Here is a 113,697-nt window from a genome sequence, read left to right on the forward strand (position 1 = left end):
GGACATCGCCAAAACCCTGTGCCTTTACATAGGCGGTAGCCTTTTCGCATCTTATCCCGCCGGTGCAGAACATTGCAATTTTAGGCTGTTTCTCCGACTTCGCTTGCAACTGTTTCGAAAAATCATCGAACCATGCCGGAAAATCCCGAAATGTTTCGGTATCCGGGTTTATCGCCCCTTCAAAGCTGCCAATCGCCACTTCATAAGCGTTGCGCGTGTCGATGACGATGGTGTCGGGATCGGCAATCATCGCATTCCAGTCCAGCGGGTCGACATAATCGCCCTTGGCCCGCGCAGCATCAATGCCGTCCACGCCCATGGTCACAATTTCTTTTTTCAGCCGCACTTTCATCCGCAAAAACGGCATATCGGTGGCGGCGGAATATTTGACTTCCAGACCGGAAAATTGCGGCAGGCTTCTCAGGTAGTCGATCATTGCATCAATTCCGGCGGCTTCACCGGCAATCGTGCCGTTAATCCCCTCCGGCGCAAGCAAAATAGTCCCTTTCAGGCCATTGGCTTCACAGGCTGCCAGAATTTCCGGTTTTAATGCCGCCGGATCATCGACCACAGCAAAATGGTATAGCGCGGCGACTTTGTAAGAAGATTCTGATTTTGTCATGCCACACATATAAGCGAGCATAGTCATAAATTCCAACCATAACCGCTGGCCATTGCCAAGAATGGCCTGCTAACAGGCCGCCATGACCCGATTCGAACCGTTTCACCAGCAACTTAAAGCCCTTGACCAAGCAGGGCGCAAGCGCGCCTTGATCATCCCGCCAGCCAAAGATTTTTCCTCCAATGACTATCTCGGGCTGGCGCAAAGTGTATATATGAAAGATGCGGCCCACGCCGCTCTCGACAGCGGAATCGCCCATGGTTCTGGCGGGTCGCGGTTACTCGGCGGTAATCACCGTGAACATGAAGCGCTGGAAGAATTTGCAGCCAGCCATTACGGGGCACAATCAGCACTATTTTTCTCCAGCGGCTATGCGGCCAATCTTGCGCTATTCTCGACACTGCCACAAAGAGGCGATCTGGTTCTTTATGACGAGCTGGTCCATGCGAGTTGCCATGACGGCATGAAGCTGGGGCGTGCAGAGACCCAGAGCTTTCGTCACAATGACCTCGATGATCTGACAGACCGGATAAACGCTTATCGCCGCGCGGGCGGGACAGGGATGATCTGGATCACCGCCGAAACCCTCTATAGCATGGACGGCGACCGCACGCCGCTTCATGATCTGGCCAATATCGCCGAGCGCCATGACGCCATATTGATACTTGATGAAGCGCATGCGGTGGGCGTATTCGGGAAACGCGGCGTTGGCCTGTCCGGCGTGTTGGAACAACAAGAAAATCTGATCGTCCTTCGCACTTGTGGCAAGGCTTTGGGCGGAGAGGGCGGTTTGATTACCATGCCCACTGTGTTGCGCGATTTTTTCATCAATCGCGCCCGGGCGTTTATCTTTTCCACCGCGCCCAGCCCGCTTACCGCGCATCTGGTGCACAAAGCGATAGAATATGTGGCGCAGAACCCGGCGCTGCAAACCCGCTTGCAGGACCATATAAAACTGGCTGAATCGCGCCTAGGGCTGCTGTGCCCGGACACGCGGTCGGGTAGCCAGATTTTCCCCGTCATCATCGGTGAGGACCGGCCCGCCATGCAAATCGCCACCAATTTACAAAATGCCGGTTTTGATGTCCGCGCAATACGTCCGCCCACCGTTCCGGCAGGAACAGCGAGACTGAGATTGTCGCTCACGCTGAATGTATCGCAAGAGGATATATTGGCGCTTGCCGACCTTTTAATCGAAGCCCGGAAACTGGAGCAAGCCGCATGAACGGGTTCGTCATCAGCGGCACCGATACCGACATTGGCAAAACCGTCTTTGCTGCTGCGCTGACCGCCGCGCTGGGTGCTTCATATTGGAAACCGGTGCAGGCGGGACTGGACGGTGAGACTGATAGCCAGGCAGTCCAGCGTCTGGGCGGGGTGGATTCTGGCAAGATTCTATCCGAAAATTACCGTTTGCAGACGCCCGCTTCTCCCCATTTTGCCGCTGCTAAAGATGGCATTACCATCACCGCAGACGATTTGCCCATTCCAAAGGTTGACGGCCCATTGGTGATAGAGGGCGCGGGCGGGGCGCTGGTCCCGGTCAATGATGATCTGCTATTTGCCGATTTGTTCGCTTTGTGGAAATGGCCGGTCATCATCGCCGCTTCCACTCGGCTTGGCACAATCAACCACAGCCTGATGACCATAGAGGCTCTGCGTAGCCGGGACGTTCCAATCCATGGCATCGCTTTTATCGGTGAAGAAATAGCGGATAGTCAGGACACCATCTGCCGCATCGGCGGCGTCAAACAATTGGGCCGGCTGCCGATGATAAGCGATCTGTCACCACAGACGCTGTCTTGCGCTTTTCATGCCCATTTCGAACTATCGGACTTTACATTATGAGCGCAGAAATCTGGCATCCGTTTACCCAACATGGTCTGGGCGAGCCAATTCCCGAAGTCGTGAAAGCAGAGGGCGCAGTTCTATATACAGAAGATGGCCGAGAGGTAATCGACGCCATTTCTAGCTGGTGGGTGCAAACCCACGGACATTGCCACCCCCGCATTGTCAGCGCCATACAACAGCAAAGCGCAAAGCTGGACCAGATTATCTTTGCCGGATGGACGCATGAACCAGCGCGTCAGCTTGCTGAGGGTCTGTCCGGTTTTCTGCCAGCGGGTCTTGACCATATCTTTTTTTCCGACAGCGGCTCAACGGCGGTCGAAGTGGCCCTGAAAATGGCGCTCGGCTTCTGGCACAATCAGGGGTCTTCGCGGAACCGGATATTGGTGATGGACCATAGCTATCATGGCGATACGATCGGCGCGATGTCGATTGGCGCGCGCGGTGTGTTTAATCAGGCTTATGCGCCGCTGCTTTTTGATGTTGGCTCGATACCTTTTCCCGAACAAGGAAATGAACGGGCGGCGCTGGACGCATTGACCGCTTTTTGCGCGGATGAGGATAACCCGCCCGCTGCTCTGATTGTCGAACCGCTGGTTCTGGGCGCAGGGGGGATGAAGATATATTCGCCCGAAACCCTGGCCGAGATGCACCGTATATGCCGGGCGCATGATGTATTGTTCATCGCCGATGAAGTTATGACCGGATGGGGCCGCACGGGAACCCTATTCGCATGCGAACAGGCCGGTATCACTCCGGACATATTGTGCATGGCAAAAGGTCTGACCGGCGGGGTCATCCCGCTTGCCCTTACAGCGGCAAGCGCACCGATTTATGATGCCCATTTTTCCAAGGACCGGGCAAAAACCTTTTTCCATTCCAGCAGCTTTACCGCCAATCCGATTGCCTGCGCCGCGGCCAGCGCCAATCTGCAAATCTGGCGCGACGAACCGGTACAACAGCGGATTGACCATATTATCAGCTGTCATCAGCAGTTTGCAGAAAAACTCAAAAAGCAAGCGAATGTCTCTGCAATCCGGCAATGCGGCACCATATTGGCGTTCGAGATAGACGATAGCGCGGGCAATTATATGTCGGCGCTTGGCCCTGCGTTGCTACAGTTTTTTGCCCAACGCAATATACTGCTCCGCCCGCTCGGCAACAGCATCTACATCATGCCGCCCTATTGCATCACCGATGAACAGCTATCCGCGATTTACAGCGTTATAACAGACGCCATTGATCATTTCAGCTAAGCCAGTGGCCGGCAATTTTTGTCATGGACCAGATGCCTTTTGCATTAGGCATAAAGAAACGGCATAGATTATAGATGATTATTGTTGATTCGCTGATGGTGAAAATTGCGCTGATTGGCCTTTTGGGCATTGGCGCGCAGTGGGTCGCATGGCGCACGGGCCGTCCGGCTATCGCGCTAATGTTGATTGTCGGCATTATCGCCGGGCCGTTTTTGGGGATTATTGACCCCGAGCGCGATTTTGGCGCGTTGCAGGAACCGATCGTCAAGCTGGCGGTTGCTGTCATCCTGTTTGAAGGCGGGTTGAGCCTAAACTTCCGTGAGCTTCGTCAAGCGGGCGGCGCGGTTTTCATGATGATATTCATTGCCGGACCCATCGCATGGGCGCTGGGCGCTGGCGCAGCCCATTATGGCGCGGGCCTGTCATGGGAAATATCGGCATTGCTGGGCGGTATCATGATTGTCACCGGACCGACAGTCATCGGCCCCATGTTGCGAACGTTGCGCGTGCCTTCGCGCGTTAAAAGCGTCTTGAAGTGGGAAGGCATCGTTAATGATCCGATTGGCGCTCTGCTCGCCGTCGGTATTTATGCCTATATCACCTATGAAGGGGCCAATGCCAATATCGCAGCAATCAGTATAGACGTTTTGGCTGCCAGCTTCCTCGCCGGTTTAATTGGCGCTGCATTGGGCTTTGCAATAACCTGGTTATTTCCGCGCGGATATGTTCCGGAATTTTTGAAAGCGCCATTCTTGCTTATCACCGTTATCGGCGGATTTGTTACCGCCGACTTGATCATGCATGAAACGGGCTTAATCACCGTCACAGTTATGGGCGTGGTGATGGCCAACCGGACGATTTATTCCAGCCAAGCCCTGCACAGGTTCAAAGAAGATCTTTCAGTTCTGCTGATTTCCGGCGTTTTCATCATATTATCCGCGACGCTGGATATGGAGACGGTTCAGCAATTCCGCCCGCAATTTATTATATTCCTGATATTATTACTTTTTGTTGTGCGGCCATTATCGGTGCTGATCGCGCTTTTGTTCAGCTCGCTTTCATGGCGGGAACGGCTTTTCATCGCATGGATCGCGCCGCGGGGTATTGTTGCGGTGGCCGTCACCGGTCTGTTTGCCATCCGCCTGACCGATTACGGATTGCCCGGCGCCGAAGCACTTGTCCCGCTTAGCTTTGCGGTGGTTATCGCGACCATCTTTGCCCATGGATTTTCCGCCAATTGGGTAGCCGGGCGTCTAGGCATTAACGAGGGCAAGGGCAAAGGCATATTGATCGTCGGTTCAACAAGATGGTCGGTGGCTCTGGGCAAAATCCTGAAATCCTTGGATATCGAGGTCCTGATTGCGGATACAAGTTTATTCGCGCTGCGCCATGCCCGCAGTGAGAAACTGGGCGTGCATCATGGTGATATTCTGGATGAAGCGCATAATGACAATATAGATTTGAGCCAGTTTCAGCATATGATCATCGCTACCGAGAATGACAGCGAAAACCGGCTAATCGCCGCTGACCTTGGCCCGGAAATGGGTTTTGAGCAAATTAGTCGCCTGGCCAATGACAATGGCATGAAAAACAATCACCGGCCACGCCATGGTCGTTTACTATTTGAATCAGGTGCAGATTTTAACAGTTTGATCGACCGTGAACGCGAAGGTTGGCGGTTCAGCAAAACCCGTATTACCGAGATTTTCTCATATAAAGAATATCGCAATAATCTTGACAAGGACGAGGAACCTCTTGCTGTTTTCAAAGAGGACCGTCGTTTATTGTTCTTTTCTACCGACACCAAGCCGGTGGTTGAAGAAGGGGATATCATTATCAGCTTTGTGGCCCCGGACACGCCCGAAGAACGCAAAGCCGACCGCGCTGCCAAGGATGCCGACAAAAACGGTGATACGAAAAACAATGATATGAAAAACGATGCCTAGTTTTTAAGCGCCGTATATTCGGGTGCCCGGTTTTTCATTCGAGCCACCGCTGCTAAATTAACCCCGTTCGCCGAATAAGGCAGTGCCCACGCGTATATGCGTCGCGCCCAATTTTACCGCCGTTTCAAAATCACCCGACATACCCATGCTTAGCCCGGTCAGCTCATTGTCTTTGGCCAGCTTGGCTAGCAGCGCAAAATAGGGGGCCGGATGGACTTGGGACGGCGGAATACACATGAGGCCGGGCACTTCAATATCTGCCAGACGCGTTGCTTCAATCAACTTGGGAACATCAGTAATCTCGCACCCGCCTTTTTGTGGTTCTTCCCCAATGTTTACCTGAATGAAACAGGGAATGCGCCGGTCCAGCTTGTCCATCGCTTTAGCCAGTGCCTTGACCAGTGAAGGCCGGTCGAGTGAATGGATAGCATCAAAAAGCCGCACCGCATCTTCCGCCTTATTGGACTGTAATTGCCCGACCAGATGGACTTTGACTGGCTCTACATCTGCTTGTTCTTCACTCGCCTGACCATCAAAAGAGCAATATTCTTCGCGCAGAGCGGGCCATTTTTCTTCCGCTTCCTGCACGCGGTTTTCCCCGAAAAGTCTGTGACCGGCATCCAGTAAAGGCCGGATTTCATCTGCAACACGTGTTTTTGAAATCGCTATGAGGTTTATGTCCTCTGCCTTGCGCCGCGCCAGCTTGGCCGCCTTGGCCATTTTGTCCTGCACAAAGATCAGCTTTTCCTGAGATTTATTCATCAAACACTCATCATATTCTTAATTGGCTATTGCCCTGCTATATGGCAGGCAGGCCTGATGCACCAGTCCCGGTTTTCCGATCTCTATCCCCAAAGTTACCCGCATATCTGGTTGATGACCGATGCCCGCAATGATGCCATGCTAGAAAAATCTATCAAGGCATTGCCCCGTGGCAGCGGAATCGTGTTTCGCCACTATCACCTTTCGCCAGATAATCGCCATAAACGGTTTGCCGAGGTCAGGCGCTGGGCAAAGCGAGGCGGGCATATTCTGCTGCTTGCCGGGCCACCGTCAACAGCACGTCTATGGGGCGCGGACGGGGTTCACGGCCGGCAATGGAAAAAGCATCAGACCGCTGGAATGATCCACAGCGCACCAGTGCATGACCGGAATGAGATTTCCTTGGCAAATCACCATGGCGCAGATCTGTTTTTTCTTTCGCCCGTTTTTTCAACGCGGTCCCATCCCGGTCAGCGCCCACTAAGCCAGATGCAATTACGACGCCTTGTCACCTTATGCGCTATTCTGCACCGCAAGCCAGTCATATTGCTTGGCGGTATGAACGCGCGGCGGTTTCAGCAACTGGCGGGTTTAGGCGCTTATGGCTGGGCCGCGATTGACGGATTAAGTTTTTGAGGGGAGATTCTTTATTTAACCTCAAGCGCCGGGCGGGCGCATCCGCGCCCTTGGCTATCCTCGCATAAGCTCGGGCGCGCGGTCGCGCTTGCCTCCGCTGCGCGTCGGAGGGGTGGCGGACTGTAGGTGTGTGTCTAGAGTTGAGGTGATTCTTTTTTAGACCTCAGGCGCCGGGCGCATCCGCGCCCTTGGCTTTCCTCGCATAAGCTCGGGCGCGCGGTCGCGCTTGCCTCCGCTGCGCGTCGGTGGGGTGGCGGACTGTAGGTGTGTGTCTAGAGTTGAGGAGATTTTTACCGCAGGCGCCGGGCGCAGGCATCCGCCCGCTTGGCTATCCTCGCATAAGCTCGGGCGCGCGGTCGCGCTTGCCTCCGCTGCGCGTCGGGACAGCGCGACCTTTGTGCGATGTTAATGGAAATCACCAGACGGACGGGAAAGGCAGGTAAGACTGACCGGCCGCCGCACCTTATGCTACGGATGCGTGCTTAGGATTAAATAAAAGCCCTATTACAGCAGGAACTAGAACCGGAATTGTGTTCCGACATAAACGGCCTGACTATCCTGACGCGAGTCGGTCAGAGGGGCCATGCGATCCCGCTCGTTTTTATAACGCACACCTGCGGTGACATCCAGATTGCGGGTCACCGAATAGCTGCCGCCGACATCAAGCGAATAGTCTTTCTCGTTCAAAGCAGCCGGCGTCGAACCAAGTGGCGTTTTTGCATCAAGGGATAAACGCGGGTTGAACCGTCTCTTCTTACCAGAGCGGTCATCATCATTTAACCCTGCGCCCATTTGGGAAAGATCGGGTAAATTATCGCCGAGCTTTTTAACCGGAATAGCAAAACTCTTCAGCCCTTTGGCTTTGCCAAGGCTGAAAGACGTCGGTGTGACTTTAGCCGACATCAACAAGCCCGATCCGGGCGTTGCGGAAAGAACATTTTCACGGATGGAAATGGCTTTGCTGGACGCGTTCTGGCGAACCACAACGGTCACGGCACGATCGCCGCTTGTGCTCCCGCCAGCCGGCGTGAATTTAAACTGTGTGTTGTTCAGCAAACCGTCACGTTTGAACCGCGCGGCCAATTCCGGATCTGCACCAGCGGTTGTAAAAGAACTGATCGTGCTAAGCGAAGGCAAGGAGACTGCTTTGCTTTGCTGGGACAAAACACGCGCCACAGCAGGAGTAATGGCAAGACCGGACGCAGCGAGTCCCGCTGCTAACCAACCTAATATATTGCCATTTTTCTTCATTGCGACGGTATTTCCCCCTTATCAGGATAGTTTTATATCAAACTTTCGGGCAAGAAACGAGTCAACTTGTCGAATCAGCCCACTTTTTTTCATCTGGTCGTTATGTGTTGCACTTCGGTTACAATTTGGGGTTACAATTTGGAGTTACGACTTCCTGTTTTATCTGGCCTGTTTATCTAAGCACAGTCTTAACATAATCAAGCTGAACCGGGCATTAGTGCAGGATGCTTCAACCAGCCTGTATCGCACGGCTGGCTTGGCCTAAACAGACATAAACCAGTGAAGGATACCGTCTGAAAGGACTTCACAAATGATCTGGCGCTTACGCATACACTGGAATATCCCGTTTCGGTTTATTCAACTGCTATTAACGCGGGACTGAGCATGAACGAAAAGTTGCGCTTTGGCTTGCCCCTTGCGGCAAAGCAATTATAGAGAGCGTTGAAACCAGATTTATCGGCATGAGGCGTCATTCTCAATTTTATCCGCGTCAGAATGCCAATCGAGGAGCTTGTTGATGTCCCGCCTTATTAAATCCACTTCAAAAATACGCCCTGCGATACTGGGTTTTTCCGCTGTGACAATGCTATCGGTTCTTTCCGCCTGCGCCAGTAACGATAAACCATCCGCCGATCTGGCTGCTGCGAAAGTTACGACCATTGGCGTAAATAGCTATTTGTGGCGCGCCACGCTTGACAGCTTGTCATTCATGCCGCTGACGCAAACAGACAGCAATGGCGGCGTTATCCTGACCGATTGGTATGTAAATCCGAACAACCCGTCGGAACGGATGAAATTGAATATTTCGATATTGGATCAGGATTTGCGCGCCGATGCCTTGCGCGTTGCTGCGTCGCGCCAGATACGCTCTGGCGGCACATGGGTCGATGCGCCGGTGAAAGCCGCAACGACACAAAAACTTGAACAGATCATACTGACCAAAGCGCGCGACCTGCGCCGCGGCACAATATTATCTAACTAATCCAGCGACACGCCTGCACAATCGGGCCAATTCAAACGAGCCAAATTTCTTAATAGGACCATCATGACGGATCAGCGTTTCAACCCTTTATCGGCGGACAAACGCTGGCAATCCCGCTGGGCGGAATCCGGCATTTTTGAAGCCGATGACCAGTCTCCAAAACCGCGCAGCTATGTGCTGGAAATGTTTCCCTATCCTTCTGGCCGCATCCATATGGGCCATGTTCGCAACTATACGATGGGCGATGTGCTTGCCCGTTTCCGCCGGATGCAGGGCTTTGAAGTGCTTCACCCGATGGGCTGGGACGCCTTTGGCATGCCGGCTGAAAATGCGGCGATGGAAAAGAAAGTCCACCCCGGCGAATGGACCCACGCCAATATCGCTTCCATGCGGGATCAGCTGAAAACGCTGGGCTTTGCGTTCGACTGGAGCCGTGAACTGGCGACCTGTGATCCGGAATATTATGGTCAGGAACAGGCATTATTCATCGACCTGTTCGAGGGCGGTCTGGTTTATCGCAAGGAATCGGCGGTGAACTGGGATCCGGTGGACATGACCGTGCTGGCCAATGAACAGGTGATCGACGGTAAAGGCTGGCGATCGGGCGCTCCGGTGGAAAAGCGCAAATTAAGCCAGTGGTTTTTGAAGATCACCGATTTTGCCGAAGAGTTGCTCGACGGGCTGAAAGACCTGAAAGGCTGGCCTGAGAAAGTCCGCACGATGCAGGAAAACTGGATCGGCAAGTCTCAAGGCCTGCAATTTCATTTTGCGCTAGCCGAGAAACAACAGGATATTGACACGGTCGAGGTTTTTTCGACCCGCCCCGACACAATTTTTGGTGCGAGTTTTGTCGCTCTGTCCGCCGATCATCCGCTGGCCCAGCAACTGGCAGAAAATGACGATAAGCTCGCGGCCTTTTGTGAGGAGTGCAAAAAAAGCGGAACGACAGCGGCTGAACTTGAAACGATGGAGAAAAAGGGCTTTGATACCGGCCTGAAAGCCGTTCATCCGCTCGACCCGTCGTGGGAATTACCGGTGTTTGTCGCCAATTTCGTGCTGATGGATTATGGCACCGGCGCGGTTTTCGGCGTGCCCGCCCATGACCAGCGCGACCTTGATTTTGCCCGCAAATACGCTCTGCCTGTTACCCGCGTTGTCGCTGCAAAAGGCGATGAAGACGCGCCTATCCACGACGAAGCCTATAGCGGCCCCGGCAAGCTGGTGAACAGCCGGATGCTGGATGGCATGGAAATCGAAACCGCCCAGAAAACCGTGATTGACCGCGCACAAACAGAAGGCTGGGGCACAGCCCAGACGACCTGGCGGCTGCGCGATTGGGGCGTGTCGCGCCAGCGTTATTGGGGCACACCTATCCCGATCATCCACTGTGAAACATGCGGCGCGGTTCCGGTTCCAAAGGACCAATTGCCCATCGTTCTTCCCGAAGATGTCAGCTTCGATATTCCCGGCAATCCGCTGGAACGCCATCCGACATGGGCCGATGCCGATTGTCCGAAATGCGGTCAAGCTGCGCGACGCGAAACCGATACATTGGATACATTTGTTGACAGTAGCTGGTATTTCCTGCGCTTCGCCAGCCAGCCAGGCGACAAGCCGTTTGACGCAGAAACCGTGCAGAAATGGCTTCCGGTATCGCAATATATCGGCGGCGTTGAACATGCGATTCTACACCTGCTGTATGCGCGTTTCTGGACCCGTGCGCTGGCGTCAATCGGGAAACTGGATTTTAGCGAACCGTTTGAAAGCCTGTTCACACAAGGCATGGTGACGCATGAAACCTATAAGCACGGCGATGGTAGCTGGCTCTCACCCGATGAAGTTCGCAAAAATGGCACCGACTGGGAAGTGATCGCTGACGGTTCTGCCGTTACCACTGGCCGGGTAGAGAAAATGTCGAAGTCGAAGAAAAACGTCATCGACCCCGATCCGATTATTAGCCAATATGGCGCAGATGCTGTGCGTTTCTTCATGCTGTCCGACAGCCCGCCGGAACGCGATCTTCCGTGGTCTGAATCGGGCATTGAAGGAAGCTGGCGCTTTGTTCAGCGTTTGTGGCGGCTGTTTACCTCAATCGCGGATCAAGCGCCCAATAGCGGCGAAGATAAAGCGCTTAAACGCAAGCTGCACCAGACCATCGCCGATGTTGCCGAATATATCGAGGGACTGTCCTTTAACAAAGCGGTCGCCAAGGTGTTCGAACTGGTCAATATGATCGAAAAAGCCGCGCCTTCGGCTGATCGGGACACGGCTATCCGCAACCTTGCCATTATCGTCGCGCCAATGGTTCCCCATATCGCCGAAGAGGCGTGGGCGCTTCTGGGTAACGATGGCCTGATCGCAGCACAGCCATGGCCGGAGGTGGATGAAAGCCTGTTGGTAGAGGATGAAGTGACCATCGCCATACAGGTGCGCGGAAAATTGCGTGATACGATTACTGTAGCGCAAGGCAGCGACAAATCGGCGCTGGAGGAACTTGCACTTGCTTCCCAAAAGGTGCAGCGTATCATTGATGGAGCGGACATTAAAAAGGTGATTGTCGTGCCTGACCGGCTGGTCAATATCGTGATATGACAAAACTGCCCGAGATTTTTCACTTATTTCCTAAGCTACTGGCCCAAATCATTTTGCTGACGGCTAGCGCTGCTCTTGCGTCCTGCGGCTTGCAACCGCTTTATTCCGGCGGTGCGAACGGCGTTGTTGCTACGGGATTGGGCCATGTGCAAGTCGAGCCGATAAAGGGCAAAGCTGGCTGGCTGGTGCGTAATGCGCTGAATGACCAGCTCTCGCATTTTGATGGCAGCGAGACGAAATACCGGCTCGTCGTAGAACTGGATGATAAAATCGCCGGCTTTGGCGTGCGTAGCAATGACCGTATCACCCGCGAACGCCGCACCTTGCGCGCGCGTTATCAACTCGTTCGCCTATCCGATGACGCGGTGATGCTTGATGCAACCGCCGGTTCCGATGCCGGCATTGATGTTGTGTCGTCAGAATATGCCACAGTTGTAGCCGAAGAAACCGCATTGGAGAATCTTTCCAAAATTGTCGCGGACCAGATTGTAACCCGGCTATCCCTTTTTGCCCGCAAACAGGCGAGCGATAGCAGCGAATAATGGTTGCGGCATGAAGAGACAGCCGTGAAAGTTAAGGATAATGAAATCGTTCGCCGCTTTCATGCCGCGCCTGATAGCTTTAAATTGGCGGTTTTATGTGGTCCCAATGCTACGCGGTGTCAGGCATTGGCGAATGAACTTGCCGCGCCGCTTGCTGGCAATGCGGAGCGGGTTGACCTGACTATCGCCGACCTGAGCGAAAGCGCGGCGCGGCTGAATGACGAAGCAACATCCGCGTCTCTATTCGGGGATAAACGCTACATCATGGTCCATTTGAACAGCGGTGAAGCCGTTCGCGCGGCTGCATCAATAGAGAATCTGTTGGAAAGCCAGACCAGCGGCGATCCGGTTTTTATCGTTGCAGCGGGAATGGCCGACAAAACCGCCTTGGCCAAAAAAATTGCCAAAGCTCCCGATGCTCTGATCGCAACCTGCTATGAAACCTCCCAAGGTGATGCTGTGACAGCAATATCAGGCATGGCCCGCGATGAAGGCTTGCGGATATCGCGCGACATGTCCGCCGCTATTGCTGCGCTGACCAGTAATGATCTGGTGCTCGCCAAGCTCGAAATTGAAAAACTGGTCCTGTATCTTGATGCTACACCGGACAATCCACGCGAAGCAGAAGCGGATCTTCTTTCGGTGTTGGGAGCCGAAAATGACGAGGAGGATCTGGGCCTGTTAATCAACGCGGCGATGAGCGGTGACATCAGAAAGCTGACCAGCGAATTGGCCTCGGCCATGATTATCGGATTTAGCGAAGTCGGCCTGATCCGGCTAATGCTGCGTCATTTGAGCAAGCTGGCGGAGCTACGCGCAAAAGTCGATCAGGGCGGCAATATCGGTAAACTGGTCAATCACCCCAGCATTTTCTGGAAAGACCGCGACAATTTTGCCCGGCAACTTGGCTTGTGGCCCGCAGCCCATATTGCGCGGCTGATCGAACGGATATTATCGCTGGAAATCGCTTTGAAAAGTAGCGGTCAACCCGAGCGCGTCCTGGTCGAACAGGAATTGCTGACCATCGCCAGAAAAGCAGCGCAAGCCAAAAAAAGTGTTGGCCAAAAGAGTGCCGGGATGCGTTAGGACCCGCCTGCGCCGATAATAAAGAAAAATCCGGCTTTCCTACATAGTCATAGATATATTATTGATAATCTGTTCTTTCTCAGTTTTGAATATCTCGTTGGCGGGGCGTTTCCACAAAAGCCGCTCTGCTATTGCCGTGCGAAAATTGCCGTGCTGATTTTCAATATTTGGCCAAAAAAATGCCTTCCTTGGTGTGAACTTAGTGAACTTAGCGAGCGGTGATGGACAAATCGGGAGAATATATCGACGGGGAAAATGCGCTCCGGAGCCATCATATAATGCATGTAGCATCATCAGATAGTTGTGGGGGCCGCTTGACGGCAGCCATTATTGTTCCCATTTTATAATCATGGAAAAAATCACCCTCAGCGCTACCGAATGGCGCGACAAATTGACCCCCGAACAATATCATGTGCTGCGCGAAGCCGGAACTGAGCGTGCGTTTACCGGAAAGCTGAATGCCGAAGAACGCGACGGAGAATATTTTTGCGCCGGTTGCGGCACCAAATTATTTGATTCAGCGAAAAAATTCGATAGCGGTTGCGGCTGGCCCAGTTTCACACAGCCAGCAGAAGCCGATGTCGTCACCGAAGTCGAGGATCTAAGCCACGGCATGCGTCGTATTGAAGTGCGCTGCTCCGGTTGTGACGGACATTTGGGCCATGTTTTCCCTGATGGTCCGGCAGAAAACGGGCTGCGCTATTGCATGAACAGTGCTGCGATGGAATTTGAACCAAAAGACGATTAATCAGCTGCATTTCTGCATTGTTCAGCCTGTAGTAACCCGCTAACACGATACAAGAGCGCTTCGTAAGCGTATAGTGAATAGGACAATATGGCGCGGGGCAAAAAACGCAGCAAACAATCCGGACCAGTGCGTAAGTGGTTTTTCCGGTTAGTGAAAACAGCTTTGGTCGTTGGCCTGCTCGGCTTTGTTGCGCTTGTCGTTGCGGTCATGGTCGTCCGGTCGTCACTTCCCGGTTATGAAGACCTGAAATCCTCTCCCAACGGACAGATGATCCGGGTGCTCGACACCAACGGCCGGGAATTGATTTCCATGGGGCCAAGCTATGGTCAATGGCTGGATTACAGCGATATTCCGCAAGTTATGATTGATGCCATGGTGGCCGTTGAAGACCGCCGCTTTGAAAGCCATTTGGGGATTGATCCGATCGGGATTATACGATCGGTCAAGGTCCGTCTGGATCGTGGTCATTGGGCACAAGGCGGGTCGACCATTACCCAGCAGCTGGCAAGAAATATCTTCCTCAGCAACACTCGGACATTTGCGCGCAAGGGGCGTGAAATGCTCATTGCTCTGGCCATGGAAGGCAAATTTTCCAAACAACAGATTCTCGAGCTGTATCTTAACAAAGTCTATTATGGCGGCGGTGCTTATGGAATTGATGCTGCGTCCCGCCGGTTTTTTGCACATAGTGCGACGGAGCTGAACCTTGCCGAGGCTGCGATTATTGCCGGCCTTGTAAAAGCACCCTCGCGCTACTCCCCTACGGCTGATGCACAGGCCGCGATTGACCGGGCGTCAGTTGTGCTGTCCGTAATGCATGATGCGGGCGCGATCACCGCTGCACAAGCCGCCGAAACCAAGCCCAAAGCAGTCAAGCTGGCTCCCGAACCACGGCATAACAGTGTCCGCTATTTTACCGATTGGGCTTTGCCGCAACTTGACCTGTTAATTGATGAAACAGTCGAACCGATTGAAGTCTGGACGACGCTCGACCTTAATATGCAACGGGCAGCCACCAATGCTATCCAGTCCCGCGTTCCAGCTGGTGCACAGGGTGCATTGGTCGCGATAGACCGCGATGGCGCCATTCGCGCAATGGTCGGTGGAACCGATTATGTCACTTCCAATTACAACCGCGCGACCCAGGCCGTTCGCCAACCCGGATCTGCATGGAAGGTCTTTGTTTATATGGCCGCTTTAGAAGCAGGCTATACCCCTAATGACATGGTAACCGATCAACCGATTCAAATCGGTAACTGGTCCCCGCGCAACAGCGGTGGACGCTATGCCGGTGATATCACATTACGCACCGCCTTCGCTTATTCCAAAAACACCGTCGCTGCAGCACTCGGTAATGATATAGGGACTTCGACTGTCGCCAATATGGCGCGCCGTTTCGGGATTACGACCAAGATTGATACCAATCCATCAATGGTTCTGGGAACATCGGACGTCCGGTTGCTCGACATGACACGGGCGTTTGCCTCAATCAATGCCAAGGGCGTGGCAATCACCCCTTATGCCATTACCAAAGTCAGCACGATGAAGGGCAACGTCCTTTACCAGAATAAATTTGATGGTAGCCGCGTATTGATAGACCCATGGGTTGCTGCCGGTATCACCGACCTGATGCAAACGGCCGTGAATGTCGGAACAGGCAAAGCGGCACAGATAGGCCGTCCTGTCGCAGGGAAAACAGGCACCACGAGCAGCAATAAAGATGGGTGGTTTCTAGGCTTTTCAAGCGGTCTGACCACGGGTGTGTGGATGGGCCGCGATGATGCGAAACCAGTGCGTGGATTGCAAGGCGGTCGGGCACCGGCATCGGCTTTTGCTGCATTTATGAAAACCGCTGTGGCGAACCGGAAGATTGAAAAATTTGATACCGAACTGGTCCTGCCCGACTGGCAACTGGAGCCGGATGAAGAAGATCTGTTCGGCGCGCCCGAAGATGGCATCTATGTTGATGAAAACGGTATGCCGATTGAAACGGGTCAAGGGCTGGAATATGATATGGAAGGCGGGCAAGCACCCGGTGATCCGCCCCAACTGGATCAGGAGTGGATTGATTCAGTTTTAGGTCGATCAGAACCATCGGAACAAAAGAAACCTGCGGACCAACCGAACCGTCCGGCTGAACAGCCACCAGCACCGGTTTCAATTTTACCCAAGCCCGCCCCGAAACCAGCCACGCAGGAATAGCGTTTTATCTGGGCGGCACGCCGATGAGATGCAAACCCGTGCCATGCTGTTTAAGCCAGCGGTCAGCATCCTTGCGATTACCTTCAAAAATCCTGTCGAGGAGTTCGTAAAAATCGGGACTGTGATTCATGTGGCGCAGGTGGGCAACCTCATGCGCGACCACGGAACGCCGAACCAGTGGAGGGGCCATGACAAGCCGCCAGTTCAACCGGATCGCGCGGCGCCCCGAACAGCTTCCCCAGCGGCGCCGGGCATCGCCAATAGACAGCGTAGGCATATCCACTCCCGCCCGCTTGCAATAGAGCATAAGATCATCTGCATAAGTGGTGCGTGCCTGTTCCTTCATCCATCTTATTATGCGGCTTTCGATCCGGTTTTCAGGGCCGCCAACCCGAATTTCATTGTCAGTTTTCAAAGGCGTACGGCTAAATTCGGCGGACCAGTGGATGACATGCTCTTCGCCTGCAAAAGCAATCTCCGCGCCATTGATGATTGGAACAGGCGGCAATGCCTCGGCAAACTGATCCGCTAACCAGCCCGATTTGGACTGGGCAAAGCGCAGCGCTTGCGTCATGCTGGCATAGGGAGGCATTGTAATCCGTACATCACCCTTTACAATATCAGCCGAAACGGCAATGGAGCGCGCCCGCGCCACCTTACGCACAAGCAGCGGATAATAGCGCCCGCCCAGTTCAATCTCTAACGCCTCGCTATCCGGTGTGGTGCGCGCCTTAGAGCGGTCTGTCGAGAATATGGTGCTCAAGCGGCCCAGCTTCTACCTCCGTTATTACCTTGCCGCGTATCGAGTTTCCGGTTTGATGGATAGTTTCCCGGTCGCCGGATATCAGATAATGCCATTCCGGTAACGGTAAGTCACGCGCCCGCAATTTATAAGCGCAGCTGTCCGGAAGCCAGGTAAATTGATCCAGCTTTGTACGGGTCAGCCGGACACAATCAGGAACAAAAAACCGCCGCCGCCGATAATCGCTACACTGTGCAGTTTGCGTGTCGAGCAGCTTGCAAGCGATATTAGTCATATAGACCTCGCCGTCATCCTCGTCCTCAGCTTTTAGCAAACAGCATTTTCCGCAACCATCGCAAAGCGCTTCCCACTGGCCGCGGTCAAGCGTGTCGAGGGGTTGCTCCCAAAAGGGGCGCTTAGCTACCGCATCCATCGCGTGATTTCATCGGCAATTTGCTGAGGTGTGCCGTCAAAGGGGAGCAAGGCAACGGGCTCGCCTTCCGGGCCTAATAAATAAGCCTGGCGGCTATGGTCTACCAGATATTCACTGGTGCCTTCATCCTCGCGCTTGTCATAAATTATCAGAAATTTTTTCGCAACTTCAGCAATTTCATCAACGCTGCCGGTCAAACCGATCAGCCGCGGATGAAAAGCTGATACATATTGTTTCAGTTGCTCAGGCCGATCGCGTTCAGGATCAATTGTAATGAATATCGGTTGGATTTTATCCACCAAAGCCGGATCATCCTTCTCCGCCAAGGCCAATCCCTGCATCAACCGCTGCAGATCAACAGGGCATACATCGGGGCAATAGCTATAACCGAAATAGATGATCCGGTATTTTCCAGCAAAATCAGTATCCGATGTTTTTTCCCCGTCCTGGTTAGTCAAAGTAAAGCCGCCGCCGATTGCTGCTCCCGCAAGAGGCGCTTCTTCTTGTGCACCGCCATTTGCATCACCGGAAGATCCCGGGTTGCAGGCGGAGAGAAGCGATAGTAAAAGCGCGGCAGAGAAAAGAGAGAGAAATTTGTTCATCATAAGGCCAGCCATGGTCTGCTATCGGCGAATTTTCAACTCATATTTGACAGCATCTATCGTTAACAGGTGATAGATTTTTCAATTAATGCAAGGCGGCATATTATGCATTGGGGCAGCTTCGGACTTTCACGCAGCGGATTTTCACAATCAGACCGGGCAAATAGTGTCAGACCGTTCGTTCTGGCATTATTGGCCGCTTTTTCGTTGGCACTGCCGGGTGCTGCCAATGCACAATTTTCTGACAGCTATAACTTCCTCAAAGCAGTGAAAGACCGGGATGGCACAGAAGCGACAAAATTTTTGAATCAGCCCGGCACGGTAATCGTCAATACCAAGGATTTAACCACTGGACAAACCGCGCTTCACATCGTGGTAGCCCGCCGCGATCCCACTTGGACTGCGTTTCTTTTGCAAAAGGGTGCTAATCCCAACGTGCAAGATAATGATGGAACAACGCCGCTCATGCTAGCCACACAATTACGTTTTGTTGAGGGCGCCCGCGTTTTGCTGTCCAAGAATGCCAAGGTGAATCAGGCTAACAACCGGGGCGAAACTGCCCTGATCCGCGCGGTTCAGTTGCGAGATCCTGAAATGGTGAGACTATTGTTAGCAAATGGTGCTGATCCGGATCACACTGACACTCTTGCTGGCCTGTCAGCTCGTGATTATGCCACACGTGATCGACGGGCTTCTGCAATTTTGGCCGAGATTGAGAAAATGGATAAAAAGAAGAAACCCGAGCCCGAAGGCCGGTTTTTCGGTCCGCAAGGCTGATCGCCATTCTGACTCAATAGAATTCACATGCTACGGGGTCAGTCCAGCCATTTGTTACAGATAACCGGCGCATGGCACGCCTTGCCAATCGCGTAGTTTCTGTTTTGCGACGGGCCGGGGCCAGCGCATGGGTTGCCGCCGGACGAAGAATCTCCGCATCATAGGCATCAGCAACTATCATCCCTGTCCGTTCTGGCAGAAATTCAGCTCGATCAAGCGGTGTAACGTCAAATCCGCCCGGAAAAGCCCAATAAAAGCGATCGCAATAGTCCAGATATTCTGTCCACTTGCTATCGCCGAGCAAATCACCGCGTGCGACCTTTATCTCAACGATTATAACCTGTCCCTTGGCATCCAGCCCCATGAGATCTGCTCGCCTTTTATTCGGCAGGCTCACTTCGGGTAGGACCATGATATCATGTCGGGAAAATAACCGGGCTGTACCACGAGCAATTGCTGCCGCCCCCGTTAATGGGTGAGGCTCAGGGGCTAAAAAAGCTGCTAAAGACGAATCATCCTGGTCTATCATCATGCCGAAGAATTAGAACATAAACAGAACAAAAGAAAGACATTATCTTTATTCAAGCTAGAAAAGCCTATCATCATTTTCACAGTATGTGTTTCCTCGACTCAGACAGATACGTCCCACGGCTTTGGAATATTCTATTCTAAGTTCACTAAGTTCACACCAAGGAACGGCTAGTTTCCGGACGTTTTTGCAGATTATCATCCCTTATTTGACATTTTCGGCCAACACCTGAGCGCATGAGAGACCGTAAATAAAAAAGGCCCTCGAAAGGGCCCTTTTTCTAATATTGGAAAACAAAAATCTTAGCGATAGAAAATATGATTATCGATCATCGCCATCCGCTTTAACCGCCAGCCGGGCGATACATAACGGGCATGGAAGAATAAAGCACCTTCGACAGGACTTTCCCAACCATCGTTCATCGCAATTTTGGCAATCGCAACGGCGTTATGCCAATGGGAGTGGTTTTTATTTATCCGCGGCATTTTTCCGCCCCGAATGAAGGAGAATTGTTTGCGTTGATATACAACGCCGCACATGGTGTCGGGAAAGCGCGGGGAAGCGGCCCGGGCCATGACTACGCGAGCAACCGCAAGCTGCCCGGCTAATGTTTCACCTTTTGATTCAAAATAGATAGTACCGGCAAGGCACATCATTTCTTCGCTCAATGAATCTTCAACAGATTGCTGAGCGACCAAGTCACGCAGAGAATTGGTGTCGGTGTCTACATAATCAAAATTATTTTGAGAGGTGCGTTCTTCATTAGCGACGCGGTCTTCAACAATGACATCTTGAGGTATTTCGGAGAGAACTTCCTGTTCTTCTGCGAAAACAACTGAATCCGTCTCATTAGCGGATTCTACCATAGCCGGATCAATTACAATCTCCGCCTCTGGCATCTCTTCACTCGCTTCCAGTGCGAATGATGCATCGGTCATGGTAAGAGCCGCGACCGTAGTTAGTGCTAGCGACAAGACGCTGGCAGACTTAAAAATTTTGCTCATAAACCCGTTATTTAATGCGGCGAGTCCAGTGCGGGCCGAAACCTGCAAAAATAAGCTTAAAAACCAACCAACAGCTTATCCCTGTCCCCTCCGTCTGCATGTTTAGTCCTGTCAAAAAGACATTCTAGTGGACCAACCGGTGCATTGAAGTTGCACGCGAAATAAGCGCAGCCAGAACAGAGTCAACGAAATCAGGTCATTTCAGCGACGAGCTGTTCTGCATCCGGGATATCCAGTTCAATTAACCATAAATCAGGATCAAATTTGCTTCTCCGGTCCAGATATTCCTGTAAGTTTCCTTGTTTATCAGTAGGTTGAGACCAGATAACTTGCCATATTGAAGGTCCATCAAGACTCGGCATTTTCTCCAAAAGTCGCGGATCTTTACCTTTTTCCAAGCAAATAATTAGAATCGCGCCAGAGATTCGGTCGCCTTTTTGAATCACTGTCCCAAAGCCACCCTCCTGATTCACTTTACGCAAAAGCGATTGGACAATCATCTCGGCAGATAGGCGTGGTTCGATCATTCGGGTTCGATCATCTGAATATAATCGTCTATGTTCATCGGAGGAGTTCAGGAAGGCTGCTGATAGCCAGGAAGGGAAGCCAGCGGTATACGCGAGCGCATGAAGGTTCCCGTACCGCGGGCAATTTCTTCGCCATCCTCATCAATCAGGCGAGCATCAGCGACAAGAACCCGTCTTTTTCCGCTTACCCAGTTCCCTTCTGCGGTCACGGTGCTGGTTTTAAGTGGTCGGGTGAACAATAGGTTGAAAGCAGTGGTCAACAGAAAACGGTCCGTAACCAGGCTGTTCGCCGCATAAAATGCAACATCGTCAAGCATTTTGAAATAGCCGGTGCCATGGACGGCTCCGGCAGCATGATAATGGCGTTCATCAACAGAAAATGTGATGCGAGCTATGCCACGTTCGGTGATTTCAAGCGTGGAATCGAAAAACTGGTTGATCGGTGCTTGGGCATATAATCGCTCCAGCGCGCGAAAATGTTCTTCCGGTCCACTTGTTTCCGGCCCGCTTGTTTCTTGTTGATCGTTTTCTAAAGCCATTAGGCCGCTTGCTGGTCTTTTTGACCGGTTAGCAAGACATAAAGCGCGTCTTCTGAAGACGCGCCACGAAGCTTGGTCAATATCGATTCATCACGCAGAAAGCGGGAAATTTCAGCCAGCGCTTTCAGATGGTCCGAGCTGCCTTGTAAGGGAGATAACAGGCCAAACACCAGATCGACCTCTTGGCCATCATGTGCATCAAAGTCGATGGGTTGTGCCAGACGAAGGAACATACCAACACATTTGTCCAATCCCCTAATCCGCGCATGGGGTATCGCTACGGAGCCGCCAAAACCCGTGGAGCCCAAAGATTCGCGATCATGGAGAGCATCTACGACCATTTGCTGGTCAAGACCATAAGACTTGGCTGCTATTCCTGCCAGAGCCTGAAAAACCTGTTTTTTTGACATAGCCGTATCACTCGCCGTTACAGCGGCGGCATCGATATGAACTGACAAATATTCCATTACATCCTCATAGGTTCGTTGACCTGATACCTTACAGCGCTCCGGCTGGCGGTGGCCCGCCTTTAGCCGGAGCGCCGGTAATCACAAACATATTTTCGCCAGAGATGTTATCTCAATTCTATTTATCCGCAATCAACTTTCCGGAACTTTAGGCCCGAATCACTGGAGAACTGCGATTTAACTGTTTGTGGCAGCAGAATATTATTTTTGCGGTTCAACCCATCCGATCATGCCATCCGCACGGCGATACACCATATTATGGGCGCCTGTTCCGGCATTTTTAAACATTAAAGCGCCCGTATTGCGTAAATCCATCATCATAACCGCATCCGAAACGCTGGCTACGGGAATATCAGTGCTGGTCTCGGCAATAATTGGTGGTGCTTCGGCATCCATCAACTCCGATTCTTCCTCATCATCACCGCTATCAAACACCCGATAAGCAGCTTCCTCTTGTTTAGCAGCATATTGGGCCTGGAGATGATGGTCATTCAACCGGCGCATATAACGGCGTAACTGTTTCTCTATCTTCTCGGCTGCTTGGTCAAAAGCCTGATGCGCGTCTTCGGCACGGGCTTCTGATTTCAGCATCAATCCTTGCATGATGTGGGAAACTATATCGCACTGAAAATGATTATGAGGCGCTTTGCTAAAGGTTGCATGAGCGGAAATGGCCTTGGGAAAATATTTATCGGCTATTGCGTTCATTCTATCATCAACATGACTTTGGAGCGCATTACCGGTGTCTACCTGATGTCCTGAAACACGAATTTCCATAATTATTCTCCATTATAGTTAGGCAAAATTTTCAAATTCCAATCTAAAGACGGGCGATTTATCCGGTTAGATCTTTGCCCAAAGCGGATCTTCTATCTCTTTCATAAAGGCAGCGTGACGCGCCAGTTCCATTTCGTTTGCTTCATGGGCACGCGGCGCAATAAACTGCCGCCTCAAGGCGGCTTCCTTGCCTGAAATCTTCCGCCCTTCCGAAGCCGCATCCGCTTTTTCTTCCGATAGGCTAAGCCCGATCTGGCGACCACCAGTCAGTTCGATATAAAGTTGTGTCAATAATTCTGCGTCGAGCAGTGCACCGTGTTTTATACGGTGACTCCGGTCAATCCCATAGCGGCTGCATAAAGCATCAAGAGTCAGCTTTGCGCCCGGATGCTTTACTTTTGCAATGGCCAAAGTATCAATCATGCGGAACTGCGAAATAGGTTTCTTACCGCAAAGGACAAGCTCAGCATTCAGGAAATTAAAATCAAACTGGGCATTATGGGCAACCAGATTAGCATCGCCCAAAAACTCTAAAAGCTCGTCCGCACCGTCAGCGAACAGCATTTTATCGGACAGAAAAATATCGGAAAGCCCGTGTATTTCCTCTGCCGCTTTGGGCATCGGGCGCTGAGGATTATAATAGCAATGGAAGCTGTTCCCGGTTTCTAGCCGATCAATCATTTCAATACAGCCTATCTCCACCATCCGGTCACCACTGTGAGGGTCAAAGCCGGTAGTTTCAGTATCGAAAATTATTTCCCGCATATATCTAATATTGGACTCTCTTACCGGTTAGGCAAGAGAAGCTTTCAGTTTTTCGATAGTATTTTTAACCTGTTTGCGGGTTTCCTCCAAAGTCAGCGACGTATTGATGACATAATCCGCCCGTTTACGCTTCTCTGCGTCCGGCATTTGCAACGCTTTAATTTTCTCAAACTTGTCCGCCGTCATCCCGGGACGCTGCAACACGCGGTTGCGCTGATCTTCTTCGCTTGCAGAAACAACGATGATTTGATCGACACCTTGCGCTCCGGATTTTTCAAACAATAATGGTATATCAAACAGAACCATCGGCGCGCGCTCATTCTGTTGCAGAAATTCGGCCCGCATCGCGCCGACAGCCGGATGGATGAGCGCTTCCAGTTTTTTCAGCGCCTCCGGATTACCCAGAACAGCGGGACCAAGTTTCTGGCGATCCACGCCATTTTTACTTGTGGTGCCAGGAAATAGCGCTTCAATATCCTCCACCAACGCGCCGCCCGGGCCTTGTAAAATATGCACCGCGGCGTCAGCATCGAATAAGGGAATGTCTTCATCCGCGAACATCTGCCCCACAGTTGATTTTCCCATACCGATGGAACCGGTAAGGCCGATTATCAACGGTCCTGCTTTATTCTTCTGTTCCATCATTTCAGCAGCAGCTTTCTCAATAATTCGTCATGTTCCAGCGGTGGGGCTTGGTCAAAGAATATTTCAAACGCCACCGCCGCTTGGCCGATAAGCATCGACAAGCCATCAATTGTTTCCAGTCCTCTCGCCCTAGCAGCTTTTAGCAAGCTGGTTTTAAGCGGCGCATATACCAAATCATAGACAATGGCATCATCAGGCAAGGGAGAAAGATCAACGATCAATTCATCCTGTCCCTTCATCCCAAGAGCACTGGCATTGACAAGCAGCCGTGCCGGCGGAAGCGCAGAGCCATGTTCCAAAGCCTGTCCCTTTAACCCGAAACGCGCGAGCAGGGCCGAGGCTTTTAATACATTGCGGTTGATAATCGTAACGGAACCGACTTCAATGCGCGACAGGGCAAACAAAACAGCCTGCGCTGCGCCGCCCGCACCAATCACAATGACATCCTGATTTTTTAGCGGAACATCGGAAATTGGCGCAAAAAAACCACCTGCATCCGTATTAGTGCCAAATAGTTCACCGTTTTCAGCTTTGGCAACCGTGTTCATCGCTCCAATAGATGCGTGAACGTTACCCGGATCAGAAACATGGTCCATCACCGCCAGCTTATGCGGGATTGTAACATTGCAGCCCCGCCAGTCCGGATCATCCCGGCGGCTGGCAATATAGCCCTCCAACTCGTCAGGTTTCACGTGGAACATCCGGTATTCGGCCTTGATCCCCAGCTTTTCCAGCCAGAAGTTATGAATGACCGGGGATTTGCTATGGGCAATCGGATCACCGATAACCTCTGCATAAGGTAGACCTGTAGAACGATCGGTCATGATGGCATAACGCCGCGGACACGCAAATAATCAAGCAATTGTAACAGAGGTAACCCCATAATCGTAAACTGACTCCCTTTAATATCTGAAAAAAGCTGCGCTCCGCGGCCTTCGATCTCGTAGCATCCAACACAGTGGCGGATATTGTCCCATTCCGCCTCGACATATTGGTCGATAAAGGCATCGCTTAACTGGCGCATGCTTAAAGTTGCTATATCAATATGCCGCCAGACCGGTGATCCCTGATCCGCGATTACGGCTGCGCTGAACAATTTATGTTTTTTGCCGGACATCAAGCGTAAATGCGCTTTGGCATCCTCACGGCTTTCCGGCTTGTCGAGCATTGACCCGTCTTCCAGCGCCAGTAGCTGATCCGCGCCAAGGACAAGAGCCGGTCCGATGCGCCGCGACACCCGCACGGCCTTGGCTTCGGCCAGCGCATCAGCCACATTGCGCGCGGTCACGCCATCTGAGCGAAGCCCCTCCCTCAACGCCTCTTCATCAACATTGGGAGCCAGAGATTCCACCATAATTCCAGCAGCCTCGAGCATAGAGCGCCGGGCTTTACTTTGGGAGGCGAGGATCAGCATCGGCTCCACTATAGATTTATCCATCGCTTTTTTTCTCGCTATCTTCGGATTTATCAGCGCTTTCGGCTTTCTTCTTGGCTTCGATCTCGCGAATATCGCGATCATTATAGAAATTGATGATCGCAGCGGCGGATTCCTCGATCGACCGGCGCGTTACATCAATGGTGGGCCAGCCATTATCAGCAAACATCCGCCGGGCATATTGGGTTTCTTCCTTTACCTTTTGCTCATTGACATAATCTGTTTCGGCGGCCTGATTCAATGATAACAGCCTGTTACGGCGCACCTGCACCAATCGGCTGGTTCCGGCGACCAGACCAACAACCAGCGGGTTTTTCAAATGAAACAGCGCATCGGGCGGCGGCGATTCCGGAACGATAGGAATATTCGCGGTTTTATACCCGCGGTTGGCCAGATAAATAGATGTCGGTGTTTTTGATGTGCGGGATACGCCGGCAAGCACAATATCCGCTTCCTCCCAATTTTCCCACCCTATACCGTCATCATGGGCGATGGTAAATTGAATGGCCTCCACCCGTTTGAAATATGCCGCATCCAGTATATGCTGTCGTCCCGGCCGCGCTTTTGCTTCTTGCCCCAGCATGTTGGACAGGGCATCTGTGACCGTATCCAGCGCAGGCACAACCGGCAGGCCCAGATGACGACATTCCCGTTCCAGACGCGCGCGGATTTCTCGATTGACCAGCGTAAAAATTACCAGCCCCGGATTATCAGCGACCTCAACCAATATCCTGTTCAAATGCGTTTCCGAACGCACCATCGGCCAGAAATGTTTAATGATCTCGACACCATCAAATTGTGCCAGAGCGGCTTTGGCGATATTCTCCAGCGTCTCTCCGGTAGAGTCAGACAACATGTGAAGGTGTAAACGATTCATTCAAAGCTCCAAACGCCCGCAACCCTGTTATTTCATTGTGGATAAAGCAAGGGATGAATACGGGATATTCGACTTTCCTGTTTCCATCCCCGACATTCCGATTTCTATCCACAGCCCGTCAACTTTTGGAATTTTCATCCACATGCTGTGGATAACAGGGATGAAATTTTAGAATCGGCAAGCATATCGTGAACAACGGTCTGTCAATCTGTTTGTAATAGCGGTAGATCCACGTTACCCCCTTTATCCACGCTGTAACAACAACAACAAGATTCTATAAATATACTTATATATTATATTGGATAACGCTAATTCCCATGTCTGACGTAATCGACTCCCCGAAACTTCTACTCGAAACCCTGCGCGGCAAGAAAACGGACCAAACTCCGGTCTGGTTAATGCGGCAAGCGGGGCGTTATTTGCCCGAATATCGCGAATTACGCGCAAAAAAGGGCGGATTTCTTGAACTTTGCTATGATGCGGATGCCGCGGCCGAAGTGACTTTGCAACCGATCAAGCGGTTCGGTTTTCATGGCGCTATCCTGTTTTCCGACATTTTGATCGTGCCCCATGCCATGGGTCAGAATCTGTGGTTTGAGGCTGGGGAAGGACCACGGCTGGCACCAAGGCTCACGGAAGCAGCTTTATCGTCGCTGGAGGCAGCCCCAGAGCATTTTGAGGCTATTTACAATACGGTAAAGAGTGTCGCATCACAGTTGGACGATAAAACTACCTTCATGGGGTTTGCCGGAAGTCCCTGGACCGTCGCAACCTATATGTTGCAGGGACAAGGTAGCAAGGATCAGGCTATCACCCGCCGCTATGCTTATAAAAATGATACGGCTTTTGCGGAACTGATCGACGCGATTATCGAAAATACGGTGCAATATCTGCTCGGTCAGGTAGCAGCAGGCGTTGAAGCAGTGCAGCTTTTTGATAGCTGGGCAGGGGCCTTGTCTCCGGCGCAGTTTGAAAAATGGGTCATTGCGCCCAATGCCGAAATTATCAGGCAGTTAAAAGCAATTCACCCGGACCTGCCAATTATCGGTTTTCCCAAAGGGGCAGGTGCGAAACTTATCGCTTATGCGAATGAAACCGGGGCCAGTGCGATCGGTCTGGATGAAACTGTCGATCCCGTCTGGGCTCATGAAAACCTCCCGGCGGAACTGCCGCTTCAGGGCAATCTTGATCCATTAGCTCTTATCACCGGCGGTCAAGCGCTTGAACAATCCGTACGGCATATCCTGCAAGTGTTTGAAGACCGTCCACATATTTTCAATCTGGGTCACGGAATTTTACCTGATACTCCGATTGAACATGTTGAAAAGCTGCTTACACTTGTGCGGTAATGAATGAAATACTCTCGATGCTCTATCTCTGGTTAAAATCCGCACATATAATTTTTATAATCTTCTGGATGGCGGGTCTGTTCATGATGCCGCGTTTCTTCGTCTATCATCAAGAAACAGCAGCGGGGTCCGATGAGGATAGCAAATGGATTGATCGTGAAGCAAAATTACGCAAGATCATCCTCAATCCCTCGCTGGTCATTACCTGGGCTATGGGATTACTGCTCGCTTATAATATTGATGCGTTTAGCCAAGGCTGGTTTCATGCCAAATTACTGATGGTAATAGCGCTGTCGGGCTATCATGGCTGGATGATGGGCTATGTTAAAAAACTGGCTCGCGGCGAGCGGACCATGACTGATAAAGCGTTGCGCTTGGTCAACGAAGTGCCGGGCATAGCAGCCGCGATCATTGTCATATTGGTGGTAGTTAAACCTTTTTGATGACTCTCAATGGTTTTCCGTCTGATCTTTTTGAGTTTGACAGGGTCATGGCAAAGGCGTAATCAAGCCTCAAAGCCCGTCCGGGCGACCTCATCATGTGAAAACTTAATGGCGAATACGCCGTTCGCATGCAAAAAATAACTCCCTGACATACTTGGATAACCTTCCATGCACTTAAAAGAATTAAAAGAAAAATCACCCGCTGGACTCGTCTCTATGGCGGAAAAGCTTGGTGTCGAAACCGCATCCACCTTGCGTAAACAGGATCTGATGTTTGCGATTTTGAAGGAACTTGCGGATAATGATGAGCTGATCATGGGGCTTGGCACGATTGAAGTGCTGCCCGACGGATTTGGCTTTTTACGTTCTCCGGAAGCCAATTATCTGGCCGGTCCGGACGATATCTATGTGTCACCTAACCAGGTTCGAAAATTTGGCTTGCGTACCGGTGATACGGTTGAGGGTGAAATTCGTGCGCCACGTGATGGAGAGCGTTATTTTGCGTTGACGAAGCTGACCGCGATCAATTTTGATGAACCGGAAGCGGTGCGGCACCGGGTGAATTTTGATAATCTGACTCCGCTCTATCCGAATGAGAAACTGACACTCGACAGTCTTGATCCTACGGTCAAAGATAAATCAGCCCGCGTTATTGATATTATTTCGCCGCAGGGCAAAGGCCAGCGCGCCTTGATCGTGGCCCCGCCACGGACCGGTAAAACCGTGCTGCTGCAAAATATTGCCAAAGCGATTACGGATAATCATCCGGAAGTTTATCTGCTCGTCCTGTTGATTGACGAACGCCCCGAAGAAGTAACCGACATGCAACGTTCGGTTAAGGGTGAAGTTATCAGCTCCACTTTTGATGAACCCGCAACGCGCCATGTGCAAGTTGCTGAAATGGTTATTGAAAAAGCAAAGCGTCTGGTCGAGCACAAGCATGATGTGGTCATCTTGCTTGATTCCATTACCCGTCTTGGCCGCGCGTATAATACGGTTGTGCCAAGCTCTGGCAAAGTGCTGACCGGCGGTGTTGATGCCAATGCGTTGCAGCGCCCGAAACGGTTTTTCGGTGCTGCCCGTAATATTGAGGAAGGCGGCTCGCTTTCCATCATTGCAACCGCGCTGATCGATACCGGCAGCCGGATGGACGAAGTTATCTTTGAAGAATTTAAAGGTACCGGCAACTCTGAAATCGTATTGGACCGCAAAGTTGCGGACAAACGTATTTTCCCAGCGCTTGATGTCGGTAAATCCGGAACGCGTAAGGAAGAATTGCTGGTCGAGGATGACAAGCTCAAGAAAATGTGGGTGCTGCGCCGTATTCTCATGCAAATGGGCACGATCGACGCGATGGAATTCCTGCTCGACAAGATGAAGGATTCCAAAACCAATGATGATTTCTTCGACAGTATGAATCAATAATATATATTGCTGGTAAAACCGGACCACTCAGACGGGTTTAACCGATCAATAACCTGTTTGAGCGGGCCGGTATAATATTTACCCGGGGATTTCACCGGGATGGTTTTCGTAAATTATCGGAATATGTGGAGTGGCGCGGGTTGCGTCATGATTTCTATAACCCTATGCCAAGCAAAAGCTATTTTGGACCTATAATTCTTATATGATCGATATCTTTAATTTTACCATATCGGCTGTCCCCGGCCTTGGTTCTTTGTCAGATATGTGGGCGGCCATTGTCCATGATTTTACCAATATAGGTTCACCAGAGGCTTTGGCGGCCTTTGGACAGGTTGTGTTGATCGACCTTGTTTTTGCAGCGGATAACGCGATTGTAGTCGGTGCTCTTGCCGGTAACTTGCCACCGGATCAGCGGCGTAAAGTCATCATGATCGGTATCAGCGTTGCGTTGATCATGCGTATCATATTTGCGCTTGCGGTGAGCATGCTGCTCTCAATTGTCGGATTGATTTTTGCAGGCGGGTTGCTGCTGTTGTGGGTTGCATGGAATTTTTGGCGTGAAATATTCCACAAAGATGAATCTTCCGGTTCTCCCGAGATTGCTGGTGATGAACATAGCGGGATAAAGTCGCGGAAAACCTTTTGGGGTGCCGTTTGGGCAGTCACAGCGGCTGATATATCCATGAGCCTGGATAATGTTCTCGGTGTTGCTGGAGCTGCGCGTGAACATCCCGGCATATTGGTGGTCGGCCTGCTGTTATCTGTCGCATTGATGGGTATCGCAGCCAATGTCATCGCCAAATATATCGAACGCTATAAATGGATCGCCTATATCGGTCTGGCCGTGATTGTCTGGGTCGCAGGACGCATGATCTATGATGGCATAGTCGACCCTAAACTGGGCATGATGACGTTGTTCTAACGCAGCTCTCGCGGTAGCTAATTCTTCATCTTCTCCAGCATCTTTCCCATTTCTTCCCAGACCTTGTTGATCGCCTTTAACGGGCGGACCATCACCTTGAAGTCCTGTATCAGGCCCTCGTCATTCCAGGTGATAATGTCCACGCCGTTGACCTGAATATCGTCAAGCTCGAGCGTAAACTCCAGCATTGCCATATTGGCGTCATCATCGACAATTTCCCGGACATAGCGAAAGCTGTCATTGCCCAGCACCGTGTCGGCGGCGGTTAAATAGGCCATAACAATGAGTTTGCCCACCTGTGGTGTATGAACCACAGGGGAGTGGAAGACAGCATCCTCGGCCAGTTGCGCGCTTAGTTCGGCTGCGCCGTTATCGGGGCTATTTTCATGCCCTTTATCAGCTAAGCGCGCATGCCATGCTTTCAGGTTCTGGCGGGCGCTCATCCCAGATGCTTCTTGAAAAATTCAGCCGTGCGGCTATCGGCGAGATTTGCCGCAGCTTCATCTCTCCGGCTGCCGAATTCAGAAGCAAATCCGTGATCCAGACCTTCATAATCGTGCAAGGTAACCTTGGGGTGATCGTCCAGTCCTTTATGGATTGCTGCCTGCGCTTCGGGTGGAACAAAGCCATCTGCGGTCGGGATATGCAACATGACCGGATGTGCAATAGCGTGGCTTTCACGCAGCAGTCCGTCGATACCAACGCCATAATAGCCAACCGAAGCGTTAATATCGGTTCGCGCAGCGGTCATAAATGCAAGACGTCCGCCCAGACAAAAACCGACACAGCCGACTTTTCCGCCATTTACCTGTTCACGCGCATAGTGGATTGCGGCTTCAATATCCCTGATACCCTGATCCTGATCGAGTTTATTCATCAGATCGAGCGCGACCTGAAACTCTTCTTCGACATCGGCGTCAAGGTCGGTGTTATCATTGATTCGCCAAAACATATCCGGGGCTACGGCAAGATAACCGGCTTTTGCCCATTTATCACATTTGGCTCTGATTCCTTTGTTTACGCCAAATATTTCCTGAATCACGATGATGGCTGCTTTTGCAGTTCCTTCAGGAGCGGCCACATAACAAGGAAATTCTTCATTCCCGCTTAGCGTCTTGATTGATTTCATTTCACCCATTTTACAATGCTCCTTTGATGATCACTTGATTAATGGTGCACAATATCCCCATATCCTGTTGTGGCAAGGTTGAAGATTATCAGTTGCGGTGAGAGAGGGAAGTTCGCTTCGACGATAAGCATAAAGGAAGCATGATGAAAGTAACCGTAGAACTGGACTGCACACCCGAAGAAGCACGGCGGTTAATGGGCTTGCCGGACGTGGGAAAGCTGAATGAAACCTATGTGAGCGAATTGTCAAAGCTCCTGCAAGGGGCCAGCTCGGTGGAACAATTGCAAAGCTTTACCAAAATTATCGCTCCAATGGGTGAGGCAGGAATCAAGATGTTCTCTTCCTTCCTGGGCGGAGCTATGGGTTCCGGGGGTTCCGGGGGGTCCGGAGGTTCCGGAAGCAAGCAACAAAAATCATCCTCGAAGAAAAAAGATTAAATATCAAATAGTTACAGATGTCTACTGCTGATACAATCTTTGCCTTGTCCAGTGGACAGCCGCCTTCGGCAATTGCTATTATCCGTATTAGCGGGCCAAAGGCCTCGTCCGCTTTGCGTATGCTTTCAGGATCAGTGCCACAAGAACGGCGGGCCAGTCTGGCGAAACTGAGTGATCCTGACAGCGGCGACCTGCTTGATACCGCCTTGTTGCTATGGTTCCCTGGTCCCAATAGTGCCAGCGGGGAAGATCTGGCCGAAATCCATTGTCATGGCGGACGCGCGGTTGTTCACGTGCTTGAAAATGCCCTCGCGAATATGGACGGACTACGCAAGGCGGAGCCTGGCGAATTTACTCGCCGTGCCTTCACTCACGGAAGAATGGATCTCGCTGAAGCAGAAGGCTTGTCTGATCTGCTTTTTGCCGAAACTGAACTTCAGCGACGGTCTGCGATACAGGCTGCTGGCGGCGCATTATCTCGCAAGGTGGAAGAATGGCAAAGCGGCATATTGCGCTTGTCTGCCATGGTCGAAGCCGAACTTGATTTTTCCGACGAAGATGATGTGGCTCCGGCACAGCTCGATGCCGTGCAACTTGCAGCAAGAAATCTCGCAGCTGAGATGGAAACTATGCTTGCCCGTCCGCGAGCGGAGAAGCTGCGCGAAGGGGTGCGAGTGGTTTTAGGCGGACCGCCCAATAGTGGAAAATCCACTTTGTTAAACGCGCTGGTGGAACGGGAAGCGGCGATTGTGTCGCCCATAGCAGGGACCACGCGTGATGTGATTGAGGTTCCGATTGCAATAAAGGGCATTCCGTTTCTGTTTATTGATACGGCTGGTGTCCGTGATGATGGTGCTGAGGAGATTGAGCGAATAGGAATTGACCGGGCGCGCAAACAGTTTGAACTGGCGGATTTGATTCTATGGTTAGGTCCCGAAGGTGAGGGGCCCCAGAGCGATGCTCTGGTAGAAATAGCATCGCGACTAGACCATCCCGATTATCAATCAAAATCGCCCGATGTGCTTTCTGTTTCTCCGCTCGCTGGCACAGGGATGAATGATCTGGTTAGCTTATTGGTCGAGCGCGCCAGACAGGTTGTTCCCCACGGTGACGAGATTAGCGTGAATCAACGCCAAGCTGATAATCTGGCTATGGCACAGAAAAGTTTGAGCGAGATCCCGGGATTTGAGGATTATCTAATCATTGCGGAACAATTGCGTTTGGCACGCGGCTCTCTTGATGCGATTACGGGTCGTGCCAGCACAGAAGATATGCTCGATAGTCTTTTTGGGAAATTCTGTATCGGTAAGTGAATGTTTCACGTGGAACAGATGATTGGTGCGGATAGTTTTGACCTGAAACTTGCGTTCCGCTATGGGCGGCAGGATGAAACGTGATTTTGATCTGATTGTCGTAGGCGGTGGGCACGCCGGCTGTGAAGCTGCCGCAGTGGCCGCGCGCATGGGTGTGCGTACGGCTTTGGTGAGTTTCACGAAAGAGAGCATTGGCGCAATGTCTTGTAATCCCGCCATTGGTGGTTTGGGCAAAGGACATTTGGTGCGGGAAGTTGATGCCTTCGATGGATTGATCGGACGAGCAGCTGATGCAGCCGGAATCCACTACCGGATGCTCAATATGTCAAAGGGGGCAGCGGTTCAGGGTCCACGGCTACAAGCGGACCGTAAATTATATAAAGCGGCCATCCACCGGATGCTCGACATACAGGAAAATCTTTCCATAGTGGAAGGCGAAGTCGCATCTCTAATATTTGAATCGGACAGCGTTCGCGGGATTCGCTTAATCGACGATAGCCAGATTACCGCATCGGTAGTAATATTAGCGACCGGTACATTTTTGAACGGGAAGCTGTTTCGCGGTGAAGAAACAGTTTCGGGTGGCCGTACTGGTGAAGCCAGTGCGGTTTTTCTTGGTCAGCAGATCCGCGAAGCAGGTCTTCCTATAGCGCGCATGAAGACGGGAACCCCGCCTCGAATAGATGCACGGACAATTGACTGGGCTAAGCTGCCCGAGCAACCTTCCGATGATGGGGATTGGACTATGTCCCCCTTGTCTACAGGTCGTCAGGTTCCGCAGATTTTTTGTGCGATTAGCCGGACCAATGCTCATACCCATGATATTATTCGCGGAAATCTAGATCGCTCCCCGTTATTCAGCGGCGCTATTGATGCGCTTGGCCCGCGTTATTGTCCGTCGATCGAAGATAAAATTCATCGCTTTGCCGACCGTGATTCCCATCAGGTTTTTCTAGAACCGGAAGGATTGGATACGCATTATGTATATCCAAATGGGATCAGTAGTTCTTTGCCAGCAGAAGTTCAGGAAGCTTTTGTCCGGACGATGGACGGGCTAGCGCAAGCAGAAATCATCGTACCTGGCTATGCGGTGGAATATGACCATATTGACCCGCGGGCTTTGGATAGTTCCTTGAAAGTCCGGGAAATGGAAGGCCTATATTGTGCCGGACAGATTAACGGGACTACGGGATATGAGGAAGCTGCCGCACAAGGATTGATAGCTGGCATAGGTGCCGCTTGTATGATTCAGGGTAAGCCGGTTCCCGAATTGGATCGCGGAACAAGCTATATCGCTGTGATGATTGATGACCTGATCTTGCAAGGTGTAACAGAACCATATCGGATGCTAACCGCACGCGCGGAATATCGTCTGCGTCTGAGAGCGGATAATGCTACAACGCGATTAAGCGCAGTTGCACAAAGTGTAGGATGTTTGGGTGAAGAGCGGTTGCGTTGGTTCAACCAGCGTGAGGAACAGCGAACGGATATCATGAAACAGCTTGAGGCGAGCCATAGCTGTGACGTTATTGCCAAGCAGGGCATTGAAGTGCGACGTGATGGAACAAAACAGTCATTGTTTGATTGGTTGCGCTTTCCTAATATCACGCTTGAATCACTGGAAGGCCTAATAGCTTGCGGCGATATTGCCCCGATCCTGTTGACCGAGATTGAGGAAGATGCCCGCTACGCGCCATATCTTGAACGACAAGATTCTGAGTTGAAAGATTTACGTGCAAATGAGCAAATTCGTCTCGACGAGCAACTCGATTATTCCGCCATACCGGGCTTATCAAATGAAATGGTGGCCCGTCTGAATAGCGCGAAACCTGAAACACTGGCTGCTGCTTCCCGCCTTCGCGGGATTACACCTGCTGCACTGGCTGCAATATTGGTCCATGCGCGTCGCAGTTCAAATAGTTTGGCGGCATGATCAAGGCATGAGAGAACAAGAGGCGCAGGATTGGCTGCGCGATAATTTTGACGTTCCACGTGAAACATGGCAACAGATTGAATTATTTCTGGATCTCCTGAAAGAGGAAATGGAGCACCAGAATCTGATCTCCAAATCCAGCGCGGATCATATCTGGGAACGTCATGTCGTCGATAGCGCGCAACTATTATTGCATGCACCAAAGGGGGAGGATGATAAGCTGTGGCTGGACCTTGGCACCGGTGCTGGTTTTCCCGGTATCATCATTGCTATTCTTGGGGATTATAAAGTCGAGATGGTTGAATCGCGCGCACGCCGTGTTACTTTTCTTGAATCTGTCGTGCGCAAACTGGGTTTGACCGAAAAGGCCTTGGTTTTTGGTAGTCGATTGGAGAATGTCGAAACTCATCCCGTTGATGTGATTAGTGCGAGGGCTTTTGCGCCATTACCCAAATTACTTTCACTTTCTCACCGCTTTTCCACAAAAAATACGGTTTGGCTCTTACCAAAGGGCAAAAATGCAGTAAGAGAGTTAAAAGGCTTGTCACCAAAACGGCAAAAAATGTTTCACGTGGAACAGAGTTTGACCGATCCGTCAGCGGGGATATTGTTGGGAATTGGTTGAAAACACGATATTGTGTCGGCTTAGCAAAGGGTTCTTGATAAAATGGTCCGGATAGCGATAGCAAATCAAAAAGGGGGGGTCGGAAAAACGACCACGGCAATCAACGCGGCCACTGCTCTTGCCGCCAGTGGGTGGAAGGTTCTGCTGATCGATCTTGATCCGCAAGGAAACGCATCCACCGGACTTGGTGTTTCTCAGGCAGACCGCACAAATAGCAGCTATGACCTCCTGATTTCTGATGTGTCCTTGAATGATTGCGTTGTTCATACAGCGGTTCCCGGATTGGACATCGTTCCTGCGACGGTTGATCTATCAGGCGCAGAAGTCGAGCTGGTTGAATTTGAAGAACGTACCCACCGTCTAAAAAAGGCTCTGGATAGCGGAAACGAGGGGCACTGGGACATTTGTCTAATAGATTGCCCGCCATCGCTAGGTCTGCTGACACTCAATGCGATGGTCGCGGCTGAATCGTTAATGGTGCCGCTGCAATGCGAGTTTTTTGCGCTAGAGGGGCTTAGCCAGCTTCTACAGACAGTCGAACGTATTCGCGCCCGTTTCAATCGGGGACTTTCGGTTATGGGCGTTGTGCTCACCATGTATGACCGGCGGAACAAGTTGACCGAGCAGGTTTCCGATGATGTCCGCGCGTGTCTTGGTAATATTGTGTTTGATACCGTTATCCCGCGTAATGTCAGACTATCCGAGGCACCTAGCCACGGTTTGCCCGCCCTTATTTATGACCACCGGTGCAGCGGATCGGAGGCATATATCAATCTGGCCCGCGAATTGATCGCCCGTCTACCGGAACGGAAAGTGGCTGCATAATGGCTAATGAAGAAAGCACTTCAATGACCAAAAAGACGTCGGCTAAAAAAGCCACCGGACTGGGTAGGGGGTTGAACTCCCTTTTTGGCGAGATCCAGCGGGAAGAACCACTGGATCAGAGCTCAGAAACGCAGTCTGGTGACAAGGCCTTGGATAATCGCACCGATGGTCTGCGCTCTATAGCTATATCCGATATTCGCCCTAATCCCGATCAGCCGCGACAGGTTTTTGATAATGAAGCACTGGATGAACTTGCCGACAGCATGAAAATGCGGGGCGTGGTTCAGCCGATTGTTGTTAGGCCGCTTGGCAAGAGCTTCCAGATTGTCGCCGGTGAGCGGCGTTGGCGCGCAGCTCAGCGTGCACGGCTGCATCAGGTTCCGGCAATTGTGCGTACTCTTAATGATGCCGAAACACTGGAAATAGCGATTGTCGAGAATGTTCAGCGGCGCGATTTAAACGCTATCGAAGAAGCTGAAGCCTATGTGAAACTGAAAGATGATTTCGGCCATAGTCAAGCGAAGCTCGCTGAATTGGTAGGTAAATCGCGTAGCCATATTGCCAATCTGATGCGTTTGCTCGACCTGCCGGAATCGGTGCGGCTACTGGTTGGTGAGGAAAAGCTGACAATGGGTCACGCCCGGGCGCTTATCAATGCGCCTGATCCAGCGGCACTAGCCGAGCAGATTGTGAAAAACGGCCTTTCTGTTCGCGATACCGAAAAACTGGTACGAAAAGCCCTTGGTGGATCGCGACAGAAAAGCAAGACACAGGCGAGTGGTAGCAAGGAAAATGATGCCGATATTCGCGCTGTCGAAAGTCATTTGGGTGATCTATTGGGCCTGAAAGTCGCCATTCAGTCCAAGGGGCAAACGGGCGCAGGCGCAATGACTATAAATTACAGCAATCTTGATCAGCTGGATCTTATTTGTCAGCGTTTAACCGGCGAGCATATCTGATATAATCATTATATATCAGTAAGTTACATTAAGTATTGTAGCGGAGAGCCGGACTTAAAACAGCCTGAAATAGCACCGCCGTCTTGCTGATTAACTCAATATCTACGCCGCTCGCATGACACGTGTGCCTGGTGCAGGCGGCTTTTCAGCAGCACCGGCAAAACATTGTGCTATCGCCATCCAACGGGTCGCATTGGGGCCGGAAACTTCCAGATCGGTGTCGGCAATATTGCGGGTCTGGGTGACCACCTGGCAAAATTCCTCGGCTAGTCCTTCAATCTTTTCTTCTGTGTTTTTGTCACCATATTCCCAGATCGCACCGGAAGGGGCCGTTAGTTTGAGATAGGGCACCGGCTGCGGTGCTTCCTCTCGATTGACTTTGAACGTCCAACCATAGGTGTTGAGACCGATCATCACGATATTACGGATGCGGTCCTGATTCTCGCGTTTAACGCCCAGCACATCATAAATGGCCTGAGCATGGGACCAGTTTTCCATCAAACGCGCGGTAATTGACGAACGCGCACTCATCGAGGGGCCAGCCCATTCCACCCGCATCGCGGGGTCCGCAGCAGCAAATTCAGGGGTCATTTTCTGATAAAAGTTGCGCCATGTCTCGACAAGCGGAGTGCCGGACAGATTGTCGAGATAATCGGCCTCAAAGAAACGCAATGATTTTTCGCCTTTTTTCGCCTTTTCCTTCATTCCGGTCATCATCTCTTTGAAAAAGGCGTGAAATTTCTCCGGATCGGTCAGCGACCAGTAAGCGGCCATGTTCCAGATATGAAGGTGGCGGATAATCGCGTTGATTGACCAGCCTTTAAAGCCGGTTACCTGCTCCATCTGTTCATCCGACAGATCTTTGACAAGCTCATATATGGCTTCACTCTCGTCGAGAAAATCCTGTGCCTGTTCCATTATTCGCACTCCCTTATATTGGCTCTTATACTGGCTTCTATATTGACCGCTATGACGGCCTCATTCAGCTTCTGTTTCGGTATCTTCTACTGCGGTAATTTCCATAATCAGGTCATCCGCTGCAATCTGTTTACCCGCGCTTGCCGCAATGACTTCAACCCTGCCATCAATTTCCGCCAGTATTTCATGCTGCATCTTCATCGCTTCCAGAACCGCAAGTTTGTCGCCCTTTGCCACAACAGCGCCTTTCTCGACGAGTATCTCAAGTAATAGGCCGTGCATCGGTGCCGTAACTATTCCACCGCCGGCCATATCTTCCATCGCGCTAAGACCGGTCATATCGGTAACGGAGAGCGACCTGTTTGCCAGTGCTACATGAAGATGACGACCGTGTGCATGATAAATTGCCGTGACCGTGCGGCCATCGACGCGCAGTTTTGCCGTGTTCTGTGTAATGGCAAGCAGCTCTACCTGAGCTTCTTGTCCGGTGCCTGCAACCCGGTAATGATCCGGGCTGATGACATGAACATGGATAGAGCCATCCGTTCCGGTTGCCTCACCAAGCTGTGCATATTGGGCAACGGTTTGCAGATTAGCCGTGCTTGACCAATCAAGCATTTCGGGATTGACGTTAAGTGCCAGTTTATGCGCGGCCTGTTGACGCAATTTATGCTGCAAAGTTGCAGCTATGGCAAAGCTGTCAAACTCATGCTTACCCAGATCAACGCCGTCTTCACCATAGTTTTCTGCGATAAACGCAGTGGTTGCCTTACCCTCGATAAAATCTGGTTTGTTCAACGCATCAATAAGGAAATCGCGGTTGGTTTTGGGACCAAAGAGAGCCGTTTGAGCCAGCGCCTTGACCATTGCCCGTCGGGCTTCTTCGCGGGTATCCCCATGGGTGATAATTTTGGCGACCATGCTATCGTAAAAGGGCGAGACTTCACCGCCGGTGGCAATGCCGCTGTCGATACGGGCTGTTTCAGCCGGATGCCACAGGTCGATATGGCCGGTGCTGGGCAGGAAATCATCGGCGGGATCTTCGGCATAGAGCCGGACCTCCATCGCATGACCAGTCAGTGTGACGTCATCTTGAGTAATGTCGAGCGGTTCGCCCTGTGCGACCTTCAATTGCAGCGCGACAAGATCAAGGCCGGTAATTTCTTCGGTTACAGGATGCTCGACCTGAAGCCGTGTGTTCATTTCCAGAAAATAGAAACTGCCGGATTGATCGAGTAGAAATTCCACCGTCCCTGCGCCGCGATAATCAACCGCGCGAGCCGCTTCTACCGCAGCTGCGCCCATTTCGGCGCGAAGCTGCGCTGTCATGACCGGGCAGGGCGCTTCCTCTATCACTTTTTGATGGCGACGCTGGACCGAGCAATCCCGTTCGCCCAGATGGATGATATTGCCATGGGCATCGGCAAAAACCTGTATCTCGACATGGCGCGGTTTGATGATTGCCTTTTCAAGAATCAATTCTCCGTTACCAAAAGCATTTTCGGCTTCTGACCGAGCCAGTTTGATGGCGTTGGGGACATCTTTTAGATCGTGAACCAGTCGCATGCCGCGTCCACCGCCGCCCGCCGCGGCCTTGACCATCAGGGGCATACCGATTTTTTCCGCTTCTGACGCCAAGGTGGCATCGGACTGGTCATCGTCCTGATAGCCGGGGACACAGGGGACACCCGCAGCAATCATCGCGCGTTTGGAACGGGCTTTGTCGCCCATCACGTCAATCGCCTTTTCCGGCGGTCCGACAAAGATGATATTGGCGTCAGAACAAGCCTGTGAAAATGCTGCATTTTCGGACAGGAATCCATAGCCGGGGTGAATGGCATCGGCGCCGCTATCCTTTGCCGCCTGAATAATATTGTCGATGAGCAAATAGGATTCATTGACCGGCGCGGGGCCGATATGCACTGCATCATCCGCCATTTGAACATGGGGGGCATCTGCATCGGCATCAGAATATACCGCAACAGTTTTAATGCCCAGCGCCTGTGCAGTGTGCATCACCCGGCAGGCAATTTCACCGCGATTGGCAATAAGGAGAGTGGATATTCGTGTCATCGCTTGTTCCTTATTCCGGTTTCACAAACCAGCTGGGTTTGCGTTTTTCAAAGAAGGAAGCAACGCCCTCTCTGGCTTCGTCGCTGACCATACGGTCGGCAAAATTTTCAGCGGCGAGACGGATCACCTCTTCGCGCGGTTTGCCCGCAATTTGACTTAGCAGCTCCTTGGTCGCTGCGACCGCGCCGGGCGCTGTGCCCAGCACCTGCTTACGAAGCTGCATCTCAATCTTTTCGAGCCCCGCCACATCATCAGCGATAAAATCGGCAAAGCCCAGCTTATGCGCCTGTGTCCCATCAAAACGTGCGGCTGTCAGCATCAACCGGCGCGCCGCGGCATAGCCAAGTTTCTGGATCACAAAGGGCGAGATTTGTGCCGGAGTCAGACCGATTGCCGTCTCGGTCATGGCAAAGCGCGCGCCGGATTCGCAGATAACGACATCGGCGCAGCACGACAGACCAAACCCGCCCGCCATTGCCGCCCCCTCGATCAGCACAATCACGACTTGCGGCGCGTTATTGACCAGATCGAATATCTCGGCGGCCTCCATCGACATTTTAATCGTGGCATCACGAGCGCCGCCGCCATTATTAGCGCCCTGAAAATTCTCTTTGAAGTTTTTCAGATCAGCGCCCGCGCAAAACACACCGCCGCGACCACGCAACGTAATCCCGCGCACTGTCCTGTCGTTACGGACAGCTTTTAAAACAGCGGCCAACTCTGCCACCAAGGCATCACTTAAGGCGTTGCGATTATCCGGCTGGTTGAGCCAGATGGTGAGCCAACCCTGTTTAAGCTCCAGTTCCAGCGTATGGGTTTCGGGAAGTTTTGTCATATCCGCGCTACTCCAAAAGCATTGGGATGAAGGGTCCGGTTTTGTGCTTCTAAAATGGTTTCCAGGGCAAAGCCCAGCACCTTGCGGGTATCACGCGGATCAATCACACCATGATCAAGCACACGGCCAGACGTGAAGAACGCACTTTCCTGATATTCGAAAATATCCCTGATACGCTGGTTCTGCTTGGCAATGGCTTCTTCATCCGGCTCTTCCCCTTTGCGCGCTGCTTGCACCCGTGCGACATGGCTCATCGTATTGGCCGCAGAGGCACCTGCCATCACGCCGGTCTTGGCATTAGGCCATGAAAACAGGAAATCGGGCTCAAAAGCGGTGCCGCTCATCCCGTAATTGCCGGCCCCGAAGCTCGCACCAATATAAAGCGCCAGTTTCGGCACACGAACATTTGAGACCGCCTGAATCATTTTGCTGCCGAGCTTTATCATCCCCTTATGCTCTGACTCGGTGCCAACAATATAACCTGTTGTATTGTTCAGGAAGATGATCGGTAATTCGGATTGATCACAAAGCTGAAAGAAATGGGTGGCTTTGGCCGCTGCTTCGGGATCAAACGGACCATTATTGCCAATCAGGCCGACGGCATGGCCCATGATGCTGGCCTGCATACACACGGTCCCGGGTCCATAACGGCTTTTAAATTCTTCAAAATCCGATCCATCGACAATCCGCGCAGCAACTTCGCGGACATCATAGGGAATGGTATAATCGGTCGGCACAATTCCCGCGATTTCATCTATATCGTAGAGCGGTTCCTCATAATCATTCTGCCGGATTGGGGGCGTATTTTTGTTCCAGTCCAACCGGCCCATGGTGTCGCGGGCAATTTCAATGCCGTGGGCATCATCATCTGCCAGATATTCGATTGTTCCGGTGGTGCTTGCGTGCATTTCGGTGCCGCCCAATTCGCGGTCATCGGCCACTTCGCCGGTTGCAGCATGGACCAGCGCTGCCCCGCCCAGTGCCGCCATGCCGTTATCCCGCACACCGATGACATAATCAGACATGCCCGGCATATAGGCGCCACCTGCGGTCGATGGGCCGTGCAAGACCACCATTGTCGGGATACCCGCTGCGCTAAGCCACGCAAGATTGCGGAACAGCATCCCGCCATGCGCCCAAAGCTCGACCTTATATTCCATCAGGTTCGCGCCCGCGCTTTCGACCAGATGGATGAACGGGAGCTTTAATTTCTGCGCCATTTTTTGTGCGCCTTTGGCTGCATCCCATCCCCCCGATGTTGCTGCGCCCGCGCGAATGCCGCTATCATCGACCCAGATCATGGAGCGCACACCCTTGACAAAACCGATGCCCAATATGGCGCTACCACCGGGGATGCTGGTGTCGGGATTGTCATCCTCCAGCAGATAATTGGCCATGTTATAAAGCCGTAAAAACGGCATGCCGGGATCAAGTAAGCGAGTCAGCCGTTCATGCGGAGTAAGCTGACCGCGCTTTTCAAAGGTTGGGCGGCGCTTTTCCGACGCGGTGATTGCGCGCTGTTCCAGAGTGCGTAACTGCTCAATGAGCGCCAGCATCTCCTGACGATACTGGATATAACTATCGGAACCGATGGAGATTTTTGATTTAAACTGGGGCATGATCAAAACGCCTTGGGCTTGAGGTCTATAAGAGAGTCGGGAATCGGAACAGGAGCGGCGAGCAATATTTGGGCATAGCTTTTGGCCTGTGGGTCATTGCGTAATGAGGCAATTCCGCCCCCGCCCAATATGTCATGGAGCAGGAAGTTTATCGCGCCTGTCCCGGGCAAATAGAAACGCTCGACGCTGGATGGATTATTGGGGCTGGCAAGAAAATGGGCAAAGCGTTCACGCACAAAGTCCTCGCTCAACGCATGCCAGATCCATGGCGCAAATTTCTTGTCTCGTGGCAATATGCCGATATTGGCTTTATCGCCCTTGTCCCCTGACCGGCCCCATGCGAGCTGGATAAGCGGAACCTCTGTCATGGTATCATCGCTCTCAGGCAAGGCGGGCAGTGCTGGGCGCTGTAGACTGTCCGGATCAAATGCTGTGCCGGATGTTTGTGAAAAATCATGGACGGCATCGCCAACCGCCAGCGAAACCGGAACCTGTGACTTTGGTATCAGCAGCGAAAACAATCGCACGACGGGAGAAGGCTTTGGTCGCCCGCCAGCAAATGATGTCAGTCCCGGTGGGCTGGCTAGTGCCAGACCCGTTGCTTCTTTTAAGAGCAGCATTGCCGCCTTTGGATCCCGGTGTTTGACTCCGATTTTAAGAACGACCTCGCGTGCCTCGGCCGCTTGGGCAAAGGCTCCATAATGGTTGTCGTCACCCAAAGTCTCAATCAACACATCGTCAAAATCACCGGCATTGGATGCCTGCAATTTTGCTCGCGTCCTTTTGAGCGCATTGGCGGCAAAACTCTCGGCCTTCTTCTTCGCATCCATGCCAATAAAGAAAAATGGCACGACCAGTTTCCAGCCATCCGCATAGGTTACGCAAGTTTTATATGTATCGGGCACGGCATGGCCGATTGCTCCGGAAACTGCCACGCGGTCTTTGCCACGCTGCTGCAAATCCACATTGCTGAAATCGCAGATAACGTCAGCTAATATATAAGCCTGTGGGTCGCCAATCTCATAGAGCATTTGCTCCCCGACCGTGCCGATATTGACTATGCCGCCTGTGCCTTCTGGCTTGGTAGTGATGAAGCTGCCGTCGCGCGCGATCTCTGTGATCGGATATCCGGCATTGTCCATGCTGCTTGCAACGCTCTCCCAATCGGTGAAATTACCGCCGGTGGCTTGTGGCCCACATTCCAATATATGTCCGGCAAGACTACCCCCCGCAAGGCAATCAAGATCGCTCGCGCTCCAGCCAAATTCATGGATGCACGCGCCCAGTGTCACCGCGCTGTCTACGCAGCGGCCAGTGATGACAATATCTGCGCCTTTATCAAGCGCAGCAGCAATCGGGAAAGCGCCCAGATAGGCGTTGATGCTGGCAATAGTATCGGGTTTCGGAAATGCCTCTCCGGAAAACATTTCGCGATGCTCTGAAAATTCGGCCGCGCGGGATGTCAGATCATCACCAGTGACAACCGCTACTGTAAGGTCAAGTCCGGCTTCGGCAACCAGGGCGCGCACCGCTTCGCCGCAAGCCGCCGGATTGGTGCCGCCCGCGTTAGAGATCAGCTTGATTTTCTGTTTGGCAATTTCCGCAATATGCAGCTTGATAACCGCAGAGACAAAATCGGTCGCATAGCCCATGTCCGGATTTTTGGCCCGCGCCCGCGCCATGATCGACATGGTTATTTCTGCCAGATAGTCGAAAACGATATAGTCGAGTGGCTGACCGTTCCGGACTGCGGATAAAAACTGGGGAATAGCCATATCGGATTCGCCCCAGAAACCACTGGCCCCGCCAATCCGGATGATCTTGTCATTTGACACATCGACTCTCCTAAGGCTAATTGAATAGCATTCGGTATTTTCGAGTCAAGCTCAATAAGGAATGGTTTGTTGGTAAGCAAAGCAATGAATCCGGAAACGCGCCGCGCAAAGGTTGAGCGCAAGGAGCAAAGCATCTTGAGCGCCGCACGCGGGGTTTTCGTCGAGCATGGCTTTGACGGTGCACGTATGTCGGAAATTGCCCGCCGTGCCAGTATCGGTGAGGGCACCATCTATGGCTATTATGAGTCCAAGGCAGAATTGATGCTGGCGGTACTACAGCAGTTCTGGGACGGGCTGACGCTGGAGGCAGAAGCTGTCATGGCGTCATCGCGTGTCACGGGCGGCGGTTTTTTTGACCGGCTATGCGCGCTGGCCGAATATCATCTGAACACAGTGATTGTGAATGGCGATTTCATCAACCTGACTTTCGCGTTACGGCGCAATAACAGCGAGGTCAGTGTTTCACGCGATCATCTACGCAAATATGTTGCGGTGTTCGACCGGCTGTTCCTTCGCGGTCAGGATCGTGGAGAAATACGGCAAGATGCGGTGTTGTGGCAGGCTCGTGACGTATTTTACGGCACGCTGGAATATAGTGCACGCTCGATCGAAATGACAATGGACGCAGAGCGCACGACAAGGGAACAAAAGCCGGTAGTCGACCAGATGATAGCCTTGTTCCGTGCACATTATGGGGCAGAGCCGGGTGCAATAGCGACCGATGACGTAGTGCTGGACCGTTTGAGCATGAAAATAGACGAGCTTTCCGAAAAACTCGATAGATTGGACCAGCGCCTTTCGCGCTAGGGCTAACGCCCCGTCATACCCGCTGACGCAAAGATGACGGGGCATCAGAATATTTGTTTACGCTGCCTTGTAAAAACTTTCGCCTGCATCTGCTTTTGCGCGAAAACTCATCGGCGGTTTGAACCGTTCGCCATGCTTCTGGGCGAGTTGATCGGCAGTGCGAACGAAATTATCGACGCCGATTGTGTCGATGTGGCTCATCGGCCCGCCGGTCCACGGTGCAAAGCCCCAACCGAATATCGCGCCAAGGTCTGCCGATTGCGGGTCGGAAACCACGCCCTCGTCATAACATTCTGCGGTAGCGATAAGTTGAATATACATCAGCCGCTGTTTGACTTGTTCCACCGTCGGCTGGTCTTCGGCAAGCGGGAAATGTTCGGCCAGACCGGGCCACAGTTTTTTCGACCCATCATCGCTATATTCATAGAAACCACCACCAAAGCGACGGCCACGGCGGTCAATCTTATTGACCATGATGTCCATTAAATCCTCGGCCCCGCTAGGAACATAGGCATCGCCCATTTCTTCTTTGGTTGACGTCATAATGTCATAGCCAAGCTGCAACGTGGTTTCATCCACTACGGCCAGCGGTCCGATGGGCATGCCCATGGCAATGGCCGCATTTTCTATCAGTGCCGGTTTAATACCCTCTGCTACCATTAACATGGCTTCATTGGCATAAGGCGGGAACACGCGGTTGGTGTAAAACCCGCGCACATCCTTGACGACAATCGGCGTCTTGCGGATCTTTGCGTTATAATCAATCGCGGTGGCCAGCGCCTTGTCGCCGGTTTTTTCGCCCGGAATAATTTCCAGCAACGGCATTTTTTCAACCGGAGAGAAAAAGTGCATGCCGATAAACTGGTCTGGCCGCTCGCTGTTTTTGGCAAGGCCGGTAATGGGCAGGGTGGAAGTGTTGGAAGCAAATACAACATCCTTGCGGATTACGGCTTCGGTCTTTTTGATCACATCGGCTTTGACATCAGGCCGTTCAAAAACAGCCTCGATAATCAGATCGACATCTTTCAGGTCGTCATAATTGTCGGTCGGGGTGATCCGCGCCATGAACGCATCGGCTTTGTCCTTAGTCATCTTGCCACGCTTTACGCGTTTGTCGATAATTTTCTGGCTGTAATCGACAGCTTTTTGCGCTTCTTCCATATTGCGGTCGAGAACGATAACATTCATGCCGCCCTTGGCCGTGACATGGGTGATACCGGACCCCATTAACCCGGCGCCAAGCACGCCAACCGTTTTCAATTCGCTCTCGGGTACATCTTTTGGACGGGCCGCGCCTTTTTCTGCCGCTTGTTTGTTAACGAACAGCGTGCGGATCATATTTTTCGATTGCGGGCCGGATAACAGCTTAGTGAAATATTTTGATTCCACGCGCAATGCCGTGTCGATAGGCAGCATCGACCCTTCATAGAGGCAGGACAATATGGCCTTGACTGCTTCATAATTGCCCTTGCTCTGTTTCAGCGCCATGGCCGAAGAACCAAGATAAAGCGGAACCGCGCGTGGGTCCATTGATCCTGCGCCACCGGGGAATTTCCATCCTTTTTTATCCCACGGTGCGGATGCTTTCGGATTGGCTTTCACCCATTCTTTTGCTTTGGCAACCACGTCCTCTGCAGGAACCACTTCATCGATAATTTTTTGTGCCAGAGCGGCCTGCGGGTTCATCGGCTGACCCATCATGATCGCCATGCCAGCAGCCTGCAAGCCTGCGAGGCGTGGTAGACGCTGTGTTCCGCCGCCGCCGGGCAATAGACCAACGTGCACTTCGGGAAGGCCAAGTTGCAATTTCGGATTATCGGCGCAAACGCGGTAATGACATGCCAGCGCCAGTTCCAACCCGCCACCAAGGGCAAGCCCGTTCAGCGCGCAAGCCACCGGCTTGGCGTGGGCGCTGCCTTTAAGCAGGTCTTTCGCGCTGTGGCCGCCAGTTTCCATTTTTCGCAATAACCCGTTGAGTGCCCAGGCTTGATCAAAGGCATCCTTCGTCGTTTCGGCTGTGGAAGAGCCAAGCATATTGAGGTCAGCGCCAGCGAGGAAACCGGATTTTTTACCAGATGTAATCACTGCGCCTTTGATGGCGTCATTGGATATCAACTCGTCCACAAACTTCGGGAAGTCGGCCATCAGGTCCGCGTTCCACACGTTCATGGACTGTCCGGGAAGATCAATGGTGACAAGGGCTATGCCGTCGTTATCAATATCAACGGTGAGTGTTTTATAGGTCATGGATTTTATCCTGCTAAATATTGGATTTTGGCGGTGGGTTGACGTTCCGTCTAGTTCACCCGCTCGATAATCGTGGCAATCCCCATGCCGCCGCCGATACACAGCGTCGACAAGGCAGTTTGTTTGCCCGAACGTTCCAGCTCGTCCAGCACTGTGCCAAGGATCATCGCGCCGGTTGCACCCAAAGGATGGCCCATTGCAATAGCCCCGCCATTTACGTTGATGTCACTATGATCGACTTTCATCGCATCCATGAAACGCAGGACAACAGCGGCAAAAGCCTCGTTCAGTTCCCACAGATCAATATCGCCAGCTTCCATGCCAGCGCGTTTCAGCGCTTTTTGCGCCGCGAATTCGGGTCCGGTGAGCATGATCGTCGGCTCTGATCCGATTGCGGCCATGGACACAATGCGTGCCCGGGGTTTCAGGCCGTATTTTGTGCCCGCTTCTTCGTTCCCGATAAGCACCGCTGCCGCGCCGTCCACAATACCGGAACTATTCCCGGCATGATGGACATGATTGATTTTTTCGACATCAGGATGCTTCAGAATCGCCACATCGTTAAATCCGGGCATTTGTTCGCCCATCATCTGGAAAGCAGGGTTTAACGAACCGAGCGACTGCATATCTGTTTCAGGACGCATCAATTCGTCATGGTCCAGCACGACTTCGCCGATTACATCGCGTATGGGCAGAATGGATTTGGCAAAGCGCTTTTCTTCCCAGCTTTTTGCTGCCCTTTTCTGGCTTTCGACTGCATAAGCGTCCACATCATCGCGGCTATAACCATATTTGGTAGCGATCAGATCAGCGGAAATGCCCTGTGGTACAAAATATTCCTGAAACACCAACGAAGGGTCCGCCATGCCACCAAGGCCGTCGCTGCCCATGGGGACGCGGGACATGGATTCGACGCCGCCGCCAATCGCAAGGTCCGCCTCTCCGGATTTAATTTTGCCCGCTGCGATATTCACGGATTCCAGACCGGAGCCGCAGAAACGGTTGACCTGAATAGCCGAGGTCGTGTCCGCATATCCGGCTTTCAGCGCTGCCATCCGGCTTATAACTGCGCCTTGTTCGCCAACCGGGGAAACACAGCCATAGGCAATATCTTCGACCTCATGACCGTCCAGTGCGTTGCGGTCATTGATCGAAGCAAGCACCTGTGCCGCCAGATCGAGAGCGGTAATTTCGTGCAAGTTGCCGTCACTGCGGCCTTTGCCACGCGGGCTGCGCACAGAATCATAGATATAGGCTTCGGTCATCAGGTTCCCTCTCATTGGACAATGTTTGAGAGATACTAATGCTGCACTGCAGCACAGTCAAGCAGTTTACGTAAACGTCAATCCAGGATCAGACGACTTGCCTGATCCTTCTTGCTCTTCCGCTTTAACCCATTGAGGCGAAAATCTATTCGAGGATAGATTGATACTTTTGGCTGAACACATCACGGCCAACGATATAACGCATGATCTCGCTGCTTCCGGCATAGATGCGACTCATCCGGGCATCAGTGAAAATACGGCTGATCTCATATTCTTTCATATAGCCTGCCCCGCCATGCAGTTGCAGACCCAGATCGGCCATTTCCCATTCGATTTCACTGCCCAGCATTTTGCCCTTGGCCGCCATATTGGCTGTCAGACCGCCCTGATTATGAATCTCGACACAATGATCGACATAGACTTGTATCATATCAATCTTGGCATCCATCTCGGCCATTTTGAATTGTGTGTTCTGCATATCGGACAGCTTTTTGCCAAATACATCGCGCTCCATCACAAATTCGCGCGTAATATCAAACGCACGGCGCGCCGTGGCCGCATAGCCCACCATTCCGATCAACCGTTCTTCGGCTAGACCTTCCATCAAATGGATAAAGCCTTTGCCCGCTGTGCCGAGCTGGTTTTCCTTGGGGATTTTGACATTGTTGAAGAACAGCTCAGCCGTATCTTGTGCATGCAGACCGATTTTATCCAGATTCTGGCCGCGCTCAAAGCCTTCCATACCGCGTTCGACAATCAATAGCACCATGGCATGCTTGTCATCCACACCGGCAATTTTAGCGGCTACAATCACAATATCGGCGTTAATACCGTTGGAAATATATGTCTTGGAGCCGTTTAGCTGCCAATGGTCGCCCATATCTTTTGCCGTGGTTTTCATGCCAGACAGATCACTGCCGGCGCCCGGCTCGGTCATAGCAACGGCCAATATTGATTCCCCGTTGACGCATTTGGGTAAGAAGCGCTCGCGTTGTTCCTCTGTGCCGAAATTCTTTAAATAGGGACCGACCAGACGGCTGTGGAGCGTATTATACCATTCGGAGCAACCGGCACGGACGGTTTCCTCGATAATAATCTGTTCATAACGGAAATCATTGTCACCCATTCCGCCATATTTTTCATCTGGCCAGATCATTAGAAAGCCCTGATCGCCCGCTTTTTTGAAAATTTCACGATCAACAATTCCGGCCTCACGAAATTTGTCCATGTGCGGTGCAACCTCATCGGCCAGAAAGCGCCGATAGGCGTCGCGGAACATATGTTGCTCTTCGGTAAATTTTCGCATGGGAGGAATCCTTATTATCTGATACGCGTCAATATAATCATAAAGCGCGATATAGAATCGGCCTTAACCGGTCAATTAAAACATATCCGCTATCATATTACGCCTCGTTCATTCTGTCATAACAGGCGATCTTATCAACCCGCATAGTTGGCCGTTGCAATTGCCTGAAAAGGATTGTTAAGGGTAGCCATGGCGAAAAACGAAGACAGACCGTTTATTTTGGGCCTTGGCGGTACCACCAATCCACATTCCTCGACCGAGCAGGCTTTGGCCATAGCATTGAAAGCTGCATCGGATGCTGGCGCGGAAACAGAGCTATTCGGTTCAGCGCGGCTTTGCGGCTTACCGCATTATCTTTCTGCGGGGTTGAACGACACAGGCAAGTCACTGGTCAAAGCGGTGCGCCGGGCTGATGGCATTATATTGGCCAGTCCCGGTTATCATGGCACCATTTCGGGGCTAGTGAAAAATGCCGTTGATTATATCGAGGAAACGGCAAGCGATGACAGGGTGTATCTTGACGGGCTGCCGGTTGGATTGATCGCTACTGCTTATGGCTGGCAGGCCACAGGATCCACGCTGGCGGCAATGCGCTCGATTGTTCATGCGTTACGTGGTTGGCCAACGCCATTGGGAGTAGGGATTAATGCGTCTGGAGGTATTTTTCAGGACGGCGTTTGCGCGGATGAAAGTGTGAATCAACAACTCCGCCTCGTCGCACAGCAAGTCATGCGCGGGTCCCACCGCCGCGAACAGCACTCATAAGAACCTGAACATCATAAGCCGTTATTCAGGCGGTAGATTACCGTAAAAATCCCTGTACCAGCTAACAAATTTCTCTAAGCCCTCTTCCAGCATGACTTTCGGTTTATATCCGGTTAGCGCGTGCAGCTTGGACACATCGGCATAGGTAGCGGTAACATCGCCCGGTTGCATAGGGCGCATGATTTTTTTGGCTTCTATACCAAGCGCCTGTTCCAGAGTATTTATCATTTCCATAAGACCGACAGGCCGGCTGTCACCGATATTCAGGACACGGTGATCGCCCGATGCCGGTGGATGGTCCAGCGCACCCAATATTCCATCAACAATATCGTCAATATAGGTGAAATCCCGTGCCATTTTGCCTTCGCCGTAAACTTCAATAGCTTCACCGGCGAGGATCTTTTGGGTAAAGCTGAAATAGGCCATGTCGGGCCGACCCCATGGCCCATAGACCGTGAAGAAGCGCAGGCCGGTCTGGGGAAAGCCGTATAATTTGGCATAGGATGCGCTCATCAACTCGCATGATCTTTTGGTAGCGGCGTAAAGCGATACCGGGTCCATAGCCGGTTCCTCTTCGGTAAAGCCTTCCCCGCCCATCGGTTTGTCACCATAGACCGAGCTGGAAGACGCATAAACCAGATGCTCAAAGTCCGGTGCGTGGCGGCTGGCTTCCAGTAAACTTAGATGGCCCTGCAAGTTTGACTTTTGATAAGCAAACGGGTTTTCGATACTATAACGTACACCGGCCTGTGCGGCGAGATGGATGATCCGTTTGACGCCTTCGTCCTGTACCAATTTGCTGACGCTCTGATTATCGGATACATCCATTTGCGTAAAATGGAATTCCGGTAGTTCGCGCAGATTGTCCAGTCGGGCAGCCTTTAACTTTGGATCATAATAGTCATTCAGATTATCAATCCCGATGACTTTTTCACCCCGTTGAACCAGCTTTCGGGAAACTGCATGGCCGATAAACCCGGCTGCACCCGTAACCAATATAGGTCCGGACCGGCGCCTGCCATCATCCCGTTTTTCCATCATAGTCTTCCTTATGCTGCATATGCTTTGCGCTATGGAATAGGTAGCGGCTGTTTCAAATAGGTTAAACCTGTTTTGCGGATGCTCGACTGGCGCGTTATCCAACCTGTGGCCTGTTCATTTCGGTTTGGCTGATTTAAGGGTCGGTCCCATAAAACAACGGCCAAGACCGCAACGGGAGGATAATTCTATATGGATATTAAAGGCAAAATCATCGTTATTACCGGCGGAGCAAGCGGTATTGGCGCGGCTATGGCCCGGCGATTTGCGGACGCGGGGGCTAAACATATCGTTTGCGCGGACCGCGATCTGGCCGGAGCGCAGACCGTTGCCGCGGACATTGGCGGGACGGCAATACAGACCGATGTTTCGGTGGAAGCGGATATAATAGCGCTGATCGAAACGGTAGAAAATGACATCGGCCCGATCGGCCTGTTTGTGTCCAACGCGGGCATCATCATGACAGGCGGCGCAGAGGTCCCTGACGAGCAATGGGAAAAAATCTGGAACATCAATGTTCTGGCGCATATTCGCGCAGCGCGGGTGATGGTCCCCAAAAGGCTGGCGCGCGGGGGCGGTTATATGCTGAACACAGCTTCGGCGGCTGGTCTGCTCGCACAAATTGGCTCTGCGCCTTATTCCGTGACCAAACATGCAGCGGTCAGTTTTGCCGAATGGCTGGCTATCACCCACGGAGGTGAAGGATTGAAAGTGTCGGTGCTCTGCCCCCAAGGCGTCGATACGGCCATGACCGCCGATATTGACACATCTACGGTTGCAAAAGACGGAATGATGTCCGCAGATGCCGTCGCGCAAATTACTTTGGAAGCGATTGAAGAAGAACGCTTTTTGATCCTGCCGCATCCGGAGGTTGCTGATTATATCAAGCAAAAAGGCAGTGATCCGGAGCGGTGGATTACCGGGATGCAGCGCTGGCAGGCGAAGCTAAAAGGATGAACCGTTATAGGAGCACCGGCTTGGATTAGACGCTCCAATCGGCTGGTCCCCTAACAAAAGCGTCATGATAAAATGAAGCATTGTCCTTCGAGCCAGTGTCAGTAGCTTTCTTCGTATAAAATAATCAGAGGAGAGCAAGAAAATGGCATTGGTATCTGTCGTCGGCGCAACCGGGCGCCAGGGTTTGGCGCAAATTCGCCAGCTAGCGGTGGCTGGACACAAAATCCGCGCATTATCACGTAGCGAAACCCCGGATCTGGGCGGAAGCAATGCCGCAGATGAAGCGCGCATTTTTGACCTTCAGGATGAAGAAACCTGGGTGCCGGCTTTTGAAGGGTCAGACACGGTATTTTATACCCATCCGTTACAGGCGCGTGAAGACCGGGCAACCGTTGTCGGCCGCGTTGCTGCTGCTGCACAGAAAGCGGGCACAAAACGGTTTATCTGGAACACATCAAGCTGGATCCCGGAACGTCCCGGCGATCCATTTACTTATGGCAATAACACAATAGCTGTGAACGAGATATTCCGGTCCGGTGCGCCAGCAACTGTTTTTGGGTCTGTCCTTTTCATGGACAATCTTCTGACCAATTGGGCACGACCCTTTATTGTCGATGAAAACCGCTATGTTTATCCGCATAAAGCGGATCTGGAAGCCAATTGGATCAGTCTGGATGATGTCGGGAAATGTATGGTTGCGGCCATGGATCGACCTGATTTTGAAGGATCATGGCTGAATATCGGTGGGCCGCAGCGGTTAAAGCCGCCGCAGGTAGCGCAAACATTGTCCAAAGTGTTTGGTCGTGAAATCAAATATGATCCCTGCACGCCAAAAGAATTTGGTGATCTGTTGGTGAAAGCCTTTGGCGATGATGTTCCGGAAGAAAACCGTGAGACTATGGCTGCCGGTATTACCGCTTTTTATGAATATAATAACCGGGCAGAAACAAGGCCGTTTGAAGTTAATACCGATTTCATGCAACAACGACTTCCCGAAGTGGAATTTGAAACACTTGAACAATGGGCTGCGCGGCAGGATTGGTCAGAAGATGCACACAGGCCGCCAGCCGGATAATTTTCCTGTCTTCCCGAAAACCTTAGCCCAGGAATTTTTGGCGCTTTGCTTCTATAATCGAAGTAAGGCGCCATTTTATTGAAAATCTGTGCATTAGCGTGTCAGGCGATCATGCGTTCAAGGAACCAATAGGTAGCGATAATACCGATGGCATAGGATGTCGCAGCCTTGGCGGGGTATAGCCATGATTGCTGAAACCGGCGGATGAGAGCCAGAACTGCAAATGCGATTGCGACGATAATCAACTGTCCGATTTCTACGCCCAGATTGAATGTCAGCAACGCCATTGGAATATCAGTCTGCGGTAAGCCGATTTCAGCCAGCGCCCCGGCAAAACCAAAACCGTGAAGCAGACCGAACAGAAATGCCACTATCCATGGGAAACGCTCTGACAGCCGTAGTTGATAGGTTCCAGATGGTCCCAGAAGTTTTTGCTGTCTTTGTGCTTTGACGATTTCGACTGCCAGAAACACTATCGACAAAGCAATAATAGCTTCCACCGGCTGTGATGGCAGGGACAGATAACCCAGTGTAGACCCGATCAGGGTGATGCTGTGCGCGAGAGTGAAAGCAGTCACGGTTTTGGCAACCAGCCACCCGCCTTTTAATAATAGAACCAGCGCGACTACGAACAACAAATGATCAAAGCCCAGCACAATATGTTCCACACCAATGACCGTATAGGTCCATGCGACATTGGCGATGGCGTCCTCCCGCGCGATCGTGGCAATTGCGGCATCGGGCGTTAGCCGTAAAGTCTGTGTATCTTCATCCAGCGGGGAGATCCGGACCAGAGCATCGGTCGTGGATAGCTCCAACCCTTTCAGTCCGATGGATTGACCGGCGATGGAACCTGAGCATCTAATCAATTGCCGGGTCAGGATATTGGTGTCGACAAAGCGGCGTTTCGCGTCAGCGGCAGGACGGCATGCTTCGGGAAGAATTATTTCCCCCGTCTGGCCCAACCGGGAACGGGCAGACACTTTCCACAGCAACGCCCATTCGCTTTGCGATATTTGATTCAGCTCCACATAAGCGGGGCGCAGCTCATCCGCATGGGCGGCGGTTCCCGATAATAGCAAACCGAAGAAACAGCCAATGGCGAGTAGAAAAGCTTTCATTACTGTATATTCGCTTTTCGTCCGGTCACTTTGACATCATATTGCGAGCGATATTTTGCAAATGTTGCTTCCTCCATCCTGATTGTCTCTGCTGCGCGCCAGTCATTTGTCACAGTTTGCCGCACGTCATTCAGGCTAGGGGATTTACCGGGGAATATTTCAGATATTCTGACCAGATGTATGCCATAGCCAGAAGATATAGGGCCATGCCACTCCCCGCGCGGAAGTGTGTTGAGGCCGGCAGAGAAGGTTTCGCCAAACTGACGCTCAATTTGCGAAATCTCGGTCCGCTTGAACTTTGCAGGAAGCGCGATTGATTGTCCGACCGCGTCCGGTTGCACATTGCCCTGGTTCAGGGAGGCCAGCGTTGTTATAATAGTCTGTTCGTCCATCGCGGGATTTTGGCCAAGATAAATCTGCTCCAGATCATAGAGCGGGGCCATGGCATATTTACCCGGATGGTCATCCATCCATTTTTTCAGAACATCATCTGACGGATCGTCGCCGGTTGCTTCCTGATTATCAAGGAAGCGCATTTTGGTATAGAGCCGCCGCCGGATGAGCGGATCATTGCGATCCAGCCCCAGACGCAATGCCTCGCGATAATAGATTTCCTCTTTGATTTCCTGGTCAATCAAACCGTCCAGCTCTGCCTGCGTCGGGGCGCGGCGGAAATTTTGCACCCATCCGGTTTTTAATCGCTCAATATCGGTTTGATTGATACTGATTTCATATTCCGCAGTGTCACGGCTTGATCCGGTTGCCCAGAAAAAGCCGAACACCAACAATGATCCGGCCAGAAAATGGATCAATGGTTCTTTCAGTAGATTCATTATTTACGAAGCCCTCGATTTGAGCATCAGCCTTTTGTGGCTGGTGTGTACCAGATTGGCGAGGAATAGGCGCGTTCCTGCTGAATTTTAATCACTTCATCGGGTAGTTTCAGGCCGTATTTCAGCGCATCATATACCGGCCATGTCGGCGTCGGTATTTCCAATATCCGCACATAGTAAAACGCATGTTGCGCGGCATTAAAATCCGGATCCTGCCACCATGTCACCAATTCCGGTGCACCGATTGCATTGTCCCATGTGCCCTTGGCCAGATCAACAGTATTGCCGATCTTTGTCAGCTTCCCGTCGGTGCCGATTTTGCGATTTTCCGGATTGCTCCAACTGACATTATATATTTTCTCCCGGGATTCTCCATTGGCATCAACCCAGCCCTTGATGACCTGCACACGGTCGAGACTGGCGCTTTCTGGATCCATGAGCGCAGAGATCAGGAAACTGGGTGCTTTAGCGCTGCTCGCTTCCATATCTGTGGTGGTCAGGTCGCCGCCCATCGGCACACCTTTGGTATATCCGGCTTTGACTAGATTGCCGGTATCGCTTTTGGTAAAATCAAAGCTACCAAAGAACCGCACCTTCATGCGCGGGCCGGTGGTTGCATAAACTTCCCGCCGCATCATCGCGTCGAAAATCGCTTCTCGGGTGTTGCTGGTCGCCCAGACGGCAGCATAGCCGCTCGACAGGTAATGCCATCCAAAGCGGCCTTCACGCGTACCAAGATTTTGCGGCGCCAAAGCGCGATCCTTGACCCCCATTTCATTGCCGGTATGTTTGCCAAAGAAATTATCCTCGTCTGCCGTGGCAAGAGAGGTATGGCTGTCAGTGGACCCGATCATGCCGAATTTGAACGGATTAGCCCCCAACGCAATCGTCAGCTCAAGACCGCGTTTCAATGCCTCCCGAACATAGCTGCCTGCATAGGATTGTTCGTCCATTTCGCGGGTGCAGCTTAAATTGCACTCATCCCATCCAGCCACGCCAAAACTTGCAAATTCATCATTGGGTGAAAGGAACGGATGCGTTTCGCTATCCCCCTTCATCTGAGTGACTTCGACAATCGGTTCGCGCAGTGCGCGGGTTTTGATATAGGCAGCATCAATCGGACTACCATCATATTTGTTCATCGCGAACATGCGTCCATTGGACACATTGCTATTATGCGGAATCGCTAACACTTTGCCACCGGTGTCTTTTTCATACGCATCCATATAGTCCCAGAGTCTCTCGGGGTCTTGCGTGGTGAGCGAACCGAAAGGCAGTGTCCGGTCGGTCTTGTCGGTTCCATCGCGATACATGACGACTCGGTGAAGATTGTCCCCCTGCGGCATGGAGGTATATTCAAAACCCATGAAAGCGGTAAACACGCCGGGCCGGTTATAGCGTTCGACGATTTTACCATGGGCTTTCCACAAATCGCTGGTGCGCTCTTTCTGCGCTTCGGGATCAGTCATGGATGCGGGCAGTTTGCCCGTTGCCGCGCCGTCAATCAGCTCAGCAGTTACGCGCAGACTACCATCCTCGCTTTCGTGCATCATATCATGCCAGCGAAGCAGCATCTTATTGCCCCAGAGAGCAATGCGCGGTGCTTCATAAATGGCTTTGGTAGCGCCGATGGCATCGCTGTGATCGGCAATCACCAGAAAGTCGAGCGGGCGGTCAAGCCTGGCTTTCTCACCCTTGGATGCTGTTACTTCCTCACCACTGGCAAAGCGCAAGGCCGCTTCTGCATCCAGCCGGTTGCCAAAGCCAAAAGCATCAACGCTGTTATCAGTATGAAGATGGGTATCACCCCAAAAAACCTGTTCGGGATATTCGGTATTTACAACATCGGCAGACGTGCGGCGCGGGTCATCCTCTTTGCTACATGCTGATAAGGCTAATGCCGCGCAGGCCGCAAAACATGCTGTGCGCATCTTGACTCCCCCATCCTGTTTTATTCTGTAACTATAGTTTTAACCCTGTCTGTGCAATAGCGTGCCTGTATGTCCTCCATGCCGTAGCGTTATTCTACTATTGCTTAACAATACTAGGCTTGCGACGCTTTCCTCTGCTAGTAGTTCTGCCAAACAGAATCGATTCACCGGAGAGTAAGATGACCGATATGATCCAGCCCGATGCCAAGGCGACCGGCAATAGTCACTGTAGCCCGTCTGATTACCAGCGTCTTTATGACGAAAGTATCGCTAATCCCGATGCGTTCTGGTCCGAACAGGCGAAGCGTCTGGACTGGGTGAAGCCGCCCTCCATTATCTCGAACTGGTCTTATGACCCGGTTGATATCAAATGGTTCGAGGATGGCGTGCTGAATATCTGTCACAATGCATTGGACCGGCATGTTGATGCTGGTCGCGGTGATGTGACGGCATTGATTTTTGAACCGGATGATCCCGGTGATGCTGGCCGTACTTTGACCTACGCCGAATTGCTGGCCGAGGTTATTCGCATGGCTGGCGCATTAAAGAAACTTGGTGTTAAAAAGGGCGACCGGGTGACTATTTATATGCCGATGATCGTCGAGGGCGCAGTGGCCATGCTTGCCTGTGCTCGTATTGGCGCTATTCATAGCGTGGTATTTGGTGGTTTTTCTCCCGATGCACTGGCCGGACGAATAGAGGATTGCCAAAGCCGTTTCGTGATTTGTGCAGATGCAGGACGGCGCAGCGGAAAGAGCGTTCCTCTGAAAAGCAATGTCGATGCTGCATTGGAAAAAGAAGGCGCGGATGTGGATGCTGTTCTGGTAATTCAACATACCGGCAGCGATATTACAATGACCAAAGGTCGCGATCACTGGTATCATGAAGTTGCAGCCGATGTACCAGCCGATTGCCCATGCGAACCGATGAAAGCGGAGGACCCTCTCTTCGTTCTCTATACATCCGGTTCCACCGGTAAGCCCAAGGGCGTACTACACACCACGGCTGGTTATGCAATATGGGTGGCCTCGACCTTCCATTATGTTTTCGATTACAAGCCGGGCGAAGTGTTCTGGTGCTCGGCAGATATCGGCTGGGTTACGGGCCATAGCTATATTGTTTACGGACCGCTTATTAACGGCGCTACCGAAGTCATGTTTGAAGGCGTACCCAATTATCCTGATTATGGTCGGTTCTGGGAAGTGGTGGCCAAGCATAAGGTCAATATTTTCTATACCGCCCCAACCGCGATCAGGGCGTTGATGCGTGAAGGCGACGCGCCGGTAAAAGCCCATGACCGCAGCTCGATCCGCCTGCTTGGTACGGTGGGCGAGCCGATAAATCCCGAAGCATGGCGCTGGTATTATGATGTCGTCGGTGAGGGCAAGTCACCCATTATTGACACATGGTGGCAGACAGAAACCGGCGGGACGATGATTACGACCTTGCCCGGCGCACATGGCATGAAGCCGGGCAGTGCGGGTAAACCGTTTTTTGGTATCCAACCGCAACTGGTGGATGGCGATGGCAATGTACTAGAGGGCGTGGCTGAGGGCAATTTATGTATGACCGCCAGTTGGCCGGGTCAGGCGCGAACGGTTTACGGGGACCACGAACGCTTCATCCAGACCTATTTTTCAACCTATAAAGGCAAATATTTTACCGGCGATGGATGCCGGCGGGATGCCGATGATTATTACTGGATTACAGGCCGCGTAGATGATGTGATCAACGTCTCCGGTCACCGGATGGGCACTGCCGAAGTGGAAAGCGCGCTTGTTTCCCACCCCTTGGTCGCAGAAGCAGCCGTGGTCGGCTATCCGCACGACATTAAAGGGCAGGGGATTTACTGTTATGTGACGTTGAATGCCGGAGAAGAAGCCGATGACGATTTTTACGCCGAGTTAAGAGCCCATGTCCGTAGCGAAATTGGACCGATTGCTTCGCCTGATCATCTGCACTTCACCCCCGCGTTGCCCAAAACCCGTTCCGGTAAGATTATGCGCCGTATTTTACGCAAGATTGCGGAAAATGATTATTCCAATCTGGGGGACACATCCACGCTGGCTGATCCATCGCTGGTCGACGGGTTGATCGATGGGCGGCAGAATAAATAAGATCATCGTAAGTGTAATAAAATTGCACGCTTGGTTTGCGGACTGAAAATCGCCGGATAGCGATCCGGCAATGATAAAGGGAACTACAATGAAATATCTCCTTCTCGCTTCGACGGCATTGCTTGCTGCTTGTTCTTACGCTGATGGTGATGTTGCCAGCGCGAGCCAGCCGGTAGAATCTGAAAACCGAGCGCAAAGTCAAAGCGAGCCAGCCGCAGAAGACAGCGATATTAGCGCCCGCCTGGCCAGTTTCTTTGAAGAATATGACCAGATTGAACTGGCCCACTCGCCGATGACGAAAGCCTATCGCGGGATAAATGACGAGGATTATGGCAAGCTGGATGACCCCAGTGACGCAGCTACAATCAAGGAGTTTGAACGTGGTCAGGAGGCATTGGTCAAAATGGAAGCGGAATTTGACCGCGATCAGCTTAATGACGCTGACCAGCTTAGTTACCGGCTGTTTCAGGCGCGAGCAGCACGGGCGAGAAACGCATTTCCCTTCCGCAAGAACAGCTATATTTTCGATCAGATGAACGGAGCGCAAAGCTTTTTTCCGGCCTTCATGATCAATATCCACCGAGTTGCCAGCAAGGCGGATGCCGAAGCCTATGTTAGCCGCTTGAATGCTTCTGGCCGGTTTTTTGATGTGCTGGTTGCCCAATCTGCGAAACGTGCTGATGACGGCATTATCGTCCCGGACTGGGTTTTTCCTTATGTGATAAATGATGCCAAAAATGTGATCAGTGGCGCACCGTTTGACGATGGTCCGGATTCGCCGATCTATGCGGACCTCAAGAAAAAGGTAAACGCGCTATCCATACCCGATACGCAAAAGGCCGATGTGATTGCACGGGGTGGCGCGGCGTTAGTAAATAATCTGGCTCCGGCCTATGAAAAACTAATTACCGAGATGGAGCGGCAACAGAAAATGGCCGTCGATGGCGACGGTATCTGGCGGTTCAAGGATGGCGCGGCTTATTATGCAGAGCGGCTGCAAAACTATACGACTACCGATCTGACGGCAGATGAAATCCATCAGATAGGCCTTGAAAATGTTGCACGTATTCACGGCGAGATGCGCAAGATTATGGCGCAGGTCGGATTTGAAGGCAGCTTGCAGGATTTTTTCAAACATCTGCGTACCAGCGACCGGTTTTTCTACACCAGCCGCGAAGCGTATCTGGCCGATGCCCATGCTAAACTGGCGGCGATGGAAAAAGAGCTACCGAAATATTTTAACACGCTGCCCGAAGCGCCTTATGTGATAAAGCCAGTGGAAGCATTTCGCGAGAAATCCGCGGGTAAAGCATTTTATCAAAGCCCTGCGCCTGACGGTTCCCGGCCAGGGACTTATTACGTTAACCTCTACGACCTGAAAAGCATGTCGAAAACCGAACTGGAAGCACTGGCTTATCATGAAGCTTTGCCCGGCCACCATTTGCAACGCGCGATCCAGACCGAAATGGGTGATCTTCCGCCTTTCCGGAAATTTGGCGGTGTAACTGCCTATTCTGAAGGCTGGGGTCTTTATAGTGAGGAGCTGGGCAAGGACATGGGTTTCTATACTGATCCATATTCGGACTTTGGCAGGCTGGGCATGGAACTGTGGCGGGCTTGCCGGTTGGTGGTCGATACAGGGATTCATCACAAACGGTGGAGCCGGGAAGAAGCGATTCAATATTTGACTGAGAATACCCCCAATCCCGATGGAGATATTCGCAAGGCGATCGAGCGCTATATCGTGTATCCGGGACAGGCGACCGCCTATATGATCGGTAAGCTCAAGATTTTGGAATTACGCGAAAAAGCGCAAAAACAACTCGGTGAAAAATTTACTATGGGTGATTTTCACGATATTATTTTGAAAAGCGGTCCCGTTCCTTTAGATATAATGGAGGAACGGGTGGATAGCTGGCTTGCGGATTCCCGCTAAGCTTTGCAACCTTGTTGCACAGGGCTATTTGATGGATTTTCCGATAGCAAAAAAATAATATCTTACCGATGGCTACGGGATGTTTTGTCCGGATGAATAAAATGCGGATAAAAACCGTTGCTATAGGGTTTGCAACGTGAACTTCTATTCTTTGCGCTATGGATAATTAAATTAACCATGGCAGTTTTTATTCCTATAATTTTCGGCTATATAGAGATTACCAATGAAATTCCGGTTTCAGCCGGATTAAGGGGTTCATATTGGTTAGTCTGAGATATTTTGTACCGGCAGAGGACGTGCGGGACCTGGTTTCCGTCTACTATTTGTTTGAGGTTGAGCACCCCAGATTTTCTGATAGCGAACGTGCCGCGATTGCACAGTTACGCTTTATTCTTGATGGCTCGGCAGATTTAAGTTTTGCAGACGGCAAAACCTATTCGGCCAAGGATTCCATGCTGGTCGGTCCGTCCACCGGTGCGATGCATTTTGATATACATGGGCCGTTTCGCATGTTTGGAGTTGGTCTTTTACCAGCAGGTTGGTCCGTGCTTACACGAAAATCAGCGATAGATTTTACTGACAAAGCAGTGCCCGCTAACAAGATATGTACGGACGAGGTTGATAAAAGCCTGAACTTTCTACGAAATTGCGATGATGCGGACAGGATGACTGATTGGGCAAACCGGATATTTCGTGATTTGCGAAGTCAGCTCAAACCTGAAGTCGAGCAATTTACCAAAATGGTTGATGAATGGCTGTCATCAGAGCCGTCCCCGCCGGTCAGTGATTTAATGAAGCGGTCCGATCAAAGCTCTCGTCAAGTGCTCCGTACGGTTAACAAGCTTTATGGCATGTCGCCCAAATATCTGGCTCGTAAATATCGCGCATTGCGGGCAGCGCGAGCTTATGCGGAACATAATGAAGCTGAATTACTGGCGTTAGAGGATGCGTTTTACGACCAATCGCATATGATTCGGGAGATTAAGTTTTTTGCCGGAACCACCCCGACCAAATTACGGGTGGACGAAGGGGAAATAGCCAAGTTGATTGACAAGCGCGGCCTGTTGAAAGGTCATATTTCTACTTTGACCTCCGAAACGTGAACGTAACCAGTTTGCGATGAGCGTGATATTGGCTTGGAAAGCCAGCAAACCGCGCGCTAAAGTTGCAATCCTCTTTAAATACGACTAATTAAGTCCTATTTAGAGAATCAAGCGATAGTTGAGAGATTTTATGCGGCTTTCCAGCCTTGCCGATTATGCTGTAGTTTTGATGTTCGCTGCCTCGCGGCATTGTGGTGCTGCGCTTTTGACAGAGGGAAGGTTGAACACCTCAACGTTGTCACAAGAAACAGGTGTTCCTTTGCCAACAGCGCAAAAACTAGTCAGCCGCTTATCCGCGGCTGGTCTGATCGAATCGACGCGCGGTATTGGCGGCGGCATCAGATTGGCACGCCCACCGGCTTCGATCAGCCTTGCCGCTATTGTCGAGGCGGTTGACGGGCCGCTGGCAATCACCAGCTGCATGATTGAGGGTAATCACGACTGCAAGCTGGAAGATGGCTGCACCGTTAAACCGCATTGGAATGTGTTGAACCAAGCCATCAAGAAAGCGCTGGACGATGTGAGTCTGGCAAGCCTGGCAGAAATGCCAGCAGCAGAGAAAACGAAAACCATGGAAAAAGCGTTATGAGCGAAGCAATGAAAACAGATGTCCAAGAGCGAGAGATTCAGGAACGCGAAGAGCGGGCGGCGATGAATGCCGAAGCGCAAGCAGCGGTGGACAATGCCAGCACTTATGAATTTGGCTGGTCATCCGATATTGAACAGGATTTTGCGCCCAAGGGCCTTAACGAAGATACGGTCCGGTTCATTTCTGATAAAAAGGGTGAGCCGGAATGGATGCTTGATTGGCGTCTGAAAGCATTTCGTATGTGGGAAAGGATGGAAGCTCCCGACTGGGCGAAACTTGATATCCCGATGATCGATTATCAGGACGCTTATTATTACGCCGAACCAAAGGCAAAGCCCAAGCTGAACAGTCTGGACGAAGTCGATCCCGAAATTCTGCGTGTTTATGAAAAGCTTGGTATTCCGATTGAAGAGCAGAAAGTGCTCGCCGGGGTTGAAGGCGCGCGCAAGGTGGCTGTGGACGCGGTGTTCGACAGCGTATCGGTCGCAACTACATTTCGTCACGAACTGGAAGAAGCCGGCGTTATTTTCCGCTCTATCTCGGAAGCGATCAGGGAATATCCCGATCTTGTCCGCAAATATCTGGGCAAAGTTGTTCCCATGCAGGATAATTATTTCGCCACGCTCAACTGCGCGGTGTTTAGCGACGGAACCTTTGTTTATATTCCCAAGGGTGTGCGATGCCCGATGGAGCTTTCTACCTATTTCCGTATCAACGCGGAAAACACAGGACAGTTTGAACGCACCCTGATCATTGCCGAAGAGGGCAGCCATGTCAGCTATCTTGAAGGCTGCACCGCACCGATGCGCGATGAAAACCAGCTGCATGCCGCAGTGGTCGAACTGATCGCCATGGATGATGCAGAGATTAAATATAGCACCGTTCAGAACTGGTATCCCGGTGATGAAAACGGCAAGGGCGGTATTTATAACTTCGTGACCAAGCGCGGCCTGTGTCAGGGCAAGAACAGCAAAATCAGCTGGACCCAGGTTGAAACCGGCAGCGCCGTGACATGGAAATACCCAAGCTGTGTGTTGAACGGTGAAAACAGCGTCGGCGAATTTTATTCGGTCGCGCTGACCAACAATTATCAGCAGGCCGATACCGGCACCAAGATGATCCATAATGGTAAGAACAGCCGTTCAACCATCATTTCCAAAGGGATTAGCGCTGGCAACAGCAACAATACCTATCGTGGTCTGGTGCGGGTCGGCCCAAATGCCGAAAATGTGCGAAACTTTACCCAGTGTGATTCCCTGTTGCTGGGCGAAAAATGCGGCGCGCACACTGTCCCCTATATTGAGGTGAAAAACCCGACAGCGCAGATCGAGCATGAGGCAACGACCAGCAAAATCAGCGACGACCAGATGTTCTATGCCCAGCAACGCGGGTTGGACGAGGAGGAAGCGGTGTCCCTGATCGTCAACGGTTTTGCGAAAGATGTGCTGAAACAATTGCCGATGGAATTTGCCGTCGAAGCGCAAAAATTGCTGGCGATCTCGCTCGAAGGAAGTGTGGGGTAATGTTTCGCGTGATGTTCGTTATGCCGGATTTGTTTCATAGCGACGAAATTTGACTGCCTCAGGACAACTCTAAATATTCATTGAAAAGAAAAAATATGCTGAAAATTGAAAATCTTCACGCCAAGGTCGGCGACACAGAAATCCTCAAAGGACTTTCCCTCGAATTGAATGCGGGTGAAATTCACGCCATCATGGGGCCGAACGGCTCGGGTAAATCGACGCTGTCTTATACGCTGGGCGGACGGCCCGGTTATGAAGTTACCGAGGGAAGCGTAACCTTCCGGCCCAATACCGTTAGTGGTGAGCCTGTCGAACCACGCCTATCGGACGAGAAGCGCCCTTCGACAAGCTCAGGGCTAACGGGTTCAAACGCCGGAGAGTTGGATCTGCTGGAGCTTGATCCGCATGAACGCGCCGCAGCGGGCGTTTTTCTTGGTTTCCAATATCCGGTTGAAATTCCTGGTGTATCAAATCTGCAATTCCTGCGTGAAAGCGTCAACAGCCAGCGCAAATCGCGCGGCGAAGACCCGTTATCGGGTGCAGAGTTTATCAAGCTGGCTAAAGAAAAAGCAGGCTTGCTGAAAATGGACATGGACATGCTGAAACGCGCGGTCAACGTCGGCTTCTCCGGCGGAGAGAAAAAGCGTAACGAAATGGTCCAGATGGGGATTATTGATCCCAGACTGGCTGTTCTCGACGAAACCGATAGCGGCCTTGATATTGATGCGCTGCGTACTGTGGGTTCGGGAATTAACGCCATCATGCGTAAGCCTGACAAGGCCGTACTGTTGATTACCCACTATCAGCGCCTGCTTGAGATTGTGAAGCCTGATTTTGTCCATGTGCTTGTCGCTGGCCGGATTGTGAAAACCGGCGGAGCGGAACTGGCGCTGGAGCTGGAAGAAGAAGGCTATGAGGCGGTGGCGGCATGAGCGCGCTTTTACCCCTTCCTACCAAGCGCGATGAGGCGTGGCGCTATGGCGATCTGAAAGCGCTCGAACCTGTCTGGTCCAGACTGGCCGGACCGGAGCAGATTGTTGTTCCTGCCGGTGAATCCGTTTCCCGCCAGATTACATCATTACCAGTTGATGAGGGTGTTGGCGTAGTCAATCTCGACATAGATATTGGCGATCATGCACAATTCGCCTTGCACATGTTGGTGAACGCCGCCGATTATGGCCGTATTCAGGTCACTGCGACGCTTGGTAAGGGCGCGCATTTTGAACTGGGCGGAGCGATACTGGGGTCCGGTAAGCAGACATTGGAAATCGTCACGGAAGTCATCCACGCACAGCCGAACGGAACGTCCAATCAAGTGGTGCGCTCTGTTCTTGCAGAAAAAGCGACTGGCAGTTTTCTGGGCAAAGTGAATGTTGAGCGCGATGCGCAGAAAACCGATGCGGCACAATCAGTCAAGGCGATGCTGCTGGACCGCACAGCGACGGCCAATGCCAAGCCAGAGCTGGAAATTTTTGCAGATGATGTAAAATGTGCACATGGCGCCACTGTCGGCGAGCTTGATAAGCAGGCGCTTTTCTACATGGCTGCGCGCGGGTTACCGCCGGAACAGGCGCAAAAATTGATGCTGCATGCATTTATCGCCGACGCATTTGTCAGCATGGATGACGATGCGGCGCGCGAAGAGATTGAAGGTCAGGCACTGGGAGCGCTGGAGGATTTGTTATGAATGCCGTACCGCCTATTGCCCCTGCGGCCAAGGCTCCCCCGATAGCGCGCTGGGAGAACGAAGGAGGAGCGCTTAACGCTGTTTCCCGCCGTGATGATTTCCCTGGCATTTCAAAGGGATGGCATTATCTTGATACCGCTGCGACCGCTCAAAAGGCCCAGCCGGTTCTTGACGCCATAGCGCGTGCCTATGGCCCTGATTATGCGACGGTCCATCGGGGCGTTTACGAACGCTCCGCCAATATGACGCTGGCCTATGAAGCGGCGCGAAAGCGGATTGCCGGTTTCCTGAATGCGGCAAGCGAGAATGAAATTATTTTCACCAGCGGCGCGACCGACGGCATCAATCTGGTGGCGGAAAGCTGGGGCAATGCGAATATCGGCAAAGGCGACCGCATCATGCTGTCGCAGTTGGAGCATCATAGCAACATCGTTCCGTGGCAATTGCTGGCCCAGCGGACGGGCGCACATATTGATGTCGCGCCCCTCACGGCGGAAGGCCAGATTGATCTCGACGCAATGGAAACCATGCTGACCGAGCAGCACAAGATAGTTGCCTTGGCCCATGTCTCGAACGTGCTCGGTTCTTTACTGGACGCAAAGCGCGCCGCAGCCATGGCTCATAAAGTCGGCGCAAAACTGTTGCTTGATGGCTGTCAGGCGGCACCGCGATTGCCGGTGGATGTGCAAGACATTGGCTGTGACTTTTACGTGTTTTCCGCTCACAAGATTTATGGCCCGACCGGCATCGGCGCGTTGTGGGCGCCTTATGATATTCTTGACGCTATGCCCCCGTGGAAGGGCGGCGGATCGATGATTGACCGGGTGAGTTTTGACGGCACGACCTTTGCGCCGCCACCGGGCCGGTTTGAAGCTGGAACGCCGCATATTTCAGGTGTTGTCGGGCTGGACGCCGCGATCCAATATGTCGAAGAGATCGGGCTGGATGTGATTTCAGCGCATGAAAACGCCACGCTGGCGCTGGCGCGTGAGGCCCTCTCCACCATTGATAATGTGCGGGTATTTGGGCCTGACAAGGGCATGGGCATATTAAGTTTTGCCGTAGGAGACGTGCATCCGCATGATGTTGCCACTATATTGGATGAAGGCAATGTCGCTATTCGTGCCGGGCATCATTGCGCGCAGCCATTGATGGATCATATGGGCGTTCCGGCGACGGCACGCGCGAGTTTTGGTATTTACAGCGATGCCGAGGATGTCGCTGCTCTGGCCCGGGGTGTGGAGCGGGTATTAAAGATTTTCGGGTAGGAAAAATTATGAACGAAGAACGCAAAATATTGGTTGAAGAAGTCGACAGCGTTGAAAAACCGCGTTTGGCGAAAGTAGAGGACGCGGTGGACGATACGGCTGATGAAAAGCCCACGAAGGTAATGGCTCCTTCTCCCTATGAAGCGGAAAGCGATTCGAGCAAGTTAAGCCGCAAACGTGATTATCTGGAAGGCTTTCTAGCACAAAAACCCACGGAAACTCCGTCCGGTGAAGCTGGCGGTGACCTTTATGAAGCGGTTATTGATACGCTGAAATCCATTTATGATCCGGAAATTCCGGTGAATATCTATGACCTTGGGCTGATCTACGGGGTGGAGATTACTCCCGATAATCATGCTATAGTCACTATGACGTTGACGACGCCCCATTGCCCGGTGGCCGAATCCATGCCCGGCGAAATTGAAATGCAGGTCGGCAGCGTTCCCGGTGTGGGCCATTCCGAAGTGAACCTCGTCTGGGACCCGCCATGGGACCCTCAGAAAATGAGCGACGAGGCCAAACTGGAACTGGGGATGTTATAACTAATAGCCCCTCCTCTTCAGGGGAGGGGTTGGGGTGGGGGAAATACGATATACCTCCCCCTCCCTTATTCCCTCCCCTGAACGGGAGGGAGAATTTGGAGTAAGAATATGTCCGATGTAAAAACCAAAACACGTGAAATTCCCGCAGCGATCACCCTGACACCCGCGGCAGAACAGCGCGTAGCTGATTTGATGGCCAAGGCGCCGGACGACGTCATCGGCGTAAAACTGTCCACTCCGCGCAGGGGCTGTTCGGGGCTGGCTTATTCGGTTGATTATGTGACCGAAGAAGTGAAGTTTGACGAAAAAATCGAAACCCCCGGCGGCACATTCTATGTCGATGGCCCCAGCGTGCTCTATCTGATCGGTTCAACCATGGACTGGCAAGAAGACGATTTCACCGCAGGCTTCGTATTCAGCAACCCCAATTCCAAAGGCGATTGCGGCTGCGGGGAGAGTTTTACTGTATAGAGGGTTTCGACCAAAGTGGTACTTTGGTCGAGGTTAAGTATTCCGGACGCTTTCGGCACCCTCTCGTTCCAGCCTTATTATTTGAACAGCAACAAAAAACCCCAGTGTGTAAGCACCGGGGTTTTTCAATTTCGTCATCAGCATGATGAGAGGGGCGCCGCTAAAGCGCGTCGTTCTTAAAGCTTTTCCGTCAATTCCGGAACGGCGTTGAACAGGTCTGCGACCAGTCCGATGTCTGCAATCTGGAAAATCGGGGCGTCTTCGTCTTTGTTGATTGCGACGATGGTTTTGGAATCTTTCATCCCTGCCAGATGCTGGATCGCGCCGGAGATGCCGATAGCGATGTAAACTTCCGGAGCGACGATCTTGCCGGTTTGGCCGACCTGATAGTCGTTGGGGACATAGCCCGCATCAACCGCAGCGCGCGATGCGCCGATGCCAGCGCCGAGTTTGTCGGCAAGCGGGGTGATGACTTCTTCGAATTTCTCCGAAGAACCCAATGCGCGGCCACCCGAAACGATGATTTTTGCGCTGGTCAGTTCAGGACGTTCCGACTCGGCGATTTCTTCGCTGACGAAGCTCGACAGACCTGCATCACTTGCGCCGCTGACAGCTTCGATTGCAGCAGAACCGCCTTCGGTAGCGGCTTTGTCAAAAGCTGTTCCGCGAACGGTAATGACTTTTTTTGCATCCGACGTTTTGACCGTGGCGATGGCGTTGCCGGCATAAATGGGCCGGGTGAACGTATCTTCGCTTTCGACCGAGAGAATGTCGGAAATCTGCATTACGTCGAGCAGGGCCGCGACGCGCGGTGCGATGTTTTTGCCGGTGGTGGTGGCGGGCGCCAGGAAAGCGTCATGGCTGTCCATCAGGCTAACGACCAGCGGCGCAACATTTTCGGCAAGCTGGTTAGCAAGCGATGCGTCATCCGCGACGTGCACGGTGCTGACACCGGCAACTTTGGCTGCCTGTTCGCCAACGCTGGCGCAATCAGAGCCGACGACAAGCGCGTGGACTTCGCCAAGCTGCGATGCAGCCGTAACGACGGCCAGCGTCGCGTCTTTCATATTTGCATTGTCATGTTCAACAAGTACGAGCGTTTTCATTATATGGCTCCCACAGCTTTAAGTTTGGCGACCAGCGCATCCACATCTTCAACCTTCTCACCGGCCTGACGGACAGGCGGTTCGGAAACATTGGTGGTGGTCAGACGCGGAGCGATGTCAACGCCGTAATCGGCTGGTGTTTTCTCATCCATCGGCTTTTTCTTTGCCTTCATGATGTTCGGCAGTGACGCGTAGCGCGGCTCATTGAGACGCAGGTCAGTGGTGACCACAGCGGGGAGGTTCAATTTGACCGTTTGCAGACCGCCATCAATTTCACGCTTCACGGCAACGCTGTCACCGTCAATTTCCACGGTGTTGGCAAATGTGCCTTGACCCCAGCCAAGCAGAGCAGCGAGCATTTGGCCGGTCTGGTTGCTGTCATCGTCAATCGCCTGTTTGCCGGTAATTACCAGTTGAGGTGATTCTTCTTCAACAATTTTTGCAAGGATTTTCGCAACGCCAAGCGGCTCGACTTCTTCGTCGGTCACAACCAATATGGCGCGGTCAGCACCCATGGCCAGAGCGGTGCGGAGAGTTTCCTGCGCCTTTTGCGGGCCAACAGAAACCGCAACGATTTCCTCTGCTTTGCCTGCTTCTTTCAGGCGAATCGCTTCTTCAACGGAAATTTCGTCAAACGGGTTCATCGACATTTTCACATTGGCAAGGTCAACACCGCTGCCATCGGACTTTACCCGTGGTTTTACGTTATAGTCTATCACCCGTTTTACGGGGACGAGGATTTTCATTGCTGTTTCCTTCATTAAATTTCTGCGGACGCCTTAACTTACGTTCACGTAAACGTCAAACCCCTGATGCAGCTCGGACCAAGGCAGTTTCAGTCAAGACCTTTCGTGGCGAAAGCCGCCCTTATATGAGTTACGCTGCTTTATTAACCTGAGCGACTATCTTTCTTGCTGCATCGCCCAGATCATCGGCGGAAACGATCGGCAGGCCACTATTGGCCAGAATTTCCTTGCCTTTGGCGACATTCGTGCCTTCCAAACGGACGACAAGCGGAACCGACAAATCGACTTCTTTCGCCGCTGTGACAATGCCTTCGGCAATGATGTCGCATTTCATGATGCCGCCAAAAATATTGACCAATATGCCTTCGACAGCCGGATCGGCCAGAATGATCTTGAACGCCGCCGTCACTTTTTCAGTGGTTGCGCCACCGCCAACATCAAGGAAGTTAGCCGGAAACGCGCCGTTCAGTTTGATGATGTCCATTGTCGCCATCGCCAGACCCGCGCCGTTGACCATACAGCCAATGCTACCGTCCAGTTTGATATAGGCGAGGTCATATTTGGAAGCCTCGACCTCGGCAGGGTCTTCTTCGGTCACATCGCGCAGCTCAAGGAGATCGGGGTGACGCATCAGGGCGTTGCCGTCAAAGCTCATCTTGGTATCGAGGACCAGCAGATTGCCATCCTTGGTTTCGACCAGCGGGTTAATCTCCAGCATTTCGCAGTCCATGTCAGTGAATGCGGTATAAAGCTGCTTACCCAGTTTTTGGGCCTGTTTGTTGAGGTCACCGGAAAGGCCCAGCGCAAACGCCATGGACCGGCCATGGTGCGGCATAAAGCCCTGTGCCGGGTCAATGGTGATTGTTTTGATTTTTTCGGGCGTGTTGTGCGCGACATCTTCGATGTCCATGCCGCCTTCGGTTGAGACAATCATGGCAATCCGGCCTGTTGCACGGTCAACCAGCATGGAAAGATAATATTCCTCTGCAATATCGACACCATCGGTGACATAGAGCCGGTTGACTTGCTTGCCTTCGTCACCGGTCTGGATGGTGACAAGAGTGTTGCCAAGCATTTCGGTGGCATTTTTGCGTACTTCATCGACCGATTTGGACAGGCGGACACCGCCGCTGGCATCTGCGCCCAATTCCTTGAACTTGCCCTTACCGCGGCCACCGGCATGAATCTGTGCCTTCACTACATATAGCGGTCCGGGCAGTTTTTCAGCAGCTGAAACAGCTTCCTCAACGGTTAGCGCCGCATGACCTGCGGGAATGTTGATGCCATATTTGGCAAGTTGTTCTTTGGCCTGATATTCATGGATGTTCATGGGACGGGGCAACGCCTTTCTTATATATTCGGTTAGCGAGTCTTGCCGAGGGCTAAAGCACAGTCAGCGCGGTAATTCCACCCTGATTTAAGATAATTTGCCGCACAATCCCGCTGATATGAGAATAGTTACAAATGACATTTTCAATTGACTGGCTAACCGCTTGCTTTTTCAGCTGCAAAACCATCTGCCCGTATGTGCTTTGGAGTTAAGGAGCAGTCATGACCAAAGTCATAATCGCAAGGGCTTTTGTTACCTCAAAGCGCAAACAACGCCGGATGATGTTACAACACCCAGAATTTCGGGATCCTGTAGAGCCTTGGTCCGTTTCACAAACTCATTAACGGTAATATCTCCGGCTTTACGGTCCTGAAGCTTACCCAGTGAGTTCAGTTTTTTGATCTGGCCATAGGACAGGCGGTCAACTATCCGGTCGGCCATGCAGGTTGCTACCGGTTTGGACAGACCTGCGCTCATGAGTCCGCTACGAACCCTGCTCTCCGGAGTAGCGCATGCGGCCAGACTAACGATTGCCGCCAGCCCTGCCAATATATGCGCTCTCCGGATAGGAACAGTGGTCATTTCTTGGTTTTCGCCAGCTCAATGGCTTCGAGCACAACGCGGCGTGCTTCTTCTGCATTGCCCCAACTACCGACACGGACCCATTTTTCGGGCTCCAGATCTTTGTAATGGGTAAAGAAATGCTCAATCTGCTGCATCACGATCTGGGGCAGGTCGTTGCCTTCACCTATTGCACGGTAGTACGGAAAGGTTGCATCAATCGGGACACAAAGCAGCTTTTCATCACCGCCATGCTCGTCTTCGAGGTTAAGCACTGCAATCGGACGGCAACGGACAACACAGCCCGGCATGAAGGGTGAGCGTGCCACGACCAGTGCGTCCAGCGGATCACCATCGGGCGAGAGGGTGTGCGGGATAAATCCGTAATTTGCCGGATAGCGCATTGGCGTGTGCAAGATGCGGTCAACGAACAGCGCGCCGGATGCTTTGTCAAATTCATATTTGACCGGTTCTCCGCCGACGGGCACTTCAATAATGACGTTCAGGCATTCCGGCGGGTTATCGCCGATAGGGATTTTGGTGATGTCCATAGTTTACAGGTCCTGATTATTAGGTTTTTGGCTGCAACAGCCGGTCAATGCCCCGATCAGCTTCATCACTCTCTCCGTCCGCCTCTTCGGCAGTTATTTTTTCCAGATGCGGATAGCGAAGGCCGTCAGAATAATCGACCAAAAAATTAACATAGCGGTCGCCATCCTTGGCAAATAATTCGATTTTCCGGCTCTTTCCGCGATTAGCTTCAATCTCTTTCAGCAATATATCCGTTGTATAACCTTTGCCATTGACCGCAGTAAGGGTGAGGCCGGTTTTCAATCCTGCCTTATACGCCGGACTGCCCCAGACCACGGCCTTTATTACTGATTTATCACTGATCACCATACCGATAGAATGGCTTAAATCATGGTGTTTTCCGCGCTTGTTTCTGGCACGGATATAGTCGGATAGCCTAGCGTTGTAGACCAGTTTATAGCCGCCCAGAGTCAAACCATTTTTCGGTGCTTCTGTGGTGGGCTGATAAACCCGCTTGTCGATAAAAGCCGCCCAGTCATAGGCTTGCACAATATTCAGCGTCTGGATCACGTCATCCAGTTCATAAGTGACCACACCGTAATCGCCGTCTTTTCCATTGAAAAAGCGGCGTGCAAAATTTTCGAGCGATTTTTGCCCACTCGATTCGCGCCGGATAATCCCGTCTATTTCCAACCAGATTAACAGCCCTTCATTATAATAATCTTCCTGTCTCTGCCAATTGGTCCAGGGTTTCGGACGGCGCGCTGCAATAACCGGATCCTGTGTTGTGTCGATCAGCGGACGCCACCGGCGCCCTGACCGCAGATCCATAGCCGCGGCAATTGCGGCAAAGGCATCCAGCGTGTCCTGTTTCGAATAAAGCCCTGATCGAGCGCCAAGCACATATCCCCAAAATTGCGTCTGGCCCTCATAAATCCAAAGCAGTTGGCTACGCATCGGTTCACGGAAATCCGGTGTCCAGAGGCCGGCGGGGCGGCGATATTTGCCATTCCAGCTATGAACGATTTCATGAGCCAGCAAATTGCGCCGGCCCGGCCCATCATTCCAGCCGGTAAAATATTCGCGGTTCACTCCATTTTCCGAGGAACGATGATGTTCCATACCGATGCCGCCCATCTCTTCGGTCAGTGCGAGCAGGAAATCATAGCGGTCATAAGGTTTGCTACCAAATAGCGCCTCGGCCTCGCGCACCAGCTTGCCGTGGGTAGCAATATGGGATTTCGAGGGCCTTAGATATTTGTCATCGTCGGCTACGATATTCAGATGCGCGCGCGGGGAAAGCCGGTGCGATTCAAAATATTTACCCGCAAAAACAGGGCTGTCGACCAATGTATCATAATCGGTCTTTTGATAAGCTACATAGTTTGTGCTGGCCGGTTTCTCTTGCTGTGCTTTTGGACGCATCGCGCTGGCTGACCGCCAGCCGTCGGGATAGATAGCGGCGGCTTCCACCGGAATCTGGCGAACATAATATCCCGCCGGATATAAAGAGACCTGATGCCAGCGCAGGTTCAACATCGTAGGGGCCATGACGATGCGGCCTTGTATACCGGACGTTGCAGAGACAAATTGGAATTTTGCGGTGATCTGCGACACCCCATCCGGCACGTTCAGGTGGAAAGCATAGACATCCACATCATCGCGAACCCACTCTATCACTCGACCACCGGCGGTAAATTCAAGCGCGGCCAGCTTCTCAATCTCTCCGCGCGGGGCGTGTGTGCCCGGCAACCATTCGGGATAGAGCAAAGTCAACGGACCCGGCTTTACCACCGGTATGGTTTGTGTGACGCGGAAAACCCCTTGCTTATTGTCGCGGGCGTCCACCACCAACTGCATGGTGCCGGGGAAGGGAATGTCCTGCGCTCTGGGAATCCGGTCTTGCGGTGCGCTATAGACCGGCTTGCTCAGATTGTCGGGCATGGCAGCACGTGCGTCAGCAGGCGAAAGACCAGCCAGTGAAGAACCAGCGAAGAAAAGAATAGCGACGAGCAGAATACGGGCCACTGTAGCTTGAACAGGTGTAACTTGAATAGGCACCAGCTCCAAAAGTGCAACCAGACGCATTTAACCGATCCTCTGTACGCAATATTCCGGCCTGAATGACGCTTTTTGGCTTCAACGTCCAGTGGGCCGATGGGAAAAACAGTAATATTGGGAATAGAAAACAAGATATCTTTCGCTTTTGTGCATCAGCGGCTAAAGCGCTTTCAACATAACGCGCAGCATGTAAGGCGAAGACAAAGGATATCCATGGCCAAAATACAAACGCCGCAACCTGTGCGCGGCACACAGGATATATTTGGCGAAGAGCAGGAGCGCTTCCAGCATGTCGTGGAAGTGTTTGAACGTGTGCGCCGGCTATATGGCTTCAAAGGCGTGCAGATGCCGGTGTTCGAGCCAACTGCTGTTTTTGCCCGTTCATTGGGTGAGACGACCGATGTCGTATCAAAGGAAATGTATAGTTTCGAGGATCGCGGCGGCGATAGCCTGACTTTGCGTCCCGAGTTTACTGCGGGCATTTCACGGGCATTTCTGACCAACGGCTGGCAGCAACATGTGCCGCTAAAGATTTCTGCCCACGGTCCGCTGTTCCGTTATGAGCGCCCGCAAAAAGGCCGTTATCGGCAGTTTCATCAACTCGATGCGGAAATCATCGGCGCTGGCGAAGCGGCAGCGGATGTCGATCTTCTATGTTTCGCTGATCAGCTTTTAAGCGAGCTTGGGATATCCGAAGGCGTGACTTTGCAGCTTAATACACTGGGCGACGCTGCCAGCCGCAATGCGTGGCGCGAAGCATTGGTCGAGCATTTTCAGGCGCACCGGGCGGACCTTTCCTCCGATAGTCAAGACCGGCTGGAGCGCAATCCGCTGCGGATATTGGACAGTAAAGAGCGGCAGGATCGCCCGATTGCCGATAGCGCGCCGGATATTGACGCCTATTTATCAAATGAAGCCAAAGAGTTTTTCGCGCAGGTGACAGAAGGGCTTGATGCGTGCGGTGTTGCGTGGACCCGCAATAGCCGCTTGGTGCGCGGGCTGGATTATTATCGCCACACGGCCTTTGAATTTGTCACGGACCGGCTGGGCGCGCAGGGCACTGTGCTTGCGGGTGGCCGTTATGACGGGTTGATTGAAACGCTGGGCGGACCGGCAACGCCCGCTGTCGGCTGGGCCGCAGGGATTGAGCGGCTTGGGATGTTGTTGGAGGAAGATCCTAAATATCAGGATATTCCTGAAATGGTGGTTGTTTCTCAGGAGAAGCAACTAAAGGAAACTGCAAATTGGATCACATATATTCTACGTAAAGCTGATGTGAGAACGAAGAATTTTTACACTCATGCCAATCCGCGCAAGCGTTATGACAAAGCTAAAAAAGATGGTTCCCATAGGCTTTTGAGCATTGAACCGTTTGATCAAGCTTTGTGTGTTGCCCGGCTAAGAGATTTAAATGTGGAGAGTGATGCAGTCCGTCCGGTTCGAAATCTCATTTCTAGTGCGCTCTCGAAAGAATTTATATTAGAAGAAACGACAATCCAAAATGCTCACTCTTGGGTGTTGAAGGAAAAGAAATAATGGGAACCCATCTTCGTCATTCCCGCGCAGGCGGGAATCCAGCTACTTCTGTCCCAGTGCGCTCAAATAGCTGGACCCCCGCCTGCGCGGGGGTGACGGTGGTGTGGCGGGCAACTTTTTGTCAGATAGTCGGGACGCAAAGCCGATGACAACCTTCAGTTCCCAACGACTCGCACAGATCGAAGCACGTTTTGCCGAGCTTCAGGCGATGATGGCCTCCGGCAATCTGGACGGTGACAAATTTGTCCAAACGTCCAAGGAATATGCCGAGATTGAGCCTGTCGCCAATGCCGCTGCCGAGGTCAAACGGCTGCGCGATGAACAGGCGGGGCTGGAGGAAATGCTCGCCGGTGATGATGCAGAGATGAAAGCGATGGCCGCTGACGAGGTTGATGACGTAAAAGAAGCATTGGCCAAGGCTGAACATACACTGGCGCTGCAATTGCTGCCCAAGGACGCGGCGGATGAACGCCCTGCCATGCTTGAAATTCGCGCCGGGACCGGCGGCGATGAAGCCGCGTTATTCGCTGGTGATCTTTACCGCATGTATAGCCGCTTTGCCGAGGACCAGGGCTGGAAAATCGAGATGATCTCCGCCAATGCGTCCGAAGTGGGCGGGTTCAAGGAAGTTATCGCCAATATTAACGGCAAGGGCGTCTTCGCCAAGCTGAAATTCGAATCCGGCGTCCACCGGGTGCAACGTGTGCCCGAAACCGAAAGCGGCGGGCGCATCCATACTTCCGCTGCCACCGTCGCCATTTTGCCGGAACCGGAAGAGGTTGATATCGACATCCGCACCGAGGATTTGCGAATCGATACCTACCGCGCAAGCGGCGCCGGTGGTCAGCATGTCAACAAGACCGATAGCGCGATTCGCATCACCCATCTTCCAACTGGTCTGGTGGTGCAATGTCAGGATGGCAAGTCACAGCATAAGAACAAGGCGCAGGCGCTCAAAGTGCTAAGCGCGCGGCTATATGAACGCGAACGCGAAATGGTTGCCAGCGAAGCGGCCGATGCGCGTAAATCAATGGTCGGTTCCGGTGACCGCTCGGAACGGATAAGAACTTATAATTATCCGCAAGGCCGCGTGACCGATCACCGGATCAATTTGACCCTGCATAAATTGCCTGAAATTATCGAAGGCGGCGCGCTGCATGAGTTGATCGACGCCCTGACCGCCGAGGATGAAGCCAGCAGGCTCGCCAATCTGGATGGTTGATATAGCCGCAACCGTGCGAGAAGCGGTGAAAGCTCTTGAGCCGGTGAGTGAAACCCCGCGGCTTGATGCGGAATTGTTGATGGCCCATGCTTTGGGCATCAGCCGCCAGAACTTGTTGCTGGACTTGCCGAAACTCACGGTGCCAGACAGTTTTATCGCCCTTTTGGAGCGGCGCAAACAACATGAACCGATTGCGTATATTGTTGGTGAGCGGGAATTCTGGAGCCTGTCGTTTCAGGTTTCATCCGATGTTTTGATCCCCCGGCCTGATAGCGAGATTTTGATTGAAACTGCCGTAAACATAGGGGCGAAATATCCGCCTCAGACGATTCTCGACCTTGGCACGGGCAGTGGCGCGCTCTTGCTTGCGGCCTTGTCGGAATTTCCGGGGGCGCAGGGAACCGGGATTGACGCCAGTGCAGCGGCGCTTGCCATCGCGCATAATAATGCCGACCGGCTGGGCCTGAATGATCGCGCGCGCTTTCTGTTACAGGACTGGACGCATAAGGATTGGACAAAGGCTTTGACCGGCCCATCCGGCCTGGTGTCATATGACCTGATTCTCGCCAATCCGCCCTATGTTGCGGAACGGGCGGCTTTATCGCGCGAAGTGGCTGAGTTTGAGCCGCATGAGGCCCTGTTCGCCGGAACGCAGGGACTGGATGATTATCAGATCATTATACCCGCGCTGCATGCGCTGTTATCTAAGGGCGGCACGGCGCTGTTGGAAATAGGTTTTGACCAAGCCGAAGCCGTTTCCCGATTGGCAGAAAAAAACGGATATGAAGTCGAGTCAAAGCAGGATTTGGGCGGTAATGATCGGCTTTTGATATTGTGCAAAACATCAGAATGATAGAAAATGCTTGGATTTGATGGATGAACGCGCTAAGAGTGTTACAGGCGCAGATGATTTCTGGCATTTTTCCTAAAATCTCTGGCCGACTCCCATATAGATAAACATGCTGATGTCCGGCAATATTTTATCTTTTTTGGGTTGCTCTGGATTTTGGAGTCCATGGCACGGAGCTGCCTTTTACAGCAGCAAAACAATAGGAAAGACCGAATTTATTAACGGTATAAGGACACCCAGAATTTGATGAATAATCGTCAGGCCGGTCGCCGTCGTGGCCGGAACAGTAATAATAACCGCAACCAGGGCAATCGCGGCGGTGTAGACCGCGAGAACCGGATTGATAGCCGTGCGCGCGGTAATGCGGCCCAAATGCTTGAGAAATACAAGAAAATGGCGCAAGATGCCCAGGTTAATGGCGATCGCGTCAATGCCGAATATTATCATCAATTTGCTGACCATTATTTTCGTGTCCATGCGGATACACAGGCGCGCCGTGAAGAGCAGCGCCTCGCCCGTGAAGAGCAGCGCAGCAGCAATGCTGATCGAAATGACAATTCCGGCGATGCCGACCGGCAGAACGGGGATCAAGACGGTGATGACCGTCAGGACCGCAGCCCGCGTGGACGCCAGCAAAATGATCGCCGGTCAAAGTCAAGCGACCAAAGCGATGAGGGACAACCCAAAAAGGCAACCCCGGAAGAGGGTGACAAGACCGAAACGCCGGTTGAGAAAAAGCCCGTTCGGGCGCGCCGTCCGCGCAAGCCTGCTGCGGAAGCTGCTGAAGGTGAAACTACTAAACCCAAGAAGGCCAACGGTGCTGACGAAACGAATGGTTTCGATGTAAGCGTTCTGCCACCTGCTATCTCGATAAAATCGGATGACAGTGAAGCGGATGAGGAAGAACCGAAGAAAAAGCCGGTTCGCAAACGCCGGACGGTAAAAGCCAAAGAAGAAGAAAAGGGCGACGCAGCTGCCTAAACCTCATTGGTGGTTTTTCGGAGGATAAATATACCCCATGCCGCTCACCCTGAGCCTGTCGAAGCGGGGCTATGGCCCTTATGCCGTGCCTGATATAGGAACGTGGTTCGACAAGCTCACCACTAACGGCTTTTCCCTGGCCGAACGGTATAACCAAACAGTATAATCGCCAGCTATTCTTTAGGCTGCTCCGCCAGTGCGGTCGCTAGCCAATCGGGCAAATCATAACCGCTAATATCGTCAACCCGGCGATGTTCCACCGATAACCCGAGTTCGGGATAAGCGATCCGCTGGCGCTTTTCGTCTGCCTGTTCCAGCGGCACGACTACCATACGCCGGTTGATTTTCTGACGATAGTTCATCCGGGCTGTATTTTCCTGTCCGACATAGCAGCCCTTGGTAAAGCTGACTCCGTTCAGCTCGTCGGCATTACATTCCAGCCATAATATTTTGTCACTGCCCAGTTCATCCTGCCCTTCGGTTACGCCAAGCGATAGCCGGTGCGCTTTATAAGCAGCATCAACGCCGTTTTCATTTTGGCCGTCCTCCTGAGTATCTTCAAGCCAGCGATAGCCGAGCTCAGAAAGCCGTGGGTCAGCGGGTTTATCGGTGGCTTCACGGGCCCAGTGAACGGTGTAATCCCCGTCAATCCCGATGCCGATTTTCCGGCGCAGTCGATAGAGTTTAAGCCGCTTTTCCAAGGCTTCGACATGATGTTTTTCACAATCAATCAGAATGTCATCTCCGTCTGCCCAGAGGAAAAAATCGAACAGCACTTTCCCTTGCGCCGTCAACAGAGCCGCCCATTGCGGGGCACCGGGCTGAACTATCTGCATATCCTGCGTCACCAATCCTTGCAGGAAATCGCGACTATCCTCATTTTCGTCATTTGTTGATATGCGGATTACCGCGCGGTCATTAAGTCTGGTCTCGGTCATAAGGATTAGGTAGGGATGCCCAGCGTCAAAAGAAAGCCCGAACCATGAATCAATCCCCCGATACTCTTACTATTCGTCAACCGGATGACTGGCATGTCCATCTGCGCGATGGCGATATGTTGCAATCGGTGGCGGCGTTTACCGCCCGGCAATTTGCCCGTGCGATTGTCATGCCCAATCTTTCACCACCCGTCAGCACCACCGCTGCTGCGAAGGCTTATCACGAGCGCATATTGGTGGCGCTGAAACAGGATCTTAACCTGCAAAACTCCAATTTTACCCCGTTGATGACCTGTTACCTCACCGACACGACAGACGCAGATGATATTGCCCATGGCTTTGAAAGCGGAGTCTTTACCGCAGCAAAGCTATATCCTGCTAATGCCACGACCAACAGCGCCCACGGCGTGAGTAATATAGCCAATATCATGCCGGTGCTGGAACGCATGGCAGACATTGGCATGCCGCTATTGGTCCACGGCGAAGTGACCGATAATGATGTCGATATATTCGACCGCGAGGCTGTATTTATCGAACACATTCTATCAAAGCTGGTGGATACACTGCCCGAATTAAAGGTTGTTTTTGAACATATCACGACGGCGGATGCGGTTGATTTTGTCAATGCCTCCGGTCCTAATATTGGCGCAACCATCACCCCGCAGCATCTGCACATTAACCGGAATGCGATGTTTCAGGGCGGAATCCGGCCCCACGCTTATTGTCTGCCAGTGGCAAAGCGCGAACAGCACAGGCTGGCCTTGCGTAAAGCGGCAACGTCCGGTTCGGCAAAATATTTTCTCGGCACTGATAGCGCGCCTCATGAAATCCATGCAAAAGAATCGGCCTGCGGCTGCGCTGGTATATTCAACGCTCCCTTTGCACTGGAAAGCTATGCCACAGTGTTTGATGAAGAGGACGCGCTTGACAAGCTGGAGGCTTTTGCATCGGAAAATGGGCCAAACTTCTATGGTCTGCCGTTGAATGAAGGAAAAGTGACATTGCTACGCTCTGCCATTGCGGTGCCGCAACTGATAGAGGTGGGCGGGACAAAGATCGTGCCGTTTCATGCGGGTCAGAAGCTGAACTGGCAGATTGTCGAGTGAATGGGCTTGAAAACACTAATTGGCCAGTGCGGCTTTTCGGTCTGACTCCCGCCTGATAGCGTCAAAAGAAAATATCGCCAGACTGATCCAGATCAATATGAAACAGATGATATGCGATCTGGTCAATGGTTCCTGATATATAAATACGCCGATAAGAAACTGCATAGTCGGTGCCAGATATTGCAACAAACCAATCGTGCTCAGTTTCATTTTCTTCACCGCCGCAGCAAATAGCATCAGCGGGAGCGCCGTAACCAGTGCGCCGCATATCAACAGGATATTGGTTGGCAAATGGTCCCCGAAATGAACCACATCAGACGGCATGCCGTTAGCTGGAGCAAAGACAATCCACCCCGCGAACAGCGCGAACGGTATGAAAAGATAGCTGGTTTCGATGGTCAGCCCGACGATCGGCCCGACCACGGCAATTTTACGCATCAAACCGTAAAAGCCCCATGAACCGGCCAGTGCGAGGCTGATCCACAAAGTCTGCCATGCTTGGGCTGCGAGAATGGATACACCGATGGCGGCAATGCAAACCGCAATCCACTGGTTCCGGCTCAACTGCTCTTTCAGGAACAGCTTGGCGAGAAAAATGCTGGTCAGCGGGCTGATAAAATAGCCGAGACTTGCAGCCAGAATAAAGCCTTGCTGCACGGCCCAGACATAGATCAGCCAGTTAGCCGAAATTAACAGGGAACTAGCCAGCAAGGTCCGGCGCACGGTTGAATCAGCCCAGGATGCGCGCAAACCGGCAAGGTTTTTACGGAAAGCGAGGATGACGAGCAGCAGCGGAACCGACCAGATGATGCGGTGAGCAACAACTTCCAGAGCGGCGACATTTTGCAACAATTTGAAATAAATCGGCATGACGCCCCAAAAGGCACAGGCTAGCAATGCTTGAAAGAGCCCCAACCGGCTACCCGATCCCTGTTCCGTCATTCTATGGCGATTAGGCCCGGGCTATGCAGGTGGCAATCTATTTCAGCCGCGGGGAGGGAATAGGGAACCCGATTAGAGTATTCCGCCACCTATCCACAGGCGCAAGACACAAATTGCCATGACGATCAGGCAGAAATACAGGCCGCTATTGCGCGAGGATATGAGGCCAAATAACGCCCCGACACCGACAATCGGCAAGATCAACCAGTTGGTCCAGCCAAGCAGCGGCACCAGACCGACAATAGCGAAAATTAAAGCTATACAGCCGATGATAATGGAGATTAATTAGCCATAACTGTATTATAGGTATATAGCACCGCTATTGCAAGCTACTGAAATAGGGCTATGTTTAGCAAATATGATGAATGCTGGATAAAAGCAGATCAAGGAGAGAATGATGGCCGAGGAATATTATCTGGACCCGACAAGGGAAAGTTTTGACGCATTCAAGGCACTGCCCCGCGACGTGCCGATAAATATGCTCAATATGCTCAAATTTCATGATCAGGCGCAATATCCCGAAGATCATCCGGCCGCTGCCCACGGGTGGAGCGGGGAACGCGCTTATCAGGAATATGGCAAGACCAGCGGGCCGATATTCAAACGGGTCGGCGGAACCATTATCTGGCGGGGAATCATGGAATCAATGGTGATCGGACCGCAGGACCAGCATTGGGACAGCGTCTTTATCGCGCGCTATCCCCATAGCGGCGCGTTTATGGAGATGATTACCGACCCCGAATATAAAAAAGCGGTGGTCAACCGTCAGGCCGCGGTTCAAACCTCGCGCCTTATCCGGTTCGGTGATGTTGACGGGCCAGATGGCTTTGGTTGAGAATCCCGAAACGGGACAAAGGGTTAACGAGAAGCCGGCGGCTTAACCATCTTTCCTTACCGATTATTAACTATTTTTGGTGCAGTGATTTTCCCAAAATCATGGAGCATATTGCATGGCATTTCTATCCCGTCCCCTATTGCTGAGCGCCGCAGCATTGTTGCCGCTTACCCTTGCCGCATGTGGCAGCAAAGATAACGACGCGGAACTGGCGGAACTGGATGAGAATCTGACCGGGGACCCGGCGATGAGGGAAGCGCTCGAAGGGCCAATCATGGTCGATCCCGATTTGACCGCTCAATCCAATCGCAATGCAATCCGCGGCGCAAATGGTCCGGTAGACGGAAAAGTTCCGCCCGATAGTGGTCAGGCGGCGCGGATAAAGGGCAAATTGTTGAGTGCGCCCAAACCGCGCAAGATGACAGCTGAGGATGAATGTGCCGATTGCGCCGGATCGAGAGGCATAACCCTGGGCGCAAAAGCCGAGGCCCAGAACGCAAAGCGCGGTAAAGGCGCCTGTGATCAAAAGCTAAGCTATGACATGGGCTGGGCCAACCGTATGCCGGCGGCATTTCCGGTCTATCCTAAAGCCAATGTCAAAGAAGCAGCTGGTGCCCAGGGCGGAGGATGCAATATTCGCGTGGTCAGTTTTTACACCGGCAGCGCGATGAAAAATGTCGTGGATTATTATTATACGCAGGCCAAACGCAGCGGTTATAGCGCAGAATATCTGCTGCGCGGTAGCGAACATGTGCTGGGCGGAACGCGCGGGTCCGATGACGGTGCTTATGTGATCACGCTCAACAAGCGGTCGGGCGGCGGCACTCTGGTCGATATTGTTGCCAATAACGGAAGCTAAAAGGAGCGGTCGGTAAAAAGGGGCGTTAGCAAAGAACGTTAGCAAAGAACCGTTAGCACTGAGCCTGTCGAAGTGCGACTTTAGCATTGATGCCGCGCTTGATTTAGAAACACCCTCCGACAGGCTAAGGGGAATGACGGAGATCGGCGTAAGTGGCTGGTGCCCAAGCCCCACCCTATTCGCGATAACTCCCGCCGCCATCGACGGTGATGTCATTGGCGGTTGTGAAACTGCTCGCATCACTGGCGAGCCACAGCATCGCATCGGCCACTTCGCTGGCCAGTCCGACCCGCTTGATCGGATGGTTGCGGTTAAACACTTCCACCGCTTCGTCATGCGATCCGGGATAGGCGGCAAGGTAACGTTGATACATCGGTGTATCAATCGCGCCGGGATGGACGGTGTTGACCCGCACGGGATATTTCTCCGCAGCGCAGTGCAGGGCGAGTGATTTGCTGAGCGCGGTGACGGCGGCCTTGCTGGCGCTATAGGCCGCAAATTGCGATCCGGGGCGCATAGCCAGCATCGAGCCGATATTAACAATCGCGCCGTCCACGCCGCTTTCAACTATGGCGGGCAGGGCTGCGCGGCAACCGTTAAAAGTGCCGTGTAAATTTATATCTATCGTCCGGTTCCAGCTTTCCAGATCAACAGTGTCAACCGCGCCCGGTTCGGAAATACCCGCAACATTGAACAAGGTCGTTATCTTGCCAAATTTTGTTTTGGTCGCTGCAACCGCCGCTTCCCACTGATCGAGATTACGGACATCAAGCTGCACTGCCGCGGCCCGTTCGCCCAGAGCCTCGGCATGGGCTTGCGCTTTTTCAAGCTGAATATCACCCAGCATGACGGAGCCGCCTTCTTCGACAAAGCGTTGTCCTGCTGTGCCGCCGATTCCCTCTGCTCCGCCGGAAATCAGTGCAACTTTTCCATCCATCATGCCCATATAATCAGTCCCTTTGTGTTCAGCGTTTGTCAAAAGTTATGGGCAGGTTAGTCAGGCCGCGCAGCATCATATTGGGCGGATAGGTAAGCTCTGCGCCTTCCTGTATCCGGATATTGTCCATACGTTTGGCAAATTGCTGAAACGATACGGTCATTTCCTTGCGCGACAGCATATTGCCGACACACATATGGATCCCCTTGCCAAAAGCCATGTGCGTGCGCGCATTCTTGCGGTCCACATGAAATTCATTGGGATTTTCAAACTGCTTGGGATCGCGATTGGCAGCATGATAACGCATCATCACCATCGCGCCCTTGGGCAACATGACACCGCCCAGTTCTGCATCACGGTGCATCACCCGCCAGATACCCGATGAACCGCTCGACATACGCAGCACTTCTTCGACCGCATTCGGGATCAACGAAGGATCATCCTGAATCATTTTATACTGGTCCGGATTTTGGGCAAATAATTTCACACCCTCACCCAGAGCGGCAGTCGTTGTTTCGTTTCCGGCGACCATCAACTGTTGAACAATGGAAAGCGATTCCGCGTCATCCAATGGCCGTTCGCCATCTACCTGGGCATTGACCAGATCCGAGAGAATATCGCTTTTCGGTTCTTTCCGGCGAGCGTCCATATTGGCTTTCAGGGCATGTTGATATTCCACAACTTCACGTTCGGTTTCCAGCTGCCGCTCTCTGGTCATCATACCCGACAATCGGTCAACAAAAGCGTTGGTCCAGCGTTTGATCGTGTCGGCATCGGCAACATCCAGACCCAGTTGCACAGCGATAGTCTGAACCGGCATCGGAACTGCATATTCCTGAATGAATTCGCATTCGCCCTTGTCAATAAAACCGTCAATAAGCTCATCGGACATGGCCCTGATGCTGTCTTCCAGCTTGTTCACCTTGGGCATCGAAAAAGCGAGATTGACAAGTTTGCGAAAGCGCGTGTGAGCTGGCTGGTCGGCGGTTAGCAGTGTATTGACCTGTGGCCATCCTTTTGCCTGAATAGCCTGTAGCTCTTCGTCATTCGCCAGCTCTTCTTCTGTTTTCCCGCCAGAGAGCAGGGCGTTGAAATTATTAGAAAAATCATCCAGTCGGCCAACGGCTTCGGAAATCAAGTCATAATCCAGCACGACATATGCTCCGCTGGCTTCGTCCTGATAAACGGGTGCTTTCGCTCGCTGTTCTTCATAAAAATCAAACGGATCGTTCAATACATCAGGCTGGAACAAGGATTTGGATGTCTGTTTGTTCATGTCGTTTATCCTGTTTAATTTTCAAAAGCAGGTGTGGGCACACCTTGGGCGTTATAAACCGGCCCTTCGGCATCGACGCGATATTTTGCGCTGACGGAATTGACCAAACCGAAACTGCCGATGTGGGCAAGCATGCCGGAATAATGAACACCTTTGAAATGCTGTGCGAGAGCATCTTCATCGGTCCATTCTTCAAATACTTCGATACGGGACGGATTGTTCAGATCAGCCGCCCAGCTATAATGCAGACAACCGTCCTGAGAGAGAGCGCCATCAATAAAAGGCTGTGCGGTTTTCAGGCATTCGTCCCGCCCGGCCGGTTCGACATCAATATGTGCAGCAATTACTATTTTAGCCATATTTCAAATTGTCCTAAAGTTTCTGACCGCCCATTTGAGACACCAGATTGAATATGCGTTTTGTGTAAAACCATTGGCCATCAATTTTGATAAACTCGTCATCATAACGGCCACCGGCAACGCGCGGTTCACCGTTTTCGACCAGCAATTCATGGGTTTGGTAACGGCCCGTGGCGGTATTGCCTGTAATTTCAAGACTGCCGGGTATGCCAAGGAAGCTGACTGAATCAAATTGGGCCATCGCGCCAACCCAAAGCTTTACGATATTATCGCGACCGACGACCTCGGTGCCCATCAATGACCAGACAGCGTCTTCTGTCCACAAAGCACCCCAGTCATCGGCATCGGTGCGTAAAACGGCATCACAATAGCTGTCGTGCAGCTCCCGGATTGCCAACCGGTCTTCTATTGGTCCTGAAAACATGGACTCATCCTCTCCCTATTAGGAGTGGATTACACGGTTAAATTCCGGACACGCAAGCTGTCATAAGTGCTAGCTTTCCCGGTTTGAGCGTGTTTAATCGCCGCTTATACGCTCAATATCCGCACCGGCCGCAGCCAGTTTTTCTTCCAGCCGCTCATAGCCGCGATCAAGATGATAGATCCGCTGCAACTGGGTTTCCCCTTCGGCGGCCAAGGCGGCGATCACCAGACTCATGGATGCACGCAGATCGGTGGCCATGACCGGGGCGCCCGTCAAATTTTTGACGCCGCGGACAACCGCGGTGCGGCCTCTTGTTTCAATATCCGCGCCCATCCGGTTTAGTTCGGGAACATGCATGTAGCGGTTTTCAAAAATTGTTTCGGTCAGCACACTGGCCCCGTCTGCCATGCACAGCATCGCCATGAGCTGTGCCTGCATATCGGTAGCCAGACCCGGATATGGAGCGGTTTCCAGCGTCAGCGGTCTTAATGTCCCGTTTGAAGCGACTTTAACGCCCTTGCTATATGTTTCGATTCGCAGCCCGGCCTCGGTCAAAGCAGCCAGAGTTGCTTCCATTTCATCCGCATTGGCACCGACCAGATCAACTTCTCCGCCAGCAATACCAACCGCGCAGGCATAGCTTCCCGCTTCAATACGGTCGGACATCACCCGGTATGTGCAGCCGTGGAGGCGCGGCACGCCGTATATTTTCAGGTCGGATGTTCCAATACCTTCAATTTCTGCGCCCATTGCGACGAGCATTTTGCAAAGATCAACAATTTCCGGTTCCCGCGCCGCATTTTTAAGGCGGCTTTCACCATTAGCCAGAACCGCCGCCATCAACGCATTTTCGGTCGCGCCGACGGAGACTACGGGAAATGTATATTCACCCCCCGGCAAGCCGCCATCGGGTTGACGCGCGGTTACATAGCCACTGGTCGTTTCAATTTCTGCGCCAAGGGCTTCAATCACTTTCAGGTGCAGATCAATCGGCCGGTTGCCAATCGCACAGCCGCCGGGCAGCGACACCCTACATTCGCCCGCGCGGGCGAGCAGAGGGCCAAGCACCAAGATGGAGGCACGCATTTTGCGGACAATATCATAGGGAGCTTCGGTTGATGTGATTTTACCTGCTTTGAGCGTCATCACCCGCCCGAAATCTTCGGGCCGCGCGCCTTCAACCGTTGTTGAAACGCCAAGCTGATTGAGCAAATGGCCAAAGCTGTCGACATCGGCAAGCCGCGGCAAGTTTCGCAGCGTCACCGGCTCCTCGGTCAAAAGCGCACAAGGAAGCAGGGTTAGCGCACTGTTTTTTGCGCCCGAAATCGGAATAGGGCCAGACAGCTTTTTGCCGCCACGAATTGATATAATATCCATCGCGATTGTTTAGCGAAAATGTGACGCTGTGCAAGTCAGAGCGTAGAGCGGCCGTGAAAAAACACTATGCAAAATATCACTATGCAAAATATTATGCGATGCCCCTTAAAGCACCGATCAATAATCATGCCCGGGATTGGTCCGGTTCAATTTACGCATCAGCCCCGGCCAGACAAGATTATCCCCCATGCCCGGTGTAAACACGGGAGCAGCTTGTTTATGCACGCGATGGCTCATCGTTTGGGATTCCTCATGCAGATGTTCTGCGCCGCCCACGGACTGTGCCAGAATTTGGGTCTTGCAGGCATTTTCCAACAGATACATACGCAAAAATGCCACGGCGCAATTCTGGCCCACGGTCAGCGTGCCGTGATTGCGTAGCATCAAGAGGTTTTTCTCCCCGAGATCGCGGATCAGCCGCTCGCGTTCGTCAAGGTCCAGCGCAATGCCCTCATAATCGTGATAGGCAAGATCGTCATGCACCTGCATCGCAAATTGCGTGTAGCGGCGCAGACCTTCTTTCTGGACCGATACCGCGATGCCATAGGGCGTGTGGACATGGATCACGCAACCGGCATCTTCCCGCGCGCTATGCAGGGCGCTGTGGATCGTGAAACCGGCGGGATTGATGAAATAAGGCGTAGCTTGTTTGATATTGCCCTGAATATCAATTTTGACCAGCGCAGATGCGGTCATCTCGTCAAACATCACGCCGTAGGGGTTGATCAAAAAGCGTTCTTCCCCGTCCTCATCCGGCAGGCGCGCGGAAATATGGGTAAACACCAGATCGGTCCACGCATGCATGGCGCACAAACGGTAAGTTGCAGCAAGGTCGCAGCGCAATTTCCACTCCGCGTCAGAAACTTTACCTTCCAGACGGTCAATTTCCGTCGGATCGGGAATGTTAAAGCCGGAATCGACCTGTAGTGCGCTGCCCTGTTCTTTTAGTTGGGTGGCCATATATTCTCTCCTTGAAGAATCATCATGCTATTTTTTTTACATAGTGACATAATTCGGGTGCCGTGGGGCAATATTTTATATCTCATCCTGTGCGAATATTGATGCGCTGTATCGCGCAGGTGAGTCGTAGCTCTGTTAACATGCTGAAAAATTTGGTAGTCAGGGCTATTCCTTCTACATTGGAAAAGGCCCGTTTATGTCAAAACCCCCATCAAAGACCATCCCGGACCAAAGCGATATTTACCCCGAACTACCGTGCGCTATCACCATAGATACGGATATTATGGAAGCGGGCCGCCCGCTGGAATTATGTCTGCGTCCGCTTCATCCCTCGGATCGGGGACGGCTTGAAAAAGGAATCATGGAGCTATCGGACCAGTCGCGCTATTTGCGCTTTTTCTCGGGTTTCAAAACCGTGCCGCCATCGGTGGTCGAGCAATTAGCGGATGTGGATGGTGTGAAACATATCGGCTGGGGCGCGATAAACCAGAGTTTGGAAGGAAGTCCCGCGATTGGCGCGGTCCATGCGATCCGGAAAGACGAGGAACCCGATATAGGCGAATTTGCGATTGCTGTGCTGGACAAATATCATGGCAAGGGCGTGGCACGGGCCTTAACCGCTGTCTTGTTTTTGCACTGCGTAAAACAGGGCATGCGAGAGCTGGATATTGCGGTCATGCATGAAAATACCAAAGCGGCAAATCTGGTCGATGTATTAACGGCCCGGCCCACCCATAGTGATGGAGCGGTCCGCCATTACCGGATGAATCTGGAAAGCGCACTGGACGCCTTGCGCGCCATGGAAAACCCCAAATGGCTGCAAGAGGTTTTCACAAAGTTTGACACATAAGTCCGTCTTTCCAGACAGTTAAACAAGCTTGGATTTCTTTATTATCCCAGCAGCTTTTAATCGCGCAGCACCTTTTAATCGCGCAACAGGCCCAAAGCCGCATAAGCCTTGTCCAGTGTCGGCTGTGCCAGCGCCCGTGCGCGCTGTGCACCGTCGCGCAAAATGGCGTCAATCGCATCCGTATCTTCGCGCAGCGCTTCATAGCGGCTGCGAATCGGGGAAAGCTGCGCCACGGCCAGATCGGCCAAAGCCGGTTTGAACGCGCCAAAGCCCTGACCGGCATATTGATCAAGCACTGCCTGTGCTGTGCTGTCATTCAATGCCGCATAGATCCCGACCAGATTTTTCGCTTCCGGACGGTTTTCCAGCTCTTCGAGTTTAGCAGGTAAAGGCTCTGCATCCGTCCGGGCTTTTTTAATTTTCTTGGCGATAGTGTCGTCATCATCGGTCATGTTGATCCGGCTGAGGTCCGATGGATCGGACTTTGACATTTTCGATGTGCCATCACGCAAGGACATAATCCGCGCAGCCGCCGCGCCATAATAGGCTTCGGGTGAGGTAAATACCTCTGTTTTGCTATCATTGTTAAATTTGGCAGCGACATCGCGGGCCAGTTCCAGATGCTGTCTTTGATCTTCGCCAACCGGAACATGGGTCGCTTGATAGATCAGCACATCTGCTGCTTGCAAAACCGGATAGCCAAGCAGGCCCAGTGAAGAGCGCTGTTTATGCTTGCCGGATTTTTCCTTGAACTGGGTCATGCGGTCAAGCCAGCCCATCGGGGTGTTACAAATCAAAAGCCATGCAAGCTCGGCATGGGCGGGCACGCGGGCCTGATTGAACAGGATGGATTTTTTGGTGTCCACACCGGCCGCGACCAGGGCGGCAACCATGTTCCGGCAGTTGGCCGACAGCTCTGCGGGATCATTGGGCACAGTGATGGCGTGCAGATCAGCCAGAAAGAACAGACATTCCGATTCCTGTTGCAGCTTTACCCAGTTTTTGATCGCACCCAGATAATTACCAAGGTGGAGATTGCCGGTTGGCTGAATGCCGGAAACTATACGCATATTCATTGTCCTTCTTGAGCGGCCTTTTGGGCTGCTGTCTTCTTTGTCAGCATGGCGATTTTGTCACGGTCCACCGCGCCTGTCACCCATGCCAGCACCGCATAGACAAGACCGCCCGCACTGACCAGAGCGGTAATGGATGCCGCGCGTTGCCCGATGCTTCCGATATATAGTTTTTCACCAAAAGGCGCGACATAGATCAGCACGAGCGCCATGCCTGCTGCCGAAATTATGATGCGGACAATCCGCAGCAACAAAGATAATTCCAGATGAAAATGCCCGCGCAGGTGAAGCATGGCATAAAGCATGGCGCAGTTGCTCCATGCTGCCATGGCTCCGGCAAGGGCAAGACCGGTGATGCCATACACCGGGATGAGCAAGAGGTTGAGAATGACATTGATGATGAGCGAAATACCCGCCGTGTAAACGGGCGTCTTGGTATCTTTACGCGCAAAAAATCCGGGAATGAGGACTTTAACCAGAACATAGGCGGGCAAGCCGATGACTAGGGCGGACACGACATTAGCCGTGGTTTCTCCGTCTGCGATTTCAAAATTACCACCGACATAAAATGATGTGACCAGCGGGCCCGAAGCAAAATACAGCGCCATGGCCGCCGGAATGGTCAGCAGCATCGCCAGTTCGATAGCATTGCTTTGCAGCCGCTGTGCCCCGCCACGATCATTTTGGGCGATAAAGCGCGACAATGCAGGCAGAATTGCCGTGCCCAGCGCGATTCCGATAATCCCCAGCGGCAATTGGTTCAGCCGGTCCCCCATGGCCAGATAAACAAAGCTGCCTTCGGGCAAGCGGCCAAGGAAAAACAGGTCGATAAAGCGGCTGATCTGATAAATACCCGCACCAAAAACCGCAGGAAGAATCAATATACCCAGTTCTTTGACATCAGGCGTGAATTCCGGTTTTTTGAGCGTGAATGAAAAACCTGCCTTGCGCGTCCAATAATAAAGCCACAGCATTTGCAACAAGCCCGATATCGACACAGCAAAGGCAAGATAATAAGCGGTGCGGCGCGGATCGGCCCCGCCGTCTATCCACAAAACGATCAAAAGTGCGGTAATTTTACAGATATTCAGCAAGATGGGCGCAGCCGCAGCGGCGGCAAAGCGGCTGACACTGTTAAGAATGCCCGCAAATACGGTCGTGACGCTGATCAGGGCGAGATAGGGAAAGGTAATACGCGCCAGGCTGATCGAAAAATCGCTGGTCCGGCCTCCTTCGCCAAAATCATCAATCAGCCAGATGATTCCCGGCATGGCGAGCATCATGATAGCAGAGAAAAGCAGCAGGATCGGGACAAAAACCGACAAGACATCAATGGCAAAATTCTGTGCCGCCGAACGCCCCTCATTTTCTTCCATTTTGCGATTGAACAGCGGCACGAACGCAGCTGAAAACGCCCCTTCGGCAAACAGTCTGCGGAATATATTGGGGAGCTGGAACGCCAGTTGCCATGCGTCCGCCGCCGCGCCCGCGCCCAGCACACGCGCCAGCATGATGTCGCGGACAAATCCGAATATGCGGCTGACAAAAGTCAAGCCAGCAATCGTTCCGGTGGATTTAAGCAGATTCATTACGCAACAAACCGGACGGCCATCGCCATCTTGGCAGGGTCGATATGTGACCGGATATGCCGGCGTCTATACAACCGGCTATATAAGGCGCCCTGTAATATCATCCGGCAGGGCATGTCCTTACCGGATGACAAGACTGGTTCAGGCGGTTCCAACCGGTTGTTCTCCGCTTTCTGCTGCGGCTTGTTGTTCGCGTTGCTGCATATAGAGCGCGGTAAAATCAATCGGTTCCAGCATCAATGGCTGGAACCCGGCATCGCGCACAGCGTCGGAAATAATCGCGCGGGCAAAGGGAAACAACAGGCGCGGTGCTTCGGCAAACAGGAAGGGGTGGGCCTGATCATCGGTAACATTACGCAGGCCAAAAAGACCGCAATATAGCAGCTCGACCTGAAACGCGACGCCCTGATCCGCTTTGGCAATCACGTCGATTCTCAATTCGACTTCATGGACTTCATCGGAGACGGGTTTGGAACCGATATTGAACTGCACGTCAATCTGCGGCTGGGCATCCCATTGATAGACATCGGGCGCATTGGGGTTTTCGACCGACAGGTCTTTCACATATTGTGAAATTACACCGATTTGCGGCTGCGTATCCGCGCCATTCGGGGCCGGACCGGATGTTGTGATATTATCGCCTTCTTCAGCCATTTGGGTCGTCCTTTCGGAAAATTATACATCATTATAGCACAGGTTTTGCCACACGCTGTATTTCAAGCCCCGTTTTGCAATACCTTTACACAATTGTTCGGGCGATTAGCAGGGGATGGGAAGTAGGGCAATGGCAGAAATATGCCTCCTGTCGTCCTATATCAGAGTTATTTGCTAGCTTCGCAGGACAGGCGGGGACGAGCCGGATCAAAGGGAATAAGCCGCATTATCGGCCTTTATACGGGGTGAATAGTAGGCAATGCCGTATAAAAGAGCGGAAAGCCATTTGAAACTGCTATCGTTCCCGCCTATGTATAGGGGAAGAAAGATATTGGAGATATCGTGACTATCGAAATTGTTTTATTAGCGATGGTAGCAGCTTTTCTGGGCTTGCGCCTCTATTCCGTATTGGGAAAGCGCACTGGCCATGAGCAAGAGCATACGCCTCGAAATGTAGAGAATAGCTTGGATAAGCGCCCGCATGACCGGAGTGGCCGGGATGAGGGGCGTGACCGCCATGTGCCCGATATTTCTCCGGTGTCTTCCGCGCCCGTGCCCCAGCCGGTGATGATTTATGACGCAGCTGCCGAATCGGGTATGCGCGCGATTATTGGCGCTGACCGCAATTTTGATGCTGGCCGCTTTGTCGAAGGCGCACAGGCCGCTTATGGCATGATTTTGGAAGCATTTTGGACCGGCGACCGCGAACAATTGAAAGAATTATGCGATGACGATGTTTACGAAAGTTTCATCTCCGCGATAGAGTCGCGGGAAGAAAATGGCGAAATATTGGAAAACCGGCTGGTGCGGATCAATGATGCGCGAATTGTCGATGCGGAATATGAACGGCGGATCGCGCGGATTACCATGCGGTTTGATGCGGATATTGTCTCGGTCGTCAAGGACAAGGATGGCCAGTTGATCGGCGGTTCGTTGACCGATGCGGTTGAAACGCATGATATCTGGACATTCGTGCGGGATCTTTCCAGCTCCGATCCAAACTGGATTCTCGACGAGACCGACGAAGCGTAAGGCCTGAAGATGGGGCGTGGCATTGCCAGTGCGGTAACCGGCTGGGCAAGTGCAAAAATTGGCGGATTTCTGGGAGTATTGCTGCTGGTGAGTGGCTGCTCCATGACGGCTGGCGAGCCTCCGGCGTCTGTTTCTCAAGCCCCTGTTTCTCAAACCTCTGTAGCGTCTCCATCTGTTCCATCCGGCACGCGCGCTGTTGATACCGGGATAACGCTTGGCCCCGACATTGCGGCCCTTGCATTACAGGATGACAAGGCTTCCGCAGGGCTGCGCTCCTTTCGCACAAGCTGTTCTTCCCTTGTCCGCCGGACAGATAATAGCGGTCTGACTCAGGGCGCAGATTGGCAAAGCGCCTGTGACGCGTCCAAAAACTGGCCCGATGATGATGCGCGGCGATTCTTTGAAAGCCATTTTGAAGCGGTGCAAATTGGCGATGGCAAAGCCTTTGCTACCGGCTATTTCGAACCACAGATCAGCGGCTCGCGTACACGAACCCGCACAGCCGAAGTTCCGATTTACCGTCGTCCACCGGATTTGGTTGATGTTGACCTTGGCCTGTTTTCCGACGACCTGAAAAACAAGCGTATTCGCGGCAAGGTAAAGGGTGGCAAGCTGGTCCCTTTTGTAACCCGCGCACAAATTGATGGTGGCGCATTGCAAGGCAAAGATTTGGAACTGGCCTATGCTTCCGATTATATCGACTTCTTCTTCCTGCAAATTCAGGGTAGTGGCCGCGTCGCCATGCCCGACGGATCGGTCATGCGGATTGGTTATGACGGGCAGAATGGCCGTGATTATACCGCCATCGGACGAATAATGCGTGACCGTGGCCTGCTCGCAAAAGGCAAGACCAATATGCAGGGCATAATCCAATGGTTGCGTGCGAACCCGCAAGAGGGGAAGAAGATCATGCACGAAAATAAAAGCTATATTTTTTTCCGCGAACTGACCGGCCCCGGCCCCATCGGCGCGATGGGTCATCCGGTGGTAGGCCGGACATCGGTAGCAGTAGATCGCAACTATGTGCCTTTGGGCGCGCCGGTATTCCTCGACATGGAGCATGATATTGCCGATGGCCTGTGGATAGCGCAGGATACGGGCGGCGCGATAAAGGGCGCAAACCGCTTTGATACCTTCTGGGGCGCGGGGGAAGATGCGGCGCAGATTGCAGGGGGCATGTCATCTAATGGACAGGCGCTGATCTTGTTGCCCAAAGGCAGTTTCGCCAAACTGACCGGGGCCAGTTAAATGGCTGACCGGCCCCTAACCGCCGGTGAAAAGGCGCTGTGGCAGAAACTTATTGAAACGGTCGAGCCGCTGGATCCAGGCCGCGTGCGCCGGGTAAAAGCGCTGCCGGTTGCCAAAAAACTTCCAGAGGTTCGTGGACCGATAACTACGGAAACATTTGGCGGACCTCCTGCCAAGGCGATCCCTTTAAGGCAGCAGGTTGCCGTTCCGGAAAAGGCGGGGCTGGATGGGCATTGGGACCGCCGTTTGAACAAAGGTGTGGTTCAACCGGATGTCACGATTGATCTGCATGGCTATACATTGTCATCAGCGCATGGACGGCTCGATAGCGCTTTGGAATTGAGCATTGCCGCTGGCCACCGCGCCATATTGCTCATTACGGGCAAAGCACGCAGCGCGGATCAGCGTCAACGCGAAGGAGGGCGCGGCGCAATCCGGGCGGCGATTTCCGATTGGTTGGCCGCTTCGCGCCATGCCCCTTATATTGCCGCGGTCCGGCGCGCGCATCCCCGACATGGCGGCGCGGGAGCGCTATATATTATTTTGCGGAGACGGCGACGCTGAGAGAGCAATGATAGTTGATTTTGTCATCATGTCCGGCGTAGCCGGCCTAGCTGCTTTTAGCGGTTCTTTATTGGGCTGGCTTGATGAAACAAAAACAAACTGGTTTAGCGACAAAACCCGCCGGGCGATCATAGCATTTGGCGGCGGTGCTTTAATTGGCGCCGTGGGCCTTGTCCTTGTCCCGCACGGCATGGAAAGCCAGCCATTATGGCTGGCCTTGCTAACATTTCTGGCCGGCGGGATTGTGTTTTTATTGATTGACCGGACGCTGCAAAAACAAGGCACGCCGGTTAGCCAGCTTATCGCGCTTAATCTGGATTTCATTCCGGAAGCGCTGGTGTTGGGAGCAGTGATTTCCAGCGATTATAAAATGGCATTGTTTCTGGCTGTTATAATCAGTGCACAAAATCTGCCGGAGGGGTTTAATGCCTATCGCGAGATGCGCCGGTCGCATGACACATTTTTAAGCCACCATATTTTACAGATCATGGCGCTTGCCATTGTCATTGGTCCATTGGCTGCGCTGGCAGGATTTTCTTTATTCACCCTTGATAGCTTGTTTCTTGGTTCTGTTATGACCTTTTGTGCAGGCGGGATTTTATATCTTGTCTTTGAAGATGTAGCGCCGGAAGCCCATGAGCCGGGTGACTGGAATCCGGCTTTTGGCGCTGTCATCGGTTTTGCTGTGGCCCTGATCGGCTATGGCATGACAAGATGAATCACTTTAGCGCTTTAAGCAGCACTTTTTCATAAATCTCAGCAAGCTGCTCCAAATCTGCAATTGCCACGGCTTCATCGAGCTTGTGCATGGTTGCATTGCATAGACCAAATTCTACCACCGGCATGATTTTTGACAAAAATCGCGCATCGGATGTTCCGCCAGTGGTTGATAATTCCGGATCAACGCCCGTTACCTGTGTAATGGCTTCCGCGATCATGCCCGATAATTCTCCCGGCGGGGTAAGAAACGGCTCACCGGATATTACCGGATTAAGTTCTCCGCCGTTACGTTCAACAATTTCACGGACCATGTGGCTTAGACTGTCGCCGCTATGCTGGTCATTAAACCGTATAGAGAGTCGCCCCTCCGCCTTGGCCGGGATGACATTATGAGCCGGATTACCAACGTGAAGATCGGTAAACTCGATGTTGCTCGGCTGGAACCAGTCCGTGCCTTCATCCAGCTTGATCGCGTCAATTTCGCTTAAAATCTTGCCCAGTTTGGTGATCGGATTGTCGGCCAGATGGGGATAGGCGACATGCCCCTGTGTGCCATGGACGGTGATCCACATATTGACCGAACCGCGCCGTCCGATTTTCATCATGTCGCCCAGCCGGTGAACCGATGTCGGTTCGCCGACAAGACACAGGTCCGGAGTAATCCCGCGCTCTGCCATCAGGTCCATCAGTGCGACGGTGCCAAAGCGGGCTGGCCCTTCCTCATCGCCGGTAATAATCAGGCTGATCGTCCCCAAATCCTCAGGAACGCTGTGGAGTGTGCTGACAAATGCGGCGATGCTGCCTTTCATATCCACTGCCCCGCGTCCAAGCAGCAAATCGCCTTTTACCTCGGGAGTGAAAGGATCGCTGGCCCATCCTTCACCCGGCGGAACGACATCAAGATGTCCGGCAAAAGCAAAATGCCGTCCGACCGGCTTTCCATCTTCGTCCGTTTTGCCGTGACGAATTGCAAAAAGATTTTCGACCGCGCCGCCCAGTGCTTCATCTTCCGGCCTGTCACCGGCAATGAAACGCGTTACTTCAAAACCCAAAGGTTTCAACATTGCTTCCATCACATCGAAAACCTTGCCGGTTGCTGGCGTGATACTCGGGCAGGCGATCAGATCTTTGGCTAGTTCAAGGGCAGAAGTTTTGGTCATATTACTCACTAAAAGGTTGTTCCAGCCGCTCGATTACCCATGGTTCCTCTTCGGCAGATTCCATCCATTGGACCATCCAGTCATGACCCAGCATGGTTTCCATATAGGATGCAGCAAATCCGGGCATCTCCAGACCATAGGTCTGGAACCGGGAAATGACGGGGGCATACATGATATCGACAGCCCCGAATGTGCCAAACAGATACGGCCCACCGCGACCAAATCGCGCGCGCGCCTGTGCCCATAGCTGTAGGATACGAGCGGCATCCTGTAATGTTTCGGGAGGCAGTTGCAGACCTTTGTAGCGTTTGCGGGTGTTCATCGGACATTGTTTACGCAGCGCCATAAAGCCGCTGTGCATTTCAGCTGCCATTGACCGGGCCATGCCGCGTGCGGTTTCGTCCTTGGGCCAAAAACGGTCGCGATGGGTTTTGTCGGCTAGCCAGTCGATAATTGCCAGACTGTCCCAGATCACGCTTTCGCCATCCCACAATATGGGAACTTTACCACCGGAGGGCGCGATATTTTCTCTCGCGCGAATCTCGTCCCAGTCTTCTCCATAAAGCGGAACCGTAAGTTCATCAAACGACAGGCCGGATTGTTTGCAGGCAAGCCATCCGCGCATTGACCAGCTTGAATAGGCTTTGTTTCCGATTATCAGTTTCATGTTCAAACCTTCGGTTGTTTCGCCATCCCGCTAAAAGCTGTGCACGGAATAAACTGTGCTGCCGTGAGTTTCCAGCTTTTGCTGTAATGCCGGGAAAAGGCAAGAGAGCGAAGTTAAATCTGCACCGCATCCAGCACCGCAAGCCGCAGTTCATCAATCCCCTGTTTTTTCTCTGAGGATGTAATGATGAGTTCGGGGTGCGCCGCCGGGTGTTTTTTGGCAGCAGCGATGACTTTTTCCTTGGTGGTTTCCAGCTCGCTGCTTTTAACCTTGTCGGCCTTGGTCATGACAATATGATAGCTGACGGCGGCCTTGTCGAGCATCGTAAACACTTCTTCGTCGGTATCCTTGACCCCGTGGCGACTGTCGATCAAAACAAAAGTTCGCTTTAATACTTGCCGCCCTCTGAGGTAATCATTGACCAAATAGCGCCATTTCTTGACTGTTTTGGGCGGAGCTTTGGCAAAACCGTAACCGGGCATATCGCAGATCCGGAAAATTGGCGGGCCATTATCCAAATCACCGACGTCAAAAAAGTTAAGCTCCTGTGTGCGGCCCGGTGTGTTGGATGTCCGCGCTAAGCCATTGCGGCCTGTCAGGGCGTTGATAAGAGAGGATTTCCCTACATTTGACCGGCCGGCAAAGGCGATTTCGGGAACCGTAGGATCTGGCAGAAATTGAAGCTCCGGTGCCGATTTCAGAAAAGATATCGGGCCGGAAAATATTTTCGGGTGTAGTGGTTTCATAATATTCATCCGTATTTTCAGCAGCTAACGCAGTATCCACTCTGGTGAGCTAAACCGTTAGCCCTGAGCGTGCCAAGGGTCTTCCCCCGTTAGTGGTGAGCCTGTCGAACCACGTCTATCGAACGAGAAACGTCCTTCGACTAATTCAGGCGACAAGCTCAGGACTAACGGCAAGACCTGTCTGGCCGCGCTATTAATCCCGCCCCTAATTTGCTTCTGCCGATTTTTCTTCTTCGGCCTTTTTGGCTTTTTCCTCGGCATCCTTGGCAATTTGTTCTTTTAATTGTGGATGACGTGAATAGAGCCATTTTTGCTGGGCAATGGTCAGCACGTTGGACACGGTCCAGTAGAGCTGCAAACCAGCGGCAAATGGCGCCATAATGAACACCAATATCCACGGCATCAGACCAAAAATCTGTTGCTGCATCGGGTCCATTTGCTGCGGGTTGAGCTTGAACTGGAAATGCATGGTTATACCCATCAGGATCGGCAGGATACCGACGGCCAGAAAGCTGGGCGGATCAAACGGAATCAGGCCGAACAGATTAACCGGTGTCATCGGGTCGGGCGCGGACAAATCCTTGATCCACAGAGCGAATGGCTGATGCCGCATTTCGATCGAGAGCATCAACACTTTGTAGAGCGCGAAGAAAATCGGGATTTGCAGGAAAATCGGCAAACAACCGGCGAGTGGATTGACCTTCTCATCCTTATACAGCTTCATGATTTCCTGTTGCTGTTTTTGCTTGTCGTCTTTGTATTTCTCCTGAATCTTCTTCATCTTTGGCTGCACGGCGCGCATCTGTGCCATGGAGGCAAATTGCTTTTGTGCAATCGGGAACATGATCCCGCGCACGATGAAGGTCATCAATATGATCGCCACACCAAAATTGCCGACCAGCTGAAACAGCCAGTTGAGCAGATAGAACAGCGGCTTTTCAAACCAGTAGAACCAGCCCCAGTCGATGGCGCGGTCCAACAGGGTAATATTATATTGCTCTTTATACGTGTCGAGCAGTGCGGTTTCCTTGGCCCCGGCGAACAGGCGGGTGGTCGTCTTTAAAACTTTGCCGGGGGGGATGATCTGTGCATTGTCACGGGCAAATTCGGCCTGGAAAACATTGTTCGCGCCGCTGCGGAACTTGCCGGTCACATTGGGATTGTTCACCGGAATAATCGCACCAAGCCAATATTTGTCGCTGAAACCCAGCCAGCTTACATCGTTGCTAAAGCTGTTTGTTCCTGCTGTGGCTGTGGTTCCGAACATGCTGGTGAAGAAACCCGGTTCCTCGCCAGCCAGATTTTCATAATCGACATCATAATTGGCCGCGCCATCGAAAACACCCACAGGCCCGACGTGAATGGTCCAGCTACTCGCTTCGCCGGGCGGGACGTTCGCAAGGTCACGTGTGCGGTTGATCAGGCTATAGGGTTTTAGCGCAATGGCATTGTCGCCGCGATTGGTCACGCTTTGCTCGGCGGTGATAAGATAATCTTCGTCAATCGACAGCGTAATGGCAAAAGTCTGGCCGCTATCATTGCTCCAGCGTAATGTAACCGGACTGTCCGGTGTGAGCTTTTCCTTGTCTGCGGTCCAGAGGGTCTTGTCATCTGGCACATCCTCACCGGCCCAGCCAAAACGGCTGAAATAGGCGTTTTTTGTGCCTGATGGAGCGAGAAGCCGAACGGGCGGGCTGTCCTTGGCCAATTCCGTGCGGTGATCGGTCAAAGTCAGGTCGTCGAGCCGGGCACCCTGCAAGTTGATCGACCCTTTGACACGCGGCGTTTCAATCGGCAATCGCGGTGTTTCGGCCAGTACGACCGGGAGTTTGCGAACGGTGCCGGTGGCCGCATCCGTGCCAATCGCGGCGGAACCGTCTGCTGTAGATACAGTGGGGGCCATATCATCGGTCGGGGCATCACCCACCTGATCATTACCGGGGTTGTTGGCTTGCTCAACGGCTTCATTCTTGTTTGCCATGTCAGGAAAAAATGTTTCCATCAGAACCGGCCAGCCAAACAGGATGATGCCGGTCAGCAATACCGCCATGATAATATTACGCTTGTCGTCCACATTATTTCCTAAAATCTGGCTTAAAAATTGTTCCGCACCCGGCGGGGCGGGCGCTTGTGCCGTTCAGGGGACCGGGTCGTAACCGGAGCCCCCCCACGGGTGACAGCGCAATAGCCGTTTCGCGGCCAGCCAGCCACCCTTAATTGCACCATGTTTTTCTATTGCTTCGATCGCATAGGATGAACAGGTCGGGCTATACCGGCAGGTCGGCGGTAAAATACGCGACGGGCCACATTGCCAACAGCGCACAAAAAAGATGAACACCGCCTTCAACATAGGGCTTAAAGTTTTTTCGCAAGATGTTTCAATGCTTTCTCAAGATCAGCTTTCATCGCAGAAAAATCCCGTTCCTCGCCCTTTCCTGAACCTTTTTTCGGGCTCTCTTTGCGGCCTATCATGATATGGTCTACGCCGGAGATACCATATTGTGGGAGCATCTCGCAAAGCAGCGCGCGAAACCGGCGCTTCATCCGGTTGCGGGTAACGGCATTGCCAATTTTTTTGGTTACGGTGATGCCATAACGAATAGTGTCAGACGGAACAGGATGTTCCGCGCGGCGTTTATAGGCGAGCAGGACAAATCCCGGCGTAACAAAGCGCTTGCCCCGATTCGCCGCCAGAAAATCCGGCCGCTTGCGAATCACTTCAATGTTAGGAAACCGAATATCCTTCACGGAATGAGCATGGCTCACGCTCTCCGATGATTCGGATATTATGTCTGTTTTGGCTGTCACCGTTCACCCTTTGGTAGGCGGTGAACGCAGTGAATTGCTTTATGCAGAGAGCTTTTTGCGGCCACGAGCGCGGCGGGCCGCCAATACGTTGCGGCCTCCGACGGTTGCTTTGCGGGCGCGGAAACCATGGCGCCGTTTGCGGACCAGGCGGCTCGGTTGAAATGTGCGCTTCATCGCGTTTATCCTACGTCTGAAAAGTAAATTAAAAAAGCCGCTAAAAGCAGCGGCCATCTCGTTGTCGCTGCGGATAAGTGCGAAGCGGTGCAAAGTCAAGCATTAGAGCGCCGCGAACGCAAAAAATTCAGCTTTCCGACTTGGTTTTGACCTTGCCAAATATCGGCAGTTCAAAATCATCGGGCAGCTTTTTGTGCCGTTTGCGCCGCATGGCCCAGTCTGTCCACTTGCCATATTGCGGGAAACGCCGTTTGAAATCCACATAGCGCCGCTTTGCCCACCGGGAATTTTGCAGCACCAGCGCCAGACCGATCGGGAACAGGATGATAAAACCCGGTCCCGGTAAAGCGCCGATGATCGGAGAAATCAGCATCAGTGTAAAGCCGATTATCGAGAGCGCAAAGCGGGTTCCAGAGGTGTTTCGGGTCGCTTTTGCAGACCGCACGGTTTTCAGGGCCGCTGTTTTATGGCGACCTTTCTTGCCCTGTTTGTGATCCGAATCCGCTGTCATGCACTCTATGTGATGTTTCACAGCTTGCCCCGCAAGCCGGACTGTCGAAGAAAATGCGCGTCTGATCGCTTATTCTCCGCCTTATCGGGAATATAGTGAATATTAAGCGCAGCGATCAGGCCAGCGCCCGCAGTTTTGACGGTTCCGGACAAGCCTTTGTTCCCGCTCGACTTTTTTCCAACCCCTTGCCATGGACCAAGGGCTAACGGCTTTAGGCGGCTTTGGGGGCGGGGGAACATGGTAGCATTGGTTTCTACTGTTGCTTATCTCGGTCTGGAAGCTCGCGCGGTAGAGGTGCAATGTCAGGTCGCTTCGGGGCTACCCGCCTTTAATGTCGTCGGATTGCCGGATAAAGCCGTGGGCGAAAGCCGGGAGCGCGTGCGCGCTGCAATCGCGGCTCTTGGCCTGTCCTTGCCGCCCAAGCGGATTACCATCAACCTGTCACCGGCGGATTTGCCCAAAGAAGGGTCGCATTACGACCTTCCCATTGCGCTCGCGCTGCTCGGAGCGATGGGCGTTATAGATGCAGAAACATTGGCCAGCTATGTCGTCGTAGGGGAATTGTCTCTTGATGGACGGTTAGCCGCAACGCCGGGCGTGTTGCTCGCTGCCCTCCACGCATCGGGAGAGGGATTGGGGCTGATTTGTCCGGCGTTACAAGGACGCGAAGCGGCATGGGCCGGTACTATCGAAATATTGGCACCGCATGATTTGCTGACGTTGCTCAACCATTTCAAAGGACAGTCGATACTAACCCCGCCAGACAGCGGCGAAGCCCCTGCGCCGGTTTATGGACCCAATTTAAAGGATGTAAAAGGGCAGGAGACAGCCAAGCGCGCATTGGAAATTGCAGCGGCAGGTGGGCATAATCTGTTGATGAACGGCCCGCCGGGATCGGGAAAATCGCTGCTCGCGTCTTGTTTGCCGGGCATTTTACCGCCGTTATCCCCTTCAGACGCTTTGGAAGTATCCATGGTCGCCAGTGTTGCTGGAACATTGGAGGGCGGACAGATGAGCAGGACCCGCCCCTTTCGCGCGCCGCACCACAGCGCGTCCATGGCTGCGCTGGTTGGTGGCGGTCTGAAAGTGCGGCCCGGTGAGGTCAGTCTGGCTCATCTGGGCGTGTTGTTTCTTGATGAATTGCCGGAGTTTCAGCGCGCGGTGCTGGATTCGCTGCGTCAACCGCTGGAAACCGGGGAAGTCAGCGTGGCAAGGGCCAATGCCCATGTTGTTTTTCCGGCGCGTGTCCAGATGGTGGCTGCAATGAATCCTTGCCGCTGCGGGCATTTGGGTGATGCGGCGCTGGCCTGTGCGCGCGCGCCTAAATGCGCTGCCGATTATCAGGCGAAAGTATCGGGACCACTGCTTGACCGGATTGATTTGCATATCGAGGTAGACGCTTTGTCCGCTACCGATCTGACGATGCCGCCGCCCGCCGAAGGTTCTGATATTGTCGCCGCGCGGGTGGCCAAGGCACGCAATCTGCAAACGAACCGCTATGCCGACCTGAAAGCCCGCACCAATTCAGAGATAGACGGGGATGCACTGGAAGAATTTGCGATGCCAGATGTAGAGGGGCGGCAATTATTGGCACAGGCCGCCGACACAATGCGCCTGTCTGCGCGCGGCTATACACGGGTGTTGCGAGTCGCGCGGACGATTGCCGATCTGGCAGATGTGGCGCAGATCAGCCGCAACCATGTGGCTGAGGCCCTTAGTTACCGCCGGCAAGCACCGCGCAATTAACTGTAAGGCCGGAACGCTTTCCTACATGCTTCCGGCTATGATATAAAAAAACCGCTCTTTCTCATTTTTGAATATTGCTCCGGCTGTCGCAGCCCCCATTGTCGCACGCTCATAGTTGCGGTATTTATTTGCGCCACCGTTCGGGAAAACTCCGAAAAAACAATGTGTGATTTGTGTGAACTTTGGCGGAGGAAATAGCTTCCCGGGTGTGAACTTAAGCGATCGACGGGAATGGGATTACGCACGAAAATGCCGCGACCGGACCACAGAAATGGCGGTTGCTATGCCAAACATAGCCTGAATGTTCACAGCTTGTAAAAGCGTTATGCAGCCCTGCCGTCCGGGGACAGTTCCAGAGACAGCGAATCTTTCGTCATATCGGCAGCTGGTTTTGCCTGTGCCTGTGTCTGTGCTTTGGCCTGCGTTTGGGCCGGTTTAGCTGATCTGCTGCTTTTATGCTTGAAGCTGCCGTCCACATGGGCGCCCTGTTCAATGGTGACATTTTCATAAGATACATCACCGCCGATCCGCGCGCTGGAACTGATGACCAGATCGCCCGCTTCAATGGAGCCTTCAACCGAGCCGGACAAGCTGGCTCTGTCGGCAACAATCGCGCCTTGGATTTTGCTGGATGGGCCTTGAACCAGTGAAAGACATTTGATGTCGCCAATCACTTCGCCATCAAGGTGCAAATCAACTGTCGCGTCGATATTGCCTGTGATGACGATGCCGTCACCGATAACGGAGAAACTTGATCCATTGGTTGCGTTGTTTCTAGCCACGACGGGTTCCTGTCTTTTTGGTGGCGGGCTTTTTTGCGGCGTGTTTTGGGGCGTCGGCTCGCTGTCTTGCGATGGCTTGAACTTTGAGAACATCTGTATTCTCCTTTAAAAATGGTCGGGGGTTGATCGCGCCGCCGTTTAGCCGCACTTCAAAATGTAGGTGCGTGCCGGTTGAACGGCCAGTGCTACCCATTGCACCCACTTGTATGCCCCGTTTGACCTTTTGGCCAGTCTTGACTTCTATTTTGGAAAGATGTGCATAGCGTGTCATCAGACCATTTCCATGGGTGATTTCTACGGTCTTGCCATAGCCTGATCGCCACCCGGCATGGGTAATGACACCCCGTGCAGCAGCCAAAATAGGCTGGCCACGCGATCCTTTGAAATCAATACCGTTATGCATGGCGCCGCCGCCGTTGAACGGGTCACTGCGATAGCCGAAGCCGCTTGATATTTTGCTGATCCCGGTGGGCATAGCGGACGGGATAGTCAGCAAGGTGCGCTCTATCTTGTCCATACGCAGCAATGCGCTGTTCAGTCGCTGTAATGCGGGATGCAGTTTTTTGTCATCTTCGGAAAATAGCGGAATAAACGGTCCGCCTACGCCCTCAAGCGAAGCCGGAGATGTAATGAAAGTAGCGGGGTTAAATCCGAATTTGCGAATGGCTGCTTCAGCGCGTGCAGTGCGTGCCAATGCAACATCTGTCAGCCGTTGTGCAAAAGCAATCTGGCGGGCTTCGAGCCGGGCTAATAAAGCCGCTTCGGGAAAGGCGGCGCTGATATTTTTGCTATTGTCCGGTTTTTCTTTCCCCGGCTTTGCAAGAGGGCCGGATAGTGAAACAGCAGGATCACCTGTTTTTTTATCCGAGACAATATTTTCACCAATAAACTGTTGGGTGATCTGCTCCATTGCATCCTGACGCCGGACCAGATCCTTGGCGATACTGTCAATAGAGGCTTTATACTCGGCAACCTGACTCTGGTCGCTGTTTACTGCGGCTTCCTTTTGCGCCAGCGCCATCCGTTCACCGGTGATGGTCAGCTGGCTAACGGTCATAGCCAATGTGACCACCAACCAGAGGCCGATCACGGCACCGATGGTGATGGCGATCCGTTTTTGCAATTGTGCGCTGATAGTCAGGAACCGGACCTGACCATTGGCGCGCATGAAAAACTCGCGGTCCGTGAACATATTGTTCACACGAGCCAACAGCCCGCCCTTCATTTTGTGATTGTGCATTCCCGAATACTCTGACTAATCCCCGATCAGTCGGTTAGCAGAGGTGAGTGAATGGAGCGAATCATCATGCTTCGACTCGTGACGAATCGAAGCAGAGATAAGATGAGTTGCGGAACCAAAGCAGAATTAATGCATTGTAATGCGATTTTTCGAGTCGTTTGTGCGATTTGTCACTATAGCGATGATTGGTTTTATATATAGATCCCAAGACTTTTTTGCTTATCGCAAGCCAATAGCCATGCTAGCAGGCTGTCATGACTGAACAGCAAAAACTTATGACCGAGATGGGCCAGAGCGCCCGCGCCGCTTTTGCGGCTTTATCAACCGTAACCGACGAACAGAAGGCTCGCGCGCTTAAAGGGGCGGCGGCACAATTGCGTGCCGATCAATCCTCGATCCTTGCCGCCAATGCGAAGGATATGGACAATGGACGCGCCAACGGGCTGAGCGATGCCATGCTTGATCGCCTGATGATTGACGCAGAGCGGCTGGAAGCGATCGCATCGGCTGTGGAGCAGGTAGCGGCCTTGCCGGACCCGGTAGGCGCTGTCCTCGACCGGAATGAGCGGCCCAATGGTCTGGTTCTGGAACGGGTAAGGGTGCCGCTTGGCGTCATCGGCATAATTTATGAGAGCCGACCCAATGTGACGGCTGATGCTGCGGCTTTGGGACTGCGGTCGGGTAATGCCGTCATCCTGCGCGGGGGTTCAGAGGCGATTGAAAGCAACCGGGCTGTCCATAAAGCGATGGTTGCCGGAGTTGTAGCAGAGGGGCTGCCAGCCGATGCTATCCAATTGGTCCAAACGACTGACCGCGCTGCTGTCGGAGCGATGCTTAAAGCGGCTGGCCTGATCGACATAATTATTCCGCGGGGCGGCAAATCGCTGGTCGCGCGAGTGCAGGAAGAAGCACGCGTGCCTGTGCTCGCCCATCTTGATGGTATCAACCATACATATATTGATAAAGCGGCGGATCAGGACAAGGCCATTGCCATTGCGGTCAATGCCAAGATGCGGCGCACCGGCGTTTGCGGCGCAATGGAAACATTGCTGATTGATCAGGATTATCCCGCACCCGGCCCGTTATTACGCGCTTTGCTTGATGCCGGATGCGAAGTGCGTGGCGATGATGCTGTCATGGAACTCGATTCGCGCACTGTGTCAGCGCAGGAAGAAGATTGGGATACCGAATATCTTGCCCCGATTGTTTCCGTGCGAATGGTGGGCGGTGTGGATGAAGCATTGGCGCATATCACGGGCCACAGCTCCCATCATACCGATGTCGTGGTGACGGAAGATGAAGCGGTAGCCAACCGGTTTATTCAGCGTACCGATAGCGCGATTGTGATGTGGAACGCTTCCAGCCAATTTGCCGATGGCGGAGAATTTGGCCTTGGCGCAGAGATTGGTATTTCTACCGGACGTCTGCATGCCCGCGGGCCGGTCGCTCTGGAAGGGCTAACCACCTATAAATGGGTGGTGCGCGGCACCGGACAGGTCCGGCCTTGAGTTTCATCAGGTGAAAACGACAGGCCTTCTTGGCGGGTCGTTTAATCCTGCGCATGGTGCCCATCGGTCGATCAGCCTGTTCGCCATGAAAGAACTGGCGCTGGATGAACTATGGTGGCTGGTATCGCCGGGTAATCCTTTAAAAGCGCAGGACAAGGATATGGCACCGCTCCCGGCGCGATTGGCATCGGCCCGGGAAATGGCGCGGCGCAGTGCGATTCGTCCTACTGCGATAGAGCAGACATTAGGCACCCGTTATACTTATGACACATTGCTTGCGCTGGTCCGGCGCTACCCAAAGCGGCAATTTATGTGGATCATGGGAGCGGACAATCTGGCGCAATTTCATCTTTGGAGAGACTGGCGTAAAATTGCCCGCCTATTGCCGATTGCAGTTATTGCGCGTCCCGGCTATGATGACGATGCTTTTGCGGCGCCCGCAATGGCATGGCTCCGGCGCTCTGTCCGGCCTGCGAGCCAGCGGATGAACTGGACTAACTGGAGTACGCCAGCGCTGACATTCTTGCGCTATCGTCCCGATCCCCGCTCTGCCACCGCGATTCGGATGGCCCGGCCCCATTGGCATAAACAATATGCAGATCACTGTGTTCGCGATACAGTGACGCATAAATTGGTTTGCCAGACAGATTGATAGGATTTGAATTGACGAAACCGAAAAGCAAAGTGCTAAAATCCGCGACTTCCGAGGAAGGAAAAGCTGAATCTGATGCTCTTTATGCTCTCGTGATGAAATCGCTCGACGACAATCAAGCACAGGATATTGTTTCCATACCGCTCGAAGGTAAAAGCAATATTGCCGACCATATGATTATCGCCGAAGGACGTTCGACGCGGCAGGTTGCATCCATGGCACAAAAACTTGCAGAACATATCAAGCAAGCAGGTGGAGAAGCCCGAATCGAAGGGCTTGCCAATGCAGATTGGGTGTTGATCGACGCCGGTGATGTGATTGTTCATATTTTTCGCCCTGAAGTGCGCAGCTTTTACAATCTGGAGCGCATGTGGGCGGTTGGTGAAGACGGCGAAGAAGACTCGTCCGAAGCACAAGCGGCTGAAGCCTGATCCGGCGGCTTCATTGGTCATGAAGCTGCATATCGTTGCTCGCGGAAAAATTGGCCGCAGTCCGGAACAGGAGCTGGTTGACCGTTATGTCAAACGGATCAACTGGGACATCAAGCTAAGCGAACTTCCGGAACAGGGTGGAAAAACTCCGAAAATTGATGGTCTGACGAAGGTCATCGCGCTTGATGAAACCGGCGAAAACTGGACCAGCAAAGCATTTGCCAACATTTTGAGTGGCTGGCGCGACAATGGTGTCCGGGAAGCACGGTTCTTGATCGGCGCCGCCGATGGCTTGACCAGTGAGGAGCGCAGCAGTGCCGATCATTATCTATCCTTCGGTAAGGCTACCTGGCCGCATCTAATGGCCAGAGCCATGCTGGCCGAGCAATTGTTCCGGGCTACCACGATCATCGCAGGGCACCCGTATCACCGTGAGGGATAGGGGATGATACGCGGGCTTCTTGTTCTGACCTGTCTGGCTGCAATAGGTGCTGTTAGTGCGGTGGCTTTATCTGCACAAACCCCCGGCGGTTCCTTAAGCAAGGAACAGAGCGCGTTATTATCCGCACGCGAACAATCGGAACTGGCGCAGCAGCGCAGCAATGCTTTGAGACGTCAGGCGCAGGCCGCCACTAATGATAAGGATAAATCCCGTCTGGAAGCAGCAGCAATGGCAGCGCGGATAGAAGCGGCAGAGGCAGATATCCGGGCCGCACAATCGCGCATTGCGATAGTTATGGGGCTGCAAGAGCAACAGCGCGCCCGGCTGGCCCGAAAACAAGGACCAGTGGTGCGTTTGACTGCGGCATTACAGATGATGACCCGCAAACCCACAGCGCTGGCTTTGGTTGAGCCGCGGTCGCTGGATGAGCTTATCTATATTCGTTCGATTATGGCCACGGTAATCCCCGAAATCGAACGACGCACTGCCAGCTTGCGTAACGAAGTCCGGCAAGGGGAGAAGTTGCGTATGCAGTCGGCGAAGGCGATGGTGTCGCTTGACGAAAGCCAAAGGCGTCTGACGCAGCGACGCAACCAATTGGCCCATCTGAAAGCGGGTGGACAGATTGACTTGCCGCAATTTTACGCTGGTGTAGGACAAGACCACGCTTTGGCACTGGGCGAAGAAGCCCGGGATATGCTTGATTTGATGGGCCAGATTCGCGAAAGCGGCGCAGTGCGCGAATCGCTGGCTAAGCTTGACGGGCCTATGTTGAATCCCAAACATGATGGTGCGTTGCCGATACGGTCCGGACCCAAGCATAAAAGCAGCACCCATGCTTACCGCCTGCCTGTAGCCGGTGATATTGTCACTGGTCTGGGTGAAATATCGGATAGCGGTTATCGCTCTCGCGGGTTGACGATAGCTGCCGGGCCCAATGTGCCCCTTGTTGCTCCAGCGGCAGGTCGCATCGCCTTTGCCGGTAGCTATGGCAGCTATAACAATATTCTGATTATCGAGCATGACGGCGGCTGGACCAGCCTGATTACCAATTTAGCTGTTATCGACGTAGCGGTCGGTGACAAAGTGGAGCAGGGCGATACGCTTGGCCATACTGGCCGTGCTAATTCCAGCATCACTCTGGAACTACGCCGCCATGGTCGTCCGATTGATATTGCTGCGCTTGTGGGTTGGGGATGACGAAGGGGCCGGCTTTTGCCGGTATCTATCATCGTTCGTTAAGGTGGTTGGCATTATTCCGATTTAAGGTTTATATTCATAAGCCACAGATGTTCACAGGATGCCGATTATGAAAAAGCCATTTTTGCAAGCTACCGCTCTGGTGTTGTCCGTGGCGCTCTTGCCTGCGACGACATCTGCTATTTCGGCTGTTGATGCCAGCACCTATCGCGAGATGGAACAATTTATGAGCGTGTTTGACCGGGTCCGGTCGGATTATGTTGATAAGGTGGATGATGCGGATCTGATCAAGGGCGCGATTAACGGCATGCTGGCCAGTCTTGATCCGCATAGCAGCTTTCTGGATGCGCGCGATTTTGAAAATCTGCGGACCCAGACAGACGGTAATTACGGCGGCCTTGGCTTGTCTGTGACGATGGAAGATGGTGCGGTGAAAGTGATTGCACCGTTTAAAGACACGCCTGCAGATAAAGCAGGGGTGAAGGCTGGTGACTATATTACCCATATTAATGGTAAGCTCATTTATGGCGGTTCGCTGGATGAAGCGGTTGAGGAAATGCGCGGCAAGCCCGGCTCCCCAATCAGCATAACCCTCGTCCGGCCAGGTCGGGACAAACCGTTTGATGTGTCGATGAACCGGGCGATCATTGATCTGAAACCCGTCACCTGGGAAGTTAAAAATAAAGTTGGCGTGATCAGCATCAACAGTTTTTCCAGCGATACCGGAGCTGATGTTGCCGCCGCCATTACCGGCATTGATAAGGCGCTGGGCCGCAAACCATTGGGTTATATACTTGATATGCGCTCCAATCCGGGCGGGTTGCTTGATGAAGCGGTGAATGTTTCGGATGTCTTCCTGTCTCACGGTGAAATCGTGTCACAGCGCGGTCGTGGCAAATCCGATATCGAACGCTATTTTGCTACCAAGGGCGATGCGGCAAATGGTTTGCCGGTCATAGTCCTGATCGATGCGGGCTCCGCTTCAGCTTCGGAAATTGTTGCCGGTGCGTTACAGGACCATCATCGCGGACTGGTGATGGGCGAGCGCAGCTTTGGTAAAGGGTCAGTGCAGACTCTGTTGCCTTTATCCGATAGCTCTGCTTTGCGGCTAACCACGGCGCGCTATTATACGCCGTCGGGAAAATCGGTT

The 113,697-nt window shown here is 52.5% G+C and carries 113 protein-coding genes (2 of these 113 running past the window's edge); 55 read left to right on the plus strand and 58 right to left on the minus strand.

The genetic code is table 11. The features are described 5' to 3' along the window. Positions 1-622: the 5' portion of a rhodanese-related sulfurtransferase gene (locus tag AB1K62_RS12070; protein WP_367003857.1), read on the minus strand. The gene continues 329 nt to the left of window position 1, outside the view; only the first 622 of its 951 coding nucleotides appear in the window; it begins with the start codon at positions 620-622; the stop codon falls past the left edge of the window. Positions 623-704: 82 nt separating this feature from the next. Between AB1K62_RS12070 and AB1K62_RS12075 the strand changes: the two genes are divergently transcribed. The 4 genes from AB1K62_RS12075 to AB1K62_RS12090 all read left to right on the plus strand — a co-directional run bounded on the left by AB1K62_RS12075 (position 705) and on the right by AB1K62_RS12090 (position 5,672). Further along, positions 705-1,847 (plus strand): 8-amino-7-oxononanoate synthase, encoded by a 1,143-nt coding sequence (locus tag AB1K62_RS12075; RefSeq protein WP_367003859.1) that lies wholly within the window; start codon positions 705-707, stop codon positions 1,845-1,847. After that, the gene (gene bioD / locus AB1K62_RS12080; protein WP_367003861.1) at positions 1,844-2,470 is read left to right on the plus strand and encodes a dethiobiotin synthase; all 627 of its coding nucleotides are present in this window, start codon (positions 1,844-1,846) and stop codon (positions 2,468-2,470) included. The genes AB1K62_RS12075 and bioD overlap by 4 nt, the downstream gene beginning before the upstream one ends. Continuing rightward, positions 2,467-3,726 carry an adenosylmethionine--8-amino-7-oxononanoate transaminase gene (locus AB1K62_RS12085; RefSeq protein WP_367003862.1) on the plus strand — a complete coding sequence of 420 codons (1,260 nt, stop codon included), beginning with the start codon at positions 2,467-2,469 and terminating at the stop codon, positions 3,724-3,726. The genes bioD and AB1K62_RS12085 overlap by 4 nt, the downstream gene beginning before the upstream one ends. Before the next feature lie 74 nt (positions 3,727-3,800). Further along, entirely contained in the window at positions 3,801-5,672 is a 1,872-nt protein-coding gene (locus AB1K62_RS12090; RefSeq protein ID WP_367003864.1) for a sodium:proton antiporter, read from the plus strand. A 57-nt stretch (positions 5,673-5,729) separates the two neighbouring features. Here the strand turns inward: AB1K62_RS12090 and AB1K62_RS12095 are convergent, their stop codons facing one another. Then, positions 5,730-6,434 (minus strand): YggS family pyridoxal phosphate-dependent enzyme, encoded by a 705-nt coding sequence (locus AB1K62_RS12095; RefSeq protein ID WP_367003865.1) that lies wholly within the window; start codon positions 6,432-6,434, stop codon positions 5,730-5,732. A gap of 57 nt (positions 6,435-6,491) precedes the next feature. On the opposite strand from AB1K62_RS12095, the gene AB1K62_RS12100 reads away from it, so the two are divergent. After that, positions 6,492-7,070 carry a thiamine phosphate synthase gene (locus AB1K62_RS12100; RefSeq protein WP_367003866.1) on the plus strand — a complete coding sequence of 193 codons (579 nt, stop codon included), beginning with the start codon at positions 6,492-6,494 and terminating at the stop codon, positions 7,068-7,070. Positions 7,071-7,586: 516 nt separating this feature from the next. Here AB1K62_RS12100 and AB1K62_RS12105 read toward each other — a convergent pair. Beyond that, positions 7,587-8,321 (minus strand): hypothetical protein, encoded by a 735-nt coding sequence (locus AB1K62_RS12105; RefSeq protein ID WP_367003867.1) that lies wholly within the window; start codon positions 8,319-8,321, stop codon positions 7,587-7,589. A 583-nt stretch (positions 8,322-8,904) separates the two neighbouring features. Here AB1K62_RS12105 and AB1K62_RS12110 point away from each other — a divergent pair. The 6 genes from AB1K62_RS12110 to AB1K62_RS12135 all read left to right on the plus strand — a co-directional run bounded on the left by AB1K62_RS12110 (position 8,905) and on the right by AB1K62_RS12135 (position 16,473). Next, complete coding sequence (locus AB1K62_RS12110; protein WP_367004054.1) at positions 8,905-9,303, plus strand: DUF3576 domain-containing protein; 399 nt, start codon at positions 8,905-8,907, stop codon at positions 9,301-9,303. A 63-nt stretch (positions 9,304-9,366) separates the two neighbouring features. Continuing rightward, on the plus strand, positions 9,367-11,895 hold the full coding sequence (leuS, locus tag AB1K62_RS12115; RefSeq protein ID WP_367003868.1) for a leucine--tRNA ligase: 2,529 nt from the start codon (positions 9,367-9,369) through the stop codon (positions 11,893-11,895). Further along, positions 11,892-12,437 (plus strand): LPS assembly lipoprotein LptE, encoded by a 546-nt coding sequence (lptE, locus tag AB1K62_RS12120; protein ID WP_367003870.1) that lies wholly within the window; start codon positions 11,892-11,894, stop codon positions 12,435-12,437. Before leuS ends, lptE begins: the two co-directional genes overlap by 4 nt. 24 nt (positions 12,438-12,461) lie before the next feature. Next, complete coding sequence (gene holA / locus AB1K62_RS12125) at positions 12,462-13,523, plus strand: DNA polymerase III subunit delta (protein WP_367003872.1); 1,062 nt, start codon at positions 12,462-12,464, stop codon at positions 13,521-13,523. Between the two features lie 349 nt (positions 13,524-13,872). Then, entirely contained in the window at positions 13,873-14,271 is a 399-nt protein-coding gene (msrB, locus tag AB1K62_RS12130; RefSeq protein ID WP_367003874.1) for a peptide-methionine (R)-S-oxide reductase MsrB, read from the plus strand. 87 nt (positions 14,272-14,358) lie between these two features. Then, positions 14,359-16,473: a PBP1A family penicillin-binding protein gene (locus AB1K62_RS12135; RefSeq protein WP_367003876.1), complete on the plus strand. Its 2,115-nt coding sequence runs from the start codon at positions 14,359-14,361 to the stop codon at positions 16,471-16,473. Between the two features lie 4 nt (positions 16,474-16,477). Here AB1K62_RS12135 and AB1K62_RS12140 read toward each other — a convergent pair whose 3' ends face one another. Genes AB1K62_RS12140 through AB1K62_RS12150 form a run of 3 tightly spaced genes read right to left on the minus strand, consistent with a single transcriptional unit; the run spans position 16,478 to position 18,253 of the window. Continuing rightward, on the minus strand, positions 16,478-17,236 hold the full coding sequence (locus AB1K62_RS12140) for a SprT family zinc-dependent metalloprotease (RefSeq protein ID WP_367003877.1): 759 nt from the start codon (positions 17,234-17,236) through the stop codon (positions 16,478-16,480). Continuing rightward, positions 17,205-17,648 carry a YcgN family cysteine cluster protein gene (locus AB1K62_RS12145; RefSeq protein ID WP_367003878.1) on the minus strand — a complete coding sequence of 148 codons (444 nt, stop codon included), beginning with the start codon at positions 17,646-17,648 and terminating at the stop codon, positions 17,205-17,207. The genes AB1K62_RS12140 and AB1K62_RS12145 overlap by 32 nt, the downstream gene beginning before the upstream one ends. Further along, the gene (locus AB1K62_RS12150) at positions 17,636-18,253 is read right to left on the minus strand and encodes an SCO family protein (RefSeq protein WP_367003879.1); all 618 of its coding nucleotides are present in this window, start codon (positions 18,251-18,253) and stop codon (positions 17,636-17,638) included. The genes AB1K62_RS12145 and AB1K62_RS12150 overlap by 13 nt, the downstream gene beginning before the upstream one ends. Positions 18,254-18,355: 102 nt before the next feature. Between AB1K62_RS12150 and AB1K62_RS12155 the strand changes: the two genes are divergently transcribed. Continuing rightward, positions 18,356-19,027, plus strand: a complete 672-nt coding sequence (locus tag AB1K62_RS12155; protein WP_367003881.1) for an ankyrin repeat domain-containing protein — start codon at positions 18,356-18,358, stop codon at positions 19,025-19,027. Positions 19,028-19,040: 13 nt separating this feature from the next. Here AB1K62_RS12155 and AB1K62_RS12160 read toward each other — a convergent pair whose 3' ends face one another. From AB1K62_RS12160 to AB1K62_RS12210, 11 genes are all read right to left on the minus strand, one after another. Next, entirely contained in the window at positions 19,041-19,556 is a 516-nt protein-coding gene (locus AB1K62_RS12160) for an MmcB family DNA repair protein (protein ID WP_367004055.1), read from the minus strand. Between the two features lie 302 nt (positions 19,557-19,858). Next, positions 19,859-20,560: a cell wall hydrolase gene (locus AB1K62_RS12165; protein WP_367003883.1), complete on the minus strand. Its 702-nt coding sequence runs from the start codon at positions 20,558-20,560 to the stop codon at positions 19,859-19,861. 191 nt (positions 20,561-20,751) lie between these two features. After that, entirely contained in the window at positions 20,752-21,087 is a 336-nt protein-coding gene (locus AB1K62_RS12170) for a DUF1491 family protein (RefSeq protein ID WP_367003885.1), read from the minus strand. Between the two features lie 47 nt (positions 21,088-21,134). Further along, positions 21,135-21,626, minus strand: a complete 492-nt coding sequence (locus tag AB1K62_RS12175; RefSeq protein WP_367003887.1) for a PaaI family thioesterase — start codon at positions 21,624-21,626, stop codon at positions 21,135-21,137. After that, a complete protein-coding gene (locus AB1K62_RS12180) occupies positions 21,626-22,093 on the minus strand; it encodes a PTS sugar transporter subunit IIA (protein WP_367003888.1) in 468 nt (155 codons plus the stop codon). The genes AB1K62_RS12175 and AB1K62_RS12180 overlap by 1 nt, the downstream gene beginning before the upstream one ends. 201 nt (positions 22,094-22,294) lie before the next feature. Then, positions 22,295-22,870, minus strand: coding sequence for a ribosome-associated translation inhibitor RaiA (raiA, locus tag AB1K62_RS12185; RefSeq protein WP_367003890.1), 576 nt, complete (start codon positions 22,868-22,870; stop codon positions 22,295-22,297). A gap of 66 nt (positions 22,871-22,936) precedes the next feature. Next, a complete protein-coding gene (dnaQ, locus tag AB1K62_RS12190; protein WP_367003892.1) occupies positions 22,937-23,635 on the minus strand; it encodes a DNA polymerase III subunit epsilon in 699 nt (232 codons plus the stop codon). 27 nt (positions 23,636-23,662) lie between these two features. Then, positions 23,663-24,280: a dephospho-CoA kinase gene (gene coaE / locus AB1K62_RS12195; protein ID WP_367003894.1), complete on the minus strand. Its 618-nt coding sequence runs from the start codon at positions 24,278-24,280 to the stop codon at positions 23,663-23,665. Beyond that, entirely contained in the window at positions 24,277-25,104 is an 828-nt protein-coding gene (gene aroE / locus AB1K62_RS12200; protein ID WP_367003896.1) for a shikimate dehydrogenase, read from the minus strand. Before aroE ends, coaE begins: the two co-directional genes overlap by 4 nt. Further along, entirely contained in the window at positions 25,101-25,694 is a 594-nt protein-coding gene (locus tag AB1K62_RS12205) for a nucleoside triphosphate pyrophosphatase (protein WP_367004057.1), read from the minus strand. Before AB1K62_RS12205 ends, aroE begins: the two co-directional genes overlap by 4 nt. A gap of 16 nt (positions 25,695-25,710) precedes the next feature. Beyond that, positions 25,711-26,592, minus strand: a complete 882-nt coding sequence (locus AB1K62_RS12210) for a pyruvate, water dikinase regulatory protein (protein WP_367003897.1) — start codon at positions 26,590-26,592, stop codon at positions 25,711-25,713. A gap of 317 nt (positions 26,593-26,909) precedes the next feature. On the opposite strand from AB1K62_RS12210, the gene hemE reads away from it, so the two are divergent. The 4 genes from hemE to AB1K62_RS12230 all read left to right on the plus strand — a co-directional run bounded on the left by hemE (position 26,910) and on the right by AB1K62_RS12230 (position 30,731). After that, positions 26,910-27,941: a uroporphyrinogen decarboxylase gene (gene hemE / locus AB1K62_RS12215; RefSeq protein ID WP_367003899.1), complete on the plus strand. Its 1,032-nt coding sequence runs from the start codon at positions 26,910-26,912 to the stop codon at positions 27,939-27,941. Then, positions 27,941-28,384, plus strand: a complete 444-nt coding sequence (locus AB1K62_RS12220) for a CopD family protein (RefSeq protein WP_367003900.1) — start codon at positions 27,941-27,943, stop codon at positions 28,382-28,384. The genes hemE and AB1K62_RS12220 overlap by 1 nt, the downstream gene beginning before the upstream one ends. A gap of 168 nt (positions 28,385-28,552) precedes the next feature. Next, the gene (gene rho / locus AB1K62_RS12225) at positions 28,553-29,809 is read left to right on the plus strand and encodes a transcription termination factor Rho (protein WP_367003901.1); all 1,257 of its coding nucleotides are present in this window, start codon (positions 28,553-28,555) and stop codon (positions 29,807-29,809) included. Positions 29,810-30,011: 202 nt separating this feature from the next. Beyond that, positions 30,012-30,731: a TerC family protein gene (locus AB1K62_RS12230; protein WP_367003903.1), complete on the plus strand. Its 720-nt coding sequence runs from the start codon at positions 30,012-30,014 to the stop codon at positions 30,729-30,731. 17 nt (positions 30,732-30,748) lie between these two features. Here AB1K62_RS12230 and AB1K62_RS12235 read toward each other — a convergent pair whose 3' ends face one another. Continuing rightward, a complete protein-coding gene (locus tag AB1K62_RS12235; RefSeq protein ID WP_367003904.1) occupies positions 30,749-31,174 on the minus strand; it encodes a nuclear transport factor 2 family protein in 426 nt (141 codons plus the stop codon). Further along, positions 31,171-31,869 (minus strand): dienelactone hydrolase family protein, encoded by a 699-nt coding sequence (locus AB1K62_RS12240; RefSeq protein WP_367003906.1) that lies wholly within the window; start codon positions 31,867-31,869, stop codon positions 31,171-31,173. The genes AB1K62_RS12235 and AB1K62_RS12240 overlap by 4 nt, the downstream gene beginning before the upstream one ends. 131 nt (positions 31,870-32,000) lie before the next feature. Between AB1K62_RS12240 and AB1K62_RS12245 the strand changes: the two genes are divergently transcribed. The 6 genes from AB1K62_RS12245 (at position 32,001) to AB1K62_RS12270 (ending at position 37,952) form a co-directional block, all read left to right on the plus strand. Further along, positions 32,001-32,297 carry a DUF6489 family protein gene (locus tag AB1K62_RS12245; RefSeq protein ID WP_367003907.1) on the plus strand — a complete coding sequence of 99 codons (297 nt, stop codon included), beginning with the start codon at positions 32,001-32,003 and terminating at the stop codon, positions 32,295-32,297. Between the two features lie 17 nt (positions 32,298-32,314). After that, the gene (mnmE, locus tag AB1K62_RS12250) at positions 32,315-33,610 is read left to right on the plus strand and encodes a tRNA uridine-5-carboxymethylaminomethyl(34) synthesis GTPase MnmE (protein ID WP_367003908.1); all 1,296 of its coding nucleotides are present in this window, start codon (positions 32,315-32,317) and stop codon (positions 33,608-33,610) included. A 73-nt stretch (positions 33,611-33,683) separates the two neighbouring features. Further along, a complete protein-coding gene (gene mnmG, locus AB1K62_RS12255; protein ID WP_367003910.1) occupies positions 33,684-35,543 on the plus strand; it encodes a tRNA uridine-5-carboxymethylaminomethyl(34) synthesis enzyme MnmG in 1,860 nt (619 codons plus the stop codon). A gap of 7 nt (positions 35,544-35,550) precedes the next feature. Further along, the gene (rsmG, locus tag AB1K62_RS12260) at positions 35,551-36,168 is read left to right on the plus strand and encodes a 16S rRNA (guanine(527)-N(7))-methyltransferase RsmG (RefSeq protein WP_367003912.1); all 618 of its coding nucleotides are present in this window, start codon (positions 35,551-35,553) and stop codon (positions 36,166-36,168) included. 42 nt (positions 36,169-36,210) lie between these two features. Then, positions 36,211-36,993 carry an AAA family ATPase gene (locus AB1K62_RS12265; RefSeq protein WP_367003913.1) on the plus strand — a complete coding sequence of 261 codons (783 nt, stop codon included), beginning with the start codon at positions 36,211-36,213 and terminating at the stop codon, positions 36,991-36,993. Positions 36,994-37,016: 23 nt separating this feature from the next. After that, positions 37,017-37,952, plus strand: a complete 936-nt coding sequence (locus AB1K62_RS12270) for a ParB/RepB/Spo0J family partition protein (protein ID WP_367003914.1) — start codon at positions 37,017-37,019, stop codon at positions 37,950-37,952. A gap of 102 nt (positions 37,953-38,054) precedes the next feature. Here the strand turns inward: AB1K62_RS12270 and AB1K62_RS12275 are convergent, their stop codons facing one another. From AB1K62_RS12275 to AB1K62_RS12295, 5 genes are read right to left on the minus strand one after another with little or no spacing between them, the layout of a single operon-like run. Beyond that, complete coding sequence (locus AB1K62_RS12275) at positions 38,055-38,870, minus strand: TIGR03084 family metal-binding protein (protein WP_367003916.1); 816 nt, start codon at positions 38,868-38,870, stop codon at positions 38,055-38,057. A gap of 60 nt (positions 38,871-38,930) precedes the next feature. Beyond that, the gene (locus tag AB1K62_RS12280) at positions 38,931-40,943 is read right to left on the minus strand and encodes an acetyl-CoA carboxylase biotin carboxylase subunit (RefSeq protein WP_367003917.1); all 2,013 of its coding nucleotides are present in this window, start codon (positions 40,941-40,943) and stop codon (positions 38,931-38,933) included. Positions 40,944-40,953: 10 nt separating this feature from the next. Beyond that, the gene (locus AB1K62_RS12285; RefSeq protein ID WP_367003919.1) at positions 40,954-41,778 is read right to left on the minus strand and encodes an enoyl-CoA hydratase-related protein; all 825 of its coding nucleotides are present in this window, start codon (positions 41,776-41,778) and stop codon (positions 40,954-40,956) included. After that, positions 41,775-43,397, minus strand: coding sequence for a carboxyl transferase domain-containing protein (locus tag AB1K62_RS12290; protein WP_367003920.1), 1,623 nt, complete (start codon positions 43,395-43,397; stop codon positions 41,775-41,777). The genes AB1K62_RS12285 and AB1K62_RS12290 overlap by 4 nt, the downstream gene beginning before the upstream one ends. 2 nt (positions 43,398-43,399) lie before the next feature. After that, a complete protein-coding gene (locus AB1K62_RS12295) occupies positions 43,400-45,232 on the minus strand; it encodes an acyclic terpene utilization AtuA family protein (protein ID WP_367003922.1) in 1,833 nt (610 codons plus the stop codon). 69 nt (positions 45,233-45,301) lie between these two features. On the opposite strand from AB1K62_RS12295, the gene AB1K62_RS12300 reads away from it, so the two are divergent. Then, a complete protein-coding gene (locus AB1K62_RS12300) occupies positions 45,302-46,039 on the plus strand; it encodes a TetR/AcrR family transcriptional regulator (protein WP_367003923.1) in 738 nt (245 codons plus the stop codon). A 57-nt stretch (positions 46,040-46,096) separates the two neighbouring features. Here AB1K62_RS12300 and AB1K62_RS12305 read toward each other — a convergent pair whose 3' ends face one another. From AB1K62_RS12305 to AB1K62_RS12315, 3 genes are all read right to left on the minus strand, one after another. Next, positions 46,097-48,286 carry a 3-hydroxyacyl-CoA dehydrogenase NAD-binding domain-containing protein gene (locus tag AB1K62_RS12305; protein ID WP_367003925.1) on the minus strand — a complete coding sequence of 730 codons (2,190 nt, stop codon included), beginning with the start codon at positions 48,284-48,286 and terminating at the stop codon, positions 46,097-46,099. 50 nt (positions 48,287-48,336) lie between these two features. Next, on the minus strand, positions 48,337-49,551 hold the full coding sequence (locus AB1K62_RS12310; protein WP_367003926.1) for an acetyl-CoA C-acetyltransferase: 1,215 nt from the start codon (positions 49,549-49,551) through the stop codon (positions 48,337-48,339). Positions 49,552-49,696: 145 nt separating this feature from the next. Continuing rightward, a complete protein-coding gene (locus AB1K62_RS12315) occupies positions 49,697-50,857 on the minus strand; it encodes an acyl-CoA dehydrogenase family protein (RefSeq protein ID WP_367003927.1) in 1,161 nt (386 codons plus the stop codon). Positions 50,858-51,046: 189 nt separating this feature from the next. Here AB1K62_RS12315 and AB1K62_RS12320 point away from each other — a divergent pair, with 189 nt between their 5' ends. Further along, positions 51,047-51,622: an NAD(P)H-dependent oxidoreductase gene (locus AB1K62_RS12320; protein ID WP_367003928.1), complete on the plus strand. Its 576-nt coding sequence runs from the start codon at positions 51,047-51,049 to the stop codon at positions 51,620-51,622. A 21-nt stretch (positions 51,623-51,643) separates the two neighbouring features. Here AB1K62_RS12320 and AB1K62_RS12325 read toward each other — a convergent pair whose 3' ends face one another. Beyond that, a complete protein-coding gene (locus AB1K62_RS12325; RefSeq protein ID WP_367003929.1) occupies positions 51,644-52,663 on the minus strand; it encodes an SDR family NAD(P)-dependent oxidoreductase in 1,020 nt (339 codons plus the stop codon). A 189-nt stretch (positions 52,664-52,852) separates the two neighbouring features. Between AB1K62_RS12325 and AB1K62_RS12330 the strand changes: the two genes are divergently transcribed. Both AB1K62_RS12330 and AB1K62_RS12335 read left to right on the plus strand, forming a co-directional pair. Further along, positions 52,853-53,617 (plus strand): SDR family oxidoreductase, encoded by a 765-nt coding sequence (locus AB1K62_RS12330; protein WP_367003930.1) that lies wholly within the window; start codon positions 52,853-52,855, stop codon positions 53,615-53,617. A 142-nt stretch (positions 53,618-53,759) separates the two neighbouring features. Next, the gene (locus AB1K62_RS12335) at positions 53,760-54,692 is read left to right on the plus strand and encodes an NmrA family NAD(P)-binding protein (RefSeq protein ID WP_367003931.1); all 933 of its coding nucleotides are present in this window, start codon (positions 53,760-53,762) and stop codon (positions 54,690-54,692) included. Positions 54,693-54,793: 101 nt separating this feature from the next. On the opposite strand, the gene AB1K62_RS12340 is transcribed toward AB1K62_RS12335, so the two are convergent. From AB1K62_RS12340 to AB1K62_RS12350, 3 genes are read right to left on the minus strand one after another with little or no spacing between them, the layout of a single operon-like run. Further along, positions 54,794-55,813: a HupE/UreJ family protein gene (locus tag AB1K62_RS12340; protein ID WP_367003932.1), complete on the minus strand. Its 1,020-nt coding sequence runs from the start codon at positions 55,811-55,813 to the stop codon at positions 54,794-54,796. Beyond that, entirely contained in the window at positions 55,813-56,646 is an 834-nt protein-coding gene (locus AB1K62_RS12345) for a peptidyl-prolyl cis-trans isomerase (RefSeq protein ID WP_367003933.1), read from the minus strand. The genes AB1K62_RS12340 and AB1K62_RS12345 overlap by 1 nt, the downstream gene beginning before the upstream one ends. A 26-nt stretch (positions 56,647-56,672) precedes the next feature. Beyond that, the gene (locus AB1K62_RS12350) at positions 56,673-58,577 is read right to left on the minus strand and encodes a DUF3604 domain-containing protein (RefSeq protein ID WP_367003934.1); all 1,905 of its coding nucleotides are present in this window, start codon (positions 58,575-58,577) and stop codon (positions 56,673-56,675) included. A gap of 179 nt (positions 58,578-58,756) precedes the next feature. Here AB1K62_RS12350 and acs point away from each other — a divergent pair, with 179 nt between their 5' ends. From acs to AB1K62_RS12400, 10 genes are all read left to right on the plus strand, one after another. Further along, positions 58,757-60,694, plus strand: a complete 1,938-nt coding sequence (acs, locus tag AB1K62_RS12355) for an acetate--CoA ligase (protein WP_367003935.1) — start codon at positions 58,757-58,759, stop codon at positions 60,692-60,694. 88 nt (positions 60,695-60,782) lie between these two features. Next, entirely contained in the window at positions 60,783-62,630 is a 1,848-nt protein-coding gene (locus AB1K62_RS12360) for a DUF885 domain-containing protein (RefSeq protein ID WP_367003936.1), read from the plus strand. A 260-nt stretch (positions 62,631-62,890) separates the two neighbouring features. Continuing rightward, complete coding sequence (locus AB1K62_RS12365; RefSeq protein ID WP_367003937.1) at positions 62,891-63,733, plus strand: DUF6597 domain-containing transcriptional factor; 843 nt, start codon at positions 62,891-62,893, stop codon at positions 63,731-63,733. A gap of 130 nt (positions 63,734-63,863) precedes the next feature. Further along, positions 63,864-64,322, plus strand: coding sequence for an SUF system Fe-S cluster assembly regulator (locus AB1K62_RS12370; RefSeq protein ID WP_367003938.1), 459 nt, complete (start codon positions 63,864-63,866; stop codon positions 64,320-64,322). 62 nt (positions 64,323-64,384) lie between these two features. After that, positions 64,385-65,845: a Fe-S cluster assembly protein SufB gene (gene sufB / locus AB1K62_RS12375; protein WP_367004058.1), complete on the plus strand. Its 1,461-nt coding sequence runs from the start codon at positions 64,385-64,387 to the stop codon at positions 65,843-65,845. Between the two features lie 95 nt (positions 65,846-65,940). Next, the gene (sufC, locus tag AB1K62_RS12380) at positions 65,941-66,777 is read left to right on the plus strand and encodes a Fe-S cluster assembly ATPase SufC (protein WP_367003940.1); all 837 of its coding nucleotides are present in this window, start codon (positions 65,941-65,943) and stop codon (positions 66,775-66,777) included. After that, positions 66,774-67,532 carry a SufD family Fe-S cluster assembly protein gene (locus tag AB1K62_RS12385; protein WP_367003942.1) on the plus strand — a complete coding sequence of 253 codons (759 nt, stop codon included), beginning with the start codon at positions 66,774-66,776 and terminating at the stop codon, positions 67,530-67,532. The genes sufC and AB1K62_RS12385 overlap by 4 nt, the downstream gene beginning before the upstream one ends. Beyond that, positions 67,529-68,800: a SufS family cysteine desulfurase gene (locus AB1K62_RS12390; RefSeq protein WP_367003943.1), complete on the plus strand. Its 1,272-nt coding sequence runs from the start codon at positions 67,529-67,531 to the stop codon at positions 68,798-68,800. The genes AB1K62_RS12385 and AB1K62_RS12390 overlap by 4 nt, the downstream gene beginning before the upstream one ends. Before the next feature lie 8 nt (positions 68,801-68,808). Then, positions 68,809-69,342 (plus strand): SUF system Fe-S cluster assembly protein, encoded by a 534-nt coding sequence (locus AB1K62_RS12395; protein ID WP_367003945.1) that lies wholly within the window; start codon positions 68,809-68,811, stop codon positions 69,340-69,342. Positions 69,343-69,450: 108 nt separating this feature from the next. Beyond that, positions 69,451-69,813: an iron-sulfur cluster assembly accessory protein gene (locus AB1K62_RS12400; protein ID WP_367003946.1), complete on the plus strand. Its 363-nt coding sequence runs from the start codon at positions 69,451-69,453 to the stop codon at positions 69,811-69,813. A gap of 176 nt (positions 69,814-69,989) precedes the next feature. Here the strand turns inward: AB1K62_RS12400 and AB1K62_RS12405 are convergent, their stop codons facing one another. The 6 genes from AB1K62_RS12405 to AB1K62_RS12430 all read right to left on the minus strand — a co-directional run bounded on the left by AB1K62_RS12405 (position 69,990) and on the right by AB1K62_RS12430 (position 76,175). Beyond that, entirely contained in the window at positions 69,990-70,919 is a 930-nt protein-coding gene (locus AB1K62_RS12405; RefSeq protein ID WP_367003948.1) for an electron transfer flavoprotein subunit alpha/FixB family protein, read from the minus strand. Further along, positions 70,919-71,665, minus strand: a complete 747-nt coding sequence (locus AB1K62_RS12410; RefSeq protein WP_367003949.1) for an electron transfer flavoprotein subunit beta/FixA family protein — start codon at positions 71,663-71,665, stop codon at positions 70,919-70,921. Before AB1K62_RS12410 ends, AB1K62_RS12405 begins: the two co-directional genes overlap by 1 nt. Before the next feature lie 130 nt (positions 71,666-71,795). Further along, positions 71,796-72,995 carry an ADP-forming succinate--CoA ligase subunit beta gene (sucC, locus tag AB1K62_RS12415; RefSeq protein ID WP_367003951.1) on the minus strand — a complete coding sequence of 400 codons (1,200 nt, stop codon included), beginning with the start codon at positions 72,993-72,995 and terminating at the stop codon, positions 71,796-71,798. A gap of 252 nt (positions 72,996-73,247) precedes the next feature. Beyond that, a complete protein-coding gene (locus tag AB1K62_RS12420) occupies positions 73,248-73,577 on the minus strand; it encodes a hypothetical protein (protein ID WP_367003952.1) in 330 nt (109 codons plus the stop codon). Beyond that, a complete protein-coding gene (gene ppa / locus AB1K62_RS12425; protein ID WP_367003954.1) occupies positions 73,574-74,107 on the minus strand; it encodes an inorganic diphosphatase in 534 nt (177 codons plus the stop codon). The genes AB1K62_RS12420 and ppa overlap by 4 nt, the downstream gene beginning before the upstream one ends. A 19-nt stretch (positions 74,108-74,126) precedes the next feature. Then, complete coding sequence (locus AB1K62_RS12430; protein ID WP_367003955.1) at positions 74,127-76,175, minus strand: peptidase M61; 2,049 nt, start codon at positions 76,173-76,175, stop codon at positions 74,127-74,129. Positions 76,176-76,361: 186 nt separating this feature from the next. Here AB1K62_RS12430 and hisS point away from each other — a divergent pair, with 186 nt between their 5' ends. From hisS to AB1K62_RS12450, 4 genes are all read left to right on the plus strand, one after another. After that, a complete protein-coding gene (gene hisS / locus AB1K62_RS12435) occupies positions 76,362-77,684 on the plus strand; it encodes a histidine--tRNA ligase (protein WP_367003956.1) in 1,323 nt (440 codons plus the stop codon). 145 nt (positions 77,685-77,829) lie between these two features. Beyond that, positions 77,830-78,906: a peptide chain release factor 1 gene (prfA, locus tag AB1K62_RS12440; RefSeq protein WP_367003958.1), complete on the plus strand. Its 1,077-nt coding sequence runs from the start codon at positions 77,830-77,832 to the stop codon at positions 78,904-78,906. Further along, positions 78,899-79,759: a peptide chain release factor N(5)-glutamine methyltransferase gene (prmC, locus tag AB1K62_RS12445; protein WP_367003959.1), complete on the plus strand. Its 861-nt coding sequence runs from the start codon at positions 78,899-78,901 to the stop codon at positions 79,757-79,759. Before prfA ends, prmC begins: the two co-directional genes overlap by 8 nt. A gap of 243 nt (positions 79,760-80,002) precedes the next feature. Continuing rightward, positions 80,003-80,737 (plus strand): DUF4167 domain-containing protein, encoded by a 735-nt coding sequence (locus AB1K62_RS12450; protein WP_367003960.1) that lies wholly within the window; start codon positions 80,003-80,005, stop codon positions 80,735-80,737. 173 nt (positions 80,738-80,910) lie between these two features. On the opposite strand, the gene AB1K62_RS12455 is transcribed toward AB1K62_RS12450, so the two are convergent. Beyond that, positions 80,911-81,675, minus strand: coding sequence for a folate-binding protein (locus tag AB1K62_RS12455; protein ID WP_367003962.1), 765 nt, complete (start codon positions 81,673-81,675; stop codon positions 80,911-80,913). A 44-nt stretch (positions 81,676-81,719) separates the two neighbouring features. Here AB1K62_RS12455 and pyrC point away from each other — a divergent pair, with 44 nt between their 5' ends. After that, entirely contained in the window at positions 81,720-82,781 is a 1,062-nt protein-coding gene (gene pyrC, locus AB1K62_RS12460) for a dihydroorotase (protein WP_367003964.1), read from the plus strand. 15 nt (positions 82,782-82,796) lie between these two features. On the opposite strand, the gene rarD is transcribed toward pyrC, so the two are convergent. Next, positions 82,797-83,723, minus strand: a complete 927-nt coding sequence (rarD, locus tag AB1K62_RS12465) for an EamA family transporter RarD (RefSeq protein ID WP_367003966.1) — start codon at positions 83,721-83,723, stop codon at positions 82,797-82,799. 394 nt (positions 83,724-84,117) lie between these two features. On the opposite strand from rarD, the gene AB1K62_RS12470 reads away from it, so the two are divergent. Further along, on the plus strand, positions 84,118-84,558 hold the full coding sequence (locus AB1K62_RS12470; protein ID WP_367003968.1) for a DUF1330 domain-containing protein: 441 nt from the start codon (positions 84,118-84,120) through the stop codon (positions 84,556-84,558). 115 nt (positions 84,559-84,673) lie between these two features. Beyond that, on the plus strand, positions 84,674-85,417 hold the full coding sequence (locus AB1K62_RS12475; RefSeq protein ID WP_367003970.1) for a hypothetical protein: 744 nt from the start codon (positions 84,674-84,676) through the stop codon (positions 85,415-85,417). A 175-nt stretch (positions 85,418-85,592) separates the two neighbouring features. Here AB1K62_RS12475 and AB1K62_RS12480 read toward each other — a convergent pair whose 3' ends face one another. From AB1K62_RS12480 to AB1K62_RS12505, 6 genes are all read right to left on the minus strand, one after another. Further along, positions 85,593-86,357 carry an SDR family oxidoreductase gene (locus AB1K62_RS12480; protein ID WP_367003971.1) on the minus strand — a complete coding sequence of 255 codons (765 nt, stop codon included), beginning with the start codon at positions 86,355-86,357 and terminating at the stop codon, positions 85,593-85,595. Between the two features lie 25 nt (positions 86,358-86,382). Beyond that, positions 86,383-87,630, minus strand: a complete 1,248-nt coding sequence (locus AB1K62_RS12485) for a cytochrome P450 (protein WP_367003973.1) — start codon at positions 87,628-87,630, stop codon at positions 86,383-86,385. A gap of 14 nt (positions 87,631-87,644) precedes the next feature. Further along, the gene (locus tag AB1K62_RS12490; RefSeq protein WP_367003974.1) at positions 87,645-87,989 is read right to left on the minus strand and encodes a putative quinol monooxygenase; all 345 of its coding nucleotides are present in this window, start codon (positions 87,987-87,989) and stop codon (positions 87,645-87,647) included. 13 nt (positions 87,990-88,002) lie between these two features. After that, on the minus strand, positions 88,003-88,413 hold the full coding sequence (locus AB1K62_RS12495) for a nuclear transport factor 2 family protein (RefSeq protein WP_367003975.1): 411 nt from the start codon (positions 88,411-88,413) through the stop codon (positions 88,003-88,005). Positions 88,414-88,506: 93 nt separating this feature from the next. After that, entirely contained in the window at positions 88,507-89,790 is a 1,284-nt protein-coding gene (murA, locus tag AB1K62_RS12500; RefSeq protein WP_367003976.1) for a UDP-N-acetylglucosamine 1-carboxyvinyltransferase, read from the minus strand. A gap of 117 nt (positions 89,791-89,907) precedes the next feature. After that, positions 89,908-90,750, minus strand: coding sequence for a class II aldolase/adducin family protein (locus AB1K62_RS12505; RefSeq protein ID WP_367003978.1), 843 nt, complete (start codon positions 90,748-90,750; stop codon positions 89,908-89,910). A 196-nt stretch (positions 90,751-90,946) separates the two neighbouring features. On the opposite strand from AB1K62_RS12505, the gene AB1K62_RS12510 reads away from it, so the two are divergent. Continuing rightward, complete coding sequence (locus AB1K62_RS12510) at positions 90,947-91,600, plus strand: GNAT family N-acetyltransferase (RefSeq protein ID WP_367003980.1); 654 nt, start codon at positions 90,947-90,949, stop codon at positions 91,598-91,600. A gap of 74 nt (positions 91,601-91,674) precedes the next feature. On the opposite strand, the gene trpS is transcribed toward AB1K62_RS12510, so the two are convergent. The 3 genes from trpS to secB form a co-directional block, all read right to left on the minus strand. Continuing rightward, positions 91,675-92,670, minus strand: a complete 996-nt coding sequence (trpS, locus tag AB1K62_RS12515; RefSeq protein WP_367003981.1) for a tryptophan--tRNA ligase — start codon at positions 92,668-92,670, stop codon at positions 91,675-91,677. Positions 92,671-92,672: 2 nt separating this feature from the next. Continuing rightward, on the minus strand, positions 92,673-94,262 hold the full coding sequence (gene murJ, locus AB1K62_RS12520) for a murein biosynthesis integral membrane protein MurJ (RefSeq protein WP_367003983.1): 1,590 nt from the start codon (positions 94,260-94,262) through the stop codon (positions 92,673-92,675). Positions 94,263-94,403: 141 nt separating this feature from the next. Then, on the minus strand, positions 94,404-94,916 hold the full coding sequence (gene secB, locus AB1K62_RS12525; RefSeq protein ID WP_367003985.1) for a protein-export chaperone SecB: 513 nt from the start codon (positions 94,914-94,916) through the stop codon (positions 94,404-94,406). A gap of 342 nt (positions 94,917-95,258) precedes the next feature. On the opposite strand from secB, the gene AB1K62_RS12530 reads away from it, so the two are divergent. The 4 genes from AB1K62_RS12530 to AB1K62_RS12545 are packed head-to-tail and all read left to right on the plus strand — an operon-like array spanning position 95,259 to position 98,478. Further along, positions 95,259-95,948, plus strand: a complete 690-nt coding sequence (locus AB1K62_RS12530; protein WP_367003986.1) for a Tim44/TimA family putative adaptor protein — start codon at positions 95,259-95,261, stop codon at positions 95,946-95,948. Positions 95,949-95,957: 9 nt separating this feature from the next. Beyond that, complete coding sequence (locus AB1K62_RS12535) at positions 95,958-97,196, plus strand: murein transglycosylase A (protein ID WP_367003987.1); 1,239 nt, start codon at positions 95,958-95,960, stop codon at positions 97,194-97,196. Continuing rightward, positions 97,197-97,760 (plus strand): Smr/MutS family protein, encoded by a 564-nt coding sequence (locus AB1K62_RS12540; protein ID WP_367003988.1) that lies wholly within the window; start codon positions 97,197-97,199, stop codon positions 97,758-97,760. A 7-nt stretch (positions 97,761-97,767) separates the two neighbouring features. Then, complete coding sequence (locus AB1K62_RS12545; protein ID WP_367003989.1) at positions 97,768-98,478, plus strand: hypothetical protein; 711 nt, start codon at positions 97,768-97,770, stop codon at positions 98,476-98,478. 1 nt (position 98,479) lies between these two features. On the opposite strand, the gene dapE is transcribed toward AB1K62_RS12545, so the two are convergent. The 8 genes from dapE to AB1K62_RS12585 form a co-directional block, all read right to left on the minus strand. Beyond that, the gene (gene dapE / locus AB1K62_RS12550) at positions 98,480-99,640 is read right to left on the minus strand and encodes a succinyl-diaminopimelate desuccinylase (RefSeq protein WP_367003991.1); all 1,161 of its coding nucleotides are present in this window, start codon (positions 99,638-99,640) and stop codon (positions 98,480-98,482) included. A 1-nt stretch (position 99,641) separates the two neighbouring features. Continuing rightward, positions 99,642-100,307, minus strand: a complete 666-nt coding sequence (locus tag AB1K62_RS12555) for a glutathione S-transferase family protein (protein WP_367003993.1) — start codon at positions 100,305-100,307, stop codon at positions 99,642-99,644. Between the two features lie 113 nt (positions 100,308-100,420). After that, complete coding sequence (gene yihA / locus AB1K62_RS12560) at positions 100,421-101,053, minus strand: ribosome biogenesis GTP-binding protein YihA/YsxC (RefSeq protein ID WP_367003995.1); 633 nt, start codon at positions 101,051-101,053, stop codon at positions 100,421-100,423. Between the two features lie 205 nt (positions 101,054-101,258). Next, a complete protein-coding gene (yidC, locus tag AB1K62_RS12565; protein WP_367003996.1) occupies positions 101,259-103,127 on the minus strand; it encodes a membrane protein insertase YidC in 1,869 nt (622 codons plus the stop codon). Positions 103,128-103,190: 63 nt separating this feature from the next. Continuing rightward, on the minus strand, positions 103,191-103,403 hold the full coding sequence (gene yidD / locus AB1K62_RS12570) for a membrane protein insertion efficiency factor YidD (RefSeq protein WP_367003998.1): 213 nt from the start codon (positions 103,401-103,403) through the stop codon (positions 103,191-103,193). A 5-nt stretch (positions 103,404-103,408) separates the two neighbouring features. Beyond that, the gene (gene rnpA, locus AB1K62_RS12575) at positions 103,409-103,819 is read right to left on the minus strand and encodes a ribonuclease P protein component (protein WP_367003999.1); all 411 of its coding nucleotides are present in this window, start codon (positions 103,817-103,819) and stop codon (positions 103,409-103,411) included. Between the two features lie 81 nt (positions 103,820-103,900). Continuing rightward, the gene (gene rpmH / locus AB1K62_RS12580) at positions 103,901-104,035 is read right to left on the minus strand and encodes a 50S ribosomal protein L34 (protein ID WP_367004001.1); all 135 of its coding nucleotides are present in this window, start codon (positions 104,033-104,035) and stop codon (positions 103,901-103,903) included. 127 nt (positions 104,036-104,162) lie between these two features. Continuing rightward, positions 104,163-104,546: a PGPGW domain-containing protein gene (locus AB1K62_RS12585; RefSeq protein ID WP_367004003.1), complete on the minus strand. Its 384-nt coding sequence runs from the start codon at positions 104,544-104,546 to the stop codon at positions 104,163-104,165. A gap of 237 nt (positions 104,547-104,783) precedes the next feature. On the opposite strand from AB1K62_RS12585, the gene AB1K62_RS12590 reads away from it, so the two are divergent. Then, positions 104,784-106,292: a YifB family Mg chelatase-like AAA ATPase gene (locus tag AB1K62_RS12590; RefSeq protein ID WP_367004005.1), complete on the plus strand. Its 1,509-nt coding sequence runs from the start codon at positions 104,784-104,786 to the stop codon at positions 106,290-106,292. Between the two features lie 323 nt (positions 106,293-106,615). Here the strand turns inward: AB1K62_RS12590 and AB1K62_RS12595 are convergent, their stop codons facing one another. Both AB1K62_RS12595 and AB1K62_RS12600 read right to left on the minus strand, forming a co-directional pair. Beyond that, the gene (locus AB1K62_RS12595) at positions 106,616-107,074 is read right to left on the minus strand and encodes a polymer-forming cytoskeletal protein (protein ID WP_367004006.1); all 459 of its coding nucleotides are present in this window, start codon (positions 107,072-107,074) and stop codon (positions 106,616-106,618) included. Then, a complete protein-coding gene (locus AB1K62_RS12600) occupies positions 107,067-108,314 on the minus strand; it encodes a M23 family metallopeptidase (protein WP_367004008.1) in 1,248 nt (415 codons plus the stop codon). The genes AB1K62_RS12595 and AB1K62_RS12600 overlap by 8 nt, the downstream gene beginning before the upstream one ends. 254 nt (positions 108,315-108,568) lie before the next feature. Between AB1K62_RS12600 and AB1K62_RS12605 the strand changes: the two genes are divergently transcribed. From AB1K62_RS12605 to AB1K62_RS12630, 6 genes are all read left to right on the plus strand, one after another. Further along, complete coding sequence (locus AB1K62_RS12605) at positions 108,569-109,822, plus strand: glutamate-5-semialdehyde dehydrogenase (RefSeq protein WP_367004010.1); 1,254 nt, start codon at positions 108,569-108,571, stop codon at positions 109,820-109,822. Between the two features lie 10 nt (positions 109,823-109,832). Continuing rightward, positions 109,833-110,474 (plus strand): nicotinate-nucleotide adenylyltransferase, encoded by a 642-nt coding sequence (locus AB1K62_RS12610; protein WP_367004012.1) that lies wholly within the window; start codon positions 109,833-109,835, stop codon positions 110,472-110,474. 95 nt (positions 110,475-110,569) lie between these two features. After that, positions 110,570-110,905, plus strand: a complete 336-nt coding sequence (gene rsfS / locus AB1K62_RS12615) for a ribosome silencing factor (RefSeq protein WP_367004060.1) — start codon at positions 110,570-110,572, stop codon at positions 110,903-110,905. A gap of 19 nt (positions 110,906-110,924) precedes the next feature. Beyond that, the gene (locus AB1K62_RS12620) at positions 110,925-111,347 is read left to right on the plus strand and encodes a 23S rRNA (pseudouridine(1915)-N(3))-methyltransferase RlmH (RefSeq protein WP_367004013.1); all 423 of its coding nucleotides are present in this window, start codon (positions 110,925-110,927) and stop codon (positions 111,345-111,347) included. A 3-nt stretch (positions 111,348-111,350) separates the two neighbouring features. Then, positions 111,351-112,547 carry a peptidoglycan DD-metalloendopeptidase family protein gene (locus tag AB1K62_RS12625; RefSeq protein WP_367004015.1) on the plus strand — a complete coding sequence of 399 codons (1,197 nt, stop codon included), beginning with the start codon at positions 111,351-111,353 and terminating at the stop codon, positions 112,545-112,547. A gap of 109 nt (positions 112,548-112,656) precedes the next feature. After that, on the plus strand, positions 112,657-113,697 hold the 5' portion of the coding sequence (locus AB1K62_RS12630) for a S41 family peptidase (protein ID WP_367004016.1). 336 nt of this gene lie beyond the right edge of the window; only the first 1,041 of its 1,377 coding nucleotides appear in the window; its start codon is at positions 112,657-112,659; its stop codon lies beyond the right edge, outside the window.

Origin of the sequence: Parasphingorhabdus sp. JC815 (assembly GCF_040717415.1) — a bacterium.
GTDB lineage: Bacteria > Pseudomonadota > Alphaproteobacteria > Sphingomonadales > Sphingomonadaceae > Parasphingorhabdus.

Coding starts and splice junctions, on each gene's coding strand:
- AB1K62_RS12075 (WP_367003859.1), top strand. CDS start 705: ATGACCCGATTCGAACCGTTTCACCAGCAACTTAAAGCCCTTGACCAA.
- bioD (WP_367003861.1), top strand. CDS start 1,844: ATGAACGGGTTCGTCATCAGCGGCACCGATACCGACATTGGCAAAACC.
- AB1K62_RS12085 (WP_367003862.1), top strand. CDS start 2,467: ATGAGCGCAGAAATCTGGCATCCGTTTACCCAACATGGTCTGGGCGAG.
- AB1K62_RS12090 (WP_367003864.1), top strand. CDS start 3,801: ATGATTATTGTTGATTCGCTGATGGTGAAAATTGCGCTGATTGGCCTT.
- AB1K62_RS12095 (WP_367003865.1), bottom strand. CDS start 6,434: ATGAATAAATCTCAGGAAAAGCTGATCTTTGTGCAGGACAAAATGGCC.
- AB1K62_RS12100 (WP_367003866.1), top strand. CDS start 6,492: ATGCACCAGTCCCGGTTTTCCGATCTCTATCCCCAAAGTTACCCGCAT.
- AB1K62_RS12105 (WP_367003867.1), bottom strand. CDS start 8,321: ATGAAGAAAAATGGCAATATATTAGGTTGGTTAGCAGCGGGACTCGCT.
- AB1K62_RS12110 (WP_367004054.1), top strand. CDS start 8,905: ATGCTATCGGTTCTTTCCGCCTGCGCCAGTAACGATAAACCATCCGCC.
- leuS (WP_367003868.1), top strand. CDS start 9,367: ATGACGGATCAGCGTTTCAACCCTTTATCGGCGGACAAACGCTGGCAA.
- lptE (WP_367003870.1), top strand. CDS start 11,892: ATGACAAAACTGCCCGAGATTTTTCACTTATTTCCTAAGCTACTGGCC.
- msrB (WP_367003874.1), top strand. CDS start 13,873: ATGGAAAAAATCACCCTCAGCGCTACCGAATGGCGCGACAAATTGACC.
- AB1K62_RS12135 (WP_367003876.1), top strand. CDS start 14,359: ATGGCGCGGGGCAAAAAACGCAGCAAACAATCCGGACCAGTGCGTAAG.
- AB1K62_RS12145 (WP_367003878.1), bottom strand. CDS start 17,648: ATGGATGCGGTAGCTAAGCGCCCCTTTTGGGAGCAACCCCTCGACACG.
- AB1K62_RS12150 (WP_367003879.1), bottom strand. CDS start 18,253: ATGATGAACAAATTTCTCTCTCTTTTCTCTGCCGCGCTTTTACTATCG.
- AB1K62_RS12155 (WP_367003881.1), top strand. CDS start 18,356: ATGCATTGGGGCAGCTTCGGACTTTCACGCAGCGGATTTTCACAATCA.
- AB1K62_RS12160 (WP_367004055.1), bottom strand. CDS start 19,556: ATGATAGACCAGGATGATTCGTCTTTAGCAGCTTTTTTAGCCCCTGAG.
- AB1K62_RS12165 (WP_367003883.1), bottom strand. CDS start 20,560: ATGAGCAAAATTTTTAAGTCTGCCAGCGTCTTGTCGCTAGCACTAACT.
- AB1K62_RS12170 (WP_367003885.1), bottom strand. CDS start 21,087: ATGATCGAACCACGCCTATCTGCCGAGATGATTGTCCAATCGCTTTTG.
- AB1K62_RS12175 (WP_367003887.1), bottom strand. CDS start 21,626: ATGGCTTTAGAAAACGATCAACAAGAAACAAGCGGGCCGGAAACAAGT.
- AB1K62_RS12180 (WP_367003888.1), bottom strand. CDS start 22,093: ATGGAATATTTGTCAGTTCATATCGATGCCGCCGCTGTAACGGCGAGT.
- raiA (WP_367003890.1), bottom strand. CDS start 22,870: ATGGAAATTCGTGTTTCAGGACATCAGGTAGACACCGGTAATGCGCTC.
- dnaQ (WP_367003892.1), bottom strand. CDS start 23,635: ATGCGGGAAATAATTTTCGATACTGAAACTACCGGCTTTGACCCTCAC.
- coaE (WP_367003894.1), bottom strand. CDS start 24,280: ATGATGGAACAGAAGAATAAAGCAGGACCGTTGATAATCGGCCTTACC.
- aroE (WP_367003896.1), bottom strand. CDS start 25,104: ATGACCGATCGTTCTACAGGTCTACCTTATGCAGAGGTTATCGGTGAT.
- AB1K62_RS12205 (WP_367004057.1), bottom strand. CDS start 25,694: ATGCTGATCCTCGCCTCCCAAAGTAAAGCCCGGCGCTCTATGCTCGAG.
- AB1K62_RS12210 (WP_367003897.1), bottom strand. CDS start 26,592: ATGAATCGTTTACACCTTCACATGTTGTCTGACTCTACCGGAGAGACG.
- hemE (WP_367003899.1), top strand. CDS start 26,910: ATGTCTGACGTAATCGACTCCCCGAAACTTCTACTCGAAACCCTGCGC.
- AB1K62_RS12220 (WP_367003900.1), top strand. CDS start 27,941: ATGAATGAAATACTCTCGATGCTCTATCTCTGGTTAAAATCCGCACAT.
- rho (WP_367003901.1), top strand. CDS start 28,553: ATGCACTTAAAAGAATTAAAAGAAAAATCACCCGCTGGACTCGTCTCT.
- AB1K62_RS12230 (WP_367003903.1), top strand. CDS start 30,012: ATGATCGATATCTTTAATTTTACCATATCGGCTGTCCCCGGCCTTGGT.
- AB1K62_RS12235 (WP_367003904.1), bottom strand. CDS start 31,174: ATGAGCGCCCGCCAGAACCTGAAAGCATGGCATGCGCGCTTAGCTGAT.
- AB1K62_RS12240 (WP_367003906.1), bottom strand. CDS start 31,869: ATGGGTGAAATGAAATCAATCAAGACGCTAAGCGGGAATGAAGAATTT.
- AB1K62_RS12245 (WP_367003907.1), top strand. CDS start 32,001: ATGATGAAAGTAACCGTAGAACTGGACTGCACACCCGAAGAAGCACGG.
- mnmE (WP_367003908.1), top strand. CDS start 32,315: ATGTCTACTGCTGATACAATCTTTGCCTTGTCCAGTGGACAGCCGCCT.
- mnmG (WP_367003910.1), top strand. CDS start 33,684: ATGAAACGTGATTTTGATCTGATTGTCGTAGGCGGTGGGCACGCCGGC.
- rsmG (WP_367003912.1), top strand. CDS start 35,551: ATGAGAGAACAAGAGGCGCAGGATTGGCTGCGCGATAATTTTGACGTT.
- AB1K62_RS12265 (WP_367003913.1), top strand. CDS start 36,211: ATGGTCCGGATAGCGATAGCAAATCAAAAAGGGGGGGTCGGAAAAACG.
- AB1K62_RS12270 (WP_367003914.1), top strand. CDS start 37,017: ATGACCAAAAAGACGTCGGCTAAAAAAGCCACCGGACTGGGTAGGGGG.
- AB1K62_RS12275 (WP_367003916.1), bottom strand. CDS start 38,870: ATGGAACAGGCACAGGATTTTCTCGACGAGAGTGAAGCCATATATGAG.
- AB1K62_RS12280 (WP_367003917.1), bottom strand. CDS start 40,943: ATGACACGAATATCCACTCTCCTTATTGCCAATCGCGGTGAAATTGCC.
- AB1K62_RS12285 (WP_367003919.1), bottom strand. CDS start 41,778: ATGACAAAACTTCCCGAAACCCATACGCTGGAACTGGAGCTTAAACAG.
- AB1K62_RS12290 (WP_367003920.1), bottom strand. CDS start 43,397: ATGCCCCAGTTTAAATCAAAAATCTCCATCGGTTCCGATAGTTATATC.
- AB1K62_RS12305 (WP_367003925.1), bottom strand. CDS start 48,286: ATGACCTATAAAACACTCACCGTTGATATTGATAACGACGGCATAGCC.
- AB1K62_RS12310 (WP_367003926.1), bottom strand. CDS start 49,551: ATGACCGAAGCCTATATCTATGATTCTGTGCGCAGCCCGCGTGGCAAA.
- AB1K62_RS12315 (WP_367003927.1), bottom strand. CDS start 50,857: ATGCGAAAATTTACCGAAGAGCAACATATGTTCCGCGACGCCTATCGG.
- AB1K62_RS12320 (WP_367003928.1), top strand. CDS start 51,047: ATGGCGAAAAACGAAGACAGACCGTTTATTTTGGGCCTTGGCGGTACC.
- AB1K62_RS12325 (WP_367003929.1), bottom strand. CDS start 52,663: ATGATGGAAAAACGGGATGATGGCAGGCGCCGGTCCGGACCTATATTG.
- AB1K62_RS12330 (WP_367003930.1), top strand. CDS start 52,853: ATGGATATTAAAGGCAAAATCATCGTTATTACCGGCGGAGCAAGCGGT.
- AB1K62_RS12335 (WP_367003931.1), top strand. CDS start 53,760: ATGGCATTGGTATCTGTCGTCGGCGCAACCGGGCGCCAGGGTTTGGCG.
- AB1K62_RS12340 (WP_367003932.1), bottom strand. CDS start 55,813: ATGAAAGCTTTTCTACTCGCCATTGGCTGTTTCTTCGGTTTGCTATTA.
- AB1K62_RS12345 (WP_367003933.1), bottom strand. CDS start 56,646: ATGAATCTACTGAAAGAACCATTGATCCATTTTCTGGCCGGATCATTG.
- AB1K62_RS12350 (WP_367003934.1), bottom strand. CDS start 58,577: ATGCGCACAGCATGTTTTGCGGCCTGCGCGGCATTAGCCTTATCAGCA.
- acs (WP_367003935.1), top strand. CDS start 58,757: ATGACCGATATGATCCAGCCCGATGCCAAGGCGACCGGCAATAGTCAC.
- AB1K62_RS12360 (WP_367003936.1), top strand. CDS start 60,783: ATGAAATATCTCCTTCTCGCTTCGACGGCATTGCTTGCTGCTTGTTCT.
- AB1K62_RS12370 (WP_367003938.1), top strand. CDS start 63,864: ATGCGGCTTTCCAGCCTTGCCGATTATGCTGTAGTTTTGATGTTCGCT.
- sufB (WP_367004058.1), top strand. CDS start 64,385: ATGAATGCCGAAGCGCAAGCAGCGGTGGACAATGCCAGCACTTATGAA.
- sufC (WP_367003940.1), top strand. CDS start 65,941: ATGCTGAAAATTGAAAATCTTCACGCCAAGGTCGGCGACACAGAAATC.
- AB1K62_RS12385 (WP_367003942.1), top strand. CDS start 66,774: ATGAGCGCGCTTTTACCCCTTCCTACCAAGCGCGATGAGGCGTGGCGC.
- AB1K62_RS12390 (WP_367003943.1), top strand. CDS start 67,529: ATGAATGCCGTACCGCCTATTGCCCCTGCGGCCAAGGCTCCCCCGATA.
- AB1K62_RS12395 (WP_367003945.1), top strand. CDS start 68,809: ATGAACGAAGAACGCAAAATATTGGTTGAAGAAGTCGACAGCGTTGAA.
- AB1K62_RS12400 (WP_367003946.1), top strand. CDS start 69,451: ATGTCCGATGTAAAAACCAAAACACGTGAAATTCCCGCAGCGATCACC.
- AB1K62_RS12405 (WP_367003948.1), bottom strand. CDS start 70,919: ATGAAAACGCTCGTACTTGTTGAACATGACAATGCAAATATGAAAGAC.
- AB1K62_RS12410 (WP_367003949.1), bottom strand. CDS start 71,665: ATGAAAATCCTCGTCCCCGTAAAACGGGTGATAGACTATAACGTAAAA.
- sucC (WP_367003951.1), bottom strand. CDS start 72,995: ATGAACATCCATGAATATCAGGCCAAAGAACAACTTGCCAAATATGGC.
- AB1K62_RS12420 (WP_367003952.1), bottom strand. CDS start 73,577: ATGACCACTGTTCCTATCCGGAGAGCGCATATATTGGCAGGGCTGGCG.
- ppa (WP_367003954.1), bottom strand. CDS start 74,107: ATGGACATCACCAAAATCCCTATCGGCGATAACCCGCCGGAATGCCTG.
- AB1K62_RS12430 (WP_367003955.1), bottom strand. CDS start 76,175: ATGCGTCTGGTTGCACTTTTGGAGCTGGTGCCTATTCAAGTTACACCT.
- hisS (WP_367003956.1), top strand. CDS start 76,362: ATGGCCAAAATACAAACGCCGCAACCTGTGCGCGGCACACAGGATATA.
- prfA (WP_367003958.1), top strand. CDS start 77,830: ATGACAACCTTCAGTTCCCAACGACTCGCACAGATCGAAGCACGTTTT.
- prmC (WP_367003959.1), top strand. CDS start 78,899: ATGGTTGATATAGCCGCAACCGTGCGAGAAGCGGTGAAAGCTCTTGAG.
- AB1K62_RS12450 (WP_367003960.1), top strand. CDS start 80,003: ATGAATAATCGTCAGGCCGGTCGCCGTCGTGGCCGGAACAGTAATAAT.
- AB1K62_RS12455 (WP_367003962.1), bottom strand. CDS start 81,675: ATGACCGAGACCAGACTTAATGACCGCGCGGTAATCCGCATATCAACA.
- pyrC (WP_367003964.1), top strand. CDS start 81,720: ATGAATCAATCCCCCGATACTCTTACTATTCGTCAACCGGATGACTGG.
- rarD (WP_367003966.1), bottom strand. CDS start 83,723: ATGACGGAACAGGGATCGGGTAGCCGGTTGGGGCTCTTTCAAGCATTG.
- AB1K62_RS12470 (WP_367003968.1), top strand. CDS start 84,118: ATGATGGCCGAGGAATATTATCTGGACCCGACAAGGGAAAGTTTTGAC.
- AB1K62_RS12475 (WP_367003970.1), top strand. CDS start 84,674: ATGGCATTTCTATCCCGTCCCCTATTGCTGAGCGCCGCAGCATTGTTG.
- AB1K62_RS12480 (WP_367003971.1), bottom strand. CDS start 86,357: ATGATGGATGGAAAAGTTGCACTGATTTCCGGCGGAGCAGAGGGAATC.
- AB1K62_RS12485 (WP_367003973.1), bottom strand. CDS start 87,630: ATGAACAAACAGACATCCAAATCCTTGTTCCAGCCTGATGTATTGAAC.
- AB1K62_RS12490 (WP_367003974.1), bottom strand. CDS start 87,989: ATGGCTAAAATAGTAATTGCTGCACATATTGATGTCGAACCGGCCGGG.
- AB1K62_RS12495 (WP_367003975.1), bottom strand. CDS start 88,413: ATGTTTTCAGGACCAATAGAAGACCGGTTGGCAATCCGGGAGCTGCAC.
- murA (WP_367003976.1), bottom strand. CDS start 89,790: ATGGATATTATATCAATTCGTGGCGGCAAAAAGCTGTCTGGCCCTATT.
- AB1K62_RS12505 (WP_367003978.1), bottom strand. CDS start 90,750: ATGGCCACCCAACTAAAAGAACAGGGCAGCGCACTACAGGTCGATTCC.
- AB1K62_RS12510 (WP_367003980.1), top strand. CDS start 90,947: ATGTCAAAACCCCCATCAAAGACCATCCCGGACCAAAGCGATATTTAC.
- trpS (WP_367003981.1), bottom strand. CDS start 92,670: ATGCGTATAGTTTCCGGCATTCAGCCAACCGGCAATCTCCACCTTGGT.
- murJ (WP_367003983.1), bottom strand. CDS start 94,262: ATGAATCTGCTTAAATCCACCGGAACGATTGCTGGCTTGACTTTTGTC.
- secB (WP_367003985.1), bottom strand. CDS start 94,916: ATGGCTGAAGAAGGCGATAATATCACAACATCCGGTCCGGCCCCGAAT.
- AB1K62_RS12535 (WP_367003987.1), top strand. CDS start 95,958: ATGGGGCGTGGCATTGCCAGTGCGGTAACCGGCTGGGCAAGTGCAAAA.
- AB1K62_RS12540 (WP_367003988.1), top strand. CDS start 97,197: ATGGCTGACCGGCCCCTAACCGCCGGTGAAAAGGCGCTGTGGCAGAAA.
- AB1K62_RS12545 (WP_367003989.1), top strand. CDS start 97,768: ATGATAGTTGATTTTGTCATCATGTCCGGCGTAGCCGGCCTAGCTGCT.
- dapE (WP_367003991.1), bottom strand. CDS start 99,640: ATGACCAAAACTTCTGCCCTTGAACTAGCCAAAGATCTGATCGCCTGC.
- AB1K62_RS12555 (WP_367003993.1), bottom strand. CDS start 100,307: ATGAAACTGATAATCGGAAACAAAGCCTATTCAAGCTGGTCAATGCGC.
- yihA (WP_367003995.1), bottom strand. CDS start 101,053: ATGAAACCACTACACCCGAAAATATTTTCCGGCCCGATATCTTTTCTG.
- yidD (WP_367003998.1), bottom strand. CDS start 103,403: ATGTTGAAGGCGGTGTTCATCTTTTTTGTGCGCTGTTGGCAATGTGGC.
- rpmH (WP_367004001.1), bottom strand. CDS start 104,035: ATGAAGCGCACATTTCAACCGAGCCGCCTGGTCCGCAAACGGCGCCAT.
- AB1K62_RS12585 (WP_367004003.1), bottom strand. CDS start 104,546: ATGACAGCGGATTCGGATCACAAACAGGGCAAGAAAGGTCGCCATAAA.
- AB1K62_RS12590 (WP_367004005.1), top strand. CDS start 104,784: ATGGTAGCATTGGTTTCTACTGTTGCTTATCTCGGTCTGGAAGCTCGC.
- AB1K62_RS12600 (WP_367004008.1), bottom strand. CDS start 108,314: ATGCACAATCACAAAATGAAGGGCGGGCTGTTGGCTCGTGTGAACAAT.
- AB1K62_RS12605 (WP_367004010.1), top strand. CDS start 108,569: ATGACTGAACAGCAAAAACTTATGACCGAGATGGGCCAGAGCGCCCGC.
- rsfS (WP_367004060.1), top strand. CDS start 110,570: ATGAAATCGCTCGACGACAATCAAGCACAGGATATTGTTTCCATACCG.
- AB1K62_RS12620 (WP_367004013.1), top strand. CDS start 110,925: ATGAAGCTGCATATCGTTGCTCGCGGAAAAATTGGCCGCAGTCCGGAA.
- AB1K62_RS12625 (WP_367004015.1), top strand. CDS start 111,351: ATGATACGCGGGCTTCTTGTTCTGACCTGTCTGGCTGCAATAGGTGCT.